This window comes from Arthrobacter sp. TMP15 (assembly GCF_039529835.1).
Taxonomy (GTDB): Bacteria; Actinomycetota; Actinomycetes; order Actinomycetales; family Micrococcaceae; genus Specibacter.
In genome coordinates this window covers 2,818,605-2,932,723 of the sequence record NZ_CP154262.1, presented here as the reverse complement: position 1 = coordinate 2,932,723, position 114,119 = coordinate 2,818,605, and the positions used below count along the sequence as shown (strand labels likewise).

The following is a 114,119-nucleotide window of genomic DNA, read 5'->3' as shown; positions in this document are numbered from 1 at the left end:
GAGTTGGAGGCCGGAGGATAGAAGGTTGCTGAGAGTGAACCGGCGGCCCAAAGATTATTCGATTACGGAACGTGGTGGAGTTCCGCTTCAACGTCTGAGCCGCTGGACTGCCTGAAACTTGTACCGCTGACCGGTAGAGAGGGTGACTCAACGGGGCGCAGTCTGGGAAGCCAGGACCGTCATTCCCTTAGAAAAGCGGCCAAGGAACCGCTGACATCTCACCGCTTGGAGCCGGAAACTGCCCTGCCAAGCGCAACCCGGCGCAGCGCGTGGCGAGCGATGCGATTTCTTCGGCGCTGAGCAAGTCCGTCAAATTTCGCCCCAGCTCACCGTGAAGTCCTTCGCTGACACGATCTATGCCGTCGAGTTCCTTAGCGCTTAGGTCCTCTCCCACCCATCCCCACAGAACCGTTCGCAGCTTGTGGTCACGGTGAAAGGTGAGGCCGTGGTCCACACCGTGCCGGAGTCCGTCAGCCATCGAAAGTATGTGATCGCCTTTGCGGTCGGCGTTGTTGATGATGATGTCCAACACCGCCATACGTCGCAGCGCTGGCGAGTCTTCGTGCACGAGCGCAACCATCTGCCCGTTCTCACCGCGTCCTTCGAGAACGTATTTCCAGCCTGTCGCCGGCACAAGGTCAGTTGCGATAAGGTCGACGGCGTTTTGGGCGGGGTCTTGCTCCTGCCAGAGTTGCACCATGCCTTCGCCCAGTGGACCATCGCGCAACCAAGTATGCGGCACCACGTCGCCGCCGAAGACCTGCGAGACTAGATACGCGGCCACCTCTCGATGAGCCAGACTTCCGTGCGGAAAATCCCATAGCGGGCTTTCGCCTGCTATCGGCTTGTAGACCACCACCACATCGCCGATGCTGCCCAGGAATGTAGCGTTTGAAGCCGTCGTGATCCGACCGGTGAGAGTCAGCTCAGAGGTCGCTAGGTTTGGCGCTGCCATCAGGCCTCGGGAGGGAGGCAGAGGTGCCCGTCGGCGTCCATTGGGTACCCGCAGAGTGGGCACGTGGGACGCCCTGCGCCCACGATCTCATGGGTGCGCATGGCGAAGGCGCGGGCGGTACCGACTGGCATGCGCACCAGCAGCATTTCTGGCTCGTTGGCGGCGTCTTCTTCAAGCCATTCGTCGTTGTCATCAGCCTCGACAGTGGTGATGGGGTGGGCTTCAATGACAACCTGGGCTGTGGTGGGGTCCCACCCTAAGCTCATGGCCCCGGTGCGAAACTGCTCATCGACGGCTTCGAGTTGGTCATTGTCAACAAGTTCAATGGGAGTGCTCGTGGGAACACTGAAGGGGTTACCCTCCAAAGTGATGAGCTGATCAAGAATTTCCTCGATCTTCTCTGCGAGCAGAGCGGCCTGCTGCTTCTCAAGGGCAATACTGAGAATCTGCTTCCCTGCGCGCACCTGCAGATAAAAGGTACGTGTTCCCGGAACGCCAATGGTGCCAACGACGACCCGATCCGGCCAGTCAAACTCGTGGATATGTGTAGACATATGTGTAGTCTAGGCACATTTGCTTCACGGCGCCTTTTGACCTGCACCGCCACCCACCGGCGCATCACCACCCAGAATTTTGTTTGAAAGCCACGATAGATCGCCTGCTGTGGTGTTCGTCGCGTAGACGCTCGGCCGATCAACGCCGTAATGCACGATCGATACAGAGGCAGGGCCAACGTTAATCCGCTGGAACAGGTCAAGGTGCATGCCGAACGCATCGGCGAGGATTGACTTGATGATGTCACCATGACTGACAACAACCCATACGGCCTCCGGCCCGAACTCGGCTTCGAAGGCTGCGTCATGGCGTCGAATTGCTGCCACAGACCGAGCCTGCATCCCGGCCATCGATTCACCCCCGGGAAAGACGACGGCGGACGGTTGCGACTGCACCACTGGCCACAGATCCTCGGTCGCGAGATCACACAATGTGCGGCCCTGCCATTGGCCGTAGTCGCACTCGATGAGAGCCGGATCGATCAGCGTATTCGGCTTGCCAGCTTGGCGATCGAGGATGAGCTGAGTTGTCTGCTGGCAACGCTCAAGAGGGCTTGAAACCACCCCGACTAGGGGCACGGCCGCGAGCCGTTCTCCTGTCAAAGCCGCTTGGTCGCGCCCGACCTGGTCCAGATCGACGCCCGCCGTCCGGCCAGCCAGCAGTCCAGTGGCATTGGCTGTGGTGCGGCCGTGCCGCACGAGAATTACTGTTGTCATCTAACCAGCCTAGCCACAAGGGCGTCGCGCGGTTCGTGCTGGCACAATTCGCGCTGGCGTAATATGAGCAGTTGATCCCATTCATTAGCTGTTAACGCGTATATCTCAACTTTAAACAACATTTGGGTGGGTTTGTTTTAGGTAAAAAGGTAGGTTCTAGATTATGCAAATGAAGCGTAATTCTATTCATGCTCCCGGAGCGCCAGCCGCTGTGGGACCGTACTCCCATGCAGTTCGCCACGGAGGCCTGCTGTTCCTCTCCGGCCAAACTCCGATTGACCCGCAAACGAGAGAGATTGTGGCTGGTGGGATCGAAGTGCAGACTCGGCAGGTGTTTGCGAATCTGGGGACAGTGTTAGCAGCTGCGGACTCGAACTTCGACGCAGTGCTGAAGGTCAACGTGTACCTGACCACCCTCGATGACTTCAGCGCTATGAACGCGATCTACGGTGAAGTTTTCTCCGAACCGTATCCGGCAAGAACAACGATCGCGGCGGCAGGTCTGCCGCTGGGGGCGGCTGTGGAGATCGAACTTGTGGCCAGGGATTCCCGGCCGTGACATCCGAGTAAAACTACCCTAGTTGGGAGCACTCAGGAGCAGGTGCGTGCCACACGCACTGGTTCACATTGATCGTCTCACTGCTTCCACTCAGGGCTGTACTTGGAGTTCTCGCTTGAACTTTTCGTAACTTCCATGTGGGGGCTTACCGAGAATATTCCGGAGATGTCGGAGCGGGAGTTCGTCAGGGCCCATTCGATCAGCCGGCTCCAATCCACGGATCCCGCAGGCATATCCAGTTTTTTGCCCTGAATGTCACGCAATGTGATGGTAGTTACTTGAGTCAGTTTGCTAGTCACAACCGATTCAATATCTCCATAGTTCATTGTCCCCTTGACGACAAGGTACTTGCAGTAGCTCAGTCCTTCAGAGCCCAGGGTCAGGCGGGTGGAATTTTTAAGCCACAAGAAGAGTCCCACAAGCAGAAACACAACACCGATGACAGCCTGGGCCACGAAGTCATCCGTAATCGGGGAACCGGCTGATAACGCAACCATGATCTGTGTAATACCGATTGGGAGGAAAATTGCGCCAACAAAGACAGTGAAGACACCAGTGATTCTAAGTAGCAACGGCGGACGGTAGGTTCCCTGCTCACGTTCACGCTGGTGCCGGCGTCTAACAAACAGCCATGTCACGGTCGTGATACCCCCAATGAGGAGGAAAGGCAGGGAGATGGCAAAAATCGCGTCTAATGTCACCCTGCTCAAGCTAGCCGGGAGCCTCCACACAGCGCAAATCTAGCAACTAAGCCGATGGGACGGTTTTAGTGCGCGCTATTTTGAGAGTTGCGTGAGAGTGATTCCCATAAGAGCGAGCACCACGGCGAGTGTCATCCAGATCCATGTGCTGATACGCGAAGGCGAAGGTCGGTGCAACTTTTCGAACCCGCGGTATAGGTACCCAACGTAGAACATCACGATTGCCGAAAGCAACAATGGAATCGCGGCAATGTAAAACAACAGAGGCATACGCTAAAGATACTTCTAGCGACTCGTGATTCGAGAATGCCAGCACCATTCGCGTGCAGATGGAACGAGTATTTCGGGGAACTACCTACCGAAAGCCCGGCCAACGCTAGACTGAAGCGAAACTGGACGGAGCCCCATGGAAGCCGATGTCATCGTCATTGGAGCAGGACTAGCTGGTCTGCAATGCGCACGTAGGGCACAACGCAACGGTCACAAGGTCATTGTTCTTGAGGCTGGAAGTGCCGTTGGTGGCCGGGTTCAGACTGATCAGATCGATGGATTTCTGTGTGATAGGGGGTTTCAGCTGCTAAATCCGGCATACCCTGCGGTGCGCCAATGGATCAATGTGCCAGCACTGAAACTCCAGAAATTTGGTGTTGGCGTTGTGGTTCGAGTCGGTGAAAAGACCACCACCCTTGCTCATCCGATCTACCATCCCACACACGCTCTTGCCACACTGCGCAGCGAGCTCACCTCAATATCTGAACTAGTTAACCTCACTCGATGGTTTGTGCCGACCCTGTTGCGTCCCTCAATTGCCTACCGCTCCTGGCGCGATCAAACACTTAGTGAGTCACTAGACGGCGCGGGCGTTGCCGGACCACTAAGGCGTGATGTACTTGATACTTTTCTCGCTGGAGTGCTTGCTGATAGCTCAGGAGAGACCTCCGCGAACTACTCACGAGTGCTGATGCGCTTCTTTGCCCTTGGTACTCCCGGTCTTCCGCGTCAAGGGATGAGGGCCCTACCAGAACAGATGGCGTCTTCGCTCCAGAATTCCGTTCTATTGAACTGCGCAGCCAGGGAACTGCAGGAGATACCAGACGGCATTCAAGTCAGGACAGACAACGGGATAATCCGTGCACGAGTTGCCGTTCTGGCAGTTGGCCCTCAGGATGTCCCTAAGTTTACAAATTTGTCTGCGACTCTCACCCGTGGGCTAACCACTTGGTGGTTCCGAGCGCCGGATCGACCGCGAAAAAGCCCGTTCTTGATGTTGGATGCGAGCCGCCCAGGTGGCGGTCCTGCTGGACCGATCTGGCACACCGCCGTGGTCTCCGATGCTGCACCCTCTTACGCGCCCGCCGGTGAGCATCTCATCGAGGCAACAACTTTGCTGGATCGTCCTGACGGCCTCGCCTCCGAAGCCGACGTCCGTCGTGACCTTGAACGCCTTTACCAGACCTCCACCAAGGATTGGGAGATCCTGCGCCACGATGTGGTGCCACACGCACTCCCACTGCATCCGCCACCATTTCAAAACAACAGTCCAATCTGGGCGGGGGAGAGGACTCTTGTGACAGGGGACCACCGCAGCGCAGGATCCATTCAAGGTGCACTGACTTCCGGAGACTGTGCGGGACAAACCGTAACGGACTACTTGCGCCGTTGATCGCCAGGACTAACGGACTAACGGACTCTATTGCGTTGCTGCGGAGAAGCGAACACAGTTGTCACTTCCGTGGCATAAAGCACGGAATCGGGGGCCCGATCAGCTAGCCCTTTGAAACCTGCTGCGGCCAGGAGTCCATCGTCAAGGTGCACAAGCTTGGCGTGCTGGAGTGGCCAGGACTGGTGATGGTTCCGGCAGTAGATGGTATGGCCCAAGTGCCTCTCATGGAACCCCCACCGCGACGTCAAAAAGGTTGATACCGGGTCAAGGGCGATTGCAGCATTTGCTGCTACATCGTGACTTGGCTGCACGATCATGTGTGATGAGGCGTCGGGTTGGCCATGGCGTCTTGTCAAGTAGGCAACCATGCCATCGCGTTGTTCCAATTTCATTGCCGCCCACTGATACTTCAGACCGAACGCCATTCGAGCTATGAGCACTGGGATCACGTGTGATGCTTCAAGGCTGAGAAAAACAACCCCTCGATGGCCGAGCTCGTCGATCGAGTACAAACGAACGTTCACTTCAGGAAAGTTCCCAAGCCACGGGATACTCGGACTGCCAAAGAATGAACTCTTTGACATTTGGAACCCGATAAGCCCCACCCACGTACTTCCATTTATCACATCAGGAGTGCATCCTGCGGGCATATAATCTTCGACCAGTTTTGGATCAACTTTCCAATGCAAAAAGCTGACATCACTCCACCGCTGTCGCAAAATGGCGGCGCTACCTAGAGGAGGGGGACGCCGGTCAATTGCATATGGATAGGACTCCAATTTAGGCCTCCAGTTGCCAAGTAGTTGTACTAACTCCGTTTTGGAGCTTAGTGCTAAGGGCGATGCACTGCTGTATCGCTGTCAGTACTAGGATAACGGTGGCCTGCCCTTATTCCAGCTCAGTTTCAACACAGAAAGCTTGCCATTCCTCCCGATTTGTTGGTGAGCCATCTATTGATGAGCCGCAGTTAGCTGTCCCATACCGTGGGCGAGCAGCTAATCTAGGATGAGCAGAGCGCCGGACAGGAGCCAACATGCATACTGAGAATCAAAGCATGCCCCCAAGTCCGCAGCGAGCCGTGGTTTCAGTGGTCATCCCTGTTAAGAATGACAGCGCTGTCCTAGGCAGATGCTTGCGAGCCCTAGGGGCGCAAACCAGACCTGCTGATGAGATAATCGTGGTGGACAATGGCTCATCAGATGACTCGGTCCGTACGGCTGAGGTTGCCGGGGCGACCGTGATTTACTGTCCTGAGCCCGGCATACCTGCGGCAAGTTCACGGGGCTACGACTTTGCAACCGGTGACCTGATCTTCCGGCTGGACGCAGATTGTGTGCCACCAGAATCATGGATCGCCAGCAGTGTGAATTACTTCGCACATCACACTGATGTCTCAGTCCTCACCGGTCCCGCCAGATTCATCGACGGTCCGGCCGCTATAAGAGTGCCGCTGTCTGCGATTTATCTTTCTATTTACACCCTAATGACGGCTCCAGCGTTAGGACATAGGCCCTTGTTTGGATCCAATTTCGCAATGCGTCGTGAGGTTTGGCAGTCGGTTCGAACGTCCGTGCATCGTGACGACCCCGAATTACACGACGACCTTGATCTTTCGTTCCACATCGGTGAGCGTCACCACGTTCAGTACCTTAAGTCTGAGGCGATGGGTATGTCCATGCGTCCGTTCAGGAGTATGAGCTCGTTCCGCCGACGTACCTACCGTGGCTTTCGCACCGTAACGGTCCATTGGCCCAGGGACTTTCCGCCCCATCGTTGGTTCAGGATGGTTACGCTTCAGTGCCGGAGCCGGCTGGCCTCACTGGGACTAACCCATGAACACTGAGAATTCCCAGGTCGGTCCCCCGGAGCCGCCACCCGCACGCAGGAGTAACCTCGTTGGATACGTGGAGGCGCCGTCGCTGCACGTTATGAGTTGGAATGTTCGACGACGGATCCCTCACCTGATTCCTCGGCCCGCGGATCGATGGGACCGCCGAGCGCCTGCACTCAAAGCATTGCTGAGTGCTGAACGCCCTACGCTCTTGGGTGTACAGGAGGCGCTTGCGGATCAAGCGCAGTTCATTGGCGATTCTTTGGGGGCCAACTATGCATGGGTTGGTCGGGGGAGAAATGCTGACGGTAGGGGTGAGGGATGTCCAATATATTTTGACACGCAAAGACTCGATCTAATCGACTGGATACAGACCGCGCTTTCTGATCGGCCAACACGACCCGGTTCAGTATCGTGGGGTAACGTCATCCCACGAATTCTGGTGTCAGCTGCGTTCGTGGATCGTGCGAGCGCTCGACGCTTCATGGTCCTTAATACTCATCTTGATCACCTGTCCGGTCATTCACGTTTGCGGTCCGTTCAAGCCATTCGTCGGATCATTGCCGACAGCGAGTTGCCCGCGGTATTGACTGGGGACATGAATGCACCAGCTGGTAGCAGCGTGTTGTGTGACCTGTTTCAAGATGATCTGGTGGTGGAAACATGGGTGAACGCGCATAGTCGTGAAACTGAGGAATGGGGCACTTTTGCCAACTACAAAGCTCCCCGCAGCGGCGGCAAACGCATCGACTGGATTTTTGCCTCACCAGTTTTCCGTGTAGAGCGTGTGGCAATCAACACACAGCAATATAGAGGAGCATGGGCATCAGATCACCTACCTGTTCAAACGGTGCTTGCGCTCCCCGAGCACAATAACAGCCCGTGATAGAGAACTTTCTCCGCGCGGCATGTGGCCCAGTGGAGCTCGGTGCAGATGTTCTGCGGGCAGTGGGAACAGTGAGCGTAGTCTTAGCCGCAATATTCTTTGACCTCACCGATGCAGCCATAGTTGCGTTTGCGTTGCCGGGACTTTATTTTCCACGATTTGTCGGGATGCGGGCGTGGGCGGACCTGCTATTTGCGGGCACGGTACTTATTGCTGCGTGGAGCAACGTTTTTGATCTCTACACAAGAATTAGCTGGTGGGACCTGGCAGTGCATTTCGTGTGCACCGGCGTTGTTGCAGCGGGGGCTTATCTTGTGCTGGCAAACCTGCAGATCGTTCCTCTACTGCGGGGAGGAAGAAACTCGAGAACGTCGGGGGTCATCCTCACATTAACCATAGGACTCGCTTTGAGTGCCGTCTGGGAGATGGTGGAATGGCTGGGCCGTGCCTACATCAGCGATGAAATCTACACCGCTTACGGGGACACAATCGCCGATATGGCACTGGGTGGGTTGGGTTCTCTCACCGCCGGATTTGCCATCGCTTTTTTGCCATTATTGCGCACAGATCAGCCAGGAAACGACAAGGTAGCTAAGGCGCCCTAGGTGTTGCTGGGGGTGTGAGCAGAAGAAGCGTGAGTGCTGAGCACGCAAAATTCGTTGCCTTCCGGATCTGCCAACACTACCCACGACACCTCACTTCCCTGACCCACCTCAACCCTGGTGGCACCCAGCGCTTCCAGGCGCGCTACTTCGGCAGGCTGATCATCCGAGCGTAGATCAAGATGGAAGCGATTCTTTATAGACTTTCGCTCTGGTACCCGGAGGAATAAGAGGTCTGGAATGACTCCAGCCTCGGGACTGTCGGCAGGGGGCTGCAAGGCGACTTCATCGCCGTCGTCCTCGGTAATCCGCCAACCCAACGCTTCAGCCCAGAACCGTGCGATCTCAGACGGTGAGATGGAGTCAATGGAGTAGGTCTCGATTCGAATTGCCATGGCGCCATTGTGCCACCTCTATGGCTGTCCTGAACAGAGTCCTCACGGGCACGGTTGATGAACATGAATCGCGGATAGTGCAATCGGAGAAGAAACATTACCAGGAGCCGAACGGGTGGCTGCGGTACTGTATCTTGCAGGACTATTCCCGGGTGGGCATGGCGTGAAAGTTATCGCCGAATGAATCTCGGATGAACATTGAAGCGAAGAATTTGGAGGTGGAATGCGGCCCGGACGCATTTCCAAAGTACTGGCCATGGCCGCGGCGCTGGCTCTCACCCTGGCGGCATGCACAAGCACGCCGCCACCACCCAACGAATCCACAACATCGCCAACCCCTACCCCCGGCGGAAACGTCACTGTTCTCGAGAGTGCGCCATTCACCTCATTTAACGCCAGCAGCGTCACAGGCAGCACTTCAACCAACACTCGGATCGAAGCAGCCACTCACTCAGGATTCAATCATGTGGGCACTGACCTGAAAATTGTGAAGAATGAAAAGTTTGGTAAATACGAGAAGATCAAGGACCAGCCACTGACGATTAAATACACCATTAATAGTGGCGTTCAGTGGTCTGATGGGGCGCCCGTCACCGCAGATGACTTGTTGTTGGAGTGGGCTGCGGAATCAGGCTATTTCAATGATGCAACCTTGGATGAGAATTTTGCCGTCACAACAGGCACAGCATATTTCCACACAGCCGGAGATAACACAGGCCTTGCTCAGACCGAAGTCCCCGTTATCGGTGACGATGGGATGTCCTTGACACTGACATACACCACTCCTTTTTCCGATTGGGAAACCGCACTGGGGACAACTGTGAGTGTTCCGGCACATGTTGTGGCCATCCGTTCGGGGCTTGCGGATGCTCCGGCACTGAGCGCCCTGATGCAACTTTTATCTAAAGGCGATGCAGCCAACCCCGGGCCTGCCAACCCAACTCTGCGCAAGGTTGCCGATTTTTGGAACACAGGCTTCGACACCAAGAGTATGCCCGACCCTTCGTTGGCTCTCTCCAATGGCCCCTACCTGGTGAAGGCAATCACCGCGCAGAAGGAATTAGTTCTTACTCCCAACGCAGACTACATGTGGGGAGAAGAGCCCAAACTTGATACCTTGACTGTGCACTATGAAAGTGATCCGGCGAATCAACTGGGGGCACTCGAGGCACAGACAGCCGACATTATTTCACCAGCGGTGACGAGCGAACGGCTGGACACTTTGGCCGGATTAAAATCTGCCGGCGTCCAGATCCAACAGGGCCAGGGACTGGGTTTTGACCAAGTGGTGCTTAACTTCCAAGGAGTCCTCTCTCCTCCAGATTTTAGGACGGCCTTCCTGCGTACCGTTCCCCGACAAGAGATCCTGGAACTGGTGGCTAAGCCGCTGAATGCAGATGCACAACTATTGAACTCATTTTTGTTCCATCCGGGGCATGTTCCGTACAAGGAATCTGTGGCTAGTAGTGGCATCAATGCCTTTGCGCAGGCCACGCCGGAGACTCCCGGAGCCGTCAATCCTGGGATGGAAAAGGCTAAGGAACTGCTCGACGGCGCCCGGCCCACGGTGCGGATACTGTACAACAAGGATGACCCCACCCGGCTCCAGGAATATTCACTCATTGCGGCCGCAGCCACAGAGGCAGGCTTTACAGTTACGGACGCCGGCAGGAACGCCGGGGAGTGGCTGGCGGCGCTGAAGGACGGTGCCTTTGATGTGGCGCTCTACGGCTGGATCAGGAATTCCACGGGCTCAGTTCAAGTGCCTCAAATTTTCCGGACGGGAGCAGCCTCCAACCTCAATCACTTCTCAGATACTGTGGTTGACCAGCTCACCGCGCAACTAGCAGCGGAGCCGGATGAAGCCAAACAAAACGCGTTGAAAATGCAGATTGACAAGCTTGTCATTGAAGCGGGCTATGGGTTGCCGCTGTTCCAGCGCACAACTCTGAGCGCCAGCGGTAAGCATGTTGCAGGGGTGGAATACTCGCCCTTGGAGATTGGTCCATGGGCCAGTGTTTCCAAGTGGTCATATGTCAAGTAGGCACCTGCCGGCGCGGGGACATGTACCCATCGCGGTGGCGTTGTATCGAAGCTAGTCTCTATCAAAGATGATGCACCGCAATGGGCCTTCCCGCCTTTGTCAGCTGTGCGCCGCATTGAAGGGAACTTGCTGTGGCTGAAGGAATGATCGGTGCAAATCCAGCCCAGATGAGAGAGCTGGCAAAATCCATGAGTCTCTCGGGGCAGGCGTTGGAGAAGGTGGCAGTCTCTTTGCAATCCGCTGTTACTCAATCACGCTGGCACGGTCCGGATAGTGAACGCTTTCGCCAACAATGGATCTCGCGTCTGAGGCCTACCCTTCGCACCGCCTGTGCGGGACTTGAGGATGCTTCCAAACTCTTGTTGGCTCAGGCAACGGAGCAAGAAAAAGCCAGTGCGGACACTGGGAACGGTGGCAGCCTTTACCCCATAGCCATCAGTGGTATGCCCAGGGAGGCTGGGATGCCACCTGATGTTTTCACGGATCCGGAATACCGGCCCGCACCTAGCGGTATCGACTACTTGCTAGAAGAGTTCTTAGGTGACAAAGAGGCTCAGTCTTCCGCGCTTGTCAATGTACTGAAATGGGTTGCGGACACGTTCGGCTGGACTGTGAGTCTTGGAGAACTTGAAGAACATGCCCCCAAAATTTTCACGGCCATGAAATATGGCGGCTGGTTACTTGGGGGTGCCGGCATCCTTGTCGGTGCGCTGGACATCTGGTCCGGAATTATGAATGATGACCCTTTCCGTGTCGCAGACGGGGTTGTAGGGGCCGTCTTAGCACTGGCAACAGCAGTTTTGGGGCCGAGCAGACGCGCCGGAATCACCGTGGGCATTGTCTCGTTCGTATGGGGAGTCGCCTCCATGATCTCAGGCGACGTGCCCCTTACAAAGCGCATTTGGGATTTGTATGCAGGCCCGTGGGAATGGGCTTTGGATCTAGCAGAAACTTCGGGCCGCGAGACGGGCGAAGCGATTAGAGAAGCAGCAGGGAGGTAGGCTCATTTTCGATTAGTTCCTGCCAATCGCATCGTCTCCCGGCAATCCCTTAAACAGCACACAGCAAGGAACCCATGAACATCTTAGATCTTCCCGAGAGCGCCTACCGCATCACCAGCCACGAAATTCTTGCTTTGATGTCTTTCAACGCGGGAGCAGAAATCGATCAGAGTCGCAAGGTTCTGAACTTGGCTGAAATTCCCGAGGACAGTGACCTGATCCGCGCAGGAATGGGAACTCTGAACATCAGGGATTCCCTCCAGCGAGATGGCGAAGAGATCATTTTGCAAGGTGATGCCGAAGTCATCGCCAGAATCCTCGCCAGTGCACACACCTGGTACCAGGTGATTCGGGTCGGTCCCCAGTCGGCACTTCCCACGTACGTCGTGGAGGCGGTAGGGGCGCGGGCGGCAATTTTTCTGCAGCCCATGAGTGAATACGTCTGCCTACCCTTGCTTGAAGACGCTGACCTTCTGGAGTTTGTTGAACAAGTTGTTGATGGTGCCGTTGCGGATGCAGCCACGGCCGGTGAAGGGGTAATTGTTGCCCAGTGCTGGAAGCTTGGGGCCGAGCCTGTTGTTGCCAATATTAAAGTGAATACTGACGGCACTCATCAACTCGCCGCGTTGCCGCTCACCGATGACGGCCAGCTCACCGTCTCGGAGATACCCGCAGATCAGCGCCCCGGCGAAGTGGTGCGCGGAAAGTTTGCCCGGCTTCCATAACGGTTGAACTTCAGAGCCCTTGGTCTCTCACCGAAGTCCATGAAGTACGACGGCGGTGGGTGAGTTTCATCACGAAACTTACCCACCGCCGTCGTTCTATAAGTGCTAAAAACCGGGGCCAGGCGGGCATTGGAGGAAGGAAGAAGTGCCCAGATGGCAAAAATTAGGCCAATTATGGGATAAAGTGGGGAGGCCGTATTTGTCAGTACGACTAGAATGGTGTTATCTGCCGATTCTCCACGGCCAATTATCAATGTGACTTTCTGCTTTAGCCCTTCCGGGCCTGCAGCCGGGCCCAACTGAAACGAGTCTTCATCCATGAGCGATCTTTCTCTCAACACAGCCTCGCGCAATGACCTGCGCAACGTCGCCATTGTGGCGCACGTTGACCATGGCAAGACCACACTGGTCGACGCCATGCTCAAGCAAACGCACTCATTCGCCGAACACGGCAATGTTGCTGAGCGCGTCATGGACTCCGGCGACTTGGAGCGCGAAAAGGGCATCACCATCTTGGCCAAGAACACCACGGTTGCCTACAACGGCCCGTCAGCCAACGGTGAAATCATGACCATCAACGTCATTGACACGCCCGGCCACGCCGACTTCGGTGGCGAAGTTGAGCGTGGACTGTCCATGGTTGACGGCGTTGTTCTGCTCGTGGATGCCTCTGAGGGACCGCTGCCACAGACCCGCTTTGTGCTGCGTAAGGCACTGGCCGCGAAGCTTCCCGTAATTTTGTTGGTCAACAAGACAGACCGCCCCGATGCTCGCATCGATGAAGTTGTTGCGGAGTCCATGGACCTGCTGCTGGGCCTCGCCTCTGACATGGTTGATGAAGTTCCAGACCTTGACCTCGACGCCGTTCTGAACGTTCCGGTTGTTTACGCATCCGGCAAACTGGGCCGCGCCTCCTTGAACCAGCCCGAAAACGGTGCCGCCCCTGACTGTGACAATCTTGAGCCGCTGTTCAAGACCATCATCGAGCACATCCCCGCACCCACCTACAACCCGGAAGGTGTCCTGCAGGCGCACGTCACCAACCTTGACGCTTCCCCCTTCCTGGGCCGCTTGGCTCTTCTGCGTATCTTCAACGGCACCCTGCGCAAGGGCCAGACCGTTGCCTGGGCGCGTGCCGATGGCACCATCAAGCCCGTCAAGATCACCGAACTACTGGCAACCCAGGCGCTGACCCGTGTGCCTGCAGAGTCTGCTGGCCCCGGCGAGATCGTGGCCGTTGCCGGTATTGAAGACATCACCATTGGTGAGACCCTGACCGATCTGGAAAACCCGCAGCCGCTGCCGCTAATCACGGTTGACCCGCCGGCTATCTCCATGACCATCGGTATCAACACTTCACCGCTGGCCGGACGGGTAAAGGGCGCCAAAGTCACTGCCCGCCAGGTCAAGGATCGCCTTGACAAGGAACTGATCGGCAACGTTTCCTTGAAAGTTTTCCCGACCGCGCGTCCAGATGCTTGGGAAGTTCAGGGCCGTGGCGAATTGGCTCTGTCCATCCTCGTTGAGCAGATGCGTCGCGAAGGCTTCGAGTTGACCGTGGGCAAGCCGCAGGTTGTGACCATTCAGGTTGACGGCAAGACCCACGAGCCGATGGACCACATGACCATCGACGTACCCGAAGAGTACTTGGGCGGCGTCACTCAGCTCATGGCAGCTCGCAAGGGCCGCATGGTTAACATGGCCAACCACGGCACCGGCTGGTGCCGCATGGAATTCATCGTTCCGGCCCGTGGCCTGATCGGGTTCCGCACCCGCTTCATGACAGATACCCGCGGTGCCGGTATCGCTTCCTCGCTGGCCGAGGGCTACGAGCAGTGGCACGGCTCCATCGAATACCGCAACAACGGTTCCATCGTGGCTGACCGCTCAGGGGTTGTCACCCCGTTCGCGATGATCAAACTCCAGGAACGCATGAACTTCTTCGTGCAGCCCACGTCGGAGGTTTACGAAGGCATGATCGTTGGCGAGAACTCCCGTTCCGATGACATGGACGTGAACATCACCAAGGAGAAGCAGCTCACCAACATGCGTGCAGCCTCCTCGGACACCTTCGAGAACATGACCCCGCCGCGCAACCTGACCCTTGAAGAATCCCTCGAATTCGCTCGCGAAGACGAGTGCGTTGAGGTTACCCCGGAAGCAATCCGCATCCGGAAACTCATCTTGGACGCCGGTGACCGCGCCAAGGCGTTCCGCGCCCGCGCCAAGTCATAGCCTCACCCGTGTAAACGGTTTTATTGCTCCCTATAAGAGTCCGTCCCGGTAGAAACCGGGGCGGACTCTTGTGTCTAAAGTCTCATCTCGGTAAAGATCTTCCCAAAATGTGCCCTGGCTTACTTGCAAGTAATATTTCATGACTAAGATTGTGGGGTATGAGTTGGAACACTGCGGGGTTCGATGGCGAACCTGAAATATATGCGGTTTTCATGATTCCACTCGAAACCATTAGAAAATCAAGGAGGCGGAATGCGTTTCACACGCACTTCCAAGGCACTGGGAATCGTAGCCGTTTTGGCTATGTCCCTCACGGCATGTGGCGGCGGCGCAGGTGACGGTGGCAGCAATGCCGGCGGCGATACCAGCAAGGTTATTACAGCTAACAGCACCGAGCCTGGCAACGGGCTGCTCCCCGCCAACACCAACGAAGTTGGTGGCGGACGAGTTATGGACCTGCTTTTCTCTGGCTTGGTCAGCTATGACGTTAAGGGTCAGATCGTTAATGAGATCGCAGACTCCATCGAGACTAAAGATTCTCAGAACTACACCATCAAAATCAAGACTGATAAGAAGTTCAGCGACGGTACCCCGGTAACGGCCAAGAACTTTGTTGACGCTTGGAACTTCGGTGCGGCTGCTAAGAACGCTCAGTTGAACAGCTACTTCTTCGAGTCCATCAAGGGCTACGACAAGGTCAGCGCAGAAGGCGCCACCGAAGAAACCATGGAAGGCTTGAAGGTTGTTGATGACAGCACCTTCACAGTCGAGCTGAACCAGCCCGAATCTGACTTCCCCTTGCGTCTTGGCTACACGGCGTTCTACCCGCTGCCCGAGTCTGCTTATGCAGATACCGCGGCCTTCGGCGAGAACCCTGTTGGAACCGGCCCCTACAAGTTGGCTGAAGGCGGCTGGAAGCATGACGTCAGCATCGCATTGGTGCCTAACGAGAACTATGACGGACCGCGCAAGGCTAAAAATGGTGGCGTGACGTTCTCAATCTTCACTAACTTTGATGCTGCGTACACCAGCGTTCAGTCTGACACGTTGGATGTCCTGGACCAGGTTCCGCCGAGCAGCCTGCCGAACTTCAAGCAGGACTTTGAAGGCCGCTTCGTTAACCAGCCTTACGCTGGTAACGCAACAATGGTCATCCCGAGCTACCTTCCTGAATTTGAAGGTGAAGCCGGCATTCTGCGCCGTCAGGCAATCTCCATGGCCATTGATCGCCAGCAGATCATCGACAAGATCTTCTACGGCAACAAGAAGGTTGCCACGGAGTTCACCTCACCCGTTTTGGATGGTTATGAAGCCGCTCTGAAGGGCAGCGATGTCCTGAAGTTTGATGCTGCCAAGGCCAAGGAACTGTGGCAGAAGGCTGACGCCATTACTCCCTGGCCCGCAGATAAGGTCTTCACCGTTACCTCCAACGTGGACGGTGCCGGTAACAAGGAATACATCACGGCTATGGCCAACCAGATTGCCACGAACTTGGGCATCAAGGCTGAGCTCAACCCCGTCACCTCCTTCAAGGAGATGCGTGCCCTGGTGAACTCCAAGAAGCTGACCGGTGCATCACGTGCCGGCTGGCAGGCAGATTACCCGTCACTGTTCAACTTCCTTGGCCCGCTGTACGCCACCGGAGCTGGTTCAAACGATGGTAACTACTCCAACAAGGCATTTGATGACAAGTTGGCTGAAGGCCTGGCCGCAACAAGCGTTGAAGACGGTAACAAGATCTTCAACGAAGCCCAGGAGATCCTGCTCAAGGACCTGCCGGTTGTACCCCTGTGGTACCAGGCTGTTCAGGGCGTATGGAGCAACAACGTCAACAATGTAGAGTTCGGCTGGAACGGCGTTCCCCTGTACTACAATGTGACCGCCAAGTAATTTAGTAATTACTGCCGCGGCGTAACAATGGGGACCCGGCCTTTGGGCCGGGGCCCCATTGTGTTTGCGCGAGAAAGAAGGAAGTATGTTCCATCCGTGCAGATCATTGCGGTGGATCCCGCTCGGTACGCTGTACCGACCACTATCCGAACAGGTAATATAATGAACGTTTTGCTAACTGAATGCTGGCGAGAGGTGACACTTCAATGCTGATGTTCACTTTCCGCCGCTTCCTGCAGCTGATTCCAGTCTTTTTTGGCGCCACTTTGTTGGTGTATTTTCTTGTTTTCGCAACACCTGGGGACCCTATTGCGGCGCTCTCAGGTGGCAAGCCCATGGCCCCGGCCGTGGAAGCTGCCTTGCGTGCCCAGTACAACCTTGACCAACCATTTTGGGTGCAATATGGCCTTTATTTGAAAAATCTTGTAACACTTAACCTTGGTCAAACTTTCTCCGGTCAGGAGGTTGCGGCAGTTATTGGCCGTGCCTATCCCGTCACGGCACGTCTGGCCATCATGGCTCTGGCATTCGAAGCAATCTTTGGCGTATTTTTTGGCGTCATTGCCGGTCTTCGCAAGGGCAAGCTGTTCGACAGCACCGTCCTTGTAGCTTCCTTGGTTGTTATTGCGGTGCCCACCTTTGTTTTGGGCTTCGTCCTGCAGCTGGTAATTGGTGTCCAACTCGGTTGGGCCCGCCCCACCGTGACAGGTACCGCGCCGTGGAACGAACTGGTCTTGCCGGCCTTGGTCCTAGGCCTAGTTTCATTGGCCTACGTCATCCGCCTAACCCGGGCATCCGTCAGTGAAAACATGAATGCTGACTACGTCCGTACGGCCACTGCAAAAGGTCTTAGCCGACGTCGTGTGGTTGTGGTTCATATTTTGCGCAACTCGCTGATCCCGGTGGTCACCTTCCTAGGTGCCGACTTGGGTGGGCTCATGGGTGGCGCCATTGTCACCGAGGGAATCTTCAACGTCCCCGGTGTTGGTAACCTTCTCTATCAAGCCATCTTGAAGGGCGAAAGTGCAACGGTGGTTGCCGTCGTTGGCGTCCTAGTCATCGTGTTCGTCGTGGCCAACCTCGTTGTGGACCTTCTGTATGCGCTGCTCGACCCAAGGATTCGTTATGTCTGAGAACCTGACTCCCGATAAAGACCCCACGAAGCGGGCCGTTGACGCCCCACGCCAGGGTAAAATCTCCCACCGTGTCATTGAACATTATGTTGCCCCGTTGGAGGAAACTCCATTAGCAGCCATTGACAATGTCGATGAAACTGCTGCTCCGCTAAGCCTCTGGGCGGACGCCTGGCGGAATTTGCGTAAGCAGCCGCTATTTCTTATTTCCTCCATTTTGATCCTGTTGGTACTTGTTGTGGCGTTCTTCCCACAACTTTTTGTTCAAGTTTCACCTACCGACTGCACCTTGGCTAACTCGTCAGAGCCAGCCAGATCAGGGCATCCCCTTGGGTTTACCCTGCAGGGTTGTGATGTTTACTCACGCATGATCTACGGCACCCGAGCATCCTTGATGGTTGGTGTTTTCACCACCATTGGTGTGCTGATCATCGGTGGAATCATGGGCGCTTTGGCTGGCTTCTATGGCGGCTGGTTGGACATGATCCTGGCGCGACTTGGTGATATCTTCTTCGCACTGCCATTGATCTTGGGCGCCATTGTTATCAACCAGTTGCCATCCTTCCGTGATAACCGGAGTGTGTGGACAGTAGTTGTGGCTCTGGTGCTCTTTGGGTGGCCCCAAATTGCTCGTATTACCCGTGGGGCTGTGTTGGAGAACCGCAATGCGGACTTCGTCACGGCAGCCAGGGCATTGGGTCTGTCCCGTTTCAAGGCGTTGATGCGTCACGTACTTCCAAACTCGCTGGCACCAATTATTGTGGTTGCCAGTATTTCCTTGGGCACGTTCATCGTGGCCGAGGCAACACTGTCGTTCCTTAGTTTGGGTCTGCCGCCATCCACCATGTCGTGGGGCAATGATATTGCTTCGGCGCAGCCCCAGGTGCGCAACAACCCCGGAGTATTGCTTTGGCCAGCTGTTGCACTCTCGATCACGGTTTTGAGCTTCATCATGCTCGGCGATGCCTTGCGTGATGCACTTGATCCTAAAGCAAGGAAGCGGTGAGCATATGTCAGCCAATGACGAGGGCATGAACGTGAAACGTTCCGCCAAAGAAACCGATGTCCCCTTGCTTGAAATCAAGGATCTGGCCATCACTTTTGAAACTGCCAATGGTCCCGTACATGCGGTACGCAAGGCAGATCTGACGATCATGCCCGGTGAGACTGTGGCCATTGTGGGCGAGTCAGGCTCCGGTAAATCGACTACGGCGCTGGCAGCGATTGGTTTGCTGCCCAGCAATGGCCGGGTGAGTGGCGGCCAAATCATCTTTGATGGTGAGGACATCACCAAAGCCAGCTCGAAGCGGATCGTTGAACTCCGCGGAAGCTCCATTGGTATGGTGCCTCAGGATCCCATGTCCAACCTGAACCCAGTGTGGAAAATTGGTTTTCAGGTTAAGGAAACACTGCAAGCCAATGGTTTGGCTGGGGCCGATTCCAAGGCACGGGTAGCAGAGGTGCTCACCGAGGCCGGATTGCCTGACGCCGAAGCTCGAGCAAAGCAGTACCCGCACGAGTTTTCCGGCGGTATGCGTCAGCGGGCCTTGATCGCCATTGGCCTGGCGTGCCGTCCGCGACTGCTCATTGCCGATGAGCCTACATCCGCCTTGGATGTTACGGTGCAGCGGCAGATTCTGGACCACCTGGACCGGATGACAAGTGAGTTGGGCACGGCCGTGCTACTTATTACACACGATCTCGGTCTTGCCGCGGAGCGTGCAGAAAAGCTTGTGGTCATGTACAAGGGGCAGGTGGTTGAATCGGGTCCCGCATTGGAAATCCTTCGCAACCCGCAGCACCCGTACACGCAGCGTCTGGTTAACTCCGCGCCGTCATTGGCGTCACGGCGACTGCAGTCGCAGAAGGCAAAGGACGCACTGGCAGCGGCCGCAGAGGATCTCGGCACCCCGGTTGAACCCGCCGGGCACGTGACGTCGTCCTTGAAAAAGGCGGAGCCGATCCAGGCTGACACGTCAGGAGATTCGTTCCTGGAGATTAAAAACCTCACGAAGGTCTTTAAGCTCCGTGGGGCCCTGGGCAAGTCAACCGACTTCAAGGCCGTCGACAACGTTTCATTGAGCGTTAAGCGCGGCACCACCATGGCGATCGTGGGGGAGTCGGGCTCGGGAAAGTCAACGGTGGCGCAGATGGCTTTGAGCCTGCTGGCACCCACCGAGGGCAAGATCTTGTTCGAAGGCGTAGAGGTCAATAGCCTCAAGGGCAAGGACCTGTTTAACTTCCGTCGGCGTGTGCAGCCCATCTTCCAGGACCCTTATGGCTCATTGGACCCGATGTTCAACATCTATCGGACCATTGAAGAGCCGCTAAAGATCCACAAAGTTGGTAATGCCAAGTCGCGGGAGAAGAAAGTTCGCGAGCTGTTGGAACAGGTGTCGATGCCGACCTCGGCTATGAATCGATACCCGAACGAGCTCTCTGGTGGACAGCGTCAGCGCATTGCCATTGCGCGGGCTCTGGCGCTGAATCCGGATGTGATCATCTGCGACGAGGCCGTCTCGGCGTTGGATGTTCTGGTCCAGGCTCAGGTGCTTAACCTGCTGAACGAACTGCAGGAAGAGCTGGGCCTGACCTACTTGTTCATTACCCACGACTTGGCGGTAGTGCGCCAGATCGCGGACCATGTCACAGTGATGCAGACGGGCCGTGTGGTGGAGGCTTCCTCCACTGACGAGGTCTTCAACAACCCCAAGCAGCGCTACACGCAGGACCTGCTCAACGCTATTCCGGGCGCTTCGCTCCTAGTGTAAAGCTGACAGGAAATTTGCATGGCCAAGGCCGGCACACTCATGGAATTAGTTCCGGGGGTGCCGGCCTTAGCTGTTGAATAAACTATTGCCCAGCTGCGGGGGCCAGTTCCGGTACCCAGTAACGGGAGTACCTGCGGGAGGCCAGTTGCAGCTGACCCTCGCGCGGCGGGTAGATTGGTGCCATGGAAACACCCGCATTGTTGCCCGGTATGCCCCCAAACACCACAGCACTTTTTGTCCATGCACACCCGGATGACGAGACCATTGTCACCGGTGGAACCATGGCCGCAGCGGCAGCCCAAGGTGTCAATGTTGTGTTGGTGACGTGCACGCGAGGAGAGCTGGGGGAGGTTATTCCGGCTGAGTTGGCTCATCTGGAAGTTAAGCCGGCGTTCCTCAGCGAGGATATGTACGACGCCGGACACCCCCTTAGGGATGCCCCCCTGCCAGGTGCGGGGTTGGCTAGCGTAAGAGAGCAGGAGTTGGCGGCTGCTCTGGCCGCGTTGGGTGTTAGCGAGCATATCTGGTTGGGGCAAGGACTCACGGCACCAGCCGGAGGCGAGGTGACCTTCCGCGACTCTGGCATGGCGTGGGGCCAAGATGGCCGAGCCACTGCGGCCACCACAGTCTTGCCAGGGTCCCTCTCCCGCGCACCCTTTGAGGAGACCGCGGAACTCTTGGCAGCGGCCATCCGGGCTCTGCGGCCCCAGAGCGTCATTAGTTATGCCGCTGACGGAGGTTACGGTCATCCCGACCATGTCCGGGCACACCAGCTCACCATGGCAGCACTGCGGATTGCTGCCGTTCCGGTGTCCAGCCCCGCAGTTGGTGCTGGCGCTTCTGCCGCAGCCGGGACAGCTCCTGGGACAGCTCCCGGTACTTTGGGATGGGTGGTGCCTCATGTCTATGCCATTGTTAGTGATCGGCCGGAGCGCCCGCACGAGGATGGTGTTGTGCGGTTGGCAGTTGCGGGCAATCTTTGCGCCAAAACTGCGGCCATGAAGGCCCACCGGACCCAAATCACCGTGGACCGGCAGCGCTATGCACTCTCAGATAATGTGTGGAAAGACATCGCCGCCGTGGAAGAATTTGTCGCTGTGGATCCCGCGCTGATTTATGGGCAGGAAAAAGCATGAACGTGCCGGTGAATTTTCCGGGCAAGCAGAACCCCGTGCAGGGCCTTCCGGTGGAAAACCCCCAGCAGGGCACCTCACGTTTCTCATTCCCCGCGCCGCGACGCCTGGCAGTGATTTCAGCCGCGGTTGGTGCCGGAGTGGGTGCCGGGTTACTGGGGACTTCACTGCACGGACACGCCTGGTTCCCGGATGGGCCACACAGCGCCATTCCTTACGGCGCCGTCCTTGCTTTGCTTCTGCTCGCGGCAGTGAGCCTGTTCGTGGGGCTATGGAGCAAAAGCTCGTGGATAGTCATCTGTTGCGGAGGCGCTGCCTACGCCACAGCAGGACTTCTGTCTTTGCAGTTGGGTTCGTTTGGCATGATCTTTAACAACACCCAGGGCTCGGTTTGGCTGTACGGCATAGCGGTGGTTACACCGCTGGTCGCCTGGCTCACCTGGATACTGATACGGGGCGGCACAACCAGGCGGTAAAGTGCGCGGCCGTGCAAAAAGGGTGGTGCAAAAAGGGCGTGAAGCGGGCCTGCAGCCATCGGTTCAGCAGGGTTTAGCCATGCACGCCTGTCTGGCTTACGCACGCCCGTCTGGCTTATGCACGCCTGTCTCGCCGAGGCGGTGGCGGTGGCACAGACTTGGCGAGCTGGACGTCGTCGAACATTATTCTCAGTGGCCCGGAACGAGTGGTGATGGTAACGCCGTGGTCATCGCGGTCGCTGAGATCGCCTAATGCGTCGGTGAGCGAGCCGTCAATCCGGTAGCGGACAACCATTCGGGTGCCCAGCGGAAGCTGCGCGAGTCTCTCATTTGCACTGTTCACCACTTCATCCTAAGTCTCGTGGATGTGCAGCGACGGCGGTGGTGATGGATAATGAACAGACCGGTCCGATCTGTGCCGGTTGAAAACTTGTAAGGAAGGTTGGGTACGTGACGTACGTAATTGCGCAACCGTGCGTGGATGTCAAGGACAAGGCATGTGTCGAGGAGTGCCCCGTTGACTGTATCTACGAAGGTGAACGCTCGCTCTATATCCACCCCGACGAGTGCGTTGACTGTGGTGCCTGTGAACCGGTATGTCCCGTGGAAGCGATCTACTACGAGGATGACACCCCTGACGAGTGGGCCGAGTACTACAAGGCAAATGTCGAGTTCTTTGACGTGCTGGGCTCCCCGGGCGGTGCTGCGAAGGTAGGAAATACGCACACCGATCACCCGCTGATTGCAGCACTTCCGCCACAGAACCAGGACTGAGCCGCACCCGATGACGAAGGTCCCGCAGAGCACCTCCAACGCACCCTCAAATGAGCCCAGCCAGCCCAATGAGCCTGTGCGGCCGTTGGGCCTGCAGCTGCCAGATTATCCCTGGGATGCGTTGGCACCCTATCTGGCTACTGCGGCGAAGCATCCTGACGGGGTGGTGAACCTGTCAATCGGCACTCCCGTGGACCCCACCCCAGATCTGATTCAGGATGCGCTGCGGGCTGCTGCGGATGCGCCGGGTTATCCAACAACGCATGGCACGCTGGCTTTGCGTCAGGCTGTTGTTGACTGGTTTGCGCGGCGCCGTAACGTCCCAGATCTTGATCCGGTGAATGTCATGCCAACTGTGGGTTCCAAGGAGCTGGTAGCGTGGCTGCCGCTGCTGCTGGGTCTGGGCGCGGATGACGTTATTATGCGGCCAACAGTTGCCTACCCCACCTATGACATGGGCGCGGTATTTGCCGGTGCCACCACTGTGGCCGCCGATTCCCTTGATGAGCTGGACGCGGAGACCCGCGCAAAGGTGCGGTTGGTGTGGGTGAATTCTCCGGGCAACCCCACAGGAATTGTCCGCGGTGTGCAAGAACTTCGCACGCTCGTTGAGCAGGCCCGGTCCATCGGAGCTGTTGTGGCTTCCGATGAATGCTATGGCGAGCTTGGCTGGGGACCGTGGGATCCTGAAAATGGTGGCGAAGCAGTGCCTTGCGTGCTGGATCCGCGGGTTAGTGGCGGCTCACATGAGGGCCTGCTTGCTATTTACTCATTGAGTAAACAATCCAATATGGCCGGTTACCGGGCAGCATTTGTTGCCGGGGATAGCGCACTGGTGGCCAATCTCGTCAACAGCCGCAAACATGCAGGAATGATAGTTCCGCGTCCGGTTCAGGACGCTATGACTGTGGCGCTGGCCAACGACAGCCACGTCAGGATCCAGAAAGCGCTTTATCGCAAGCGTCGTGAACAGCTTGTTTCGGCTTTGGAAACGTTTGGGCTCACAATCCACCACTCAGAGGCTGGCCTTTATCTATGGTGCACAGCGGGCGAGGACACCTGGAGAACCATTGGCCGGCTCGCTGAACGAGGAATTCTGGCAGGTCCGGGCACCTTCTACGGTGAAGCAGGAAACGGATTTATCCGGGTGGCACTGACAGGTACTGACGAACGCATTGCGGCGGCCGCAAGCCGTCTCAGCGCAAAATAGACCCATTTTGATGGCCCGTACGGCACAATCGGCCACAGGATTAGTGTTGAAGGGCTACTAAGCGGTAGTTTCGTAGGTAGCCGTCTACGCCACCCGACTCTTAATATACTGAGTTTCATGGTTTTCTTGGGGATTAACTCAACGTGAGCAGGTGCCTGCGGACGGACATTAGCATTGAACTAACGAAGGCCTTTCGCAGGCTACCTCATGAAGGGGACTCCATGACTGATTCCACGAGCGCATCACTGCGCTACGACGGCGGAGAACTAGAACTTCCGCGACTCGAAGCAGTAGAAGGCAACAACGGCTTTGACGTTTCCAAGCTTTTGGCAACCACCGGCTCTGTGGCCTATGACCCCGGCTTTGTTAACACGGCAGCAACCTCCTCCGCCATTACTTTCATTGACGGTGACAAGGGCATCCTGCGCTACCGCGGCTACCCCATCGAAGAACTGGCAGAGCACTCAAGCTTCCTGGAAGTCTCCTTCCTGCTGATCTACGGGAACCTGCCCACGGCAGCAGAGCTGGACGCCTTCGATCAGCGCATCCGTCGGCACACCATGCTCAATGAAGACCTCAAAGGCTTCTTCAACGGCTTCCCGCGTGACGCGCACCCCATGCCGGTTCTGTCATCTGCTGTCTCGGCGCTGTCCACGTTCTACCAGGACTCACTGGACCCCTTTGATGACGAGCAGGTTGAGATGGCAACCATCCGCCTCATGGCCAAGATGCCCGTCATTGCCGCCTACGCGCACAAGAAGTCCATCGGCCAGCCCATGCTGTACCCGGACAACTCCATGAACCTGGTGGAAAACTACCTGCGCTTGAGCTTCGGTGTTCCCACGGAGCAGTATGAGATGGACCCTGTAGTTGTCAAGGCTCTTGACCTGCTGTTGATCCTGCATGCGGATCATGAACAGAACTGTTCCACCTCCACCGTCCGCTTGGTGGGCAGCGCGAACACCAACATGTTCGCCTCCGTATCTGCAGGCATCAACGCCCTCTTCGGCCCGCTGCATGGTGGCGCCAATGAAGCCGTGCTTAACATGCTCCGTCAGATTCAGGAAAGCGGAGAACCTGTTGAGAAATTTGTTGAGCGGGTCAAGAACAAAGAAGAGGGGGTCAAGCTTATGGGCTTCGGCCACCGCGTCTACAAGAATTACGATCCCCGCGCCAAGATCGTCAAGGCAACGGCCCATGAAATTCTGGAGAAGCTCGGCGGTAACGACGAACTCCTGGACATTGCCATGCGCTTGGAAGAGGTTGCGCTGACGGATGAGTACTTCATCTCCCGCAAGCTCTACCCGAACGTGGACTTCTACACGGGACTGATCTACAAGGCCATGGGCTTCCCTGAGAAGATGTTCACTGTCTTATTCGCCATTGGCAGGCTGCCGGGCTGGATTGCCCAGTGGCGCGAAATGATGAAGGATCCCCAAACAAAAATCGGCCGCCCGCGCCAGTTGTACACGGGTGAGCCGGAGCGCATGTACCCTTCGCGCTAAAGAGTTAAGTACAGCGGCGGCGGGCGGCTTTCCCTTGGAAAGTCTCCCGCCGCTTTTCTCATGAAAAGTCCTGCCCCATATTCCTGTAAAAAGTTAGAGAAGTACAAAATGTTGAAGTTGCTGCTGCACACCTTTTCCATGGCTTTTCCCATTGTTGTTGTGGTGCTGGGAGTGTTACTGCTGGTTGGCAAGAGCGTGTTCTTGCCGTTCTTTATTGGCTCCCTTGTCATCATGTTAGTTTTGTTAGTGCTGCTGTACTTGGATAAAAAGAAGGACCGCATAGCAGGGCATTAGGAATGTTACGCTCAGATATTGAGCAATCATGAAACATCTGTGCTAAAAAAGATGTGTGCCTAAAATTGTGGATGCCGATGATCGCCGTGAGCTTGTTGCAGATGCCGTATTTGACGTTATTGCCGAGCGTGGGCTGACACAGGCCTCGTTGCGTAACGTGGCGCAGAGCGCAAAATTGGCACTGGGATCAGTGCGGCATTATTTTCAGAGCCAAGCCGAATTAATGGTGTTTGCTTTTAGCGTGAATTCGGAGCGAATCCATTTACGCGCCTTGGAAAAATTGGAAGTCCTGGAACAAGACCCGCTACCCACAAGCGCTGACGGTGTGATTGAAAAGTGTGCAGTGGTTTTGGAAGAACTTTTGCCCCTCGATGAGTCACGGCGCGCTGACGCTGTTGTGCGTATGGAGTTCATGCTCGACGCCCGTACCAATACGAACCTCGCTGATGCCGCACGGGACGACTACAGAGCAACCGGCGCTGTGGTGGGCCGCGTGCTGCTGGCGTTGTTTCAAAGCCCACTAGCCGCCCAATCCCTGGTGCCTGTCAATGAGGCGGAGCGATTGATTGGTCTCTTGGATGGTTTGAGCCTGCGCATGGTTCTGCAGCCGGCCTGGACAGCCCCGGAACAAGGCAGGGCAACTTTGCGACGCCACTTACACACTTTGCTGGCGTAACCCACCAAACCGACGCTCGCTCACTTTATGCTCACTTTTGGCCAACGCTCGCTCACCTAGGTGAGCGAGCGTTGGCCAAAAGTGAGCATAAAGTGAGCGAGCGTCTAGGTGGGCGATGCCGAGTCGACGTGTTCAGAGTAAGCTGGTGCGTAGGATCGCCGCGCCTGTTCTGCGGCTGGCTGGAGGCGGGAACTATGCACCACACCGGAGGTCCAGGCTGGCGGATTACCATGGATACATGCCCGCCAATGCTGATGGCACTTTACCTGCGCGATGCGGCCGGACTGGTAGGTGCAGGAACTCCTGCTTTGTCCCACGTGGTGCCCCCTGTGAAAGCCGCAGACCACAGCATGCTCACAGCGGATGTGGGCGGCTCAGAGGCACTACGTGACCAGTGGGAATTTTGGTGGAGAACAATCTTGCACAATTTTGCCGAGAAACAAGAGAATTTCTCCCCTCCGGATTTTCCTGAACTGGCTGGAATGCCCGCCCTCCAACGAGTGGCTCATGCACACTACGGGGCCGCATTGAACTGGTCCCGCGAGCAGTCAAAACAATATTCATTGATGGCAACTGCGCGTGAAACACACGGCGGGCACAAGATTCTTGCCGATTTGGTTCACAACCGTGAAATGGAACTGGGCCGAAGTGCCAGGGATTTCACCTTAGCTATTGTTGAAATTCCGCTTTCTGAACCGCGCGCCTGGTTCATTGAGCCCAACCGTTTGATCATGAGCTCTAATTTACTTGATGACCAAGAAGTGTTTGTCAGTTACGTTCAGCCGGTGGTGGAGATGCTTGTGTGAAGGCGCTTGGCAACAAGCTTCATCATGCGCTTGGAACAGCGGCCAAGATGATTCTCAGCTGTCCTTGAACAGTTGACTTTCCGGCTTGCCAGCCCATGTTGCGGCCCTCGGCGTTGGCATCACGATTCCATGTGTGATCTGCATAACTGACTTCGATAATACCCAGCTGGTTGGCGTTGGCCAGTGCCCAATGAGCCATCATCCAGCCATAGGCATCGGGGACACTAAACTCCAGCTGTGAACCTTGTGCCGTTGTTCCCGGCTTCGCGGGCACTGTCTCTGAGGTTCCTGTGGTGTAAGTAATAGCGGCCAACGGGCCCAACGCCGCTTGCGCAGCCGCACCCACGGTTTCCGGCGCACTGCCGGAGGTGGCCGGCGGCAACGTGCAGTTAAGCCCCTGCGGCATTTGCCCTGTCAATGCGGAGGCGAAAGCGCGTGAAAGGGATTCATGCTGGGCGTATGCGTGAGGGAAACCAGAGCGCTGCACAATTTGAGCTGCATCGTTGATAGGCAGATCCACGTAGTTGGGTACTTGTGCCAGAACATCGTAAAAAGCATTGGCGGAATAAACAGGATCCATGATTTGCTCCACGCTGCCCCAATCCTGAGATGGACGTTGTTGGAACAATCCCACTGAGTCCAGATCACCGTAGGGAATATTGCGCAGTTTTGACTCCTGCATGGTGGTGGCCAAAGCAATGGATGCTGCCCGCGCAGGCATGCCCCTTTGCACCGCCAGGTTGGAGATCAAGGCCGCATTTTCGGTTTGGTCCAGCGCCAGGCTGTAGCTGTTTTCACCGACTGTGGCCTGGCATCCCAGCGACAGGCCGGGGGCTAAGGCACCGCTGAACGTGTTGGCTAGCCAAATTCCACTGCCAATGAGCAGACCGGAAGTGAGGACCAAAACGGTGAGCCAACCAAAAGCGGCCCGACTCCTCATTCTTTACCGCCAAAAATTCTGCCGCCACAGAGTGGAGCCAGGGGCATGTGAGGGGTGTTTAGTGGATTAGTTGGCATGCAGACTGTCGTTGAGTTCAATAGCGGAACCGTTGCGTGGTAGCACCTCGACACCACCCGAGGTGGAGTTGCGCCGGAAGAGCAGGTTGGGCACACCTGAAAGCTCACTGGCTTTAACAATCACAGTTGTGTCTTCGCCATCTGCGTTCTTGGCTCCGGCGAGACGAACCCGGGTGCCGGCTGTGACGTAGAGGCCAGCCTCCACCACGCAATCATCGCCAATGCTGATGCCTACACCGGAGTTGGCGCCAAGCAGGACCCGCTCACCAAGGACAATTCGCTGCCTGCCGCCGCCGGACAGGGTGCCCATGATTGAGGCGCCGCCGCCAACATCGGTACCGTTGCCAACAACCACCCCGGCAGAAATGCGGCCTTCAACCATAGAGATACCTAGTGTGCCGGCATTGAAGTTTACAAAACCTTCATGCATAACTGTTGTGCCCTCCGCCAGATGAGCTCCAAGGCGGACCCTATCTGCATCGCCAACCCGGACACCCGTGGGGATCACGTAATCAAGCATTCGAGGGAACTTGTCCACGGAATAAACCGTCACCGCTCCCCGCAGGCGAAGCTTGGCGCGGGTGAGCTCAAAGTTGGGCACCGGGGCTGGACCAAAATTGGTCCAGACAACATTGCTGAGTTTGCCGAAGATTCCTTCAAGGTTAATGCTGTTCGGCGCCACCAGTCTGTGGGAGAGCAGATGCAGTCGAAGATAGGCGTCAACTGCATTTGCCGGTTCGGCGTCGAGATTAATTTGGGCAAAGAGAACATTTTGGTGCACGTCGCGGTCGGTGTCCGTCCCTGACGCAGCCAATGCAGTCAGCTCCGGGCTAGCTTCGGGGACGTTGCCCAAGGAGTCTGCGCCGACACCTAGTTTGGGCGCGGGAAACCAAACATCCAAAACATCGCCTGAGTTGGCAATGGTGGCGATCCCAAAGCCATTAGCGGTGCGGTTATTCGCAGTTGTGTCAGTCATGGTTGTAGTTTACAGCCAGTAGACCCAGGGCTAGATAACCGTGAAAGTCATTGAATGCCAGCCACTGGAACCGTTCGGTGCAGGCGGAGCCTTGTCTTCAATTTGGAGGACATTGTCGGTGTCGTAGGCGCGCACGGTGACCTTGTGGGTACCTGATTGTGCCCCATCCCAAATAAATGACCATTGGCGCCAGGTATCTACAGATGCTTCGCTAGCCAATTCCGCTAGCTGCCAATCTCCACCGTCGAGTTGGACCTCAACTTTGGAGATGCCCTTGGTTTGGGCCCAAGCGCTACCACCAATGACAACCTTGCCAGCCTCGACCCTGCTTAGTGCGCGTGGCACTTCTACACGCGATGAAGTTTTGATGGGTCCGTGCGAGGTCCAGCCGCGTGAGGTCCAGTAACCTTCCTTTTCCGCGAACGTTGTCACTTCAAGGTCAACCACCCATTTCGTGGCTGAAACATAGCCGTAAAGGCCAGGGACAACCATACGAACGGGGAAACCATGCTCCAAGGGAAGCGGTTCATCATTCATGCCCACAGCAAGTATGGCGTTACGGTCGTCCTGCAGCACTGGCAGGGGAGTAGAGGCGCTGAAGCCGTCACTGCTGGTAGAGAGCACCATGTCAGCACCAGCCTTTGGCTTGGCCCGTGCCAGAACTTCACGCAACGGGTAGCCCAGCCATTTAGCATTTCCGACAAGATTGCCACCCACCACATTGGAAACGCACGTCAACGTGGTCCAGCTTTCAACAAGCTCAGAGGCCAACAGTTCATCAAACCCAATGGTAAATTCCTCCTCGACCATCCCATGGACTCGAAGTGCCCACGTTGAGGGGTCAAGTTCTGGCACCACCAAGGCTGTATCGATCCGGTAGAAATCAGCGTTTGGCGTCACAAACGAGCTGATACCCTCCACGGGGGCCTGAACACCGTCAGGCAATGCTGCCGCTTTGGTCTTGGGAGCCGGGAGTTTAAGCGCTTCCCGGATCGTTCTGGCCTTATTACGGGCATTACCAAGAACTGTGCCGCCAAAGCCCGCCACGAGGGCTACTGCCGCAAGCGCACCAGACTTTAGAAAAAATGATCGGCGACTTGGGGTGTGGACCGTCGGTTTATCCACTTCGACCTGGGCTGTGGTGGTAGCTGTGGGTGTTAGAAAACGGAGCGAAAGTATACCGGCCGTGGTTCCGACCAAGAGGGGGAAGAGGTCAAGGACGCCGGCGCCGGAACGCGTGATGACGCTCAGGCCCAAAACAACGGCGAACACCAGAACCATGATGTAGCCAACCCGCAGGTTCTTCCGGGCCACCACACCGGCAGCGGCAGCTAGCAGCGCTGCAACAATGCCCATTGAGATTAGCAACACCAATTTATCATTAGTGCCAAAAGTGGCAATAGCAAAATCTTTCAGCCAACCTGGGGTGAAATCAATAAAGGTGGAACCCAAAGATGTCAGGGGTGCCGAGACTGGCGAGAAAAACGCCGCCAACAGCTGAGCCACACCGAACAAAATACCTGCGGAAATAACACCCGCAAGTCCTCCGTGGAGAAGTGACTGTGCGGAAGATTGATTCAACGACATGCTTCTTTTGCCCATGTCGGGCTCCTTAGAACGCTTGATTGTCTACCGCCGGTTTAGCCGGTAGAAGTACTTATGGGTACTTCGGAACGAAAAGCCCATTGGATTGCTCCAATGGGCTTTTCTTTTCCTAAAACAGTGGTGAACGCAGCTACCCGGCCTAGATGGCTTGGACCAAAATTGGGGTGGTAGTGGGAGCCGGAGATCCACCAGCAGGTTCTACAGTGATGCCCACGTGGGTGGCTCCGGCCAGAGATCCGTTCAAGACCTGCATGCCAGGCACCGCCGGATCATCGCTAGTCATCAGTCCTGCAGGTACTGCACCAGCAGCTGAAATGAACCATAGTTCATAGGTTTTATCTGCTGGCAATGCAGGTACCCCCTGAACCATCACGGCTGCTTTGTCAGCTTTACTGGACGAGGCCACTGTCACGGACCCGCTATCTCCGAGGGCAGTCCTGGCGATTTTCGCATCCGGGGAGCTAACAATACTCAGCATGGCTTCTTGTTGAGCAGCGGAAGCCGCTTGCTGTTGCTGGAGAGTAAGGAGTTCCTGGGCTAATTCTTGTTGGTTGGAATTTTGGCCTACAGCCCATCCGCCAACACCAACACCGGCAAATACGGCAAGCGCTGCTGCCGCGCTGAGTGCTGGAACCCACCGCTTGTTTTGTGCCCTGTTTTGCTCGCCAGTAGGGCGATGGCCCGCGGCTCTGTTACGTGAGCCAACGCCAGTGGCCGAGGAAATATCACGAACAACGGATGTGGCGGGTACTTGAGGGGTGTTTCGAATAGCGGCCATCAGGTTTATCTTCAAAGCAGCAGGCGGTGCTTCTTCGGCTGTGTTGAAAGCAAGCAAAGCCGCAGTCTCGCTCAGACTCCTAACCTCTGCAGATGTTTCTGGGTTGCTGAGGGCGTAGCGTTCAAACTCTTTGCGCTCTTCCGGTTCCAAGGCATTAAGGGCGTAGGAGCTGGTGAGCAAATGTAATTGATTTTCCATCACGGCACTCCTAACGTGTCCCTGAGTTTTATCATTCCGTCACGAATTCTGGTTTTAACTGTGCCAACTGGCACATCCAGCAGCTTAGCCACTTCTTGGTGGGTATACCCACCGTAGTACGCCAAGCTGATAGATTCCTGCTGCGCTTTCGTCAGGGTTGCTAGTGCTTTTTGCACACGGGCGGCTTCCATTTTCGTTTCGACTGTGTCAGCGACATCGTCGTAACTTTCCTGGTATTCCTTGATGCCTTCGCGAAGGTCCCTATCGCTACTGGCTTGACTAGCCCTGACTTTGTCAACGGCCTTTCGGTGAGCGATGACGAGAATCCATGACATTGCTTTGCCTTTGTCGGCATCAAACCTTGCTGCCTGAGTCCAAATATCCAAAAAAACTTCTTGGGTAACTTCCTGACTCTGTGCCTGGTCTCGTAGGACTTTACGAACAAGACCAAAAACACGGGGTGAAACAGCATCGTAGAGTGTTTCGAAAGCCGCCTCGTCGCCAAGGGCGACGAGGCGGATCAGGTCTTCGTGGCTTGGCGGTGCCAAGGTATCCACAGACCGTAACCAAGGTAAACGCATGGTGTCTACTTTGTCACGGTCTGTGTCCACGAACCCGGTTCCTTCAAAGCGTGTTGCGATTTGTTCCGATACTGCTACTTCTTGGCCGGCGGCATCAGGACGGTGTCGATCAGGTAAACTGTGGCGTTGGCTGTCTTTACGCCACCGCAGATGACCTTGGAGTCGTTGACCATGATGTTGTCGCCACTGCCGGTGACCTTCAGAGTGCTGCCCTCAGCTGTTTCGTGCTCTCCGTCAATATCACTCGGGGCGATCTGGCCGGGGACTACGTGGTAAGTAAGGATGGAGGTCAGCGCGGCTGAATCTGTCTTCAAGCCGTCGATGGTCTCTGCCGGGATCTTTGCGAAGGCGTCATCAACGGGGGCGAAGACTGTGAATTCGCCGGAGTTCAGGGTGTCAACCAAGTTGACGTCCTTATTGAGTTCTCCTGAAACAGCTGCTGTCAGCGTCTTCAGCAAGGGGTTGTTGGAAGCTGCTGTTGTTACAGGATCGGCGGCCATGCCGGCAACTGAACCTGCACCCTCGGGAACTGCCGCAGCGTATGCTGCGCAACCTGCGCCAACCAGTTCGGTGTCCATTGCATCCATGGTTGACATGGGTGCTTCGCTGGTTGCTGCCGGAGCATCCATTGATTCGCTGGGGCTGGCAGTTGTTGTTCCGCCGCTGCAAGAGGTGATGCCCAGTGCGGTGATGGCCAGGAGGCCAAGGCCAAGGCTCATGCTCTTACGATTTCCAAGCTTAAAGGTGGTGTTCATGATGATTCTCCGTAGTGTGAAGCGGAAGGATTCCGGTTTGTTTCCCAATTCCGTTGCCGCGATGCTCTGCTTCGGTGGGCTTACAAAAGGTACTTCGGAGCAAAGGTTGGAACGGATTGGAATGAAAGTAAAAAACTTTTTTGGCCGGGTCCACCCCGCTAAACTCAACCCATGAGCAACTCTGGAAACCGAGCAGGAAATAGTAATGCTGTGGCTGATGAACACGGCGCTGTGGAGCGCGACGCCGGACTGGATTTAGGCGGGGACGTCGCCGCCCTGGCAGCCGCTTTGATGGATATCCAGAGTGTGTCCGGCAATGAGCGCACGCTCGCGGACGCAGTCGAGGCGGCATTGGTGCCATTGGGGCATCTGTCAGTAACTCGCAATGGAGATGCGGTGGTGGCTAGGACCTCACTGGGCCGTAGTGAGAGAGTCATTCTGGCCGGCCACCTAGATACTGTGCCGTTGCCGAGCGTAGCCGGAGCGCGTGGCACAGTTCCCAGTTCCTGGGAAGGTGAGGTGCTGTACGGCCGGGGAGCAACCGATATGAAAGGTGGTGTGGCGGTGCAGCTGGCTCTGGCAGCAGCACTGCTTGAGCCGAGCAAGGACCTGACGTTTATCTTTTACGATCACGAAGAAGTTGCTGCCAGCAAAAGTGGCTTGGGCCGCTTGGTACGTGAAAACCGTGAGCTGCTCGATGCCGATTTTGGCATCCTACTTGAACCGACAAACGGCACCGTTGAAGGTGGCTGTAACGGCACTATCCGGTTCGAGGCCGTTACCCGGGGGCTGGCGGCACACTCGGCCCGGGCTTGGATGGGGGAGAACGCCATTCATGGTGCAGCACCCATTCTGGAACGGCTGGCGAGCTACAGTCCTGCCACGGTGACGGTGGATTCTCTTGATTACCGGGAGTCCCTCAACGCCGTGAAGATCCGCGGAGGAACGGCCGGCAATGTGATCCCGGATGAATGCGTTGTGGAAATAAACTACCGTTTTGCCCCTGATAAGACCCCGGCGCAAGCCGAGGCGCACATTCGCCAGCTGATGGAGGGCTTCGACCTGCTCTGCACAGACTCTTCAGCAGGGGCCAGACCAGGGCTGAATGCCCCAGCTGCGGCCACCTTTGTGTCGGCCGTGGGTAAAACTCCCAAGCCTAAATATGGTTGGACAGACGTTGCCCGGCTCAGTGAGATGGGGATTCCAGCCGTGAACTTTGGCCCGGGGGATCCCTTGCTGGCCCACAGCGATGATGAGCACGTGCACGCCGCGGACATCCGGGAGTGCCTTGCCGCGCTGATGCGCTGGCTGGCTTAGCCCCAGCGAAGGGTGAGGTAAGAGCAGAAAGTAAAGTGCCGGCGTCGTTCTTTGAAGAACGGCGCCGGCACTTTAGTTGGGCAGCTTTAGCCTGCTACGCCAACCTTGGCCTTGATAACCTTCACGCGTGAAGACATCTTGGATTCCACCAGCTTGGCCACACCTGAGAGGATCAGACAGATACCCACGTACGTGACAGCGGCGACCATGAGACCTGGAACCACGGGGGATCCATACTGAATCTGGGATCCTAGGGAATTCGCGTAGAACAAGATCTCCTCGTACAGGATGAGGAATCCCAAGGCGGTGTCCTTCATGATGACCACCAGCTGGGAAATGATCACAGGCAGCATGGCCCGGACGGCCTGCGGCAGCAAGATAGTGCGCATCACCTGGCCCTTGGACAAACCAATGGCATAACCGGCCTCTTGCTGGCCCTTGGGCAGCGATTCAATGCCTGCACGGAACACTTCGGCCAAGACAGAACCGTTGTACAGGATCAAACCGACTACAACACCCATGAACGGTGTAATGCCCTTGATTCCGGCAGAGGACAGGCCGTAGTACATGATCATCATGAGAATCAGTAGCGGAACAGCACGGAAAAGCTCCGTGAACCAGTAGCAGGGCCGACTGACCCATTTAGAGTCAGCCAGTCGGCCAAAGGCGAGCACGATTCCCAAGATGAGGCTGCCGACGGCGGCAACACCGAAAGCACTCAGCGTTGCGCCGATGGCCTTAAGGAAATTCTCCTGAACGAGCGGGAACGTAAAGATTTCCCACTTCTTGGCCGTGAACTGCCCGCTTTCATAAAAGCGGAAGAGTATGAACGCGACAATGCCCACCACCACGATTAATGTGAAGACGTTCATGAAGGCGTAACGTGTGCGGGCTTTGGGGCCGGGAACGTCAAAAAGAACTGAACTCATCGCGCAACCCTCCACTTCTTTTCGAGGTAGCTTTGCAGCGGAGTCAAGACGCCAAGGACCATCACCACAAAGATCAAAGCAACCCATAGCAGACCAGGCAGCAGGGGCTCTCCACGTTCACTAAGGTACGCGCGAATAGCGCCGGACTCGAAGACGGAGAAACCGGCCGCAACCGTTGTGTTTTTCAACAGGGCGATAAAAACACTAAAGAGCGGCGGAACCACTGAGCGGAAAGCCTGCGGGAGCACTATCAACGTCAACGTTTGCATGAACGGTAGGCCAATGGCGCGAGCGGCCTCGGACTGACCTACGGATACGGTGTTGATGCCGGACCGGATCGCTTCGCAAACATAGGTTGCGGTGTAGAGCGAGAGCCCAACGATGGCGGCCGTCATGAAATCGATGGAGGGCAGTCCTAATTTAGGGTAGCCGAGGGCGAAGAACGCCAGGATCAGTGTCAGTGGCGTGTTGCGGACAGCGTTGACGTAAAGCGTCCCGGCGGCACGCATGGCCGGTGCCGGGGAGACTCGCATACCGGCCACAATGGTGCCCAAAATCAAGGCAAAGAACGCAGAGATGACAAACAGAATCCCCGTGTTCTTGAAACCAGTGAGAAACAAGTCACTGTTATCAATGAGTACATTCACAGTGCAGCGTCGCTTTCAGTGAATTGGCTAGCGGAAAATCGGTGGTGCCGTGGCCATGGTCACAGCACCACCGATTAGGGGACTATTTAGTACTGGTCAACCTTGGGCTGCTCAACCTTGGTGCCGGACTTGCCAAGCGTGGAATCAAAGATCTTTGTCCACGTCGCGTTGCCGTCAGTGAGGGTGGTGTTTAAGTGTGTGCGCAAAGCTGTGTCACCCAAAGGCAAACCAACGCCGTAGTTCTCCGTGGTGAACGGTTCGCCAACAACCTTCAGGAGTTCAGGCTCCTGCGATGCAAAGCCGAGCAAGATGGCCTGGTCGGTGGTGACTGCGTCCACGTCGCCGTTCTTCAGCGCCTCAACACACTTGGAGTACAAATCAAATTCCACCGGGGTGGCCTCCGGGAAGTTCTCCCGAATGTTCTGAATGGGGGTTGAACCGGTAGCGGAGCAAACCTTCTTCCCGGCCAAGTCCTTCTCACTCTTGATGTCTTCGTTCTTCTTGGCGACCAGCAGGCCCTGACCCGTGATGAAATACGGTCCCGCAAAGTCAACGAGCTTCTTGCGCTTGTCAGTGATGGAGTAGGTGCCAACATAAAGGTCTACGTCACCTTTGGCCAACGCTGTTTCACGGGTTGCGGAAGGGATTGACTTAAACTCAATTTTATCCGCCGCGACACCTAGCGAGGCAGCCATCCATGTGGCGATTTCGATGTCAAAGCCGCTGTACTTGCCCGTGGCTGCGTCGAGGAAGCCCAATCCTGGCTGATCGGGCTTAACGCCGATACGAATGGTTCCATCTGCCTTGATTTTGTCGAAAGTGGGGCTGCCAGTCAGCGCCACATCTTTGGCTACTTCGAAGGCGGGCGCGTCGCCGGCGCCTCCTCCAGCAGAGTCTCCGCCGCCTGCGGTGTCCGCGCCGCCACAGCCAGTCATGGCCAGAGCTGCGGCTGTCAGCACAGCCGCGAAACCGAGGCTTTTGCTACTAAAAAAGTTCTTCAAGGGGGTTCCTTTCATAATCGGCCACCATTGGCCGGTGTAGTGAACGGCTGAAACAGCCGGAAAATTTCAAAAAAGCTGCGAGTTATCCGTTGGTGAGGATTTTGGACAGGAAGTCCTTGGCCCTTGCCGTTTGCGGGTTGGTGAAGAATTCATTCGGTGTGGCTTCTTCAACGATCTGTCCATCAGCCATGAAGATGACACGGTCAGCGGCTTTGCGTGCAAAACCCATCTCGTGGGTGACAACCACCATTGTCATCCCTTCCTTGGCCAACTCGACCATGACATCCAGGACCTCATTGATCATTTCGGGGTCGAGGGCGCTGGTGGGCTCATCAAAAAGCATGACCTTTGGCTTCATCGCCAACGCACGGGCAATTGCCACGCGCTGTTGCTGCCCACCTGAAAGTTGAGCGGGCAACTTCGCGGCCTGGTGACCCACGCCTACCCGCTCCAACAGTGACAAGGCGAGCTTTTCGGCGTCGGCCTTGGACATGCCCTTGACCTTGATCGGACCAAGGGTGACGTTTTCCAAAATTGTTTTGTGCGCAAATAAATTAAAGGACTGGAACACCATGCCAACGTCGGCACGCAGGTTGGCAAGCTGCTTGCCTTCCTTGGGGAGTTCCTTGCCTTCAATGGTGATGGAACCGGAGTCAATGGTTTCCAGCCGATTGATGGCACGGCACAATGTTGATTTGCCGGATCCGGATGGACCAATGACAACCAGGACTTCACCCTTGGCAACGTGCAAATTAATATCTTTGAGCACATGGAGGGCGCTGTAATGCTTATTGACAGCTTTAAGCTCCACGAGCGCAGGAGCATGTGCGGAATTTGTCATGCACTGAATCTACCGAGTTTCTTGAGCTCCGGTAAACGATTTGCCCATGTTGTTACGGATCGTAACGGTAACGAGACAATGTGAGTCAGGACACCGCAGCTTTTCACGTACCCTTGGTGGCATGAGCGCAGCTACAGGACCCAACAGGCCCATCCGTCCCGAACTTCGGCGGTTCGGTTTCTGGCGCAAAAACGGCGCCAGCCATGAAACCGCTGACGCCCGACTCCTGGAAACCCCTCCCAGCAGCGATTTCACCCACACGGACCCGTGGCGGGTAATGCGCATTCAAAGCGAATTTGTGCAGGGTTTTGACGCGCTGGCTGACATAGGTCCCGCGATCAGTGTGTTTGGTTCAGCGCGGACCAAGCGCGATTCCCCCTATTACGCGGCGGGGGTTGAGGTTGGCCGGCTGTTGGTGGAAGCCGGCGTAGCCGTCATTACAGGTGGCGGACCCGGCTCCATGGAAGCTGCCAACCGTGGTGCCTGCGAAGCTGGTGGACTCTCGATCGGGTTAGGTATTGAACTCCCCTTTGAAGAAGGCATGAACGAATGGGTGGGCCTGGGAGTGGATTTCCGCTACTTCTTTGCCCGTAAAACCATGTTTGTGAAATACGCCCAGGGCTTTGTGGTTCTCCCTGGCGGTCTTGGCACACTGGATGAGCTGTTTGAAGCCATGGTTCTTGTGCAGACAAGTAAAGTCAGCCAGTTCCCCATTATTTTAGTTGATAGCGTCTTCTGGGGGCCGCTGCTGGATTGGATCAAGAACGTCATGGTGGAGCAGGGTCTTGTCTCGGCCAAAGATCTGGACATCATCTCTCTTGTGGATACCGCCGAGGAAGCCGTGGAACTGGTGATGGCAGGAAAAGCCGGGGCAAGAGTTGCCGCCCGTGAAGGCTAATACACCTGTGGCTGGATGCAATACGGTTTTTTTCTTCTACCAATCTGGCACGATGGTCTCGTGAGCTATTTCCTGATCTTTCTTGCTGTAGTAGTGATAGCTGCAGCCGCCTTTTATGTGGTGGGGCTAAACAAACCTGGCGCCATGGCGGACATCTATCAGGACGCCATGGCACAACCTGTAGCGAATCTGCCACCCGTGCTGCTGCCCAAAGCCCCTGTGCCGGCTGATGTAGACAGACTGCGACTCTCCTTGGGGTTGCGCGGGTACCGTATGGACCAAGTAGACGAGGTCTTGGATCACCTGCGCGACGAGCTGGCGGCCAAGGACCTGCGCATTGCCGAACTTGAAGCGGGCGCTCCTTATACGGAGGCTCCTGAAGCGGAGGCTCCTGATACGGAGGCTCCTGATACGGGCGCGGCCAGCCGTGAGCGGTGACGGGACAAGGCGCTGCGCCTGGACAGGGATCGAAAATGATGAGCAATATCAGCGATATCATGATACCGAGTGGGGCAGAGCCGTTGAAGGAGAAAACGAGCTGTACGAGCGGCTGAGTCTCGAGGCTTTCCAGTCCGGGCTGAGTTGGATCACTATTCTGCGGAAACGTGAGGCTTTCAGACGAGCGTTCTGCAACTTTGACCCGATTATTGTGGCGCAGTTTGGTCATGAGGACGTTGAACGGCTGATGCTAGATGCTGCCATTGTGCGTAACCGCCTGAAGATCAACGCCACCATAGGCAATGCAAGGGCGCTGCTTAGAATGCCTGCCGGAATCACGTTGGCAACAATTATTGCCGAGCATGCACCGGTGGTGGCCCGTGGGCCCGAGGAAGCTGTTCCTGGGCAAACGGCTGAGTCCAAACAGCTGGCGAAGGCATTGAAAGGATACGGTTTTTCCTTTGTGGGTCCCACCACCGCATACGCCACCATGCAGGCGATTGGTGTGGTCAACGACCACGAGGCCGGTTGCTGGCTGGCTGGAAAAACTCAGACGTTGGGGCTTGGATAAGCCAGCTATGACTGCAGCACCTAGCGAGAACGAGAAGGCCGCGGCAACGCAGCACCAGCCAGCGTTGCCTTCTGTCAATGATGCTATCTACGGCTGGTTGTACATAATATTTTCACCGTTACGGAGCGCTCCGTGGTGGGTGAAAGTCTCGCTGATCTATATTGCTGCCCGGATTGTGAGCTACGCGATCCTTGTTGGCGCGGCATGGCATGCAGAGCAGTCGCCGTGGGGTGGGCGGCAGCCGGATTACTTGACGTTTATCAACAGGTGGGATGCGGGTTGGTACGAGAGGATTTTCAACGGCGGTTACCCAACCAGTATTCCGCGCAGTGCCGATGGCACAGCAAGCCCCAACCAATGGGCCTTTTATCCGCTGTTTCCTCTGCTGGCTCGTGGTCTCAATGCCGTTTCAGGACTTGGCTGGCCGCTAGCAGGTGCCATTGTGGCCACCGTCGCCGGTCTCGGAGCAGCCTTGATGATCTACAAACTTTTCCGGAACTTCGCGGCTCCCGGGACGGCGCTGTGGGGTGTGGCCTTTGTTGCCTCTTTTCCCGTCTCGCCCATCCTTCAAGTCCCGTATGCGGAATCGTTGGGGCTCTTCTTCCTGGCTTTAGCGCTGCACTTGCTCATCAAGAACAACTATTGGGCGGCCGCGCCCACGGTGCTGCTGCTGTGCCTTTCACGACCGGCAGGGGCGCCATTTGCCGCCGTCGTTCTTTTTCACCTTCTATGGCGCTGGTGGCACAGAAAAAGGGAACCCTTTCCTGCGCGTGAGATGGCCGCGGGTGCTGTCCTGTTGGTTGTCAGCTTGGTGTCGGCGTTCGCTTGGATGCTGATTGCGTGGTGGGTGACGGGGGAACGCAGTGCCTATACCGATACCGAAACTGCGTGGCGCGGCACAAAACTTGTTTTGTTCAAGCCATGGTTCAACACGGGTGTGGAGCTGGTTGGCGGATTTTGGGGACCTATTTTGCCGATCCTTTTTGTGGCTCTGGCTGCCCTCTACCTCAACTCCAAGGCTGTGCGGAGGATCGGCTTTGAACTGCGGACCTGGTCCGTGATGTACCTGCTGTACTTGCTAGCAGTGCTGCATCCGCAGTCAAGCACCTTCAGGTTGCTGCTCCCATTGTTCCCGTTGGCTCTGGCTGCCGGATTCATTTCAACTTCTAGGGCATACCGCTGGAGCGTCTTAGTGATGTTCACAGTGTTGCAGATCGTGTGGGTCATTTGGTTGTGGCAGTTCTCCGCTATCAGCACCGGAGTAGGATGGCCGCCCTGACACATCACCACCAAGTTTTGCCTTGCGAAGGCCACGATTAGCACCCGGGAGCGGAAGTACGGAATAATAGCTTGTGAGCAATACAACAGAAACGCCTTACTGGGTAAAACCCGGGTGGGGCGGGTATGCACTACGAAAAGGGGAACTCCTGATGGCGGCCATGAAACCTAGAACCGGTGACGGTCCAATGGAAGTGACTAAAGAAGGTCGAAGCTTGATTCTGCGGTTACCCTTGGAAGGCGGCGGACGGCTTGTAGTTGAGATGAACGCCGATGAAGCGCTCAGCCTCAAGGAGTGCCTGGTAGGGGCCACCGAATAACTCTAAGCTTCAGGCTCGTGCGTCATCGAAGCCTCAAAGCAGAGGCTTCATATCAAAAAAATTTAATAAAAGAATCGGCGGTGCAGCTTAAGCTGCCCGCCGATTCTTTTATCAATACCGAGTCTTTTTTAGTATCTACTAGTTAGCGCTTGACAGCCAGTAACAGCCCGTCACCGGTAGGTAGCATGGCGCTGATGAGGGACTCGTGTTCGCGGATGAGCTTGCCAACTCTGCGCAACACCACGGTGCTGCTCTCGCGGATGGCAGGATCTGAGACCCGGTCCTTATCCAGTGCATCGTTGATGATCAGGAGCCCACCAGTTTTCAACAGCCTGATGGCCTGGTCAACGTAATCCGGAAAACTTGGTTTATCGGCGTCAATGAACACCAGATCGTAAGCTGCATCAGTCAGGCGCGGCAGAACGTCCTGACCGCGACCGGAAATGGTGCGTGTTCGGTTTGCCGCGGAGCCGGACTCGGTGAAGGCTTCGCGCGCTGCCTTCAAATGGTCCACGTCCGGGTCAATGGTTGTCAGGACCGCACGTGGGCCCAAGCCTCGCAGCAATGCCACACCAGAGACACCCGCACCGGTGCCGACTTCTACTGCGGTTTGCGCCTTCGAGGTCGCAGCTAATACGGTCAATGCCGCTGCTACGCCGGGGCTCACGGCGAACAAACCCAGCTCGTGTGAGCGCTCGCGGGCCCGTCGCAGGACAACGTCTTCCACGGGGAGGCCCTCTGTGTAGGACCAGCTGGTGGATTTATCGGCGCTCATGGATCGTTTTTCCTAAACTGTTGCGGTGACTAGCTCTAGCCTACTGCCTGCACACCCGACGCATTGGCCGCTGCCGTTCAGCAAAATGTCAGCTTCGTTTGACACACTAAGTTCACTAAAGGGAAACGTCCCGTTCCGGAAATTCCATGTTCGGATCAGAAGTAGAAGTCACTGAAGCGAGGTGCAGCGATGAGCTCAGCCGGTACCCCCGTGATTCGTCGTGGCGAAGCAGTCCAAGAACCAGCCACAGTTTCTCCTGAGTGGGTGAGGCCATCGTGGGAAGAAGTGGTCACAAACCATTCAGCGAAAGTCTTTCGGCTGGCGTACCGCCTGACCGGGAACAAGTTCGACGCCGAGGACCTCACTCAGGAGGTCTTTGTACGCGTATTCAAATCCTTGGAAAATTTCAAGCCCGGCACGCTTGACGGCTGGCTGCACCGCATCACCACCAACTTGTTTCTGGATCAGGCACGGCGCAAGCAACGGATTAGATTTGATGTGCTTTCCGAAGACGCAGCAGCACGCTTGCCCGGAAATGACCCGGGCCCGGAGCGCACCTTTGAATTCAACAACCTGGACACTGACGTGGCTGCCGCGTTGGCGGCGCTACCGCCTGACTTTCGTGCCGCCGTCGTACTTTGCGACATGGAAGGCCTCTCCTATGACGAGGTGGCTCATGCCTTGAACGTCAAACTGGGCACTGTTCGCTCACGCATTCACAGGGGCCGGGCCATGCTGCGGGAATCGTTGGTGGACAGGGCACCGGACCGTCGCCGGGATGCGCGCCCTTCGCGCAAATCCCTGCTGTCGCTGCCGCGTATTGCCGGGGTGCGCTAGACTCTGTGCCTGACATGGTGGGCGGGGTGTATCTGACACACTGAATATATTCGCCGCATTACCGCCCGGAATCGTTGCTTTGAGTATTGAGAGGGTAATCTTCCTAACGTGTTTGGTATCAATACTCCTGAGCTGATCCTGATTGTCATAGTGGCAGTCCTGGTGATTGGCCCTTCGCGGCTTCCCGGATATGTGGAAAAGCTGAAGAACCTCATTCGCGAGGTGCGCAAGATGGCCTCCGGCGCGCGTGAAACCATCAAGGAAGAAGCCGGGGTTGATATCGATGATATTGACTGGAAGAAACTTGATCCTCGCCAGTACGATCCTCGTCGCATCATTCGTGAGGCTTTGCTCGATGACGAGGACATGGACAAAATTAACTCCCTGAAGCTGGCGCCCGGCGCGGCCATCGCCTCCATGATGGGTCAGGATAGTAAAAATGCGCAGGATAAGCCGGTCTCCGGCGGGGGCCCCGCTGACACCCAGATTGAGCGCCTGTCCGAAGGTCAACTGGCTCCGTACGACGTCGAAGCCACCTAAGTTTTCCAGCTGCCCACTCCCAGCGTTGCTTAGCGGGGTGTGACGCCGAGTTTTAGCCCGGCCAGCCCGCGTGGGCGAACAGCAAGTTTTTCTGCAATGGCCAAGAGGCCCGCCGCAGCTGGGGAGTCAGGGTGTGAAAGAACAATAGGCAGCCCGATGTCGCCGCCTTCACGCAACGCAACGTCGATCGGTATCTGGCCCAACAGCTCCACAGGAGCGTTAACAGTTTGGCTCAGTCGCTTGGAGAGAATCTCCCCGCCGCCTGATCCAAACAACTCCATGGTGCTACCATCCGGCAGGGTCAGAAACGACATGTTTTCAATGACCCCTGCCACCTTCTGCCCTGTCTGCACGGCAATGGCACCTGCCCGCTCTGCTACGTCCGCAGCGGCTGCCTGAGGGGTTGTGATGACAATAATTTCTGCCTTGGGCAGCAATTGCGCAACCGAAATTGCCACGTCTCCTGTCCCCGGGGGCAAGTCCAGAAGCAAAATATCCAAGTCGCCAAAATACACATCGCTAAGAAACTGCTCCAACGCCCTATGCAGCATGGGGCCGCGCCAGGCAACAGGCTGATTCCCGGCCACAAACATGCCAATGGAAATGACCTTAACGTCATGGGCAACGGGCGGCAGGATCATCTCATCAACTTTGGTTGGGGCCTGCGTAATCCCCATTAGTCCCGGAATTGAAAAACCGTAAATATCAGCGTCCACAATCCCAACACGCAACCCTTTCGCAGCCAGGGCGCAGGCAAGGTTGACCGTGACGCTTGATTTGCCCACCCCGCCCTTGCCGCTGGCTACGGCATAAACACGGGTGAGTGAATCCTCGTCGTTGAACACAATTCCGCGCTCAACGGAGTCGCCCCTGAGCTGACTTTTGAGCTCTGCGCGCTGTTCAGGGGTCATCACTGTCAGCTCCACGTTCACCTCTGTGACGCCGTCAACCCTCATCAAGGCGTTGGTGACGTCCCGTGTGATGGTCTCGCGTAGAGGGCAACCGGAGATTGTCAGCCTGATGACTGCATGAACTCTCCCGTCGTCGAAAGCCTCAACCGATTCAACCATTCCCATTTCCGTGATGGGGCGGCGCAGCTCAGGATCTATAACAGTGGCTAGCGCGGCAAGCAGGGCAGGTTCAGACGGGGCGTTCATGGGGTGCAGGCCTTAAGTTTTGGGTGAGCGGTTGGGGTTGGCCGACTTGGACGAGCTTGTTTTTGGGGCAGTGACCTTGATGCTGTTGGTGGCTGGGTTGCGGGTGCGGCGTTCCTTCAGCGTATCTCCCGCGTCTGGGAGCTCGCCATCGGAGGATTCAGCACCGGGGTGCCCCATTCTTGCGGCGGCGTCTTGGAGTGCTGTGAGCTCCTCCAGAAGGTTACGCAGCTCAGAGCGTACGAAGTCGCGCGTTGCCACCTCACGGATGGAAATCCGCAGTGCCGCCACCTCCCGGGTGAGGTATTCGGTGTCGGCCAAGTTCCGTTCATTGCGGGAACGGTCCTGCTCAATTTGTACCCTGTCCCGGTCATCCTGGCGGTTCTGAGCTAAGAGGATCAGGGGTGCCGCGTAGGAAGCCTGAGTGGAAAAGAAGAGGTTCAGCAAGATGAACGGATAAGGATCCCAGCGCAGACTGAACAAACCAATGACGTTGATAGCGATCCAGACGATGACAAAAACGGTCATGTAGAGCAGGAAGTTAGCCGTACCCATGTACCGGGCGAACCGTTCGGCAAAGCGACCAAAAAAGTCAGGATCGCTTGTCAGGCTAGGCAACAGCCGGGACTTAAGCTCCATGGGCGTATCAAGACCGCCGCCCTTTGTGTGGTGCCGCTCAGCCAATGCGTCCTCCTAGTTTTCTAAACGGTGCGCCGTCTTCGTGATTGCGCCAGTCCTCAGGCAACAGATGATCCAACAAGTCATCCACCGTGACAGCACCCACCAAGCGGCCTTCTTTACTGACCACCGGGAGGGAATTGAGGTTGTACGAGGCCATGATGTGGCTGACAGTGCTGATGTCATCTTGGTCTGAAACGGGCTCCAGGTTTTTATCCACTAGCGTGCCCAGCTGTTCCGGGGGCGCGCTGCGCAGCAACTGCTGGATGTGGACCAGGCCAAGGAATCGACCTGTGGGCGTTTCCAGCGGGGGGCGGCAAATAAATATTGCTGAGGCCAGGGCGGGGGAGATGTCTTCACTGCGGACGTGGGCCAGCGCCTCAGCCACCGTGGCTTCAGGGGGCAAAATCACTGGCACGGGTGTCATCAGGGCACCTGCTGTGCCTTCTTCGTACTGGAGAAGACGCCGCACATCCTTGGCTTCATCGGGTTCCATGAGCAACAGCAGCTCTTCTGCCTTGGCCTTGGGAAGATCCGCCAGAAGGTCAGCGGCGTCGTCGGGGTCCATCTCCTCAAGAACATCGGCGGCGCGTTCATTGTCCAAGGCCGAGAGTAGCGTGACCTGGTCATCTTCTGGCAGCTCGGACATGATGTCTGCCAGCCGTTCATCCTGCAACTCGCCGGCAACTTCAACGCGGCGTTTGTCACTCATCTCTTGAAGGGCGTCAGCAAAGTCAGCGGGCTTGAGATCCTCATGGGTGGCCACAAAATAGGTGGCACTTTGAGGTGCCGCAGCGTCATCGGGGCGGGCTTCTGCCCAATCGATGAGCATTGTGTGCCCACGGCGTAGGCCCCGCAGGCGCGATGTTGAAGAGCCCCTGCGTACAAAGAACTTAGTCACAAGCCAGTCACCGTTGCGTTGCTGATCCATAGCTATGTCTTCAATAACTGCGAATCCGCTGCCATCAACGAGCGTCACTTTGCGGTCAAAAATGCCGCCGACCACCAGCTGCTCCGCGCCACGCTGTTCAAAACGTCGCAAATTCACTAGGCCTGTGCAGATGATCTGTGACTGGTCCATGGAGGTCAGCCGGGTCATGGGAACAAAGACGCGCTTCTTGCCCGGCACCTCCACGACGATGCCAACGGCGTGTGGTGCGCTACCCTGGCCGCGTCCCAGAACCACTACATCCCGCAATTTTCCGAGTCTGTCCCCGATGGGATCAAAAACGTCAAGACCCAGGAGTCGGGCGACAAAAATACGGGTTGGTTGTGTACTCACAGATATAGGTTACTTCCCTGCCCGGACAATGAACGGAACATTCTGGTACTTGGTGGCAGGACTTTCATGAACTTTTCGTTTCACCACCAGCGATACTCCAGCAAACGTGCAGGAACATGGTGAACAATAGAGCTATGGCAAACCTCTTTGGACGCACTAGACCCGTGGACGAGGCTCGTATTGTCCCTACGGGGGAAACAATCGGTTCATACACTTCCTATTTGGATGCGCAGAAGGCGGTAGATTATCTGGCGGATGAAAAATTTCCCGTCAGGCACGTTTCTATTGTGGGCAACGATCTAAAGATCGTGGAACGTGTGACAGGTAAACTCAGTTACCCGCGCGTAGCCCTAACGGGTGCCATGACGGGCGCCTGGTTCGGCTTGTTCATTGGCGTGATGCTCTCCTTCTTTGACTCCGCCAGCAACGCCGGTGCGCCATATCTAAATGTTTTCACGGCAGTGCTTCTGGGCGCTGCGTTGTGGATGCTGTTTGCGATTATTGGCTACGCAGCGCAGCGTGGTAAGCGCGACTTCACCTCAACCAACCAGGTGCTGGCCACCAGTTACGACGTTATTGTTACAGCAGATGTGGCCGGAGAGGCGCGGCGCCTGCTGGCACAGCTGCCAATGAACGCGAACGCGCCTCGGCCGCTCCAGCAGCACGCTCAGGGCTCCGGATACCAGGGGCAGGGTCAGGGATATCATCCGCCGGCCCAGCCGCCAAGTGGTGCAGCTCCGACGCCTTCGCGCCCCGAAGGTTGGCACGATCCCTATGCTCCGGCTGAGCCTGTTAACGATGCACAGACATCCGGTGAACGTGGAGAAAACCATGACCGTCCAGGCCAAGCACCGCTGAACGGACCTCGTCGTGGCGAGTTCCCCGACTTGCCGGACGGCCGTCCACAGTACGGCATCCGAGTCCAAGCCCCGGAGCATTCCGTCCCAGATACACCTCCCGTGACTTCTGGGCCCTCTGATTCAGAGACGTCTACGCAACACCATACTGACCAGGACAAATCAGACTAAGAGGTTCACTCACTGGCTGTCATGGAAGCACTTGGTCAGATACTGCGGCGAGGCTTAGAAGCCTCACCCGACGTCTCCAGAGCGCAGAATGGCCCTCGTGCGTTTGCTTTTGCCTTAGTCCGGGCCCTACTAGTCAGTGACGTGCGCCCGCTCTGTCGGTAAGGGCGGTCAAAGGTCACCGTATGCCTATTGGGTGTGCACCGAGCCGTCGATTCCTAGGAAGAAAAGCGCATCAGCATGTCGATCAAGGAAACAATTCTCGGTGGCCTATTTGGCTTGGCGGTGGTCATTGAGGTAGTCCGCTATGGCTTGGGGACCGTCGTTCACTTAGGGAAACGACCGGTGTTGGCGATGTCGCATTGACAACAGGTGCCGTGCTTGTCGCCGGGATGGCTCCGGCAAGTGCGGTAACTCCTTCTGGAGAGGCAGCAAGTATCCCGGTCATCCAGTAAAACCCCACTACCTACGCGGTTAAGACAGGGAAGAAGGGTGGGCGTGCTGTTGTCCAGCTCATTTTATCCAGCGATGCAGCCTGACGGCACAGCGAGTGGCGCAAAGATGAATGCTGATCTTTGCCAGCAGGATAAATCAACAGTGTGCTTTGAATAACCGTCTCTGGGGAATGGCAGGAGGCCCCGCATCGGTCTTGCGGGTGGTCCTGGAGGTGTCGCAGCGGGAATCTCCTGAGGGGTGCCTGGAATCGTGGAGCCGTTCATTCTTAAGGTGCGGTTCCGCTGCCAGCCTTATCGGACAAACCGTACTTCGACGACCTCAGGCGAGTCTGGGTCAGTCTTCGTGGAGCCGTCCGGGCGGAAGTTATTGCGTCTATAGAAGGCATGAGCCCGCGGGTTCTTTTCGGCGACCCATAGAATGGCCTTGGAATCGCCGAGGACTTCATCAATGAGCATTTGTCCCGCGCCAGTTCCTTGAGCGTGGATCCGTAAGTAGATCATGTAAAGCTCCAACTCGCGTGGAGCGTCAGAGCCTTTAGCTGGTCCCGCGAACGCGAAACCAACAATGTCACCCTCTGTCTCGGCCACTCGAATAACGCGGTTCGGGCGGTTGCTAGAGAGAATCTGAGACCACATACGTTCTCGCTGCGCCAGTGCAACACTTCCGAACCTGCCTTCGGGAAACAGGCTTGCGTATGTTTCGCGCCATGCCTCATTGTGGACGAAGGCCAAAGCGTTGGCCTCCTGCACCTGCGGTGCCCTTACACGCGTTGATGTCATCATCCTCAAACAATAGCTTTACGTCATTCTGGCTATTGATCAGGACCGGCGGGTCAGCAGCACCCGCCCCGCGCGGATAAGCATTCCGCGCGATACGTGATGCACCAAAGAATCATCCATGGGCTGATCTTACGGGCGGGTTCACCGCTGGGCGAGCGATAGGTACAGCATCTGGAACGCGTAGGCCTTCGATCTATCGAATGGGAAGCTCCTGAGCGGTGTCCAAAAGCGCAAGGCAGCAGGCTAGGATCTTTTGATGGCTACCCTCATGACCCCCAATGTAATTTTCCAATCCTCTTGGCTAGAATCTGCTGTTGAATTTGGTGGAGCCCACCGGGATGGTGGCGGAGGTGAGGATTGGTCCTTGGCAGACCTCCGGGATCCGCTGGAATTTGGCCAATTTGTAGAAGAACTTGTTGCTGCCGCCCTACCGGAAAGCCCACGGAAGCCCGGTTATGTGACGTGCACCTATCTGTGGATCGTTGAAGGGGATGTGGTCCTTGGTTCCTTGGCCATCAGACACGAACTCAATGATTTTGGGCTGAATGTTGGCGGGCACATTGGATACAGTGTGCGGCCATCCGCGCGCCAACGCGGTCACGCCTCCAAGGCGTTGAATGACGCCTTGCCGATCGCCCGCGAGCTGGGTATTTCCCGGGTTCTACTCACCTGCGATGAGGACAATACCGGTTCCCGGGCCACTATTGAAAAGAATGGCGGCATCTACGAAGACAGCCGCAATGGTAAACGCCGCTACTGGATCAACACGCACTAGATTCATGCGGTCTTGGCCCGTCGAAACTTTCAGAAGGTGGCCGCACGAAGGCACTGCACTGCCGACGTTTGAGAATCTGCTGCACCTATGCCCGCTTCGTGGAGGACATTCCTTGCCCACGCACGTGCAGCCGGTGATGGCCCGGGAAGATCAGATGCTCCGTCAAAGATGCTCTCCGACCGAAGGCGGGGATCTTCTGTATCTCCGAGAATTTTGCCGCTAGTTCACTCTGCACTAGTTCATCCTCTCGAAGCCGCGTTTAGTACCGCCTAGATAACCTTCCAGGGCATCCTCCACTGCGAGCATTCCCGGAAGTCAGAGTAGATCACTGGCCGTAGCCGAAGGGCTATCGAGTTGATAAGTTATCTATGATTCCCAGCGAACTTCTCCATCTTCCTCTACAGCTGTGGGATGCAGACCCTGTTTGAGGGCAACACCCATAGAGGCGAGATGCTCCGGATGGATATACGCCACGAAGTTGTCCACTCCACGTGATCGCAACCAATCGCACATCGCGTTCGTGGCTTCAGACGCCATTCCTTGGCCTTGGAAGTTTGGGGAAATCACCCAGGCGATGCAGGCCACGAGTTCAGAGCCGCTTGACTCTACCGTTGCCTGAACAAAGCCAATGGGCGCATCGCTATCCTGCAACTTCACGATCCAGTTGAACCACTCCTGCAAACTGTCGCCAGAGTGGCCAACGGCTTGAATCTCATATCGACGCTGAAGCTGCTCAAGAGAGGGAGCCTCGCCTCCGGTGTATACATAGAGTGAAGCGTCCGCCAAGACCTCAACCATTGCGGATGCATGCTCCACCGAGAGCGGCTCCAAGCGCAAAAGCTCCGATGTAATGGTTTCATCTTGATATCGAACAATCATGTAGCAAGTATCGCAACAGCGCGGGGCAGAGTAATCGCAAGACACCCAATGAAATTCGTTTCTTGCCGGGGGGAGTTCCGACAGGACGCTACCTCTAGTCGGCATCTAAGGGCCCGTAAACCGAACGTCTTCTAGGACTAAATATTGCTGAGCTGTACCGGAGGCTACGATTGCTAACGCTCTCCGGTACAAAAATATTGTGAAGCCGGTGGGAACCCGTTCATCAATCTTCCGTTGGCTGTTTCGCTTGCAACAGCAACCCAACGCCACCGGTGAAGCTGGTCGTGTGAAATTTCTCAGCCCTGGCAACTTCGGCGAAGCCCCACTGACAATGAAGTTCGATCGATGCTCGGTTGGATAGGTCGACGATGTACCAGGCAGAATCTGCACGTTCCCAGCTCCAGTCCAGTCGCGCTTGAGTCAACGCCCGAGCTATCCCGTGGCGCCTCAACTCCGGGATTACGCTAACACCGCCCAAGTAGTGCCCGTCGGGTGCCTGTCCATCGGCGTACGACCAGCTTTGATATCAATACCACGTATCGCATCGATGTCACCAAACATGCATATTCTGAGGTCTACGGGACCAGCCACCACTGTGCTCTTTGGGCGTTGGGGTTTGTATGCGGCAAATCCGCTGCCTGTCATCTGTCACCTCTCCCTGCTGTTCAGCTTGACTCCCAGTATTGCCGAATGCTCAGTGCGGTCAACCAAAAGGGCACTGGGCACGTCGTCACCTTCTCTTTTCAAGGGGCGTAGACCCATCCACGGATTCATACGTGCCGGCGCGCGTTTTCAGTTGGTCAGATACCAGCCTCGAGAATGCCCTTTTATAAGTTTCTTTCAGCCGTGCGGAACCACAGACAACGCCGGATGCAACAACGGCCCATTTCCATGCACCAGTGCCCCTGTTGACCCCATCCCCGTTGGAGCAGCGGTAACCGCGGAGCCATTCCATGCTCTCCCTAGTCCATCCTGGCCAGGTGCAAGTGTTGGCATAACGTAGCTCTCGGATCGTTTATGGGGCAGGCTGATACGCGAGGTGCTGGCGGGTGACGCGTTGGGCGAAGTGCCCGGCGCAGGGAACACGATGATGGACGTCATGCCTGATTTTCAAGGGAGAATAAGGCTGGAAAGGGTGCGGTTTTCCACATCGATCAGCGGTCACACGGCGAGATTAGGGTCCCACGTGTTAATTACTTCCCTGCCTCCTAGGCAGGAATCAGGCAGGGGCTGAGGACACTAGTCACCGCTTGTGGGGCCAAGGACCTATCCGGCACTGAACGCACTGGTGCGCAGCAACGAACACGGCGCCCCATCGACTGAACAGGTGCGGCGGCAAAGCCCCGAACAGCGCCTTCCGCATAATGGCGATCCCCACGAAGATCCACCGCTGCCTCAATCGATATTTGGCCCGCCGGATGTTCCGGGCTATGCCTGGTTCAGATTCAAGCACAAACTACTGGGAACGCGGCTTGACGGGCATAGAAGAGTCACTTTTAGGAGCCCATTCTGCTTGGACACATAGTAGGCATCAAGGATCGAGTGGAGGTGTCATTATCTCCAACTTCAACGATGGGGGTGTGGAGGTGGAGGTGTCATTATCTCCAACTTCAACGAGGGAGGGCGGACGACGGCGGGTGCCCACCTTTCGCTCAAAGGTGGGCACCCGCCGTCGTCCGGGAGGGCGAAGTTAGCTGCTCAGCTTAGCCATCCACTTTTCTACCTCGTCAGCTTCGCGAGGCAATGCCGCGCTAAGGTTCACGGGACCGTTAGCCGTGATGAGGATGTCATCTTCAATGCGGACGCCATTGCCTCGGTATTCGGCCGGGATGGCCAGGTCCTCGTCCTTGAAGTACAGGCCGGGCTCAATGGTGAAAACCATGCCTTCGGTGATGATCCCGTCCAAGTACAGCTCGGCGCGAGCCTGCGCACAATCATGGACGTCCAAGCCCAAATGGTGGCTTGTGCCGTGTGGCATCCACCGGCGGTGCTGCTGACCCTCGGGGGAGAGGGCAACCTCAGCTGTTACCGGCAGCAGACCCCAGCTATTCAGGCGATCTACCAGCACTTCCATGGCTGCCGTGTGTACGTCGCGGAATTTGCGTCCAGGTACGGACACGGCGAAGGCGGCATCAGCTGCATCCAGAACGGCCTGGTAGATCTTGCGCTGAACATCGGAGTACTTACCGCTGATGGGCAAGGTCCGGGTGATGTCCGCCGTGTAAAGGGTATCTGCTTCAACGCCGGCATCCACCAACAGCAGTTCTCCTTCATTGACGGTTCCGCTATTGCGGTTCCAGTGCAGCACTGTGGCGTTGTTACCACAGGCGGCAATGGTGTCATAGCCAAGCTCATTGCCTTCTTCACGGGCGCGAGCAAAGAACGCACCCTCAACCACGCGTTCTCCGCGTTTGTGAGTCACGGCCCGTGGCAGTGCCCGCACAATGTCTTCAAAACCGTTGATGGTTGCAGCAACGGAAATCTTCATCTGCTCGATTTCCCAGCTGTCCTTGATCAGGCGCAGCTCAGAAAGCGCTTCAGCCAATTTGCCATCAAGTTCATCCAGGACGGCAAAATCCATGGTGTCGGGATTCTTGGAGGTGTTATAACGGGCAGTGTCTACAAGGGCGTCGATGTTCTCGTCAACCTTGCGTACCAGGCGGATGGAAACCCCGCCCACGCTTGTCTCACCAGCGTTCTTGGTGATGGCGACTTCCAACTCTGTGACATCTGCTGTGGGCAAGCCAAGCTGGGCTTGGAACTCCGGCAGTGTGGGGCGTCGGCCAATCCAGAATTCGCCGCTGCGGGAATCGGCGTAGAAAGCTTTGGTGTCCCGGCCAGCCATGGGGCGGAAGTACAAAGTGGCGTTGTGGTGACCGCCATCGTCGCCCTCACCTTCGGCAACCGGATCGAGCACTAGAACCGCGTCGGGCTCATGGTCAACGCCCAGGCCGGTTAGGTGCGCGAAAGCGGAATGCGGGCGGAAGCGGTAGTCGCAGTCGTTGGAGCGGACCTTCAACGGTCCTGCCGGGATGACAAGGCGTTCAGTCTTGAACTGTTCGGAAACTGCGCGACGGCGGCGGGCGGCATGGTATGCCACCTCGGCCCGGGCCGGAAGTTCGGCGGATGACGGCGCCCAACTGGCGGCCATGAATGTCCGGAAAGCAGAAGAATCAGGGCGTTGAGAACGGTTGTTCACGCGCTCCTCGAGGGGCTGCTCGCTTGATGGGTCGGTGTGCACGGTGTTTTGCTCAGTCTGGTTCACCCCTCAAGTCTCCCACCGCTTGCGCAAAGGGACAAAGGGAAAGAATCTTTGTGGGTTATTGAGCAGTGTGATCGAGCAGTGCCGTTGAGCTGTGTGCGGCGCAGCGTCTGTTGGCCGGGAACCGACGTAGGCTTGGTATGTGAGGATCGATATGCACGCGCATTCCAATGTTTCCGACGGCACACAGAGCCCTGCGGTGCTTGTTGCCGCCGCGGCGCAGGCACAACTGGATGTGATGGCGCTAACTGATCACGATTCCACGGACGGTTGGGCGCAGGCGTTGACTGCCGCCAGCGACTATGGGATCGGTTTGGTTCCCGGCATGGAAGTTTCCTGCAAAACTTCCCAAGGCATCAGTGTCCACCTTCTTTGCTACCTCCACGATCGGAACCATGAAGGCCTGTTGACGGAGATCACCAAAGCCAAAGACTCCCGGCTGACCCGTGCAGAACGCATGGTTGAACGCCTATCCCAGGACTATCCAGTGAACTGGGAAGACGTCAGTGCTCATGTTGCCCCAGGGGCCACTGTTGGCCGCCCACACATAGCCGATGCTTTGGTTGCGGCCGGTATTGTCAGAGACCGCAATGAGGCGTTCGCTAAAATTCTTACCTCCCAGTCTCCTTATTTTTTATCCCACTACGCGCCGGATCCTGTGCGTGCGGTGGAATTGGTGCGCGCAGCCGGTGGCGTCCCGGTTTTTGCACATCCGTTAGCTTCCGCGCGAGGGCGGGTAGTTGCTCCCGAAATTTTCCATGACATGATCGACGCCGGGCTGCTGGGTCTGGAGGTGGAGCACCGCGATAATCCTCCTGAAGGACGCCGCTGGTTGCGGAAGCTGGCGCAGGAACAAGGACTGTTCGTCACAGGGTCCTCCGACTACCACGGCACAGGAAAACCCAACCTCCTGGGTGAAAATCTCACGGAACCCTCAGCGCTGGAGATGATTTTAGAACGGGCCACCGGGGCGCTCGCATACCTTCCTTAGCCTCTGGGCTGGGAGTCTCTGGGTAGGGAGTCTCTGGGTAGGAACCCTCTAGGTCAGGAGCCTCTAGGGCAGGCTCCTCCGCGCAGGGTTTCCAGGCCGGTTGGGGAGTGGCACAGTGGTGCTTCACTGATGGCACAGTGGTGCTTCACTGGTAGTCCAGTGGTGACGAGGGCACGGCTTTAGCGCGGTGAGGCGTGCCCCTAAGAACGTCAGTGATGCGTCATCGTTACCCTTACTGGCCCGTAACATCCACTAAAGCGCACGTGACGGCTGTTACTGTGGGGTAGATGATTGGTTCGAGACGGCAACTAAAAGTGCCCCCGAACCGCAGTATTCCCGTTGCCGGCTGAACGTCAGCCGTTGAATTTCCGGCAGTGACTGATCGCCTTGTTTGCGATCCACTTTGGCCCCCTGCGCAGAAAGTTCTGCTTGATATGGGTGCGGCCCCGGGCGGGAAAGTGCGCCTGCAACGTCCCTCACCGGATTGTTCCAAGCACCTCTTCGCTGAGGCAGCTTCGTAGAAGGCGCACGCCTAATGTGGCGGAATGTAGGTGAATTCCGTCCAAGTGAGAGGACACGCATGGTGCCAGATGGCGCAGGACTTCACCAACTGGGAGGTTGGACAGTAATTGGCCTCCTAGTGCTGTTTTATGGCAGCACACTGCTCATGACGTTCTTTATTGGCCGTAAGAAGGAAAATGCCGACGGCTACATGACCGCAGGCAACAAAGTGGGATTTGGCATTTCCGCGGGAAGCATGACCGCCACATGGATTTGGGCATCGTCAATGTACGCTTCAGCGACGTCTGGCTATACCTACGGCATTTCCGGACCCATCCACTATGGACTGTGGGGTGCTTTGATGATTTTGTTCATCTACCCCTTCGGCAAGAGGATCCGCGCTGTTGCGCCTAAAGCGCATACCTTGGCAGAAGTCATGTATGCCCGGCATGGAAAGTCCAGTCAGCTGATGCTGGCGGGCTCCAACATTGTTGGCTCCATGGTTAGTATTACCTCCAACTTTATTGCTGGTGGTGCATTGATATCCCTCCTTTCCCCCTTCAGCTTCACGCAGGGGATCTTGTTCATTGGCGGCGGAATCCTGCTGTACTCACTGTGGTCCGGGTTCCGGGCATCAGTTCTCACTGATGCTGTCCAGGTGTTCGCCATGCTGGGAGCTGTGGTGATCATCATTCCCGTCGTATTCTTTGCCGCCGGTGGTTCGGATATGTTCGTCTCGGGCGCTGCGAACCTGACCCCGCAGCAGTCCAATTTCTTCTCTTCTGAGGCGTTCCTGAATCAGGGAGCACCCTACATTGCAGCCGTGCTCGCCTACGCCATCGGTAACCAGACCATTGCACAGCGCCTGTTTGCTGTGCGTGAAGATCTGATCAAGAAAACCTTTATTACAGCAACGGTGGGTTATGGCGCCACCATCATTGGTATTGGCATGTTGGGCGTCATTGCCCTGTACGCCGGGGTTGTTCCACTGGATATGGACACTAATAACCTGATTCCCCAGATGGCGGCAAGCTACTTGAGCCCCGTGCTTCTGGGAATTTTCTTAATCATGATTGTTGGGGCTTTGTCCTCAACCGCAGATTCTGATCTGTCAGCCATGTCCTCGATCATGATGGCGGATATCTACGGCCAGAACATTGCCAAGAAGGGTGAAGCGAACCCCAAAACCATGCTCTTCGTTGGCCGCATCACCATGATCGTGGCTACCGGCGCGGGCTTGTACTTTGCCAGTGGGCAGCTGAACATCCTTGACCTGCTGGTCTTTGTTGGCGCGTTGTGGGGTGCCTTGGTCTTCCCGGTGATCGCCAGCTTCTATTGGCAAAAAGTCACCAACAAGGCGTTCACCGTTTCTGTTCTCGCAGCGTTGGCCGTCTTCATCCCTGTACGGTTTGGTTGGCTACCGATGGATGGATTCACCGGGATCGTTGTAGATGTGATCTCCGTGGTGGGCATAGGCGTGGTCCTTGGCCTCATGGCTTTTGGTTTCTTTGGTTTGAAGACAGCAAAGATCGTTGCGGGCGTTGCCATGGTGGCGGCTGCCCCGTTCTGTATCGGTTTCCTGCACAACTATGACGTGCTCTCCGGCTCGCTGGTTGCCTACGCAGTCAGCACGCTTGTGTGCTACTTCATGTGCTTCCGCAACAACGCAACCTTTGACTTCAACACCATCAAGGAACGTATTGGTGACTTTGACAACCGCGAGGAAGCGCACCACAGTACCTATGAACCAGTCCTAGATAAGAAAGCGTAGGGAAATCCCATGACTGTAGTGATGTTGACTATTTATGTGTTGGCTTGGCCTGTGGTTGTAGCCGGAGTGCTGTATGTGCTTGGCAAGGCTTTCATCCAAGAACTTCTGGCAGCCAGGCGTGAAGGCAGACCGCTGGTCTAGCCGGTTACAACCAGAATGACCCGTAGTTGACGAGGAAGTACACGGAAATTCCGTGTACTTCCTCGTCAACTACGGGTCATTCTTAATTGCAGTTCGCCCCGGGAGGCGGGAGCATAGCCGCCCTGCGGGGAGGCGGGCGACTATGCGGGAGGACCAGTTGGCTACTCGCCGTTTGCGGCCTTGGCTATGACTTCACCGTTGCGCCGACGTGTGCGGCTGCGCCGTGGAGCCTTTGTCTCAGCCGCCCCGCCATCAACCTGTGTTGTGCTTGCTGTGCTGTCGCCAGATGGCCGACGACGGCTCCGTCCACCCTGGGCTGGCTTACCTTGGGCCTGCTCACCTTGGGCCTGCTCACCTGTGGTGTTCTCACCGGTCTGGTTCTCAGTGCGGCTTGCACTCTGGGTATCATCACGGCGTTTTTCGCCGTGATGGGCACCTGAGCGGTTGCCGCCGCGGTTGCCACCCCTGCTGGCACCTGAGCGGTTGCCGCCCTGGTTTCCGCTACGCTCTCCCTCGCGGGAAGAGTCGCGCCCACCGGTCTTTGGGGAGTTGCGCTTACCGGTCTCGCCCAGGTCTTCCAGCGTCTCGGCATTAATACCCTCGTGAGTGCGCTTGTTGCGCGGCAGGCGGCCCTTGGTACCTGCAGGAATGTCCAGATCTGTGTACAGGTGCGGGGAGGAAGAGTACGTCTCAACCGGCTCGGGAACGCTGAGCCCCAGTGCCTTGTTGATCAAGCCCCAGCGTGGCATATCGTCCCAATCAACGAACGTGACTGCCGTGCCCTTGTTACCTGCGCGACCGGTGCGGCCAACACGGTGAAGATAGATTTTTTCATCTTCCACACACTGGTAGTTCACAACGTGTGTGACGTCATCAACGTCAATGCCTCGAGCGGCAACATCGGTGGCAACAAGAACATCAACTTTATTGTTGCGGAAGGCACGCAAGGCTTGTTCGCGTGCACCCTGGCCCAGATCCCCGTGGATTGCGGCGGCGGCGAAACCACGGTCCACCAGCTCCTCAGCAACCTTGGCTGCCGTGCGCTTGGTCTTGGTGAAAATGATGGAGCGGCCACGACCGTTGGCTTGGAGAATCCTTGCCACAACTTCAATCTTGTCCAAGTTGTGGGCACGGTAGATGAGCTGGCGGATATCACGCTTGGTCAAACCCTCGTCATCGGGGTCAGCGGCGCGGATATGCGTAGGCTGAGTCATGTAGCGCCGAGCCATTGCAACAACAGGGCCGGGCATGGTGGCTGAGAACAACATGGTCTGACGTACTGCCGGAGTGCCGGAAATAAGCGTCTCAACGTCGGGCAGGAAGCCCAGATCCAGCATCTCATCAGCCTCGTCCAAGATCACGATGCGCACGTGCTTGACGTTCAGGTGACGTTGCTTAAGCAGATCGATCAGACGCCCTGGGGTACCGACAATGAGTTCAACGCCCTTCTGCAGGGCTTCAATCTGAGGCTCGTAAGCACGGCCGCCGTAAATAGTGGCGATGCGGATGCCGCGGTGTTTGGAGGCCGTGACAAGGTCACCGGCCACCTGCACGGCAAGTTCGCGTGTAGGGACAATGATCATGGCTTGTGGTGCACCCGGGGCGGCAAGCTTGTCAAAGCCCTCATCCTTGGGGGCCACAATGCGGTTCAGTGCCGGAATGCCGAAGCCGAGGGTCTTACCCGTTCCCGTCTTAGCCTGGCCAATGATGTCGTGACCTGTCAACGCGATGGGCAGGGTCATGGCTTGGATGGGGAAAGGATGCAAAATGCCGGCTTCTGACAGGGAGGAAACAATCTCGTGGTGCACGCCAAAGCTGGCGAACGTTTCCTTCTCTTCTTGACGGGGCGGCTCAACGCTGCTCAATGACCCGTCAATTTCAACTTTTTCGTTGCTGTCTTCTGCCTGCAGCAGGTTCTCTGTTTCAATGCTCAAATGCGTACCGTTCAATTCGTCTATACAAGGTGCCGTCTGCCGGGCTCAACGTGGGCACTGTTAAGAAGGCTCACGGAACCGCAGGACGGCGGCACAATTTTAGGGAAGCCGATCGCGGGCTAACAAAAACGTGCCCTTCCGCCGTTGCAATGACGTGTGCGGAAGGAACTGATAAGACGCGCGCAGGGGCGGTTTGTTGAATTCAAAACTATCAATCAACGACCGGGCATCCATGTCTACCCTATTAGTCTAGCCGTACACCCTAACTTTTCGCTGACGGCACGAAAGTCACCTTACGCTTGAGGATGTCTGCAGCCGTCAGCGTCACCCGCACCACAGTGCCAACTTCAAGGTCACCTTCACAATAAGCGGTGATTGCCGGGACGCTTATTTGAATCGAGCTGCGGGCTGCGGAGGGTTTGGAGGTGTGCCCGTTTCCTTTAGGCCCAGCAATCACAATGGCGTCAAATTCCTCGCCCACCCGGTGGCTGAGGAGGGCTGCCTCAACTGTGTCAGTGGCTGCCCTGTCCACCCTATTAGCCAGCTGATTGGAGGCGGACATAATCTCAGGGAGCTGATCCAGCGCCTCAATAACCCAGTCCGGTACTTCCGTCTTGGCACACAGAGCCGCACAAATCGCCAGTACAAACCTGTCAACTAGTCTGCGCAAGGGGGCCGTGGTGTGTGCATAGGGTGCGGCCACTGCGGCCTGAATCACTTGCTCGGGCACAGTGCCATAGAAGGGGGTGTAACCGGCGCCCCTGAACAATGTGGCGGCCGCATGCATCAACGCCAATTGTTTGGGGTCAGTTGTGTCAAGGGTGCGAAGATACTCCCCATAAGACAGGGCCGTGCTCCATGGCTTGCCTAGGGCAATGGTTTGCATCCTGTACGCAGTCACAGCATCCTCTTCAGGGGCAGGCATGGTGCGCAGAATACCCACTTTTCCTTCGATCATGATCCCGGCGGCGGCCATCCCCGTCAGCAACGAAATTTGGGCATTCCAGTCCTCAATGGGCAGCCCTGGCCGGAACTCCAGAACATAACGGCCGTCCACGAAGTCCACTTCCTGGGCCGGCACATTCAAACTCGCGCCTCCCCGAGCACGCTCCAGCTCAATACGTTTTGTCCCAATCTCGGCAAGCAACGCCAAAGTGCCGGCATAAGCGTCCGGGGCGCTCCCGTCGTCGTACATCTGCTGAGCTTGCTCATAACCGAGCTTGGCAATACTTTGCACCGTGGCGCGGCGCACCTGGCAGGCGGTCTGAGAACCATCGGCGGCTAAACTGATTTCCCAAACGTATGCCGAGCGCGGATCGTTGGCAAGGAGACTGGCGGCACCCTCACTGAGTCGCGCAGGATGCAAAGGAATGCGCTGACCCGGGGTGTAAATCGTTTGGCCCCGGAGGCGTGTTTCGGCATCGAGGGGGCCACCAACTGGCACAAAGGATGGCACATCAGCTATGGCGTAATGGACCGTGTAACCCTCCCCGCTGCGCTGAAGATACATGGCCTGATCCAAATCCTGGGAGTCGAAAGGATCAATGGTGATCAAGGGAAGCGCGGTGAGGTCCGTGCTGGGCAACTGATGGGCGGCGATGACAGCCTCAACCTCCGCCAGCACCTCCGGATCAAAATTCTCCGGCAGTTTAAACTCAACGTTTAAGGCAGCCAAGGCTTGGGTAAGGGACGCTTGCGCGGCGCTACTTTTGACGCCAATGTGAGAGTACGGCACTGTTTCAGCGTAAACGATTCCAGCCGAGGAGCAATAGCGGCGCGGCACACACTACGCTGTTAGGTATGAGTATTTCAGCTTCCGACGCCGATGATTCCGTTTCCGCAGGAGAACTCAGCGCCCGCTATGACACCTTTATTGTGGATCTACTGGGCAGTATCGCGTACGGGGAGCTCTCCGCTTTTGAACGTCTGGCCACCGATGCGCGGCACTCGCCATCGCTTAGTGACAGGGCCGTGCTGGGTAAGATGGCTGTGAGCGAGTTTGGCCATTATGAGATGATGTGTGCCCGGCTCAATGCCATGGGCATGGACCCGGAGTTGGCCATGGCGCCCTACCAGCGCATGGTTGACGCCTTCCACGAACGCACCCGCCCGGCTGACTGGCATGAGTCATTGATGAAGGCTTATGTGGTTGAGACCATTACTGAAGAATTTTATGCGGCCATTGCCGAACGTTTGGACGCGCCCACTCGCGAGGCAATAGCGCAAGTACGCACCAGCGAGGAACAGATTTCCGTCCTAACATCTCTACTAAAGAAGATGCTCTCCGAGGATCCCAGGCTTTCGTCCAGGCTCGCGTTGTGGGGCCGGCGGATGGTCGGGGAGGCGCTGACCCAGGTGCAACGGATCGGGGCCAGGCACAGCTTCTTGGTTGGGCTTCGCCCGGACGCCACGCAGGAACAGGCCGCCGCCGAGGTCTCAGCTATTCTGAGCATGCTCACCCGCAACCATTCAAAACGCATGAGCCAGCTGGGGCTGACCGCCTAACCTGTGCTTGATTTTGGCTGTGCTTGGGTGGTGGGATTGAAAAGTGCGACGACGGCCAGCAGCAGTTCCTTGAGCCGTCCTCTGGCGCTTTTGGTTGCCGGCACCTACCTCATCACCTTGGCCGTGGGGATCCCCATCAGCGGCTGGCTGGCAGAACGGTTTGGCGCCCGACGCGTATTTGCGTAAGCCATTGCCATTTTTACCATCGCTTCACTGCTGTGTGCGCTCAGCCCATATCTCATTTTTCTTCGCGGAGCCAAGATGCTCCAAGGCCTGGGTGGGGCCATGATGGTCCCTGTGGGCCTGTGGGCCTGTGGGCCTGTGGGTCGGTTGGTTGTGCTGCGGGATGCAGACGAAAAAGAGTTCCTGGAAGCAATCGCCTACCTGACCTGGCCGGCGCTAATTGCCCCCGTGCTGGCCCCGGTATTGGGTGGACTGCTTGTCACCTACGCCAGCTGGCACTGGATCTTCATACTGAACGTCCCGCAGGGCATTGTCGCGATCATCACAACCGCCAGAGTGGTTCCGGATATTCGCGCCAGAAGGGTGCCCCGCCTGACTGGGTAGGGTTCATCCTCTGCGGGGGTGCCTTGGCGGTTTTAGTCATTGGCATGGAACTGGTGGGGACGGCACCCACACCGTGGTTCGGCGTGGCACCCCTGCTTGGGTTGGCAATTCTCGCAATAACAGCGGCATTGTGGTGGTTCAAACGCACCCGGCATCCACTGCTGGACCTGCGAGCGCTTCGAATCCACACGTTCCAGGTGGCCAATAGTGGCGGGGCGCTATACCGGTTGGTGATCAGTGCTGTGCCGTTTTTGCTGCCACTGATGTTCATTCTTGGATTTGGTTGGAGTGCCTTTGAAGCCGGAATGATGACAATGGTTGTGTTTGCCGGCAATTTGTTGACGTTCCCAAGGCCGGCATGGCAGGTGCCAACACTCTTTCTTCCACAATCGCCCAGATTGCTACCGGGCTGGGTGTGGCCGTTTGTGCGTTGGTGCTGCATGCCGCGCAAACCCTTGTGGCGTGAACACCCGCCGCGTCGCCCGAGGCGGGCTACCAGTGGACGTTTGCCGTACTGGGCGTGATCATGCTGTTTCCGGTAGTTGAAGCGCTGCGCATGCACCATACGGCCGGGGACTGCCTGCGCACCCGCTAGGAGTGCGCAACGGTAGGTGCTCTTTAAGGGCCTTGCTACTGATTTGTTACTGAGAAAGGTTCAGGTTTGGGCAGGTCACAGTTCAAAGGGTGGCCTTCTTGCCTTATTGATGCCGTGGGAGCAGAAGCACTGCGAGGATGGCGGCCAACGCGGCCAGAAGTGCCAGTGCCCCCGCCATGGTTGTCCAGCCAAAATGTTGAAAAATTAGGCCCGAACTCCACCCAACCACGCTGGAACCGGCGTAATAGCTGAGGTTGTAAAGCGAAGAAGCTTGGGCCCGGCCGGTGCTGGCTAGGGCGCCTGTCCAGCCCGAAGCAATGCTGTGAGCACCAAAGAAGCCGGCAGTGAACAGCACCAGCCCTATGAGAATGATGGGAACTTCACTGGCCACAGTGATGCCCAACCCAATAGCCATTACGGTGGTGGAGCCCAGCAGTACCGAGCGTCTGCCCCAACGGTTCGCCAAAATGGCCACGACTCGCGAGGATACCGTGCCGGCCAGGTACGCCAGAAAAAGCAGAGCCACCGCTGAAGCCGGAAACAGATAGGGCGGAGCTTCTAATCGAAAGCCCAAGTAGTTGTAAACGCTGACAAAAGCACCCATCAGCAAAAAAGCTTGTGCGTATAGGGCCACCAGTGAGGAATGCTGCAGCTGGGGCAGTAGCTTGGCCAGCACTGCCCCAAAACCTCCCGTACGCGCCGGTAAGAAACCTTGTGGTCGCGGCGCCAGCAGCAGGAACGCAACGGCGGCCACAGCCGCGCACAGTGACACAGCCAAGGTGCCGATGCGCCATCCCGCCACGTCGGCCACCGGGCCTGCTAGTAACCTGCCAAACAATCCACCCAGGGTGGTACCAGCTACATAAGCACCTGCTGCCGCACCGGCACTGCGTGCGCTGACTTCTTCGGTGAGGTAGGCGATGGCCAATGCTGGAATACCGCCCAGAGCGGCACCTTCCAAAACGCGAAGAACTACTAAGAAACCAAAGTTTGGGGACAAGGGGACCAGCAAACCAAAGATGGTTGCCAGAATTACAGCCAGACCCATGGTGGGGACCCGTCCCCACCGGTCAGCAACAAATGACCACGGTAAAACAGCAACAGCCAGCCCTACCGTGGCGGCTGAAACAGTTAAGGATGCCTGCGCCGCAGTGACATTGAGTTCCCGAGACACCAACGGAAGCAAGCCCTGCAAGGAATATAACTGGGCGAAGGTTGCCACGCCGGCACACGCCAGGGCCGCTAGAACTCGCCGATACCCGCAGCTGCCCTGTCGATGTCCATCCCAGGACCCTCCAGCTGGCAGGTTTGCTGGCAGGTGAGAGTTACCTGGCCGGTTCTCCGCCTTCACTTCGTGCCCCGATCGCTGTTCAACCCCCGGATCGCTGTTCAACTCAGTCACATGAACTAGCTTATGACTCCTTTTTACGAATTTCTCAATGTGTTGTATCAAGGATTGGTTTTGTTCATTCAGATCTCTGGTGTAGCCTGTGTTGTGAATCACCTATACTTTAATATGCCTTTTGAACCGTAGCGGGAGAGTCCTCCCAGCAATGTGGCGGCGCCGTAGGAGCAAATCCTCCCCAGGAATCTCTCAGGCCCACGTACCGCTTCGGCGAGGCAACTCTGGAAAGCAGTCCGGGTAACCGGACTCACCGACGGTGCAAAGCGAATCTCCTTCGCGGAATCTCTCAGGTCCAAGACAGAGCGGGGAGGAACCCCACCCATGCCGTACCTTCGGGACGGCCGTACTTTGGAGTTCCTCTTGACGATTGAATCAAGCCCGAGCGTGTTCGCAGACCGCCACATTGGCGCCCGCCAGCTCTCCCATGTTGAGAGCATGCTGAAGGCCATTGGCTATGACAGCGTGGATTCGTTGGTAGACACGGCAGTGCCGGATTCCATTCGCCAAGAAAAGCCCCTGGCGCTCCAGGCTGCACTCAGCGAAGTTGAAGTTCTCAGTGAACTGCGCGCACTCGCAGCCAAAAACACCATGGCCGTGCAAATGATCGGTCAGGGTTATTACGGCACAGTGACACCGCCGGTGATTCAGCGCAACATTCTTGAAGCTCCCGCTTGGTACACCGCTTACACCCCTTACCAGCCGGAGATTTCCCAGGGCCGCTTGGAAGCCCTGCTGAACTTTCAAACCATGGTTAGCGACCTCACCGCACTTCCTGTGGCCAACGCATCGCTGCTGGATGAAGCAACCGCGGTGGCGGAAGCCGTGTTGCTCATGCGCCGGGCGAATAAGGCAAAAGCGGCCGCAGACGCCAAAACTGTTCTTGACGCGGATCTGCTGCCACAAACCATCGCCATCGTCAGAGGCCGGGCCGAAGCTTTGGGCTTTGATGTTCAAGTGGCGGATCTTTCGCTGGGCCTGCCAGAAGGTGAGATCAACGGCGTCGTACTCCAACAGCCAGGGGTTTCGGGGCGTGTCTTTAACCACGCACCCATCATCACCGCGGCCAAGGAGCGAGGCGCGCTCGTCACAGTCGCAGCGGACCTACTGGCTCTGACGCTGATTACCCCTCCCGGAGAACAGGGTGCGGATATTGCCGTGGGAACGGCCCAACGTTTTGGTGTGCCCCTGTTCTTCGGTGGACCGCACGCTGCCTACATGGCCGTTCGCGAAGGCATGGAACGCTCGCTGCCGGGGCGCATTGTGGGTGTCTCCAAGGACAACACCGGGCTGCCAGCTTACCGGCTGGCCCTGCAAACCCGTGAGCAGCACATTCGCCGCGAGAAGGCCACCTCCAACATCTGTACCGCCCAGGCCCTATTGGCCATTGTTGCCTCGATGTACGCCGTTTATCACGGACCCACCGGACTGAAAGCGATTGCTGAAACAGTCCACGGCCACGCCCGCACATTGGCTGCGGCGTTACAGGGCTCCGGGGTTGAGCTGGTGCACAACGCTTTCTTTGACACCCTCACCGTTCACGTACCAGGACGCGCTGGGGTGCTTGTTCAAGCGGCGGAGCGTGCCGGGATCAACCTACGCCCCGTTGATGCCGATCACGTAGGTATCTCCGTTGATGAAACAACGACGCCGGACATAGTAGCTCGTGTTGCCGCCGTGTTTGGGGCCGCACCAGCAGGAGACGGCACCGATCAGGCTCGCAGTTCAGACTTTACGCTGCCCGCTGAAACCCTGCGTAGCTCAGACTTCCTCACGCACCCGGTCTTTAACACCCACCGTTCCGAAACACAGATGCTGCGTTACATCCGCCGCCTGAGCGACCGTGACCTGGCCCTAGACCGCACCATGATCCCGCTGGGCTCCTGCACCATGAAGCTCAACGCCACAGCCGAGATGGAAGCCATGTCATGGCCCGGTTTCGCCTCGATCCACCCGTTTGCCCCGGATTCGCAGACGCAGGGTTGGCGTGAGTTGATCGAGTCTCTGGAAGCTGACCTGTGCGAGATCACCGGCTACGACCAGGTTTCAATTCAGCCCAATGCCGGCTCTCAGGGTGAGCTTGCGGGGCTCTTGGCTATCCGCGGCTACCACCTCTCCCGTGGCGATGACCAACGCACCATCTGCATCATTCCGCAGTCCGCCCATGGCACCAATGCTGCCTCAGCAGTGCTGGCCGGGATGAAAGTTGTGGTTGTTGCCACCGCAGCAGATGGCACAATCGATCACGCTGACCTCAACGCCAAGATCGAAACTCACAAGAACCAGCTCTCAGCCATCATGATCACCTACCCCTCCACCCATGGAGTTTTCGACGCCGATGTTCGCGAGGTGTGCGACGCCGTCCATGCAGCCGGCGGTCAGGTTTACGTTGACGGGGCAAACCTGAATGCACTTGTAGGATTGGCAAAACCGGGGCAGTTTGGTGGAGACGTCAGCCACCTGAACCTGCATAAAACATTCTGCATCCCCCACGGCGGCGGTGGCCCCGGGGTTGGCCCTGTCGCAGCGAAAGCCCACCTGGCTCCCTTCATGCCCGGGGATGCCAACACAGATTCCACCGGATCAACCGGTGTCCCGATCTCCGCATCACGCTTTGGTTCCGCCGGAGTCCTGCCTATTTCCTGGGCCTATGTAAAGCTCATGGGCGGCAAGGGTCTCACGCAGGCAACCAAATCAGCTCTGCTGGCGGCAAACTACATTGCCGCCCAACTCAACGAGCACTACCCTGTTCTCTACACAGGGGCAGGAGACCTGGTAGCCCATGAGTGCATCCTTGACCTACGGGCACTGACAGCAGAAACTGGTGTCACTGCTGAAGATGTAGCCAAGCGCCTAATTGACTACGGCTTCCATGCACCAACATTGTCCTTCCCCGTGGCCGGCACCCTCATGGTGGAACCCACAGAATCAGAGGACCTGGGCGAGATCAACCGCTTCATCTCCGCCATGGTCAGCATCCGTGCTGAAATCGACCAGGTAGCCCAAGGAGCGTTCACTTTGCTTGATAGCCCGCTGCGCAACGCACCCCACACGGCTGCCGCCGTAGTGGACTCCGGATGGAACCGCGGCTACCCGCGCGAACAAGCCGTGTTCCCCGTGGAGAGCCTTCGCCAAGACAAGTACTTCCCGCCTGTGGGCCGCATTGACGGTGCGGCAGGAGATCGCAACCTGGTTTGCTCCTGTCCTCCCATCGAAGACTTCGAAGATAACTAAGTTCACTTACCCGGACTGTTGTTTTAGCAAACCACCACGGCAAAGGAATTATCATGACACAGAACCACACATCTCTTTATGAAGAGCACGTGAAAGCCGGCGCATCCTTTACCGACTTTGGCGGCTGGCAGATGCCCCTGAAATACTCCTCGGAACTGGCCGAACACCACGCTGTCCGTAAAGCAGCGGGCTTGTTTGATCTCTCCCACATGGGTGAGATTTGGGTGAGCGGCCCCGAGGCTGCCGCATTCTTGGACTACGCCCTGGCTGGCAAACTCTCCAGCGTGGTTGTGGGCAAGGCCAAGTACTCGCTGATCTGCAACGCAGACGGCGGAATCATCGATGATTTGATTTCCTACCGCTTGGGGGATGAGAAATACTTGGTGGTCCCCAACGCAGGCAATGCGGCCACCGTGGCAGCGCTGCTGGCTGAACGTGCAGCAGGTTTTGAGGTCACAGTTGAGGATGTGACCCATGAAATCTCCCTGATTGCCGTGCAGGGTCCGCATGCTGAAACTATTTTGCTCACACTAGTGCCGCCAGAACAGCATGCCCTTGTGACAGGCATGAAGTACTACGCTGCGGCGGAGGTGGCCATCAACGGCCAGGAACTGCTGCTTGCACGTACCGGCTATACGGGTGAAGACGGGTTTGAGATCTACGTGCCCAACGCCGAAGCCGCTGGCCTGTGGGAAGCGCTGCTGGAAAACGGTAAGGATCAGGGACTCATCCCGGCCGGGTTGGCCTCTCGCGACTCACTGCGCTTGGAAGCTGGGATGCCGCTGTACGGCAATGAACTCTCCACCGACGGCCACGCCTACTCCGCTGGTCTTGGACCTGTGGTTTCACTGGCCAAAGAGAGTGACTTCATCGGCAAACAAGCTTTGGCGGCCATCAAGGAAGCCGGCGACGGCGTCACAAGCGGACGCAAATTAGTGGGCCTGAAGGGTTTGGGACGCCGTGCGGCTCGCGGACACTACCCGGTTCTAAGCGACGGTGCAGTCATTGGTGAGGTGACTTCCGGTCAGCCCAGCCCCACGTTGGGGTATCCCGTGGCGTTGGCCTATGTTGATGTTGCCCACGCCGAAGCGGGAACCCAGTTGGAGGTTGACCTGCGCGGGAAGTCCGAGCCGTTCGAAGTTGTGGCATTGCCGTTTTATAAGCGTCAAAAATAATCTCCCCCTTTAGATAATCTCCCAAGGAGAAGGATCACCGTGAGCAAGATAAAAGTTGAACTAATGTATTCCGCTGAGCATGAGTGGATTGCCCGCGACGCTGCGGGTACGGCCACCATAGGTGTCTCGGCTGTGGCCACCGACTCGCTCGGTGACATTGTGTATGTAGACCTTCCCGAAGTAGGGGAGCAGGTTACAGCAGGTAAAGAATGCGGAGAGATTGAGTCGACCAAGTCCGTCTCTGACCTGTTCTCCCCGGTGAGCGGTGTGGTCAGCGAAGTGAACACAGCCGCCGTTGACGATCCGGCCGTGATCAACACGGATCCCTACGGAGAGGGCTGGCTGTTTAAGGTAAATGTTGAGTCAGAAGGACCGCTGCTGACAGCAGCCGAGTACGCAGCTGCCAATGGTGGCGAGCTGTGAGCCGCGCCGAGACCACTGCGGACTACGTCCAGGTCACCTCACCAAGCCTGGATGCCAGCCTGGCCTCACTTGATCCGGAAATTGCCGCTCAGATTGATGCCGAGCTGGCTCGCCAACGTGATGGTCTGGAAATGATCGCCTCCGAAAACCACACAGCTGCTGCCGTTATGGCAGCACAGGGCTCAGTACTGACAAACAAGTACGCCGAAGGTTACCCGGGACGGCGCTACTACGGTGGTTGCGAGCATGTGGATGTTATTGAGCAATTGGCAATCGATCGGGTCAAGGATCTTTTTGGCGCAGGCTTTGCCAACGTTCAGCCGCACTCCGGGGCACAGGCCAACGCTTCAGTGATGCATGCGTTGATCAAGCCCGGAGACACCATTATGGGGCTGAACTTAGCTCACGGCGGGCACCTGACACATGGGATGAAGATTAACTTTTCCGGGCGCCTGTACAACGTGGTCCCGTACCAAGTTCGCGAAGATACACACCAAGTGGACATGGCAGAGGTGGAACGTTTGGCGCTTGAGCACAAGCCTGCGCTCATAGTTGCCGGCTGGTCCGCCTACGCCCGCCAACTGGACTTCGCCGAATTCCGGCGAATCGCAGACCTGGTAGGGGCATTCCTGATGGTGGATATGGCCCACTTCGCCGGTCTTGTCGCCGCCGGATTGCACCCTTCGCCAGTACCTCACGCCCATGTCACCACATCCACCACGCACAAAACCCTGGCCGGTCCACGCGGGGGCATCATCTTGAGCAACGAACCTCAGATTGCCAAGAAGATCAACTCGGCTGTCTTCCCCGGTCAACAGGGTGGTCCGCTGGAGCACGTCATTGCCGGCAAAGCCGTGGCTTTCAAAATCGCAGCAACACCGGAGTTCAGGGAGCGGCAAGAGCGGGTGCTCACCGGTGCGCGCATCTTGGCCGAGCGCCTCATGGAAGCCGATGTTAGCGCCAAGGGGATCTCAGTAATTTCCGGCGGCACGGATGTGCACCTGGTACTGGTGGATTTGCGTAGCTGTGAGCTCAACGGTCAGGAAGCGGAAGATCGTCTGGCAAGTATTGACATCACTGTCAACCGCAACGCAGTTCCGTTTGACCCGCGTCCGCCAATGGTGACCTCGGGCCTTCGGATTGGTACACCGGCCTTGGCAACCCGTGGGTTCGGTGAGAAAGCGTTTGCCGAGGTGGCGGACATCATCGCCGAGGCTCTCATCGCCGACGCCGGGGCTGACCTTACTGGGCTGCGCACGCGCGTGAGTGAGCTAGCAGTGGCACACCCCCTCTACCCATCAGTGGCCAATTTGTCCTAAAGGTAGCGTTAGATCCTGTGGGAGAAGCCTTGGACGGTGGCGCCCGCAGGATGTCCGGCCGGGCATGCACCGTCACGGTGCGCCCGGCCCTTCGGTGAAATTCGCACCGGAGTAGTATTTGCTCTTGAGTGAGGTACTCACATGTCTGTTGGCGTCTTTGACTTGTTTTCAGTGGGAATTGGCCCATCCAGTTCCCACACGGTAGGTCCCATGCGGGCCGCCGCGGCCTTTGCCAAGGAACTGGCCCAGCAGCATGCCTTGGAACAGGTTGCTTCGGTCCGGGTAGATCTCTACGGTTCACTGGCCGCCACTGGCCGTGGCCACGGAACCATGACAGCGGTTCTCCTTGGATTAGAAGGCCGGGAACCGGATTTGATCCTCCCCGCCGAAGTGGAATCCAGGCTGGCCGCTTTTGCTGCTGGTGAGCCGCTCCTTGTGGGCGGGAGTGTTCCGTTGGTCTACGGAGCCGAGGACATCATCTTGCATCCGCTGACCATCCTGCCCAGGCACACCAACGGGATGAAATTCTGTGTTAAAGACGCCGCAGGCAATGTGTTGCTTGAGGCCACCTACTTTTCTGTGGGTGGCGGATTCATCATCCGGGAGGGCGCTGTTGATGAAGCCGAAGCAGAATTGGAATCTTCTAAGGCCCTGCTGCCGTATCCTTTCCGCACGGCAGTGGAACTGCTGGCACACTGTGCCACGGAGGGTGGAAACTTTAGCGACGTCATGCTCGCCAATGAGTTGGTGGAGCGCAGTGAAGATCAAGTCCGCAGTGGATTACTGCACATCCGGGACGTCATGGAGGAATGCAAGAACGCTTCCCTCAACCGCGAGGGATTGCTTCCTGGTGGATTGAAAGTTCGGCGCAGAGCTCCTGCCTGGCACCAGCGACTTCGTGCCGAAGACCCGGACAGAGACCCAAAATTCTGGCAGGAATGGGTTAACCTGGTAGCGCTGGCCGTCAACGAGGAAAACGCTTCTGGTGGGCGCGTGGTCACTGCACCTACCAACGGAGCCGCAGGTATTATTCCCGCCGTCATGTTTTACGCAACCCATTATATTGACGGGATGCACAACGCTCCGCAGGAAAAGATCGATGACGTTGTTCTCAAATTCCTGCTGGCTGCCGGCGCGGTGGGGGTCCTCTACAAGGAACAAGCCTCGATCTCCGGTGCTGAGGTGGGCTGCCAGGGAGAGGTGGGCTCGGCGTCGTCCATGGCAGCGGCCGGGTTGGCTGAAGTCATGGGAGGAACACCTGAACAGGTGGAAAATGCTGCCGAGATCGCCATGGAACACAACCTTGGATTGACCTGCGATCCCATAGGAGGGCTGGTCCAGATTCCTTGTATTGAACGCAACGCGATCGCCGCAGCCAAAGCCATCAACGCGGCTAAAATGGCGTTGTGGGGTGATGGACAGCACCGGGTTTCTCTTGACGAAGTCATCGTCACTATGCGTGAAACCGGACGCGACATGTCCTCCAAATACAAGGAAACAGCCATGGGCGGCCTGGCCGTCAACGTGGTGGAATGCTAGATCAAATATCATCCGCCGGTTCCGTGGAAGCGGGCCGGTCAGAAGGAGCATTTTCGTGACGTTGGCACCTGAAGGACGCAAGTTATTGCGTATTGAGCAGCGCAACGCTGCTGTTCCGGTTGAGCGTAAGCCTGAGTGGATGAAGGCCAAGGTTGAGATGGGCCCGGAGTTCATCGCGATGAAGAACCTTGTCAAGAGCGAGGGTCTGCACACGGTGTGTGAAGAGGCTGGCTGCCCAAATATTTTTGAGTGCTGGGAAGACCGTGAGGCCACGTTCTTGATTGGTGGCTCCGAGTGCACAAGGCGGTGTGATTTCTGCCAGATTGATACGGGTAAGCCTTCCCCGATTGATATGTTTGAACCCACGAAGGTGGCTCGTTCAGTGGTGAAAATGAACCTGCGCTACGCCACTGTTACAGGGGTGGCTCGTGATGACCTGGCCGATGAGGGTGTGTGGCTTTATGCCGAAACGGTTCGTAAGATCCATGAAATGAACCCGAACACCGGGGTTGAATTATTGATTCCTGATTTCTCCGGTAAGCCTGAGCACATTAGCGCGATCTGTGACTCTGCCCCTGAGGTGTTTGCTCACAATGTGGAAACGGTGCCACGGATATTCAAGCGTATCCGTCCGGCGTTCCGGTATGAGCGTTCCTTGGATGTTATTACTCAGGGCCGGGATCAGGGCATGGTCACTAAATCCAACCTGATTCTGGGCATGGGTGAAACACGGGCGGAGATTAGCCAGGCGCTTCAGGATCTGCACGATGCCGGCACTGACTTGATCACTATCACCCAGTATCTACGCCCCTCCGAGCGGCATTTGCCGGTGGATCGTTGGGTCAAGCCACAGGAGTTCATGGATCTAAATCAGGAAGCAGAAGAAATCGGTTTCCTTGGTGTGATGAGTGGGCCATTGGTGCGTTCTTCCTACCGTGCCGGACGGCTCTGGGCCACTGCGATGCGTAAAAAGGGCCGTGATATCCCCGAACATCTAGCCCACATCGCTGATGGCATCGAAGACTCCGGACACACCCGCCAAGAAGCCGCCTCCCTGATCGCCGCCCACTAGCCATGACGGGGAAGTCACCACCGGCACTACGCGTGGAAATCATCCCCACGCACGGAATTGTAGAGGCAGTGGCGAGTCAGCTTCGGTCCGGGACAACGCTCACCGTGACGTGCCTTCCCCACCACGGGGTTGAGCGCACCATGGAAACAGCGTCAGCACTGGCGGATCGCGGCTACAACGCGGTCCCGCATCTTGCAGCCCGCTCCATTTCTACCCGCCAGCAACTCGTTGGAATTCTTAAGCAGTGCAGCGCAGCCGGAATCACCGAGGTTTTCACCATTGGCGGGGATAAAGGCCGCCCCGACGGTCCCTACGCCTCAAGTGGTGCTCTGATGCAGGAGATAGAAGATATCAGTGGACACAGCCTGCGGATGGGTGTGGGCGGATATCCGGAAGGCCATCCCGCCATGAGCACCCAACAGTTGGCGGACTCGCTGATGGCCAAGCATCAGCTGGCTGATTACCTTGTCACTCAAATGTGTTTCTCGGCTGGAACCATAGAAAGCTACATCGCAGGACTTCGGCAAGTGGGAATTGAGCTTCCTGTCTGGGCTGGCGTTGCCGGCGCGATTCCACGAACCAAGCTGGTAGGGCTCGCGACGAAGATCGGTGTGGGCAGTTCGCTGCGCTTTCTTAGCGGCCAAGGATCGCTTGGGCGCAGGCTGCTGGGGGGCAGCAAGTACAGCCCCGAGCCACTCATGGAGCAGTTGGCGGCAGTGGAAACGCCGCTGGCAGGCATCCACCTGTACAGCTTCAATAACTTCGCCGGCATCGCTGAGGGTCCACTCTGAACCGGTGAACTGGCGGCAGACGCCACTGGAGTACGGTGATAAGATAGAATTCTTTCGAATCTTTGTTCTAGGCGGTGGTGATGTGTTTGGTGTGGATCCTGCCGCACGGAAGCCCCGCAGCCATGAACCGACCGGTTTTCCTTCCCCTGCACAAGATTATTTTGAGGGCGGGATCGATCTCAACCGTCACCTGATCAGAGACCGCACCAGCACCTTCATTATGCGCGTGGCTGGAGACTCCATGGCAGGAGCAGGGATCGCAGATGGCGATGAAATTATTGTGGACAGGGCCCTGACTCCGCGTGATGCGTCTGTGGTGGTTGCGATCGTTGCTGGTGAGCTCCTGATCCGTCGTCTTCTCATGCACGACGGCGCCACCTCCTTGGCCACTGAACCTGCCCCTCCTCTGCCCCCGATCGCTGCCGACTCCACTGACGAGATAAATATTTGGGGTGTTGTCACCCGGTGTCTACATCACGTGTAGGTGGTACCGGGGGGATAGGGGCGACCGTCTTTATGCCGTTGTGGAAGAACTGAGAGCGGTTGCTCCACGTCAGTGAAGACTGGGAACTTGTCCAAGGCTGGGTGAGTTCCTCAGTAAAATGTTGTCCGCGCGCCTAGTCTGTGAAGGAGTAGCCACATGGCTGAACCATTGGCCCTGATTCCGGTCAGTTATGTGATTTTTCGCCGTGCTGCTTCGGTGCTGCTGCAGCTACGCCAAGGAACCGGCTACCAGGACGGGCGTTGGGCTACGGCTGCGGCCGGGCATGTTGAGGCCGGCGAATCCGCTGAGGCTGCCGTAGTGCGCGAAGCGCATGAAGAACTCGGCGTGAGCGTGAGTGCCGAACACTTGCTGCCATTGACAACCATGCACCGCTCCCATCCCCATGGTCCTACCCTTGCCCAACGAGTAGATTTCTTCTTCAGCTGTGAGGCGTGGAGTGGCGAGCCTCGCATCATGGAACCCGCCAAAGCAGCGGATCTACAATGGTTCCATCTCTCCGATCTGCCAGCAGAGATGATCCCGCACGAACGCTACGTGCTTGAACATCTGACCGCCGGAGTTCCGCCGATTATCAGCTTTGGCTTTGGAACGAACGGAAACCCGTGAGTAACGCACGGATTGCGCTGGTAGATGTCAACAACTTCTATGTCTCTTGCGAGCGGGTCTTTGACCCAAAGCTGGAAGACCGCCCCGTCGTCGTGCTTTCCAATAATGATGGCTGTGTGGTGGCGCGGTCTGGCGAAGCCAAGGCCCTTGGGATCGCAACGGGAACGCCATGGTTTCAGATCCAATCTCAAGCCAGAGCATGGGGGCTGGTGGCGCGTTCGAGCAACTACGAGTTGTACGGGGATTTGAGTGCGCGGGTGATGGAGGTGGTGGGCCGTTACGGAACCTGGCAGGAGGTGTACTCGATTGATGAATCGTTCGTTGGGTTAGTTGGGGATGGCGCGCAGCTGCAATCTGCCGGGGATGACATCCGCGCTGCCGTCATGCGCAATGTGGGAGTGCCCGTTTGTGTCGGCGTGGCCACCACGAAGACACTTGCTAAATTTGCCAATCGGATTGCCAAGCAAAATCCTGGGTTCGGAGGTGTCTGTGCTCTTGACACAATGCCGCAGGCGCAGGTGGCCGCCATCCAGGCACGTGTGCCCGCGTCCGGGCTGTGGGGTGTTGGCGGGAAAATCTCGGCGCGGTTGAAGCTGATGGGCATCGAGAGCATCGCAGATCTCAAGGCCGCGGACCCGTCACTCATCCGCAAGAAATTCTCTGTGGTGCTCCAGCGTACCGTCATGGAGCTCAATGGCACCGAGTGCATTGCCCATACGCAGGAACGGGCAGACAAACAGCAGATCATGTTTTCTCGCAGTTTTTCCACTCCCGTGACCACCATTCAGGAGATGGAAGAGGTCATGGCTGTTTACGCACAACGAGGAGCGGTGAAGCTGAACGAGGAGGGTATGCGGGCTGCAAGCATGACAGTTACGGCCGGAACCAGTCGCTTCGCCGGTGGCGAGGGAAGCTTTCCGGCCGTAACAATTCGCTTTGCCACACCCACCCAAGACCCCATTGTGCTGATCCGCGCCGCCGTAGCTGCCATGCGAGAAAGTGCCATTCCGGGAGCGTCCTACCTGCGTGCCGGGGTCATGTTCCACGGCCTTGAGCCGGTGATGGGCCCCGAAGTCCTTGACGTATTTGGGGTGGGGCCGGAACAACCCAACGTGGGGGACTTATTGGGTGAGGTGCGGAATAAATTTGGCAGCACCGCCATCGGCATCGGCGTGGGGGGTCTTTCAGATGCACCGAGTTGGTCCATGAAGCGCGAACTCTCGTCTCCTCGGTACACCACGGAATGGAAAGAGCTGCCCGTGGTCCGGGCGTAAGAATACCCCGGTATCCTATTAGACTCAGCCCCATGGCTTTTTCCAAAACCCTAAAGACCCGGCGCATTGCACTGTTCATCGCGGCGACGGATATTGCCGTTCTGGGATTGGCGATCCACTTCTTTGTCCCAGGCGAGATGGCAAGCCTGATCACCGACGGTCTTTACACGGTGCTTCTGTACTTGGTGCTGGCGCTAATCTTGCCCAAGGTGGCCCGGCATTGGCTGGCACTGGCGGCTTTTGCCATCAGCACCCTCATCGAGTGTGCCCAGCTAAGCGGTGTGCCCGAACAACTTGCGGTGAGCTTCCCGCCGTCGCGCTTAATCCTTGGTACCACGTTCTCCGCACTGGACCTCATCGCGTACGCCGTGGGAGCCGTGGCTGTCTACTACGCGGATAAACTACTCTCACAGCGCGCAGTCCAGTGGCGCGCAGCACAGCCGGAATAGCGCACGGTCGCGGCAGGTTCCCTCACGGTAGGAGGAAAACATGTTGGACGTGGTGATTATTGGGGCCGGTCAAGCCGGACTGTCGGCGGCATATTATCTGGCCCGACACGGGCTTCGGCCCGAGACCGACTTCGTTGTGCTCGATGCAAACCCCGCGCCAGGTGGGGCATGGCTGCACCGCTGGGATTCCCTCACGTTAGGGGCAGCGCACGCCGTTCACGACCTGCCCGGCATGAGACTTCCGCCAGCCAAGGCCACCGAGCCTGCCTCAGAGGTGGTGGCACGCTACTACGCCAACTATGAACGAACCTTTGGCCTGCCCGTGCACAGGCCCATTAAGGTAACGTCCGTGCGCTCGCTTGCTCCTGGACTTGGCACCGGCCTTTCCGAGAACGACGGCGACTTACCTGCCCACACTGTCAGCGAGCCGTTGGTGGTGGAAACTGACTCCGGAGACTTTATTACGTCCTTGGTGGTCAATGCCACCGGCACCTGGGACAAGCCGCATTGGCCTTATTATCCGGGCGTGGATGAATTTACTGGGCCGCAGCGCCATACCCATGACTTTAGATCCGTTGAAGATTTTGCCGGGCAGCGGGTGTTGGTGGTTGGCGGCGGAACCTCTGCAGTGCAGTTTTTGTTGCAATTAGCCCAGGCAGGAGTTCAAACGGCGTGGTCAACGCGGCGCACGCCTGAATTCACGGCACGCCCGTTCGATCCTGCGTGGGGCCGTGATGTTGAAGCCCGCGTTAACGCACGTACCTCTGCTGGGCTGCCGCCATCGAGTGTTGTGAGCGTCACCGGCCTGCCTTTAACACAGCAGTACCATAACGGAATTGTTGCCGGAATTCTGGTGTCACGGGGTCCCTTGCAGCGGGTCTCCGATGAGGGTGCAATATTTTCTGACGGGAGCACGTTTGCCCCTGATGCCATTTTGTGGGCCACCGGATTCCGTGCCGCTATGGACCATTTGGCGCCCCTGAAACTGCGTGAACCAGGCGGAGGCATAGTGATGGACGGGGTAAAAGTGAGCAGAGAACCGCGGCTATTGCTGGTGGGCTATGGGGCATCGGCCTCCACGCTGGGCGCTAACCGGGCAGGGAGGGCCGCAGCGCTGGCAGCACTTGAGTGGCTCAGTCTCGATGCGGCCGCCCCAGAGAGGAGCGATCATTCCAGCTGATACAACTAAAGGATTCTGATGTGAGCGAGGGTCGGCCAAAAATGAACGTGGAGTGAGCGAGGGTGGGCAATAACACGACGCGGAGTGAGCGAGCGTCGGGGTGGGGGAGTGAGGGGCGCCACGAATGGAAATATCCTGACGTGGCCGGAGGTTGGCGCTAAGGAAACCCCATTCGAAAGGTAGCAACCATGTCACTTCCTGTTTCCATCCTTGACCTCGCCCACGTGGGCGAGGGCGGCATTGCTGAGAGTTTCACCTCATCCGTGGAACTGGCGCAAAAGGCGGAAGGGTGGGGTTACACACGGATTTGGTTTGCTGAACACCACAATATGCCCTCTATCGCCTCTTCAGCGACGAGTGTTTTGATTGCCCACGTGGCCGCCCAAACGAAGTCGATCCGCCTTGGTGCTGGCGGCATCATGCTGCCCAACCATTCACCCCTGCAGATCGCCGAACAGTTCGGAACCTTGGAGACACTGCACCCGGGCCGGATCGACCTTGGACTGGGCCGTGCCCCGGGTAGCGATCAAAACACCATGCGTGCGCTGCGCCGGGATCCTTCCGCTGCCGATGCTTTTCCCTCCGATGTGCAGGAACTGCAGGCATACTTTGAGGGCCAGACGCGCATTTCAGGGGTTAATGCCTACCCGGGGAAGAACACGAACGTACCGCTGTACATTCTGGGATCCTCGCTGTTTGGTGCACGGTTGGCCGCAGCGCTGGGCCTGCCTTATTCCTTCGCCTCTCACTTTGCGCCACAGGCACTTGAAGACGCTGTGCGCATCTACCGCCGTGAGTTCAAACCGTCTGCCGCACTGGCTAAGCCGTATGTGATTGCTGGCGTCAACGCCATTGTGGCCGACACCCAGGAAGAGGCGGACCGCCTGGCACTGGAGGCTAGGCGGCGTCGGGTGGTTTCCCTAGTGGGCCGTGGACAAGAATTTACCGCAGCCGAAATGGACTTGCTACTCGATTCCCCAGCAGGCCAGCAGGTAGCCAACATGTTCCGCTACGCCGCTGTGGGAACACCATCGGTGGCTCGCGCGTACTTGGATGAATTTGCGCTCAAGGCCGACGCCGATGAGCTCATTGTGGCCACACAGGTCACTGAGCGTGAAGCATGGATCCGGAGCTATGAACTACTGGCGGGTGCGATGGGCCTGGCGCCGCTGGCCTAGTGTGTAGGCTGCCGAGTCAGTGTGTAGGCTGCCGAGTCGCTATGTGGTGTTGATCGGCCAGTGAAATACTGATCGCCGCCACGAGGACGCCAATGATTACACCCACCAGGGTGTCTGCCACCCGGCTTAAAGCGGCTTCGGGCCCTAGCTGAGATCCCATACTCGTCATGATCAGCGCCATGGGTGTCACGGCAATGGTGGTCAGTGTGTAATTTTTCATGACCAGTAGTTCGGCGAGGACCTGAAAAAGTACCACCATGGCAACCGAGGGCCAAAAGCCCAAGGAAAGTCCAAGGAGGGCAACGGCTAAAGCAGCTCCAACCACATTGCCTACCATGCGCTGGATGCCTCGCTGGAGTGTGAAGCTGTAGTTCAGTCCCTGCAAAGCTGCCACAGCTCCCATGGAGGCCCACAACGGATGTTCAAGACCCAGTCCGGCCGCGGCCCATCCCGAGAGAGCCGAGGCGGCAGCGATGCGTAATGCTTGGTGGACGCTTGCCCGGGAACCGAGCCCTGCCCGGGCAACCACCAGCAGACTTGGTGCTGTTGTTCTGCCATCGGCTGGTGGGCTCAGAGAAGGCAATAAGCTCAGGGAAGGCAATGAGCTGTGGAGGGCAGTAGTGCCGAATGTGCCACGTATCTTTCGCAGTTCAGCTTCATGATGGGATAAAAGGGTAAGAGCGGCGGTAGTGGCAGGTGCTTCCACCAGGTCCAGTGCGGCGTAGGCCTCATCCAGCAAGAGATTCAGCTGCTCCCCGTGGTGGGAAAAACTCATCGAACGGACCGTGCGGCTGTGCAGATGTTCGGAGCTGACCGCTACTGACTCCCGGGCAGTGTGTAAGGCTGCGAGGGCAGCGGTGCGGGCCACGGCTCGGGAGGTACCGCCGCTGTTCATCCCAGAATGACTTGCATTACCCAGGCTCACCACGGCGGCAATAGCGCGGGCCACGGCCAGCCGGGCAGGACCCATGGGAAAGGCCAAAACCGGGGCCATGGCAACAAGCCAACCAACCGCAGCGCCAATTCCCAAAGCCGCAACTGCGCGCGGAACCGCAGAAAAACTATCCGCATAACCCGAACCTGCGGCAGCCGCGAAGACCATAATGACAGCCCCCGGACCCGTGATGTGAAAAGCCGAGAAGGTGTGGGAAGCCAGCGCCGCGATAGCTGAAAGTACCAGGATCTGCACACTAAAAGGCGCGCCCAAAGCGCCTAGTAGTGCACCGATCCCTGTCGAGATCAGCAGTGCTGACGCCACAATGATAAGCATCAGCGAAAGTCGCCGATAAGGCTGATAGCGGCCAAAAGCGCTTGTCAGTGCGCCCAGGGCGGCGATCCCTGCCAGCTGTTCGTGGCCTAGCAGTCCACCAGCTACTAAAACAAGACTTCCCGCAATGCCAACCTTGATGGCCGGAACAAAAACGGCATCGGTGGGCCGCAACACGAAGGATTTGCGCCAGGTTGTGGGCGCCACTGAATGAGCCAAGGCGTTGCCAATGTGGTGAAAGCGGGAGGAAAGGGGCATCTTTTTATTCTACAAGTAATTTACTAGTAAATTAAAAAGTATGAGCTGTGAGAGTTGTCTCTAGACTGGAATCATGAACGAGCAGGCAGCGCCCAAGGACTTTGTAGACCGTGCCAGGGAAGGTTGGGAGCGGTCCCGGCCGGATCTGGATGTTGGCAGCATTGAAATTATGGGGCGCATCGGCAGAATTGGCGCACTGTCCTCCCAAAGGGCGGGTCATGGATTGTTGCCAGCGGAAGTGACGCGGGCCGAATTTGACGTTCTCTGTACCTTAGCCCGCGCCGAATCACCCCTGCGGGCAAGTGAAATTACTGCTTCGACCATGCTTAGTGGTGCCTCAACATCCAAAAATACCGACCGTTTGGTTAAGCGGGGACTCATTGAGCGGCTCCCTTGGGAACGCGACGGCCGTGTTGTACTCATGCGCTTAACTCCACAAGGACGGGAACTGGTGGATAGCGAGCTGCCACGCCTGCTGCGCAGTGATCAAGAAATGCTCGCAGGGCTCACCGGCAAGGAGCGCGAACTCCTGGCCGTCCTGCTTCGCAAGGTTGCCCTGAGCGTTGAGGCGATAACCTAGCGGCGTCTTTGCCACCACTGCACAGTCTGCGCGGCAGCCGCATGGAGAGGCGTGGGGGAGAGGTTCAAGAGCTTTTCAGTGGCCAGGGAGTCCATTATAAACGGGGCCTGAAACTGATACATCATCTCAGTGAGCTCCCTTGTGTCCAAGGAGAAAATGCCTGCCATGGAAACCGCCCACCCCGGGAGGGATCTCACTTTAGGGAGCTCGACTCCGGCGGCAGCGGCAAAAGCCGAGGCAAGCTCACGCTGAGAGATGGCCTTGTTGCTGGGTGCATGCAGCACTGTGTTCCACGTTGCCGGCAGTGATGCCGCGCGAACCATTGCTGCGGCCAGATCCGGGACATACGTGAATGAGTGCGGGATGGTGCTGCTGCCTAGGAGCTGTAGGGGCTTGCCTGTCAGGATGCGATGAACCATACGCTCGCCAGCATGGGCCCCGCGTACCAGCGGACCAAAAAAATCGGAGGCCACCACGCTCACTGTGGGAGTTTTCGAGGCGGCTCGAGCGGCCAGCAGCTCTGTGCGGACCCCGCGCTTGCCTCCGCTTGCCGTGCGCGAGCTGGTCTCGGTCATAACTTTTTCCGGGGTGTCATAGGCGTAGAGGCTTTCCGGGAAAACCACGAGCGCACCCGACTCTCCCGCCACGGCAAGGACCGTGCGTTCCGCGCCCGGCAACTCCTTGCGCCAGGTATCTGCCCTGTACTTTGAGCCATGAATGCAATGGAAGACGGTGTCAGCATCCACCATCGCGGTGTGCAATTGTGCGGGTTCGCTAACGTCAACCCGGCGACGCTCTATCAAGGGGTGTTCCGGGCCCGAGCCTGAACGGGTCAGTAACCGCACGCTATGGCCGGCACTGGCAAGTTGCAGGGCCACGGTGGCGCCAACGGGTCCTGCCCCAGTGACAATTTTAACGTTTTCCATGAGGTCTCAATTCAGGTAATCTTTCATCTTTTCAGTAAAGAGCGGTGCTCTCGCTTTAACTATCAAGCCTACGGGTTGAAATTGTCAAGAGCAGTGCTCACTTAAGTTGACGGTGGTCTCGAATAGTCTGAGAATAGAGCTATGAGCCAAACACCGCGGGAACGGGCGCGAACGCAAACCATGTCGGAAATCCTCACCATTGGGCGCCATCATCTTGAATTGCACGGCGCCGCTGGGCTCTCACTCCGGGCCGTGGCGCGTGACCTAGGTGTAGTTTCTTCTGCTGTTTACCGGTATGTAAAGAGCCGGGATGAGCTGCTGACTCTCTTGGTGGTGGATGGCTACAACGCACTGGGTGACGCTGTGGATGCAGCAGTTGGCGCGGTACCCCAAAATGATTTCTCAGAGCAATTCCGAGCGTGGGGTGGAGCTATTCGGCAATGGGCTTTGGCTGAGCCGGCGCGCTATGGACTACTTTTTGGTTCACCTGTGCCAGGTTACGACGCCCCGGCGGAACAAACGACCCAACCAGGCACGCGGGTTGTGGTTTTGCTCATACAGATTCTGCAACGTGCCTACGAATCCAAGGCTCTGACGGCTCCTGTCAAGGAAGGAAGTCCACCGCTGGCTGCTGATTTCGAGCTAATCAGGGCGGACATGGAAATGAGCGTCCCAGACCATGTTTTTGCTTCGGGTGCATTGGTGTGGGTATCCGTTTTTGGAGCTGTGAACTTTGAAGTGTTTGGCCAGTATGGAACATCGACGTTTAGCGATCCAATAGCTCTTTTCGAGTCGCATATGAAGTTGCTGGAAGAATTGGTTGGCTTGCGGTAGCGTCCTAGCCACCGACAGTGCCACCTGGCTGGCCAGCGCTGCGGTCATGCCACCATGCAGCGATACTCCGGCGCGATGATGAGCAAAAAGTGGGCACCATGAATGAAAAAGATGATCTCCTGAAGTACCTGCGAAGTCAGCGGGCAAACCTGCTGGCAAAGCTTGAGGGACTCAGCGACTATGACGTCCGCCGGCCGATGACGCCCACAGGAACAAATCTCTTAGGCCTTCTCAAACACGTGGCCAGTGTCCAGTTGGGATATTTAGGCGTGGTTTTTGACCGTCCCAGCAATAGAGAAATGCCATGGCTAGCAGCCGGTGCACCCCAGGACAGCGATCTGTGGGCCGGACCCGACGAGAGCCGCGCGGACATTCTTGAACTGCATGAATTCTCCGCGTTGCACAGCGACAGGACCATCGAATTGCTGACGCTGGACACCGTGGGTGAGGTGCCCTGGTGGGATCCTGCGAGTCGGCAGGTGATACTGAGCCGGATCATGGTCCATGTGTGCGTTGAAACCGCCCGGCACGCCGGCCACGCGGATATCCTGCGCGAGCTCATTGACGGGGCAACGGGTAATGGGCCGCTGGATCGAAACACCTCAACTCGTACGGCGGAAGAATGGTCTGCTTATCGAGCGGAATTGGAGGCTGTTGCCAGCCGCCACCGGCTCAACTAGACCGGGCCCCTTGGCAGGATCACTCTTGGCATGAGGTCTCTTCGCAGGAGGTCCATCAGCAACGAGCGTGGCTGCGCGGCGTTGTGAAAGTTACCCCAGTGCGGGTAGCCGGGAGAGCAGTTCTGCGGCAGCCGCCGTCGGATCTTGGGCGTCAGTAATGGCCCGGACCACAACAATGCGAGACGCGCCAGCGTCCACCACCTGATCAACGTTGCTTAGATCCACCCCGCCTATGGCAAACCAAGGCTTGGTGGTGTGCAGGGATGCGGCGTGCTCAAGCAAGGAAAGTCCCACGGCGGCACGGCCCGGTTTGGTGGGGGTGGCCCATAGCGGTCCCACGCAAAAGTAATCGGCGTTCGGGTCGGCAGCAGCTGCGGACACTTGCTTGGTGTCATGGCTGGAAAGCCCCAGGGAAACACCTGATCCCACGAGTGAACGCGCGGCTGGCAACGGCAGATCCTGCTGGCCCACATGGAAAACGGGGGCACCGCTGAGCATGGCAATATCGGCACGATCGTTCACGGCCCACAGTTTGCCGCACTCCTGCGCCACAGAACGCAAAACTGTTAGCAACTCCAGTTCCTGAGCGGCCTCGATGGACTTGTCGCGCAACTGAATGATGTCCACTCCGCCGGCGAAGGCAGCCTTCAGGAAATCGGCAAAGTCGCCCTGTTTTTCCCGCGCATCGGTGCACAAATAGAGTCTGGCGTCCTTGAAGGAAGTGGCGGGGGTTTTCGCTGTGCTGTCATGGATGACCGATAATCTGCTCATGTCTCATAGACTAGTGCAGTACCGCGGGAGCCAGTGAAGCTGGTTGAGAGGGCGCCGAAATGTGCCGACCGAAATACGTCCCGTGCGGGCGTGGAACCTGATCCGGATCATGCCGGCGTAGGGAAGGAGAGCGTAGTGGCAACTTTTGAAGCCCAGATTCTGAGCACCGACGTGGCTGTCATTGGTGGCGGCATTATTGGACTGGGCATTGCGTGGGAAGCCCAGAAAGCCGGGCATTCTGTGAGCATTATTGACCCGGCACCCGCCACCGGAGCCACTTTTGCGGCCGCCGGAATGTTGGCTCCCGTGAGCGAACTGCACTATCAAGAAGATGACCTGCTGGAACTCACACTAGCCTCGGCTGCACGCTGGCCAGCATTTATGGCCGCCATTCCCGAATCTGGCCATACAGGCTTCAACACGTCTCCAACACTGGTACTGGGCGCAGACCCAGCTGACCGCAAGGCGCTGGCCGACCTCCGCGAGGTCCAAACCCGTCATGGTTTGGAGGTATCTCAGCTGAGCATCCGTGAAGCTCGCGTTCTTGAACCAATGGTGGGGCCACATATTTCTTGCGCCTACAAAGTAGAAGCCGATCATCAGGTGGATCCGCGAGCCTTGGCTGCAACACTACGAGTGCAACTGGTGAAAGCCGCCGTGGCGGCCGGCCGAAACAGTGCAGAGCAGACATTCATTGACCAGTCCGCTACGGCTTTGCTACACAAAGATCCCAGTAACTCGCACTCGCCCGTGACAGGGGTAAAACTGGCGGACGGCCGTGTTGTTCATGCCAACGAGGTCATTGTGGCCAATGGGTTGGGCGCTCCGGAACTTCACGAGCTGCCGGAGGGCCTCAAGCTGCCTGTCCGTCCCGTATACGGAGACATCCTGCGCCTTCGGGTTCCCAAACATCTTCATCCGCTGACCACCGCAACTATCCGCGGACTGGTTCGTGGGCTGCCCGTCTATATAGTGCCGCGGGCCGATGGGAGCGTTGTCATTGGCGCCAGTAGCCGTGAAGACGGATCCGCCGGTGTCAGTGCGGGCGGAGTTCACCAGCTCCTCCGTGACGCCCAAGTGCTCTTACCTGCCGTGGCCGAACTGGAATTACTTGAAATGAGTGCCCGCGCCCGCCCCGGCACCCCGGACAATGCGCCGCTGTTGGGACGAGTTGGTGACGGCAATGGCAGGGACATTCCCGGGCTCATCATCGCCACAGGCTTCTTCCGGCACGGAGTCCTGCTGACGCCCATAGCGGCCCACATCACCCGACAATTGCTGGGCAACATCACAGATCTGGCGTGGGAACAGTTCCGCCCAGACCGTTATTCACCTGCACTGCAGCACTCCCGTCCTGCGGGCACACCTTCTAAGGAGTCACCATGACCACCATTAATATCAACGGCACTGCGCAGCCTTACACGGTTGGAACCACTGTGGCGGATCTTGTGTCAGTTATAACAGGGAAAGTATTGCTGCCCTCTGGGCAAGCGGCCGACGGCGGACGGCTGGGTGTTGCTGTAGCCCGGAACGCCGGAATTGTGCCACGCAGTCAGTGGGCTGCCACAGCAGTTGAAGTCAACGACGAGTTTGAAATTGTTGCAGCTGTGCAGGGCGGCTAACCACAGGTTGGAATAAATATCATGTCAATCAACCCCATTTTTGAAAGTGAAAGCTCATGACTGAACCCCTTACCCACCAAGACGCTCTGATAATTGATGGTGTGGCACTTGGCTCCCGGCTCATTATGGGCACTGGCGGGGCGCCAAGTCTGGCAGGACTTGGCGCTGCACTGATTGCTTCCGGCACGCAGCTGACAACTGTGGCCATGCGCAGGTATTCGGTGGATCCCCATGGCGAATCAGGGACAAACCTGTTCCAGCTACTGGTGGAGAACAGTATCCGTGTGTTGCCCAACACCGCCGGTTGCTTCACCGCGCGGGAGGCTGTTATGACGGCAGAACTGGCGCGGGAGGCCTTGGAAACGGACTGGGTGAAGCTGGAGGTCATTGCTGATGAACACACGCTTCTGCCCGATGCCCTGGAATTGGTGGAGGCTACTGAGCAGCTGGTCAACCGCGGGTTTAAAGTCTTTGCTTATACCAATGACGATCCTGTCCTAGCGCTCCGGCTGGAGCAGCTTGGCGCCGCCGCTGTCATGCCCCTGGGTGCACCGATAGGCACGGGACTTGGCATCTTGAACCCGCACAATATTGAATTGATAGTCTCCCGCGCTAACGTGCCAGTGGTGCTCGACGCCGGAATTGGCACAGCTTCGGACGCCGCGTTGGCTATGGAGTTGGGTTGCGATGCCGTCTTGTTGGCCACCGCGGTCACCCGGGCACAAAATCCTGTCATTATGGCCCAGGCCTTTAAACACGCCGTGATCGGTGGCAGACTGGCAGCACAGGGCGGCCGCATTCCCAAGCGTGCCCACGCCTTGGCGTCGTCAGCGATGGATGGCCGCCCCGACCTGTAACCACCTCTGCAAGGGAGGCCCCCATGGCCGCGAACGATTCACTGACCCGTGCTCAAATCGATGCTGAACTGAGGGAGCTTCCGCAGTGGCGGTATCGCCTAGGTGGGCTGGCAACGGTACTGAAGTCTCCGACGTCGGCCATTGCTTTGGAACTTTTTGCGATCATTGGCCAGGAGGCCCAAGCCGCGAGTCACCACCCGGACGTGGACTGGCGCTATGACACATTGTTTGTGGTTCTCACCTCGCACGACGCCGGCTCCAAGGTCACCGCGCGCGATGTGGCCCTAGCTGCCAGGATTTCCGCAGCCGCACAAACTTGCGGAGCCGTAGCGCAGCCCGAACGTCTGCGCAGTGTTGAAATTGCCATGGACACAGAGGATCCATCGGCAGTTGCTGCACTGTGGTCTGCCGCCCTTGGTTTTGATGCCGGCGGGAACGATGATTTGAGGGATCCTTCGGGGCGGCTGCCCACGCTGTGGTTTCAGCAAACTCAGAGCCCCAACGCGAACCGTTTTCACTTTGATATCCAAGTCCCAGCCAGTGAGGCGGCGCAAGTACTGACTGCCCTGGAGAAGGTTGGTGCCACCTTGGACCGCTCAAACGCTCCGGCGTTTGTGATCGCCACCGATGTCCAAGGGAACCGGCTGTGCATTTGTACCGAGGAAGGCCGTGATTTGTAGCCACCGTTGGCGCAAAAAATATGCGCAAGACTCAAAGTGAGTCCTGCGCATATTTGTCCTAAACACTAGAGTCAGTGCATCGATAAAATTGTGTTGGTCTTTTCCACCTGGCGATTATGCCGGGTACGGCCCACAAAGCCCGCTACAGCCCAAGCAACGCCGCCGCCAACCACCATCGAAAGGATCCAGGGGATCCATGCCGTGGCCGTGTCGTTGCCAAGACCAGCAGCCATGGTGATAACCCACATCAGCAGTGAAGCGGACACGGCTGCCCCTGCAGGCAAAACGGCACCGAAGGTGTGCCGGTACTTGTCAACCGCCCAAGCAATAGCACCGAGTGCGCCGGAAGTCAGGGCAATAATGACCAATGCAACCATGGAATCTGATCCGTATCTTTTTACTAAAGCAGTAACTTTGGGGTGTTAGAGAGCGCCAAAGCCAACACCGCGGGCTTTTTCGCCACCGAGTTCAACGTATCCCAATGCACTCCCCGGAACAATGACGATCCGTCCCTTTTCATCCTTGAGACGCAGCTCAGAACCTTCGGCCAGCGCCGCAGAAACCAAGGCGGCGACGTCGTCGGCGGTTTGCTCGGATTCAAGGACGATTTCTCGGCCAATGTTTTGGATGCCGATCTTGATTTCCACAGATGTCTCCTCGGTGCAGACTGCCAATAAATGTATGTACAAACCACTCTAGGGCTAGGTGGTCAGGATTCCTTGGGGAAGCGGCTAATTCCGCGCCAAGCTAAACGATAGACAAGATCGCTGGCGACCTCGATGTCAAGATCGCCTTTTTCTTCAAGCCAGTAGCGGGCGCTGACCTGTGCCATCCCGGCTAACGCCCTGCCTAGAAGAGTTGCCTCTACGGGAGGAAGCTTGGTGTCCTCCGCAATGACTTTGCCGATGGCGTCTGCGTAGTTCGCATTGAACGTTTCCAAGCGTGCCGCAACTTCGGCGTCGTTTACCAAATCTGATTCAAACACGAGTCTGTGGGCCTGGTCATCATTGGCCATGAAATGAAAGTAAGCCTTCATGGTGGCTTGAACACGCAAATTGTTGTCGCTAGTGGAATTAAGAGCCGCCACAAGCATTGTGGTTAACGCTTCCAAATGACTGTCCAAAAGCGCCAAGTACAGTTCACGCTTGCTGGGGAAGTGCTGGTAAAGCACAGGTTTGCTAACCTTCGCGGTTTCTGCGATCTCATCCATCGCGGCACCGTGATATCCGTGGTTTACAAAAACTTCCAGTGCGGAGGCGAGCAGTTGCGCCCGGCGTTCATCGCGTGGGAGGCGGGTCGGTTGTGTGCGTGCGGCGGGGCGTCCCTTGGCTGAGGAATCTAAACTCATTGCGACAGCCTTTCTCTCCGTTGACCCAATAGAAGGCACATGGTTGGTTTATGTCATTCTACCCATCGGTAATGCTCCAAGCCGTGCAGGTGGGACTAGATTATTGAGTATGGTTTCCTTGATTCAGCCTTTGACCGCCACCAAGCCGCACTCTGAGGTGGCACTTCCGCCGTTGGTTGAACCGGGGCCGCCCTTGGGGCCGGAGGAGTTGGAACGGTATTCACGTCACGCTTTAATTCCGGAGATTGGTTTGGAAGGTCAGCAGCGCTTGCGCAATGCGCGCGTCTTGGTCATTGGGGCGGGTGGCTTGGGATCACCGGCACTGCTTTACTTGGCGGCCGCCGGTGTAGGCACTTTAGGCATCATTGACGATGACAGCGTTGAACTGAGCAACCTGCAACGCCAAGTGATCCATGGTGTCAGCGACATTGGCCGCACCAAAATAGATTCCGCCAGAGAATCTATTCTGAACCTGAACCCTGGCGTCAACGTGATTCTGCATCCCGTGCGGCTCGATTCCACTAACGCGCTGGAGATTTTTGCTGATTACGATCTGATCCTTGACGGTGCAGATAACTTCGCCACCCGATACCTTGTCAACGACGCCGCCGCACTGTTGGGCAAACCCTATGTGTGGGGATCGATTCTGCGCTTCGACGGTCAAGTTAGTGTTTTTTGGGACAAATTCGGACCCAACTACCGGGATCTGTACCCCGAGCCGCCAGCTCCAGGTACTGTGCCATCCTGTGCCGAGGGTGGTGTTTTTGGCATGTTGTGCGCCTCGATCGGCGCCATGATGGTCACCGAGGCGGTGAAACTCATCACAGGGATAGGCCAGACTTTGCTTGGCCGCCTGCTCATTTTTGATGCATTGACATCACGGTGGCGGGAAATCCGGATCGCCAAGGATCCGGCAGCTGAGCCCATCACGGAACTTGTTGACTATGAGATTTTCTGCGGGCTGGTTCCTGCCATGAAGAACGGCAACGAACTGATCTCCGCCGATGATCTTACCGAGCGGTTATCTCGCCGGGACCAAGGTGAGGATGACTTTGTGCTCATTGACGTTCGCGAACCGGTGGAATTTCAGATAGCTCGCATCCCGGGATCGGTGCTGATTCCACTGGCGGGTATTAGGGATGGCTCTGCGCTGGATCAGGTTCCGCACGGGGTACCGCTCATTCTGCATTGCAAGGCCGGCACTCGCTCAGCCCAAGCGTTAGCGAGCCTACAAGCGGCAGGTTATGCCGACGTCGTCCATGTGGACGGTGGGATTGACGCCTGGGCAAAGTAGCCGACGTTGACATTGGAGATAATGACACCTCGGCGCGGCTTCAATGTTGGTGTTCGCCTCGTTGGCATTGGAGATAATGACACCTTGGCGCGAACTGCTGGTCAGCAGTGGGAGGGTGTATGAAAATCAGACGTCGTGATCTCCAACCTCGGCGGGGTGGGGGTGTGGTTATCTCCAACCTCAACGGGTGGGAGAGGTTAGCCTGCGGCTTCGTCGCCGATTCGATCGGTCACGGCTAGGCCAATGACCTCAGGAGAGATCTTCAATCCATACAGGGCATCCAGAGCCGCTAGGTAGCTCTCGGAGTCTCCGGTGGCTGCCAGTTCCTTGGCGCGAACAGTTGGCACATGCAGGAGCTGCTTGACCATCCGGCGCATAGCAAATTCAACCTCTTGGGTTGCGGCCGAACAACCGTGCTGTTTGCGAACTTTGGCAAGTTCATCGTCAAGAACTGACATGGTGTGACGGCGCAGTGCCACGATGGCGTGGTCCAGTGAACGGGCGTTTTGAGACTGCTCAAAGTTCAAGGTGGCATCGGCAACCATGGCGGAGGCGTCCGCCAATGTTGCCGCTTGTTCGGCGGGAGCTGCTTGGCGCACAGTTTCAAGTGTCAGCAAGTCAACGCCGGAAAGGTCTGCAATGTCAGGGGCAAAGTCGTGTGTCAGCGCAAGATCGATGGCTGTGAGTTGGTGGGAGCTGTCACGGCGCATGGCCGCCAGATCAGCTCGCGAGAGCTGGTGATCTGATCCGCTGCAGCCAACCAGGAGCGAAGCCTGTGCAACGGCCTCGCCTAAGGAGTCATTATCCAGAGCAGTGCCGCCGCGTGAAGCCACGAACGTCTCAGCGCGGCCAGAAGCTGAGTAAACGGAAATATCTGAACATCCGCGCTGCCTCAGCTGCGCCATCGCGGCACCCGCATAGGCGCCGGTGCCGAACAGCACGGCTGATTTCCCTGTCAGGGAACCGGCCTCAGAAAGCACGTCGGCCACAATGATGCTAGCCGCAGGAAGTTTCGGAGTTAAGTCTTGGAGTTCAGCGGCAAGATCCAAGGCAACGGAGACAATCGACATGCCCCTGCGCCCGAGTGCCGTTTGGGCACCTACATCCTTGGCGGTCTTGGCTGCGGCTTGAAAAAGTCTGACCAGCGGGGCCGTGGTGACGCCCAGATCCTGCGCCATGCTCAGGGCCCGCCTAACCTGGCCGGCAATCTCGCGTTCTCCTACAACCGCTGACTCCAGCCCAGTGCTCACGGCAAAAAGATGCCGGGGGACTGCGTCGGAGTGCAGTGTGGAAAGGGCCAGGGATACTTGGGCCTCCGCCAAACCCGAGTGCCGGCTAACGGATTCAATGAGTGAACTGCGAGCAGACTCGACTTCCTCAGCGCTGCGGGCGTGGACATAGAGCTCGTAGCGGTTGCACGTGGCTAATGTCACCATGCCGGCGACTGGGTTGTTTTTTTCCACAATTTCAGCACTGACTGCCGCGGCGCCGACGCTTAGACGGGCAACGGTTTCCAAGTCAATGGCGGTGTGCGAGGCAACAAGAGAAAAGAGAACCACAATTTCAATATGGTAGACCCTTAACCTGATGGTTTATGGACAGGCAACCCTAATATGTCACTAAGAAACTGTGATTCCGCTGACATGGTGAACTTTCGAATGAGTGCCACGGTGACAGTTTGTGCACAAGATAGCCCCAGATTCGCTCTGTATGGTGGTGCCATGACACTGAGCCCAAGCCACCCCATGATGGATGGCCGCACCGCCAATTCCCCCCTGATCACGGCCTACCGGGGTGGCATACCTAGCCGCCGCCCTATCTGGTTCATGCGCCAAGCCGGACGATCGCTGCCTGAATACCGTGAACTGCGCGTAGGCACCACCATGCTGGAATCCTGCCTGAAGCCGGCCATGGCAGCCGAAATTACGCTCCAGCCCGTACGCCGCCACGATGTTGACGCCGCCATTTTCTTTTCCGACATTGTCATTCCGCTTAAGCTTGCTGGCGTCGGCGTGGACATTGTTCCCGGCGTGGGCCCGGTTTTGGACAAACCCATCCGCACCGCAGAAGACATTGCGAACCTGCCTGAGATGAGCGATTCCTCGTTGGATCCCATCCGCGAGGCAGTGGCCCTAACAGTGGCGGAGCTGGGTAGTACCCCACTGATTGGCTTTGCCGGAGCCCCGTTCACGGTGGCCGCCTACATGGTTGAAGGCCGCCCCTCCCGCGACCACCTTGGGCCGCGGACCATGATGCATGCCCGCCCCGAACTATGGGCTGAACTGATGAACTGGGCAGCTGACGCGTCCGGGAAGTTCTTGCGCGCGCAGATCGAAGCCGGTGCTAGCGCTGGCCAGCTTTTCGATTCCTGGGCCGGGTCGCTGGGGCTTGCCGACTACACCGAACATGTTGCCCCGGCGTCGGCTAGGGCCTTGGATCATGTCCGTGACCTGGGTGTTCCCCTGATCCACTTCGGTACAGGGACCGGCGAACTCTTGGGCGCTATGCACAATGTTGGTGTGGACGTTATGGGCGTGGACTACCGCCTGCCCCTTGATGAGGCCAACCGTCGTCTGGGTGGCAACGTTCCCCTACAGGGCAATATCGATCCGGCGCTGCTCAGCGCGCCGTGGGAGGTGCTTGAGGCGCACGTTCGTGAAGTTATTGCTGCGGGCTCCACAGCGCCCTCACATGTGCTGAACTTAGGTCATGGAGTGCCGCCGGACACAGACCCGACGGTGCTGACCCGCCTGGTGGAGCTTGTTCACTCCATCTAGCACCAACCTGTACCCGCCATACCCGAACCAGCTGTAAGGGACACCATGGAAAACCGCAAAATTGCTGCCAAAGCCCATAAGCCGCAGAGCCACCCGGCGCCGAATCAAGCAGTAGTTGTGGGCGGCGGCATCTCAGGTTTGCTTGCCGCGAAGGATCTGCAGGGTGCCGGTTTTCAAGTGAGTATTTACGACGCCGCTGCCACCTGGGGTGGGTGCGTGGCCCAACATGAGGTGGCCGGGGTGGTGTTGGATGCGGGTGCGGACTCATTCGCGACCCGGAACACGGCAGTGGCTGAGCTGGCTGCAGAGCTTGGGTTGGCCGATAAAATAGTCACGCCGAACCCGGCTGGGGCGTGGGTGTGGCTCCCGGATGGTCCCGTGCCGCTTCCGCGAACCGGAGTGCTGGGCATCCCTTCTGACCTCAGCGCGCCCGAAGTCCGCACGGCGCTGGGTGCCTCTGGGGTACTTCGGGCGGCGTTGGACGCCAAAATGCCTGTGAACATTGGCACCACCGAGGCCGTGTCAAGCATTGCCGAGCTTGTCCGGGCGCGCATGGGCAAGCGGGTGCTTGAGCGGTTGGTGGCCCCCGTGGTGGCAGGGGTGCACTCGGCCGATCCTGAACTGTTGGATGTGGACATGGTGGCGCCGGGCCTGCGGGCCGGCATCCGGGAACACGGTTCTTTGGCCGCAGCCGTGGCTGCGCAGCGGGCAGGTGGCAGCAAGCCCGGTTCCGCTGTTGGCGGGCTCGACGGCGGCATGCACACTCTGGTTACCGCGCTGGTGGCGCAGCTGCGTGAGGCGGGCGTAGCCATGCATGCAGGTCACCGGATCAGGGCCATATACCGTGGTGACACAGGCCCCTCCGAAGCCACGGGCGGGGAAACTTCTGCGCTCGCTACGGCTGCCGCGAAAGCCTCGGACTCAACGTACGACGGCGGTGGAGACTCCCGCTGGATCGTGGAGTGGGAGCATGGCACCGAGCAAGGTTTTGAGGCGGCGGAGCTGCTGGTGGTCTCTACGGATGGGCCCACGGCTGTGCAGCTTTTGAGTGCGGAGTTACCGCACCTGCTGCCCCTGGCGCCAGCCCCTGGGCCCGATATTCGCCTTGTCACGCTGGTAGTTGATGTGCCAGAACTTGATTCTGCTCCCCGAGGCACGGGCGTGCTTGTAGCCCCCGGTGTTGCAGGGATCAAAGCCAAGGCGTTGACTCATGCAACAGCGAAATGGGAGTGGCTGGGCAATTCCACCGGCCCGGGAACCCACGTCATTCGGCTTTCTTACGGCCGGGCCGGAGTCAAGGCCTCGGATGCCGTGCGTCTGACACCCAAGACTCTCAGGGAGGAAGACTTGATCCCCACAGCGTTGGCGGACGCCTCCGCCCTTCTGGGTGTGCCGGTGACCGAGTCGGATGTTCTGGGTGCGGATATTATCCGGTGGCAGGGCGCCTTGCCGTTTGCCGCCGTCGGGCATCAGGCAAAGATGGCCCAGATCCATATGCTGGCCAATGAGGTCCCCGGCCTGGCACTGACCGGCGGATGGTTGAGTGGCAACGGGCTGGCGGCCGTGGTCAGCGGCACGCGGCGGCAAATTCGGGCTGTCATTGACAGCTCAAGCAGAATGTAACGTTCCTCACTTTCTACGCAATGTAGAGAAGGTAATTTTAACTTTGAGACCGAATAGGGGCATGCTAGAAACCATGAGCCACACAAACGTAGAATCTGTCACCAAAACTCCCGCCGAGACTCCGTTCACCCTCTGGACCGTTTTCAAGCGCACGGGATCCTTCGCTGGAGGGGCCGCTGAGGTTGCCGAATTTGAGGCACTTGAAGCATCCCTGGCCGCCGAGAGCATCACCTTGCGCGGCAGCTACGATGTATCCGCTATGCGCAACGACGCGGACGTGATGGTTTGGCTTGTCGGTGCTGATGCGCAGGGCTTGCAGCGAGCTGTGCGCAGCATCCGGCGGTTGGGTTTGTTCGCCAGCACGGAAATTGCCTGGTCAGCCATGGGCGTTCACCGCGAGGCCGAGTTCGCCAAGAGCCACGCCCCGTCCTACATGAGCGCCAAAGAACCAAAGAACTGGGTCTGCGTTTACCCGTTTGTGCGCTCTTACGACTGGTACATCTTGCCCTCCGAGGACCGCAGCCGCATGTTGCGAGACCACGGCATGCTGGGGCGCGATTACCCGCAGGTTTTGGCAAACACGGTGTCGGCCTTCGCCTTGGGTGACTGGGAATGGCTGCTCGGCCTGGAAGCCGATGAGCTAACCGATCTTGTTGACATGATGCGCACCCTGCGTGGCACCGATGCCCGCCTGCATGTGCGTGATGAAATTCCCTTCTATACGGGCCGTCGCATTGACGCTTCCGAGATTGCCGAGGTCCTGAAGTGAATAATCGAGTAGTAGCCCCCAAACAATACGACGCGATCCTCCTGGCCTCCTTTGGCGGTCCCGAGGGCCAGGATGACGTCCTGCCTTTCCTTCGCAATGTCACCCGCGGCCGAGGCATCCCGGATGAGCGCCTTGAAGCGGTGAGCCATCACTATCGCGCCAATGGTGGGATCAGCCCCATCAATGCGCAGAACCGCGCGCTCAAGGGTGCCCTCGAAGCTGAACTGGCTGCCCGCAATATTGACTTGCCGGTTCTGTGGGGCAACCGTAACTGGGATCCCTACATTCCCGCTGTGCTGCAGGATGCGTACGACGCCGGTCACCGCCGCCTTCTGATGCTCACCACTAGTGTTTACTCCTGTTACTCCAGCTGCCGCCAATACCGCGAAGATATTGGCATTGCGCTGACCGAAACAGGTCTGGATGGCAAACTGGCAGTGGATAAAATTCGGCAGTATTTTGACCATCCCGGATTTGTGGAGCCCTTCATTGAGGGAACGGCTGCATCCCTGGCGAAGGTTCGCCAGGAACTGGTTGACGCCGGCAAATCTGAGGCACCCGTGCACGTCATGTTTGCCACGCACTCCATTCCCACCCGGGATGCTGAAGCGGCTGGCCGCTCGGAACTTCAGCCACGCAGCTTTGAGCAGGACTCCGCCTATGTGGCGCAGCACCTCGCCAACGCTGAGGCCATCATGGCAAGAGTTGACCCTGAACAGGAGTGGTCGCTGGTATACCAGTCCCGCTCCGGTGCACCGCATGTGCCGTGGTTGGAACCAGATATCAATGACGCCCTGGCTGAAAAAGCGGCTGCCGGGATTGCCGGTGTAGTGGTGGTTCCGCTGGGCTTTATTAGCGACCATATGGAAGTCCTCTGGGATCTAGATACAGAAGCCAAGGAAACGTGTGCCGAACTGGGCCTGGCCTTTGACCGGGCGCCCACTCCAAGCACGCACCAAAAGTTCGTTGAGGGTCTGGTAGACCTGATCTGCGAAAGAACCATTGAAAATCACATCACCGACCGTCCCGCCATGACCGATCTTGGGCCCTGGTATGACATCTGCAACCCGGGCTGCTGTGCCAACTTCCGTGGTGAAAAACCCGCTATTTCCGAAGTGGGCAGCTCTGTTGGTGTAGGCCTTGTTGGTGCCGGCGCTCAGGGAGATTCTTAACTTCCATGGCTGAAGTAATGACGCATGTAAAAATTGGGACCCGCGGTAGCCGTCTGGCCCTGAGCCAAAGCGGGCAAATCACCGATCAGCTCAGCGCGGTTGGTGGTTTTGCTGCCGAACTGGTGCCTATCAAAACCGACGGTGACATCCTGACCGGGCCGTTGTCCCAAATGGGTGGCACCGGCGTGTTCGCGGCCGAACTGCGTTCCGCCGTTTTGGACGGTCGTGTTGACGTTGCGGTGCACTCCTTGAAGGACCTGCCAACAGCGGCTGTGCCTGGTTTAACTCTGGCCGCGGTGCCCCTCCGTGCCGACTTCCGCGATGCCCTGTGTTCCCGCGACGGCTTGAGTCTGGCACAACTGCCGCAGGGTGCAACTGTAGGTACGGGTTCCCCGCGCCGTGCAGCGCAATTGTTGGCGTACCGGAAAGACTTAAAGATCGTGGATATCCGCGGCAATGTTGACACTCGACTGGCACGAGTACCTGGCCTGCCCGGGAACCCCGCAGTAGCAGCCGTCCCCGGCAAAATTGGCGACCTAGACGCGGTGGTACTAGCGGCGGCAGGGTTGAGCCGGATTGACCGTCTGGATACCGTCACTGAATTCCTGGACACGGAGGTGATGCTTCCGGCGCCCGGTCAAGGGGCACTGGCCCTTGAATGTCGTTCTGCCGATACCGACCTTTCTGAGGTTTTGGGACAGTCGCTGGCAGCTGTGGATGATAACGACTCCCGCCTAGCTGTGACGGCCGAGCGTGCGCTTCTGGCGCGTCTGGAAGCTGGTTGCAGCGCACCTGTTGGTGCGTTGGCACACCGTAAAGGTTCTATGCTCTATCTCGAAACTGTGGTTGTCTCCCTTGACGGTGTGCGTTCGTTGCGCTTGAAAAAGGCCACCGATGGTCTCACCACCGTTGGGGCCACGCTTTTGGGGATCGAACTTGCTGAGGAGCTTCTCGCTGGTGGCGCTGGCGACTTTGCAGACCTGGCAGGCCCTACCAAGTGACGATCCTCCGCGGGCCACTGGACGGATTGCGCGTGGCCATCACTCGCAGCCCGGACCGGGCCGGCGCCTTGGCTGATGCCCTGGCCGCGGCCGGTGCCGAGCCAGTTTTGGTTCCCGTGATTGACTTTGAGGTTGCAGATAATGACGCCTTGGGGGTGGCTCTGAGGCGCCTCTCCGCGGGGGATTACAGGTGGTTGGTGATCAGCTCCATCACCACCGTGCGGGCATTGAAGCAATGGTGTGAAGGGGCCGGGACTTCCTTGAGTGAGCTGATTCCGGCCGGGACATCCGTGGCCACGATTGGGCCAACGTCAGCTGCGGTTTTGGCGGCCGAAGGAATCCATGCGGAACTAGCCCCTGTGGATATCCAGTCGGCCGCCGGACTGGTAGAGCTGTGGCCCGAATTTGAGCCAAACACACTCTCACTAAGCAGCAACAACAAGATATTATTGCCGCAATCGAATCTCGCTGAAGCCACGCTTGTGACGGGCATGAACGCGAAGGGCTGGGACAGCGAAATCGTCACGGCCTACCAAACGGTGCACTACCCGGCCAAGGCGGAACTGCGCCTGCAGGCAACACTAAATAACTCACAGGGGCACACCAATGCGGGCTACCCGGTGCTCACCCCAGCTCAAGCGGCAGGTGAGATTGCGGCGGGAGCCATTGGCGCCGTCGTACTTGCCTCCGGAAGTGCCGCCCGCAGGGTAGCCGAAACCATGGCACCCCTGACAGACAACTGCCTGGTTATTGCCATTGGGCAGCCAACGCAGCTCGAAGCCCATCGGTTAGGGCTGCGCGTGGCCGCCACCGCCAAACACCCCACCCCCGAAGGCATCGTGGCCGCACTGGCCCAAGCCCACACTAATTTTCACACCCAGTAATTTACGGAGTCACCATGAGCTTTCCCCAGCACCGTCCGCGCCGCCTGCGCACAACCCCAGCCATGCGTCGTCTTGTCAGCGAATACTCGCTCACGCCGTCGGACCTGATTCTGCCGGTGTTCATCCGCGAAGACCTGATCGAGCCTAAAGCGATCACGTCCATGCCAGGAGTTTTCCAGCACACGACGGCGTCGCTGGTGGCGGCCGCGCACCAGGCAGTCGCGCTGGGGCTTGGCGGCATCATGATTTTTGGCATCCCTGCCGTTCGCGACGCGAATGGCTCAGCCGGGGTGGACCCCTTAGGTGTGCTGAACAAGGCCATTGCGGATGTACGGGCGGCCGTGGGAGATGACCTTGTCATTATGAGTGATCTTTGCCTGGATGAGTTCACAGACCATGGGCACTGCGGGGTTTTGGATGAGGACGGCGACGTTGCCAATGACGCCACCTTGAAGATTTACGCTCAGATGGCTGTGGCCCAGGCAGCTGCCGGAGCCCATATTGTGGCACCTTCGGGCATGATGGACGGGCAGGTAGCGGTGATTCGCGAGGCGCTGGACGCCTCAGGGTATGAAGACGTTTCCGTTTTGGCCTACGCCGCCAAATACGCTTCGGCCTTTTACGGACCGTTCCGCGAAGCTGTTGACTCGCAGTTGCAGGGGGATCGACGCACCTACCAAATGGATTCAGGTAACCGCCGGGAGGCCCTTCACGAGGTGGAGCTTGACCTGGCCGAAGGCGCGGACATCATCATGGTCAAGCCGGCCATGAGCTATTTGGACATCCTGGCCGATGTGGCGGCCATATCCCCGGTGCCCGTTGCTGCCTACCAAATCTCGGGGGAATACGCCATGATTGAGGCCGCCGCAGCCAATGGCTGGATCAACCGTCGCGGAGCCATAGAGGAATCCGTGCTGAGTATCAAACGTGCCGGGGCAAACATGATTCTCACTTACTGGGCTGCCGAACTGGCCGGCTGGCTGCGCGAGAACTAACACTTCTTTTTCTGTTGTTCACCTACTGAGGCAAGGATTTTACATGACAAGCTCGCAGGAACTTTTTGACCGCGCCAAGACCCTCATGCCTGGCGGGGTGAACTCGCCTGTACGCGCCTTTGGCTCCGTGGGAGGGACGCCACGCTTCATGGTCAACGCCAAGGGCGCCTACCTCACTGACGCAGATGGGCGCGATTACGTTGACCTTGTTTGCTCTTGGGGGCCGGCGCTATTGGGTCACGCCCACCCAGAGGTTCTCGCTGCCGTGCACACGGCAGTTGATCACGGTTTGAGCTTTGGCGCCTCCACCCCTGCCGAAAGCGAACTCGCCGCTCTGGTCACGGGCAGGGTTTCCGGGGTTGAACGGATGCGGATGGTCTCCACAGGTACCGAAGCAACCATGACAGCCGTGCGTCTAGCCCGAGGATTTACCGGACGTGAGTTGATCATCAAGTTCGCCGGCTGTTACCACGGGCACCTCGATTCTTTGCTGGCCGAGGCTGGCTCCGGTCTGGCGACCCTGGCCATGCCGGGATCTGCCGGGGTCACGGCAGCAACCGCCGCGGAAACGCTCGTGTTGCCATATAACGACCTTGCCGCCGTAGAAGCCGCCTTTGCTACCCACGGGGACAGGATCGCTGCAGTGATCACAGAAGCGGCGCCCGCCAACATGGGTGTTGTTACCCCAGGTGCTGGTTTCAACGCAGGCCTTTCCCGGATCACCTCAGCCCACGGAGCCCTACTAATCCTGGATGAAGTCCTGACAGGATTCCGCACGGGCCCGGCCGGATACTGGGGGCTCACTGGTGCGCTGGAGGGCTGGACACCGGATTTATTCACCTTTGGCAAGGTCATTGGTGGGGGACTTCCAACAGCAGCCCTGGGCGGCCGCGGCGAGGTCATGGACTACCTGGCACCGCTGGGCCCGGTATATCAGGCAGGAACATTATCCGGAAACCCAGTGGCAATGGCCGCCGGTGTGGCGACACTGACCGCAGCCACGGCTTCGGTGTACAAGAGTGTTGATGCCCGCTCTCTTGAACTGCAGGCGGCCTTGACCGGGGAGTTAGCTGCCCAAGGCGTAGACCACTCGATTCAGCGCGCAGGTAACTTGTTCTCTGTAGCCTTTGGCACCTCCGCTTCGGGGGTGCGCAACTACGCCGACGCACAGGCTCAGGAAGTGTTCCGCTACGCACCGTTCTTCCACTCCATGCTGGATTCCGGAGTGTACCTGCCGCCGAGCGTGTTTGAAGCGTGGTTCCTTTCAGCTGCACACGACGACTCAGCCATGAACCGTATCTTTGCGGCACTGCCGGCAGCTGCCAAAGCGGCGGCAGCTGCGACGGCGTAAGGTCCTCACCTCGGGATAAAAAGCTGCCCCTTTCCCGCCGCCTTCGTGGCTGCACGGTTACAGCACGTCGGAGAGGAAACCTCTCAAACGGTCTGTCCTTGGTGCTGTGAAGAGTTCTTCAGGAGAACCTGTCTCCACCACCACGCCGGCGTCCATGAATGTCACAGTGTCTGAAACATTGCGCGAGAAACCCATCTCGTGGGTGACCACCACCATGGTCATTCCGCCCTTGGACAGGTCGGTCATCAAGGCCAGAACACCCTTGACAAGCTCCGGGTCCAGGGCGGAGGTTGCCTCGTCAAAGAACATCACTTCCGGTTCCATGGCCAATGCGCGGGCAATAGCGACGCGCTGCTGCTGACCACCGGAGAGGTTTCCTGGCCGAGCGTCAGCTTTATGTTTCAATCCCACAAGTTCGAGCTGCTCAAGGGCTTTGGCGCGTGCCTGATCCTTGGGCATTTTGCGAATCTTAATCAAGGCCAGCGACACATTTTCCAGCACCGTTTTGTGCGGGAATAAATTAAATTGTTGGAAGACCATCCCAATGCGGCGGCGGAGCTCATCCGGGTTGTCCTTGAGGACCGATTTTCCGTCGAGAAGAATGTCGCCTTGATCCGGTTCAATCAACCGGTTCATAGCCCGCAACAACGTTGACTTGCCTGAACCAGAGGGACCAATCACCGAGGCCGTGGTGCCTTTGGGAACATGCAGGTCAATGCCCCGCAATACATGATTGCTGCCGAAGGAGAGATGAATATTTTTGGCGGTAAATGATCCTGAACTAAAATCACTCATGCTTTACGCTCCCTTTCCAACATGTGCCGCGGCTTCATCGGGTTCAATCTTTTGGGCTTTTCCCTCACGCATGCGCTTATCCATGAAGTTCACCAAGTGGGTGAGCGGGATGGTTAGGCAAAGGTACAGCAGACCTGCCGCAACGAGTGGAGAGAGGTTTCCCGTGGTTGCGGCTTGGTCGTTTCCAACACGAAAGATCTCCCGTTGGCTGGCAAGTAAACCAAGCATATAGATCAAGGAGGAGTCCTTAATCAAGGAGATCAGCTGGTTAACCAGTGCTGGCAGGACCCTGCGGATACCCTGGGGAATAACCACAAGAACCATGGCCGAGCCGTAGCTGAACCCCAGGGCGCGTGATGCCTCGAGCTGGCCGCTTTCAACACTTTGGATACCTGAGCGGAAGATTTCACCGATGTACGCCGCAGCCATCAGAGAAAGCGCCAAAATTCCCAACGGATAAGGATTGGTGCTGCCAGTAAGGATGCGGATTACAGGACCGAGCCCCAGACCAATCAACAAAATGGTCAAAATTGCTGGAAGACCACGGAAAATGTCTGTATAAATTCTGGCAATCCAGCGGGGGATGGGATTTCTTGAAATACCCATCACAGCCAGGATCATACCCAGGACGCACCCGATGATGGCCGAGGAAACGGACAAAATCAAAGTATTAGGCAAACCAACGCTCAGCATGTTCGGAATGACTTCCGCCATAGCATCCCAGTCGAGGAAAGTTTTTGCCAGCTGCTCGAGAACATCCATAAATTAGGCCTTCGGAACCGTTACTGCCTTGGAGCCCGGTGTCCAGTCTTCGGGCATGGGGCGGGTTGGGTACCATTCCTTGGTCAGCTTGGACCAGGTCCCGTCAGCGATGACTGCATCCAACGCGGAGTTCAAAGCGTCAGTGAGGGCCTTATTTGATGAGTTCACGGCGTATGCGGTGAAGTTCTGCGTATTGACTACTTCTTCGGCGATCACTGTTCCGTCGCCGTCCTTGACCTGGCCACTGGCCTGCTGAGAGGGGGCAACCCAAGCATCAACCTGACCGTTTTTCAAGTTCGCGTAGGCCGTGTTGTAATCGGCGAAGCGCACTGGCTCAACCTTCAACGTGTTGGAGACATAGTCATCCTGAACCGTGCCGGTGACAACAGCAATGCGAGTGTCTGCCTTGAGATCAGCGAAACCCTTGATGGGTGAATCTGTTTTTGCCACTACTGCCATGTAGCCGAAGTCGTAGCCGTTGGTGAATCCAACGTTTTTGCGGCGGGCATCCGTGGTGGAGATTGAGGAGGAACCGACGTCGAACTGTTTGTTCTCAACCTGAGCCAAGAGGGCAGAGAAATCGGTTGACTTGAACTCGACCTTTAGGCCCAGCTTTTCGCCCATGGCGCGGAGCAGCTCGTTGTCGTAACCGGTGAACACTCCATCTTTCAAGAAAATGTTCGGCGGGGCATCCGAGAGCGTACCCACACTGATGAGACCCGGGGTAGCGAGGCCAAGAGCAGCCTTATCAATGGAATCCAGGGCAGTGACGTCCTCTGTGGTGTATTTATCCAGCGAGGCCTGGTCGCTGCCGGCAAGGGCATCTGTGGGTTTATCGGAGCTTGTGGCCCCGGTACTGCCGCCACAAGCTGCGAGGGAGAAGGCCAGGGCCACAGCGACTGGAACAGTCGTGAGCCACTTCAGGGCAGATTTCTTCATCAGACATTCACTTTCATTGCAGGGACCCAGACCGGAATGCTGCTCGGGAAGGGGCGTAAGTGTGACGTGGGGAGTAGGCAGAAAATGACAGGATTTTCCTAGCTGAACTCAACCAACGAAACTAAATTATGTCACCCGGAGCAAAAATGTGGCTGATATGAACTTCTACGAATATTAAGCACAAGAAATGAAATAATATTCGAACATTCTTTAAGTCGGACATGGTTCAGCGGACACGCAGCGTAAAGTCCCGCACGACTGACGGGGCCCTGCACCCTTCTTCGTGAACGCCCCGGCTGTGAGTTGTGTCACTGATGACTGTTCTGTAGCAGGGACTTCCTGCCCTGACGGGGTTTATGGCAGGGCGGGCCAGTCACCCTCAACGACTGCGGCGGGATCCTTGACGCGGCGCAAATAGCCCTGAAAGTCAGCAGCCTGCTCACGGGCCCACCCGATTTGTGCGTGATGTAATTCCATGACATCGACTCGCAGGGCGCTGTACTTGGCAGCCAACGCATCAGCCAACCGCAGCGTGGCCTCAGCGTCGGCGGCCGAGGTGTGTGCGTCGTCGAGCTTAATGCCGTATTCCTCGCACAGGGCCACAAGCGTGCGGCTGCCTTTGCGGAACTTGTCCACATTCTTATTGCAAATAAAGGGATCAATCACCGGCGCGGCAGTAATCTGCCCTAGACTGTGCCGGCGGGCCTCGCTAGCCAGGACAGTGAAATCGTAGCTGGCGTTGAAGGCGATAACAGGAATGTTGTTGGCAAAAAGTGTGGCAAGTACCGCTCCCACCTCAGCTGTGACAACGTCCGAGGGGCGCCCGTGCGCTTGCGCGTGGGCTGTACTGATGCCATGGATGGCGGCCGCCTCTTCGGGAATTTCCACGCCGGGATTGCACAGCCACTCATGGGTTTCCGCCACAGCGCCGGATTCATCGACTATCACAATGGATGCCGTCACGATCCGGGCAGTACGGGGATCCTTGCCCGTGGTTTCCAGGTCAAATGCGGCACGGGGGTGCATGCTCCAGCTAGTCATGGCACAACGCTACCTGTTGGCATGGACATTGAAGCATTGGGGAGCACGGGAGGAACTAGTCTTGAGTCATGCGTGGCGAGTATGTTGAAGCGGTCTTAGCCGTGGCGGAGCTGATTCCACCTGCCCAAGTCCTCTCCTATGGGGATATTGCGGCACTTTTGGAGAGCGGTGGGCCGCGCCAGGTGGGGGCTGTTATGTCCGCTCACGGCAGCGCGGTGTCCTGGTGGCGGGTGATCCGGGCCAGCGGTTGTGCCCCGGTGTGTCACGGTGGCCGGGCGTTAGTGCACTACCGTGCCGAAGACACTGCTCTTCGCGGGGATACTTCCGATGAAGCGCTGGCGGCTGCAAGCCGAACCCCGTCGTGGCGGGTTGATATGGCGGCTGCCAGATGGAACCCGTCCGCGTCCGAAATGGACTTCGTCGACGTCATTGCGGAGCGCTTGCGCGAGGCGGATTCGGAGCGCTTGCGCGAGGCGGATTCAGAGCGCTTGCGCGAGGCGGATTCAGTGCGCTTGCGCGAGGCGGATTCAGCCGGGGACAAAATGTCAGTGCCCCGTGATGGACTAGAAGTATGAGCACAGAGGCACAGCATTCGCAGGAGAGGCACACGGCGTCCAACGCGCCCAAAGAGGGTAGGTCTACAAAGGCACAGCCGGAGCGCCCTGGCCGGTTTGAACTGCCCGAGTTGACCCTTGTTGCTCCTGTCAACAGTGCCAAGAGTGTTCCACAGTTCAGTTTGGATCAGCAGGCTGTTATTGATCTGGGTCCTGGGTCGGGTCCTGTTTTGTTGTGGGGTGCTCCCGGAACTGGTAAATCCACTGTGCTTATTGAAGCTGCTCTCAAGCGGATGGAGCACGACGGCGTTGATCCTGCAGGTGCTCTTCTGCTGGCACCGTCTCGGCTGGCTGCAGCGAGGCTTCGTGATGGTTTTAGTGCCCGGCTCACCAAGAGTTTAAGTACTTCTCCGGCCAGGACCTGGTCATCTTATGCCTTTGATCTGTTGCGCAGGGCTAAAGTTGAAGGGCGTATGCCACACCTTGAGAGTGCGCCACGGCTCATGAGCGGACCCGAGCAGGATCTGATCATTCGGGACCTATTGGCGGGGCACGCCATGGGTCTGGGTACGGTGCCGGCGTGGCCAAAGGAACTCACTCAGGCTCTTGAAACCCGCGGATTCCGGCAAGAGATCCGCCAGCTTTTTGACAGGGTTATTGAATACGGGTTGGTCCCTGAGGAGCTTGCCGAATTGGGTGCAGCCAATCGGCGCCCTGACTGGGTTGCGGCGGCGTCGTTGTATAAGGAATACCGTGACGTTGTGGATTGGGGCAAGTCAGGTTCCTTTGACCCTGCGGGGATCATCACTGCCGCGACAACTCTTCTGCGCCTTGACTCAGATTTCCTGGACCAGGAGCGCAAGCGGTTGGCGTTGATTGTTGTTGATGACATTCAGGAAGCCAACAAAGCCGTGCACGAACTTCTGCACTTGGTTGGCCAGGGAAAAGACGTGCTTGTGGCAGCCTCGCCAGACACTGTTGTTCAGGGGTTCCGCGGCGCCCGGCCGGATCTTGTTGCATCGCTGACCCATTCCCTGTCAACACCAGAGCATCCTTTGCAGCAGTTTGCGTTGTCCACATCGCATCGCATGAGCAAACCCCTGGCAGCTGCCTGGTCCGGGGTCGCTGACCGTATTTTTCAGATCCGTGGCGGCCACAAGGCACGCGAACTGGCTTGGCCAGAGGCGTTGGCTGGCCGGCATGGTGGCCACGCAGCGGCACCCCATGCTGAGGCGATCAACGCGACTGAACCGGCCGGCGGGGAACCTGGACCGGTGCCGCGCCAAGAGCTGCGTAAAGACCCGGACAAAGTCTCGTATGTCAGTGCGCATTTTGTTGCTTCGGAAGTTCACGAACTCCGCCTGGTTGCCGAACGGATTCTGCACTTACAGCACTTAGGTGGTCACAGCCTGAGCGAGATCGCGGTTATTGTCCGTACCGGGTCGGCACTGGCTGCCTTACAGCGTTATCTAAGTGCCCAAGGTATCGCCGTCAAGGTGCCTGTGGCGGAAAATCCTGTGCGTGACGAGCCTGCAGTTCGTCCTTTGCTTGAGGCGTTTGGCATTGCCTTGGCGCCGGAAACCCTAGACGCCGAGGCTTGCGTTGCGCTGCTCACCTCGCGGATAGGGCGTTCAACGGCATTGCATTTGAGGAGACTTCGGCAGGCGCTGCGGCAGCAAGAGCGCCATGTCGGAGGTGGCCGAGCTAGCGATGAGCTGTTGGTTGAAGCGCTGCTGAACTCGCAAAAGCTGGCTCCGCTTGGTTGGGAGGCTGCCAATGCTGCCAGAATCGCCGCCATGATCGCGGCTGGGCGCGAAGCAGTGGCTCAGCCGGGAGCCAACGCTGAAACAGTCCTATGGGCGCTGTGGGAGGCCTGTGACAGCTCCGGAACATGGGAAGCGCAGGCTCTACGCGGCGGTCCCACAGGCATCCGGGCCGACAGGGACTTGGATGCGGTGATGGCATTATTCCAAACGGCTGAACGTTACGTTGACCAGCTGCCAGGATCCAGTCCGCAACAGTTCCTGGATTACCTGATGAGTCAAGAACTGCCGATGGACACGTTGGCAGCGCGGGCCCAACGTACCGATGCCGTTGAGATTGTGACCCCGGCAAGTGCTGCTGGGCGGGAATGGCCCATCGTCATTGTCGCCGGGCTGCAGGAGGGAGTTTGGCCCAATACCCGCTTGCGCGGGGAACTGCTCGGCAGTCAATTACTTGTGGACGTGCTTGAAAAAGGGGCGCAGGCAGCCCACCAAATTGAACCTGCCGCCAGACTCAGGGATATCCGTTACGACGAGTTGCGCAGCTTTGCGGCGGCCATTTCACGAGCCAGCCATATCCTTATCCTCACAGCCGCGGCAGGTCATGATCTTCAGCCTTCCCAGTTCATCGACCTTGCAGCGCCCTACGTTCCTGTCACTGATTCTGGTGGTGAGTCCCAATACCCCGTGCGTCCAGTAGAACAAGTGCCGCGTCCCATGACCTTGCGCTCGCTGGTGGCGGAGCTGCGGCAAGAATCGGAAATGCGCACCAACCCTGAGGCTGCCAGGATGCTGGCGGTGTTGGTAGGCGAAGACGTGCCCGGGGCGGATCCTCATCAGTGGTGGGGTTTGTTGCCCTTGAGCTCCGATGGGCCCATTGTGGCACCCGGAGAACCGGTGAACGTCTCGCCATCAAAAGTCGAGGAGGTGCTTAAATCCCCGCTAAATTGGTTCATCCGCGCCGCCGGCGGAGACGCCACAACAGACTTCGCTCGCAGCCTTGGGACGCTCATCCACAGCATTGCGCAGGACATCCCCAATGGTGCCGGCCACGAATATCTGGCGGAGTTGGATAAACGTTGGCCGTCTCTGGGGCTTCCCGAGTCGTGGGAAAGCGATCTTGATTACAAACGCGCCCAAGAAATGCTGGGCAAACTGGCCCAATATGTCATTGAGGCCAGGCAACAGGGGCGAACGCTCTTGGGTGTTGAAGAAAATTTCAGCGTTGACGTAGGCGAACTACCTGACGGCATCTTGCCCAGCACTTTCTTGCCCGGCACTTTCTCGTCCAGCACCGGGATTCCAAGCAGCGCAGTGCCTGATACAGCAGTGCCTGATACAGCAGTGCCTGATACAGCAGTGCCTGATACAAAGGACGCCTCACTGAGTTCCGCTGATGGTGGCGCACCTGAAGCAGAAGACACTGACACAAGTGGTCTTGCGCAGCCGCCACCCGCCCGCGTGGTGCGCTTGCGTGGGCAGGTAGACAGGCTTGAAGCGGACGCAAACGGGAACTTGATAATTGTTGATATCAAGACCGGCCGCACTAAACCCACCAAGGACCAGGTTCTTGAACATCCTCAACTCGGCGCCTATCAAGTGGCTCTCTCGGCTGGTGCGTTCTCCGCACAAGCCGAGGCTGCCGGGCTCTTTGGCGCCAGCTCGGGCGGGGCAGCGTTGCTACCACTAGGTGATGGCACAAAGAACGTGAAAACGCAGGATCAGCCCGCCATGGTGGCAGGCAGTGAAAACGATCCAACCCGGAAGGTTATGGAGGCGGCCCTGCTCATGGCACAGGCTGTCTTCCCCGCCCGCCATGGCGCAGACTGGTCCGAACGCAACGGCTGCCCCCTGCCCACCATTTGTCCGCTGTGTCCTGAAGGGAAACAGATCACCGAATGAGCCACGGAACGAATAATTTGGTAGCCCGGACGCTGGCGGGCCCGGCGTCCCAACCTGCGCGTCCCCTGTTGAGTCCCTATGAATTGGCGGAGTTGTTGGAGCAGCGTCCTCCTACGGCGGAGCAGGCCGCCATTATCTCATCACCTCTTGAACCGCTGCTTGTGATTGCCGGGGCAGGCTCCGGGAAGACAACAACAATGGCGGACAGGGTGGTGTGGTTGGTTGCCAACGGGTTGGTCCTGCCAGAGGAAATCCTCGGAGTCACTTTTACCCGCAAGGCTGCCGGGGAACTGGCATCGCGGATTCGCGGGCAGCTGGATAGATTGGGCACGCTGGCTCGCTCGGGTGAGATTGAACTCGCTCCTGCCGCTTCTGCCAGAGATGCACTGGAGCCTAACGTCTCCACCTACCACTCTTATGCCAGCGGTATTGTCACCGACTATGGTCTGCGATTAGGCATTGAGCGCGATGCCGTGGTGCTGGGCGCGGCTGAAGCGTGGCAGCTGGCCAGTGAAGTAGTTGAAGCGCACGACGGAGCCCACGAACACTTCACAGCGGCAAAATCCACATTGATCCAATCAGTGATGGACCTTGCCGGTGAATGCGCCGAGCATCTCCAGGATCCCGAGCAAGTTCTGGCAACTATCAACGACTACCTGGTAGCCTTCGATTCTTTGCCCTATATTGCCGAAACCAACAAACCCCGTACTGCCATAGTGAACAAGCAGTTGGATGTTCTGCGGACCCGGGCTTCTGTGGCCGCGCTGGTGCAAAAATATGCTCAGGCCAAGCGCCGTCGCAACGTCCTTGACTACGGTGATCTGGTAGCTCTGGCCGCCCGGATTGCCCAGGAAGTTCCGCATGCAGGAGACATGGAACGCCAACGCCACAAAGTAGTGCTGCTGGATGAATTTCAAGATACTTCCCATGCACAGCTGCAGCTCTTCGCTGAGCTGTACGGTGACGCTCACCCTGTCACGGCTGTGGGGGATCCGCATCAATCAATTTACGGGTTTCGGGGCGCCTCGGCCGGGCAGCTCTTCCGCTTCCCGGAAATATTTCTCAAAAGCGATGGCAGCTACGCTGCAACGGCTGAGCTCACCATCGCTTGGCGTAACTCAGCGCACATTTTGGCGAGCGCAAATGTGATGTCGGCTGAACTGACACTTGCACAAACCCGGAAGGCCAACACCAAACTGGCTGCCGGACTGAGCGAGGCGCAAAGGGCAGCGGCCGGGCCGCGAGTAGTAGTCTCGCCCTTACGTGAAAAACCCAATGCACCCATGGGGGAGGTGCTTCTTGCACGCTACGAAACAGAACTAGATGAGGCCCAAGCAGTTGCTGCGCAGATTTTGGAGAGCAAAGGTGATTTCACCCACCGTGGTGGCAGCCAGGGTGCCATGACAGTGGCCGTGTTATGCCGGCGTCGTGCGCAATTTTCAAAGCTCCAATCTGTGTTCGAAGCACGTGGCATCCCGTACGAAATTGTGGGGTTGAGCGGGCTGCTGGGCATGCCAGAAATAGTGGACCTTGTTGCCACCTTGAGGGTGATTGCCGATCCCGGGCGCTCGGATGCACTCATGCGATTGTTGACGGGGGCGCGGTGGCGGATTGGTCCTGCGGACCTGATGGCTTTCTCTGATTGGGCCCGGTATCTGGCACGACAACGGGAATGGGCGGCCCACAACAGGGTGGATTTTGACGCGTCAACCTTGCGGGCCGGAAGTGCACAGCCGGTAGCAGTTGAATCATCCAAACCTGCCGATGCAACAGTGGTTAGTGCTGATTTGGTGGATGCTTCCTCGCTGGTGGAAGCGCTGGATTATTTGAGCCAGGATTACTGGCCCAAGGGGGCACGGCCGCTGAGCGAAGCAGCAAGAGCCCGACTTTTAGTGCTGCGGGATGAGCTGCGGATGCTGCGCACTTTTGTGGGTGAGGACCTGGGCGATCTGCTCGGTGTCGTGGAGAAAACCATGCTGCTGGACATAGAACTGGCTGCTAAACCCGGCTCCAGCATCCACCACGCACGGCGCCACCTGGACGCTTTTGCTGAGGCGGCGGCACAGTTCATGCAGGCCGCACAACGTGTTGACTTGGATGCCTTCCTCGCTTGGCTTGAAACGGCAGAATCGGAAGAGGGCGGGCTGGAAATGACGCCGGTTGAAAGCAACCCTGACGCCGTGGCGCTACTGACTGTCCACGCCTCCAAAGGACTGGAATGGGACGTGGTGTTTGTGCCGGGCATGAATGCAGGCGCCTTCCCCAGCGCACGCGCTGATCGCTGGAGCACCGGAGCTAAATCGTTGCCGTGGCCTTTGCGTGGGGACGTTGGTGATCTGCCCGAATGGGACACCAATGTGCCGGACCTGAAGACCTTGATGGAGAATGAGAAACTTTTTGCCGACGATGTTCTCCTCCACGCCAAGGAAGAGGAACGTCGTTTAGCGTACGTGGCCTTTACCCGCGCCCGGGATTTTTTGATGTGTTCCGCCACGGTGTGGGGCAGTGGAAAGAAGCCGCTGGCACCCTCACCCTTTCTGATGGAGTTGTTGCCACTGACTGAAGGGGCAACACAGAGTGCTGGTCTCGGAGCGTGGGCGCCAGACCCTGAAGAAGGTGCGCTCAACCCTGTCAGTGCGGGCGCGGAAAGCGCCCAATGGCCCTATGATCCGCTCAACGGGCCCGAGATCGTCGGCAGGGCAGGGGTGGCTGTGCGGGTAGGCCGCCGAACTGGTGTGGAACGATCCGCCGCCGCAGTCTCCGCCGCCCTCGCCGCCGCCGCCTTCGCCGAGGTTGGAGATAATGACGCCTCTGTTAAGTACGGAAGTGAAGAATTCTTAGCCGCCAATCCTCGCTGGGGCAAAGAAATGAGTGTTTTGCTGGCCCAAGAACAAGTGGAAACAGACCAGCTGAGAGTGGAACTACCCCCACATATTTCTGCTTCCCGCCTGGTGGCGCTGGGGGAGGACCCCGAAAAAGTTACCCGTGCCATGCGCCGCCCAGTGCCCACCAAGCCCGGCATGGCCGCCCGCAAAGGAACGGCGTTCCACACCTGGATTGAAGAATTTTTTGCAACGACCGGCCAACTCGACTTGGGTGAAGAGATCGGGGCGGACGCCTATGTGGATGAAGCCTACGGCCTGGCTGACATGCAGGAAACGTTCAAGAGTTCCCAATGGGCTGCCAGAACCCCCGCGGAGCTTGAGGTACCCATCGAAACCCGGGTGGCAGACGTGGTTGTCCGTGGCCGCATCGACGCTGTCTTCCGCGATGCAGATGGAGGATGGGACCTGATCGACTGGAAAACAGGGAAAGTACCTTCGGCTCCGCAGCTGGCGGTGCGTGGTGTACAGCTGGCTGTGTACAGGCTGGCATGGTCGCGACTGCAGGACGTTCCGCTTGAACAGGTCAGAGCAGCCTTTTATTACGTGGGTCAGGACAAGCTCATTCGTCCCGTGGATCTCGCCGGGCAGGAAGAACTGGAAGCGATCGTTCGCAACGCCTACTCAGCCTGAGACGGAGGAAGGGCGCTACTTTTTTAGTGGGATAACTTTCATGGCTGTGGTGTCCACGTCTTCCGCTAGTGGCTGCACGGAATCCGCGGCAGAACTAGCCTCTGGCTTCTGTGCGGGTTGGGTAACAGAATCAACAGCATCAGCAGAATCAGCAGCATCAGCAGAAAGGTCGGATTCGGAGGGTTCGCTCGCCTTTGTGGAGTCCGATCCCAGCTTTGGGAGTTCATCCGGATGGGTAATTGGGGTGACCCCTACTCGGGCAATAGCGGCGTCGGAATCGTCGTCGTTCTTTTCTGAAGCAGTGCTTGTTGCCGGCAGTTTCTGCGGCAGCGGTGTATCTACAACAGTTTTTGACGCAGGCTCCGGAGTGGAAACGTGTTCCGGGCTAACAGGGACAGCTGGGGCCTTGACCGGCGCCGCAGCGATGATGGCAGGCGGCTCCACACTGATGGGCTGTCCACCGTGTGTGGCAATGTCAGTTTCCAGGGTCTTGAGCATCTGCTCGGCGTCCTCAACCATGCGCGCACTGTCAGCGGCATAGCCCTTGACAAGCCATTGGGCCAGCGCAAATTCAGCGCTCAGGGCTGCACGGCGCAGCAGGTGCGGGTCCGGTGTTTCGTTCCGGGCAGCCGAGTACGCCTGCATGACAGTGTCAACGAATTCGGGGTCATTCACGGCCACCAGCCACGCGAAATCATCAGCAGGGTCACCGATCCTCAAATCGGTCCAGCCGATCACTGCCGTGACTTGGTTGCCGGCAAGAAGAATATTGTCCTCGTGCAGGTCGCCGTGGACAACACACGCATTGAAACGCCACAACGCCACGTCTTCCATGGCGTGCTCCCAGCGACGCAGGAGCGAGGGAGGAATTTTTCCTGTGGTGGCTGATTGATCAAGTTCGTTTAATTTGCGCTGACGAAACTCGTTCGCTGTGTAGCTGGGCAAGTCATAGGTGGTGACAAGTTCTTGGGGCAGATCGTGGATAGCGGCCATTGCGGTACCGATTTCCAGTGCCAGTGCGGCGCTCGCGGAAGCAAGATGCTCAACAGATTCGGCCTTGCCAGGGATGTGCGAGTACACGAAGGTGATGAGCTCACCTTGGCGTACGGTACCGGCTACGGTGGGAAGCAGGAAGGGCAATTCCGCGCGGATGCCTGGGGAGAAGGCGCGCAAAACCTGGCGCTCGGTCTCCAGCCGCGTGCTGGCTTCGGCATGGCGGGGGGAGCGAACTCGCCAGCGTCTTTCTTCCGAATCAACCAGTAGTGCCGAACAAAAATCGGCGGTATCGTCAGGCTCCGGGCCGAAGGCAGTGACGTTGAGTCCGGGCACGGCGGCGCTGGCTATGGCGGCCAATTCGATTGCAGTCATTCTTCTCACCTCTCTACCGTAGAACGCGAAGGCACTATAGCAGCGCCGTTGCGGCGGCGAGTCGCGAGAACTCCTTGCTGTAGCCATGTTCTTGCTTGTTTTTATGCGTTGGATCGCGGTCCCAGGTTATCCACATTCAGGAGGGGCTAAATACAAATTTGGGCACCGGATGCGTACGGTAGAAACATGATGACATCCAATTCGTTTCCTGAAACTGGCCTTGATCGGCAATGCGAGCAGCGCAGCGAACCAGGCTACCTAGCGGCGGTGCTTGGTGAGGGCACCTATCGGGTGGTATTTTTCCACCAAGGTAAGGCTCTGATGGATGGGTCCGGACTAGGATATTTTGATCCTGCCAAACTTCCCGCAACGCCGCCAGCAGGAACCAACACCGTTTACTTGGGCAAAATGCTGGCTGGCCAAAGTCACCAGCTGCCGGTTGGCACTGACATTGTCCTCCATGCTCTTGCGAACGACGCCGGAGACTTCAGTTGGGTGCCGCAGGGAACCA

111 protein-coding genes and 2 riboswitches (1 of these 113 only partly in view) are annotated in these 114,119 nt (G+C 57.6%); of the genes, 70 read left to right on the top strand and 41 right to left on the bottom strand.

All coding sequences use genetic code 11. The features are described 5' to 3' along the window. Nucleotides 1-187 precede the first annotated feature (187 nt). From AAFM46_RS13135 to AAFM46_RS13125, 3 genes are read right to left on the bottom strand one after another with little or no spacing between them, the layout of a single operon-like run. Nucleotides 188-955 (bottom strand): SCO1664 family protein, encoded by a 768-nt coding sequence (locus AAFM46_RS13135; protein ID WP_343318244.1) that lies wholly within the window; start codon nt 953-955, stop codon nt 188-190. Continuing rightward, on the bottom strand, nt 955-1,509 hold the full coding sequence (locus AAFM46_RS13130) for a DUF3090 domain-containing protein (RefSeq protein WP_343318242.1): 555 nt from the start codon (nt 1,507-1,509) through the stop codon (nt 955-957). Before AAFM46_RS13130 ends, AAFM46_RS13135 begins: the two co-directional genes overlap by 1 nt. Before the next feature lie 24 nt (nt 1,510-1,533). After that, nucleotides 1,534-2,226, bottom strand: a complete 693-nt coding sequence (locus AAFM46_RS13125) for a histidine phosphatase family protein (protein WP_343318240.1) — start codon at nt 2,224-2,226, stop codon at nt 1,534-1,536. A gap of 169 nt (nt 2,227-2,395) precedes the next feature. Here AAFM46_RS13125 and AAFM46_RS13120 point away from each other — a divergent pair, with 169 nt between their 5' ends. Further along, a complete protein-coding gene (locus tag AAFM46_RS13120) occupies nt 2,396-2,785 on the top strand; it encodes a Rid family detoxifying hydrolase (RefSeq protein WP_343318238.1) in 390 nt (129 codons plus the stop codon). 77 nt (nt 2,786-2,862) lie between these two features. Here the strand turns inward: AAFM46_RS13120 and AAFM46_RS13115 are convergent, their stop codons facing one another. After that, nucleotides 2,863-3,486: a hypothetical protein gene (locus AAFM46_RS13115; RefSeq protein WP_343318236.1), complete on the bottom strand. Its 624-nt coding sequence runs from the start codon at nt 3,484-3,486 to the stop codon at nt 2,863-2,865. 406 nt (nt 3,487-3,892) lie between these two features. On the opposite strand from AAFM46_RS13115, the gene AAFM46_RS13110 reads away from it, so the two are divergent. Continuing rightward, entirely contained in the window at nt 3,893-5,149 is a 1,257-nt protein-coding gene (locus AAFM46_RS13110; protein ID WP_343318234.1) for an FAD-dependent oxidoreductase, read from the top strand. Between the two features lie 17 nt (nt 5,150-5,166). Here AAFM46_RS13110 and AAFM46_RS13105 read toward each other — a convergent pair whose 3' ends face one another. Continuing rightward, nucleotides 5,167-5,868, bottom strand: a complete 702-nt coding sequence (locus AAFM46_RS13105) for a DUF2071 domain-containing protein (RefSeq protein ID WP_343320450.1) — start codon at nt 5,866-5,868, stop codon at nt 5,167-5,169. A gap of 314 nt (nt 5,869-6,182) precedes the next feature. Here AAFM46_RS13105 and AAFM46_RS13100 point away from each other — a divergent pair, with 314 nt between their 5' ends. The 3 genes from AAFM46_RS13100 to AAFM46_RS13090 are packed head-to-tail and all read left to right on the top strand — an operon-like array spanning nt 6,183 to nt 8,471. Then, complete coding sequence (locus tag AAFM46_RS13100; RefSeq protein ID WP_343318232.1) at nt 6,183-6,992, top strand: glycosyltransferase family 2 protein; 810 nt, start codon at nt 6,183-6,185, stop codon at nt 6,990-6,992. After that, a complete protein-coding gene (locus AAFM46_RS13095) occupies nt 6,982-7,866 on the top strand; it encodes an endonuclease/exonuclease/phosphatase family protein (RefSeq protein ID WP_343318230.1) in 885 nt (294 codons plus the stop codon). Before AAFM46_RS13100 ends, AAFM46_RS13095 begins: the two co-directional genes overlap by 11 nt. Further along, on the top strand, nt 7,863-8,471 hold the full coding sequence (locus AAFM46_RS13090; protein WP_343318228.1) for a hypothetical protein: 609 nt from the start codon (nt 7,863-7,865) through the stop codon (nt 8,469-8,471). The genes AAFM46_RS13095 and AAFM46_RS13090 overlap by 4 nt, the downstream gene beginning before the upstream one ends. Here the strand turns inward: AAFM46_RS13090 and AAFM46_RS13085 are convergent. Next, nucleotides 8,468-8,863 (bottom strand): VOC family protein, encoded by a 396-nt coding sequence (locus tag AAFM46_RS13085; RefSeq protein ID WP_283531003.1) that lies wholly within the window; start codon nt 8,861-8,863, stop codon nt 8,468-8,470. The two genes, AAFM46_RS13090 and AAFM46_RS13085, sit on opposite strands and share 4 nt — an antisense overlap. A 223-nt stretch (nt 8,864-9,086) precedes the next feature. Here AAFM46_RS13085 and AAFM46_RS13080 point away from each other — a divergent pair, with 223 nt between their 5' ends. The 10 genes from AAFM46_RS13080 (at nt 9,087) to AAFM46_RS13035 (ending at nt 22,271) form a co-directional block, all read left to right on the top strand. Next, nucleotides 9,087-10,907, top strand: a complete 1,821-nt coding sequence (locus tag AAFM46_RS13080) for an ABC transporter substrate-binding protein (RefSeq protein ID WP_343318226.1) — start codon at nt 9,087-9,089, stop codon at nt 10,905-10,907. Between the two features lie 131 nt (nt 10,908-11,038). Continuing rightward, on the top strand, nt 11,039-11,908 hold the full coding sequence (locus AAFM46_RS13075) for a hypothetical protein (RefSeq protein WP_343318224.1): 870 nt from the start codon (nt 11,039-11,041) through the stop codon (nt 11,906-11,908). Between the two features lie 74 nt (nt 11,909-11,982). Continuing rightward, entirely contained in the window at nt 11,983-12,633 is a 651-nt protein-coding gene (locus AAFM46_RS13070; RefSeq protein ID WP_343318222.1) for a hypothetical protein, read from the top strand. Nucleotides 12,634-12,951: 318 nt separating this feature from the next. After that, complete coding sequence (gene typA, locus AAFM46_RS13065; protein WP_283530999.1) at nt 12,952-14,868, top strand: translational GTPase TypA; 1,917 nt, start codon at nt 12,952-12,954, stop codon at nt 14,866-14,868. A gap of 252 nt (nt 14,869-15,120) precedes the next feature. Further along, nucleotides 15,121-16,758, top strand: coding sequence for an ABC transporter substrate-binding protein (locus AAFM46_RS13060; protein WP_283530998.1), 1,638 nt, complete (start codon nt 15,121-15,123; stop codon nt 16,756-16,758). Nucleotides 16,759-16,964: 206 nt separating this feature from the next. Next, nucleotides 16,965-17,891 (top strand): ABC transporter permease, encoded by a 927-nt coding sequence (locus tag AAFM46_RS13055; protein ID WP_283530997.1) that lies wholly within the window; start codon nt 16,965-16,967, stop codon nt 17,889-17,891. After that, entirely contained in the window at nt 17,884-18,897 is a 1,014-nt protein-coding gene (locus AAFM46_RS13050; RefSeq protein WP_283530996.1) for an ABC transporter permease, read from the top strand. Before AAFM46_RS13055 ends, AAFM46_RS13050 begins: the two co-directional genes overlap by 8 nt. Nucleotides 18,898-18,901: 4 nt before the next feature. Further along, nucleotides 18,902-20,662, top strand: coding sequence for an ABC transporter ATP-binding protein (locus tag AAFM46_RS13045; protein ID WP_283530995.1), 1,761 nt, complete (start codon nt 18,902-18,904; stop codon nt 20,660-20,662). Between the two features lie 182 nt (nt 20,663-20,844). After that, on the top strand, nt 20,845-21,798 hold the full coding sequence (locus AAFM46_RS13040) for a PIG-L family deacetylase (protein ID WP_343318219.1): 954 nt from the start codon (nt 20,845-20,847) through the stop codon (nt 21,796-21,798). Next, nucleotides 21,795-22,271 carry a hypothetical protein gene (locus AAFM46_RS13035; RefSeq protein WP_343318217.1) on the top strand — a complete coding sequence of 159 codons (477 nt, stop codon included), beginning with the start codon at nt 21,795-21,797 and terminating at the stop codon, nt 22,269-22,271. Before AAFM46_RS13040 ends, AAFM46_RS13035 begins: the two co-directional genes overlap by 4 nt. Before the next feature lie 115 nt (nt 22,272-22,386). Here AAFM46_RS13035 and AAFM46_RS13030 read toward each other — a convergent pair whose 3' ends face one another. Beyond that, on the bottom strand, nt 22,387-22,614 hold the full coding sequence (locus AAFM46_RS13030) for a hypothetical protein (RefSeq protein WP_283530992.1): 228 nt from the start codon (nt 22,612-22,614) through the stop codon (nt 22,387-22,389). Nucleotides 22,615-22,721: 107 nt separating this feature from the next. On the opposite strand from AAFM46_RS13030, the gene fdxA reads away from it, so the two are divergent. From fdxA to AAFM46_RS13000, 6 genes are all read left to right on the top strand, one after another. Continuing rightward, on the top strand, nt 22,722-23,045 hold the full coding sequence (fdxA, locus tag AAFM46_RS13025) for a ferredoxin (protein WP_283530991.1): 324 nt from the start codon (nt 22,722-22,724) through the stop codon (nt 23,043-23,045). A 10-nt stretch (nt 23,046-23,055) separates the two neighbouring features. Continuing rightward, nucleotides 23,056-24,255, top strand: a complete 1,200-nt coding sequence (gene dapC, locus AAFM46_RS13020; protein ID WP_343318213.1) for a succinyldiaminopimelate transaminase — start codon at nt 23,056-23,058, stop codon at nt 24,253-24,255. A gap of 221 nt (nt 24,256-24,476) precedes the next feature. After that, a complete protein-coding gene (locus tag AAFM46_RS13015; RefSeq protein WP_283530989.1) occupies nt 24,477-25,760 on the top strand; it encodes a citrate synthase in 1,284 nt (427 codons plus the stop codon). Nucleotides 25,761-25,898: 138 nt separating this feature from the next. Continuing rightward, entirely contained in the window at nt 25,899-26,054 is a 156-nt protein-coding gene (locus AAFM46_RS13010; protein ID WP_343318210.1) for a hypothetical protein, read from the top strand. A 55-nt stretch (nt 26,055-26,109) separates the two neighbouring features. After that, the gene (locus AAFM46_RS13005) at nt 26,110-26,730 is read left to right on the top strand and encodes a TetR family transcriptional regulator C-terminal domain-containing protein (RefSeq protein WP_343318208.1); all 621 of its coding nucleotides are present in this window, start codon (nt 26,110-26,112) and stop codon (nt 26,728-26,730) included. Nucleotides 26,731-26,978: 248 nt separating this feature from the next. Then, the gene (locus tag AAFM46_RS13000; RefSeq protein ID WP_343318206.1) at nt 26,979-27,536 is read left to right on the top strand and encodes a hypothetical protein; all 558 of its coding nucleotides are present in this window, start codon (nt 26,979-26,981) and stop codon (nt 27,534-27,536) included. A gap of 22 nt (nt 27,537-27,558) precedes the next feature. Here the strand turns inward: AAFM46_RS13000 and AAFM46_RS12995 are convergent, their stop codons facing one another. From AAFM46_RS12995 to AAFM46_RS12970, 6 genes are all read right to left on the bottom strand, one after another. Further along, nucleotides 27,559-28,476: a hypothetical protein gene (locus AAFM46_RS12995; RefSeq protein WP_343318204.1), complete on the bottom strand. Its 918-nt coding sequence runs from the start codon at nt 28,474-28,476 to the stop codon at nt 27,559-27,561. Nucleotides 28,477-28,542: 66 nt separating this feature from the next. Then, nucleotides 28,543-29,529 carry a 2,3,4,5-tetrahydropyridine-2,6-dicarboxylate N-succinyltransferase gene (gene dapD, locus AAFM46_RS12990; protein ID WP_343318202.1) on the bottom strand — a complete coding sequence of 329 codons (987 nt, stop codon included), beginning with the start codon at nt 29,527-29,529 and terminating at the stop codon, nt 28,543-28,545. A 30-nt stretch (nt 29,530-29,559) separates the two neighbouring features. Continuing rightward, on the bottom strand, nt 29,560-31,131 hold the full coding sequence (locus AAFM46_RS12985; protein ID WP_283530983.1) for a molybdopterin-dependent oxidoreductase: 1,572 nt from the start codon (nt 31,129-31,131) through the stop codon (nt 29,560-29,562). Nucleotides 31,132-31,273: 142 nt separating this feature from the next. Next, nucleotides 31,274-32,110, bottom strand: coding sequence for an anti-sigma factor (locus AAFM46_RS12980; protein WP_283530982.1), 837 nt, complete (start codon nt 32,108-32,110; stop codon nt 31,274-31,276). Next, nucleotides 32,110-32,721, bottom strand: coding sequence for an ECF RNA polymerase sigma factor SigK (sigK, locus tag AAFM46_RS12975; RefSeq protein WP_343318198.1), 612 nt, complete (start codon nt 32,719-32,721; stop codon nt 32,110-32,112). The genes AAFM46_RS12980 and sigK overlap by 1 nt, the downstream gene beginning before the upstream one ends. Nucleotides 32,722-32,765: 44 nt before the next feature. Then, nucleotides 32,766-33,446 (bottom strand): fasciclin domain-containing protein, encoded by a 681-nt coding sequence (locus AAFM46_RS12970; protein WP_283530981.1) that lies wholly within the window; start codon nt 33,444-33,446, stop codon nt 32,766-32,768. A 171-nt stretch (nt 33,447-33,617) separates the two neighbouring features. Here AAFM46_RS12970 and dapE point away from each other — a divergent pair, with 171 nt between their 5' ends. Next, complete coding sequence (dapE, locus tag AAFM46_RS12965; protein WP_283530980.1) at nt 33,618-34,763, top strand: succinyl-diaminopimelate desuccinylase; 1,146 nt, start codon at nt 33,618-33,620, stop codon at nt 34,761-34,763. Between the two features lie 86 nt (nt 34,764-34,849). Here dapE and AAFM46_RS12960 read toward each other — a convergent pair whose 3' ends face one another. From AAFM46_RS12960 to AAFM46_RS12945, 4 genes are all read right to left on the bottom strand, one after another. After that, entirely contained in the window at nt 34,850-35,692 is an 843-nt protein-coding gene (locus AAFM46_RS12960) for an amino acid ABC transporter permease (RefSeq protein ID WP_283530979.1), read from the bottom strand. Then, nucleotides 35,689-36,339: an amino acid ABC transporter permease gene (locus AAFM46_RS12955; protein WP_283530978.1), complete on the bottom strand. Its 651-nt coding sequence runs from the start codon at nt 36,337-36,339 to the stop codon at nt 35,689-35,691. The genes AAFM46_RS12960 and AAFM46_RS12955 overlap by 4 nt, the downstream gene beginning before the upstream one ends. A gap of 86 nt (nt 36,340-36,425) precedes the next feature. Next, nucleotides 36,426-37,355 carry a glutamate ABC transporter substrate-binding protein gene (locus AAFM46_RS12950; RefSeq protein ID WP_343318195.1) on the bottom strand — a complete coding sequence of 310 codons (930 nt, stop codon included), beginning with the start codon at nt 37,353-37,355 and terminating at the stop codon, nt 36,426-36,428. A 67-nt stretch (nt 37,356-37,422) separates the two neighbouring features. Next, nucleotides 37,423-38,181, bottom strand: coding sequence for an amino acid ABC transporter ATP-binding protein (locus AAFM46_RS12945; protein WP_283530977.1), 759 nt, complete (start codon nt 38,179-38,181; stop codon nt 37,423-37,425). 121 nt (nt 38,182-38,302) lie between these two features. Here AAFM46_RS12945 and AAFM46_RS12940 point away from each other — a divergent pair, with 121 nt between their 5' ends. The 5 genes from AAFM46_RS12940 (at nt 38,303) to AAFM46_RS12920 (ending at nt 41,686) form a co-directional block, all read left to right on the top strand. Further along, nucleotides 38,303-39,079, top strand: coding sequence for a TIGR00730 family Rossman fold protein (locus AAFM46_RS12940; RefSeq protein WP_283530976.1), 777 nt, complete (start codon nt 38,303-38,305; stop codon nt 39,077-39,079). Between the two features lie 60 nt (nt 39,080-39,139). Next, nucleotides 39,140-39,517, top strand: coding sequence for a DivIVA domain-containing protein (locus AAFM46_RS12935; protein ID WP_343318193.1), 378 nt, complete (start codon nt 39,140-39,142; stop codon nt 39,515-39,517). Beyond that, entirely contained in the window at nt 39,507-40,088 is a 582-nt protein-coding gene (locus AAFM46_RS12930; protein WP_343318191.1) for a DNA-3-methyladenine glycosylase I, read from the top strand. The genes AAFM46_RS12935 and AAFM46_RS12930 overlap by 11 nt, the downstream gene beginning before the upstream one ends. Nucleotides 40,089-40,095: 7 nt before the next feature. Next, entirely contained in the window at nt 40,096-41,367 is a 1,272-nt protein-coding gene (locus AAFM46_RS12925) for a hypothetical protein (protein WP_343318189.1), read from the top strand. A gap of 151 nt (nt 41,368-41,518) precedes the next feature. Next, the gene (locus AAFM46_RS12920) at nt 41,519-41,686 is read left to right on the top strand and encodes a DUF3117 domain-containing protein (RefSeq protein ID WP_283531195.1); all 168 of its coding nucleotides are present in this window, start codon (nt 41,519-41,521) and stop codon (nt 41,684-41,686) included. Nucleotides 41,687-41,828: 142 nt separating this feature from the next. On the opposite strand, the gene AAFM46_RS12915 is transcribed toward AAFM46_RS12920, so the two are convergent. Further along, the gene (locus AAFM46_RS12915) at nt 41,829-42,461 is read right to left on the bottom strand and encodes an O-methyltransferase (protein ID WP_343318187.1); all 633 of its coding nucleotides are present in this window, start codon (nt 42,459-42,461) and stop codon (nt 41,829-41,831) included. 189 nt (nt 42,462-42,650) lie between these two features. Between AAFM46_RS12915 and sigE the strand changes: the two genes are divergently transcribed. Beyond that, nucleotides 42,651-43,298 carry an RNA polymerase sigma factor SigE gene (gene sigE, locus AAFM46_RS12910; protein WP_343318185.1) on the top strand — a complete coding sequence of 216 codons (648 nt, stop codon included), beginning with the start codon at nt 42,651-42,653 and terminating at the stop codon, nt 43,296-43,298. Nucleotides 43,299-43,406: 108 nt separating this feature from the next. Beyond that, nucleotides 43,407-43,838 carry a twin-arginine translocase TatA/TatE family subunit gene (locus AAFM46_RS12905; RefSeq protein ID WP_283530970.1) on the top strand — a complete coding sequence of 144 codons (432 nt, stop codon included), beginning with the start codon at nt 43,407-43,409 and terminating at the stop codon, nt 43,836-43,838. Nucleotides 43,839-43,867: 29 nt separating this feature from the next. On the opposite strand, the gene AAFM46_RS12900 is transcribed toward AAFM46_RS12905, so the two are convergent. Genes AAFM46_RS12900 through AAFM46_RS12890 form a run of 3 tightly spaced genes read right to left on the bottom strand, consistent with a single transcriptional unit; the run spans nt 43,868 to nt 46,952 of the window. Beyond that, entirely contained in the window at nt 43,868-44,995 is a 1,128-nt protein-coding gene (locus AAFM46_RS12900) for an Mrp/NBP35 family ATP-binding protein (RefSeq protein ID WP_343318183.1), read from the bottom strand. A 12-nt stretch (nt 44,996-45,007) separates the two neighbouring features. Next, nucleotides 45,008-45,676 (bottom strand): DUF1003 domain-containing protein, encoded by a 669-nt coding sequence (locus AAFM46_RS12895; RefSeq protein WP_283530968.1) that lies wholly within the window; start codon nt 45,674-45,676, stop codon nt 45,008-45,010. Continuing rightward, nucleotides 45,669-46,952 carry a CBS domain-containing protein gene (locus tag AAFM46_RS12890; protein ID WP_283530967.1) on the bottom strand — a complete coding sequence of 428 codons (1,284 nt, stop codon included), beginning with the start codon at nt 46,950-46,952 and terminating at the stop codon, nt 45,669-45,671. Before AAFM46_RS12890 ends, AAFM46_RS12895 begins: the two co-directional genes overlap by 8 nt. A 134-nt stretch (nt 46,953-47,086) precedes the next feature. Here AAFM46_RS12890 and AAFM46_RS12885 point away from each other — a divergent pair, with 134 nt between their 5' ends. Continuing rightward, entirely contained in the window at nt 47,087-47,980 is an 894-nt protein-coding gene (locus tag AAFM46_RS12885) for a general stress protein (RefSeq protein WP_343318179.1), read from the top strand. A gap of 743 nt (nt 47,981-48,723) precedes the next feature. On the opposite strand, the gene AAFM46_RS12880 is transcribed toward AAFM46_RS12885, so the two are convergent. Continuing rightward, nucleotides 48,724-49,215, bottom strand: a complete 492-nt coding sequence (locus AAFM46_RS12880; protein ID WP_343318177.1) for a GNAT family N-acetyltransferase — start codon at nt 49,213-49,215, stop codon at nt 48,724-48,726. A gap of 253 nt (nt 49,216-49,468) precedes the next feature. Here AAFM46_RS12880 and AAFM46_RS12875 point away from each other — a divergent pair, with 253 nt between their 5' ends. Continuing rightward, nucleotides 49,469-49,987, top strand: coding sequence for a GNAT family N-acetyltransferase (locus AAFM46_RS12875; protein WP_343318175.1), 519 nt, complete (start codon nt 49,469-49,471; stop codon nt 49,985-49,987). A 366-nt stretch (nt 49,988-50,353) separates the two neighbouring features. Here the strand turns inward: AAFM46_RS12875 and AAFM46_RS12870 are convergent, their stop codons facing one another. From AAFM46_RS12870 to AAFM46_RS12855, 4 genes are all read right to left on the bottom strand, one after another. Beyond that, nucleotides 50,354-50,866, bottom strand: a complete 513-nt coding sequence (locus AAFM46_RS12870) for a GNAT family N-acetyltransferase (RefSeq protein ID WP_283530963.1) — start codon at nt 50,864-50,866, stop codon at nt 50,354-50,356. 223 nt (nt 50,867-51,089) lie between these two features. After that, nucleotides 51,090-51,317, bottom strand: coding sequence for a hypothetical protein (locus tag AAFM46_RS12865; protein ID WP_343320448.1), 228 nt, complete (start codon nt 51,315-51,317; stop codon nt 51,090-51,092). Between the two features lie 8 nt (nt 51,318-51,325). Next, nucleotides 51,326-51,511, bottom strand: a complete 186-nt coding sequence (locus AAFM46_RS12860; RefSeq protein ID WP_343318173.1) for a hypothetical protein — start codon at nt 51,509-51,511, stop codon at nt 51,326-51,328. A 1,045-nt stretch (nt 51,512-52,556) separates the two neighbouring features. Further along, nucleotides 52,557-54,131, bottom strand: a complete 1,575-nt coding sequence (locus tag AAFM46_RS12855) for an aminopeptidase P family protein (protein WP_343318171.1) — start codon at nt 54,129-54,131, stop codon at nt 52,557-52,559. 139 nt (nt 54,132-54,270) lie between these two features. Here AAFM46_RS12855 and AAFM46_RS12850 point away from each other — a divergent pair, with 139 nt between their 5' ends. From AAFM46_RS12850 to AAFM46_RS12840, 3 genes are all read left to right on the top strand, one after another. Then, complete coding sequence (locus tag AAFM46_RS12850; protein ID WP_283530960.1) at nt 54,271-55,119, top strand: PHP domain-containing protein; 849 nt, start codon at nt 54,271-54,273, stop codon at nt 55,117-55,119. 580 nt (nt 55,120-55,699) lie between these two features. Beyond that, entirely contained in the window at nt 55,700-57,391 is a 1,692-nt protein-coding gene (locus tag AAFM46_RS12845; protein ID WP_343318170.1) for a sodium:solute symporter family protein, read from the top strand. Nucleotides 57,392-57,400: 9 nt separating this feature from the next. Further along, nucleotides 57,401-57,532: a putative transporter small subunit gene (locus tag AAFM46_RS12840; protein ID WP_283530959.1), complete on the top strand. Its 132-nt coding sequence runs from the start codon at nt 57,401-57,403 to the stop codon at nt 57,530-57,532. A gap of 161 nt (nt 57,533-57,693) precedes the next feature. Here the strand turns inward: AAFM46_RS12840 and AAFM46_RS12835 are convergent, their stop codons facing one another. Both AAFM46_RS12835 and AAFM46_RS12830 read right to left on the bottom strand, forming a co-directional pair. Beyond that, nucleotides 57,694-59,466: a DEAD/DEAH box helicase gene (locus AAFM46_RS12835; RefSeq protein WP_343318169.1), complete on the bottom strand. Its 1,773-nt coding sequence runs from the start codon at nt 59,464-59,466 to the stop codon at nt 57,694-57,696. A gap of 262 nt (nt 59,467-59,728) precedes the next feature. Then, nucleotides 59,729-61,201: an RNB domain-containing ribonuclease gene (locus AAFM46_RS12830; protein WP_343318167.1), complete on the bottom strand. Its 1,473-nt coding sequence runs from the start codon at nt 61,199-61,201 to the stop codon at nt 59,729-59,731. Nucleotides 61,202-61,266: 65 nt separating this feature from the next. Here AAFM46_RS12830 and AAFM46_RS12825 point away from each other — a divergent pair, with 65 nt between their 5' ends. The 3 genes from AAFM46_RS12825 to AAFM46_RS12815 all read left to right on the top strand — a co-directional run bounded on the left by AAFM46_RS12825 (nt 61,267) and on the right by AAFM46_RS12815 (nt 63,062). After that, on the top strand, nt 61,267-61,971 hold the full coding sequence (locus AAFM46_RS12825) for a ferritin-like fold-containing protein (protein WP_343318165.1): 705 nt from the start codon (nt 61,267-61,269) through the stop codon (nt 61,969-61,971). A 261-nt stretch (nt 61,972-62,232) separates the two neighbouring features. Further along, on the top strand, nt 62,233-62,538 hold the full coding sequence (locus AAFM46_RS12820; RefSeq protein WP_343318163.1) for a hypothetical protein: 306 nt from the start codon (nt 62,233-62,235) through the stop codon (nt 62,536-62,538). Between the two features lie 23 nt (nt 62,539-62,561). Then, entirely contained in the window at nt 62,562-63,062 is a 501-nt protein-coding gene (locus AAFM46_RS12815; protein ID WP_343318161.1) for a hypothetical protein, read from the top strand. A gap of 174 nt (nt 63,063-63,236) precedes the next feature. Here AAFM46_RS12815 and AAFM46_RS12810 read toward each other — a convergent pair whose 3' ends face one another. Further along, complete coding sequence (locus AAFM46_RS12810; protein ID WP_283531192.1) at nt 63,237-64,451, bottom strand: MFS transporter; 1,215 nt, start codon at nt 64,449-64,451, stop codon at nt 63,237-63,239. Between the two features lie 206 nt (nt 64,452-64,657). Further along, nucleotides 64,658-64,753, top strand: a riboswitch (glycine riboswitch). Nucleotides 64,754-64,898: 145 nt separating this feature from the next. Here AAFM46_RS12810 and gcvP point away from each other — a divergent pair. The 13 genes from gcvP to AAFM46_RS12745 all read left to right on the top strand — a co-directional run bounded on the left by gcvP (nt 64,899) and on the right by AAFM46_RS12745 (nt 79,280). After that, nucleotides 64,899-67,769, top strand: a complete 2,871-nt coding sequence (gene gcvP / locus AAFM46_RS12805) for an aminomethyl-transferring glycine dehydrogenase (RefSeq protein WP_343320447.1) — start codon at nt 64,899-64,901, stop codon at nt 67,767-67,769. A gap of 53 nt (nt 67,770-67,822) precedes the next feature. Continuing rightward, nucleotides 67,823-68,944 carry a glycine cleavage system aminomethyltransferase GcvT gene (gene gcvT, locus AAFM46_RS12800; RefSeq protein ID WP_283530952.1) on the top strand — a complete coding sequence of 374 codons (1,122 nt, stop codon included), beginning with the start codon at nt 67,823-67,825 and terminating at the stop codon, nt 68,942-68,944. A 39-nt stretch (nt 68,945-68,983) separates the two neighbouring features. Continuing rightward, the gene (gcvH, locus tag AAFM46_RS12795; RefSeq protein ID WP_283530951.1) at nt 68,984-69,367 is read left to right on the top strand and encodes a glycine cleavage system protein GcvH; all 384 of its coding nucleotides are present in this window, start codon (nt 68,984-68,986) and stop codon (nt 69,365-69,367) included. Then, nucleotides 69,364-70,686, top strand: a complete 1,323-nt coding sequence (gene glyA / locus AAFM46_RS12790; RefSeq protein ID WP_283530950.1) for a serine hydroxymethyltransferase — start codon at nt 69,364-69,366, stop codon at nt 70,684-70,686. Before gcvH ends, glyA begins: the two co-directional genes overlap by 4 nt. 141 nt (nt 70,687-70,827) lie before the next feature. Then, entirely contained in the window at nt 70,828-72,225 is a 1,398-nt protein-coding gene (locus AAFM46_RS12785) for an L-serine ammonia-lyase (RefSeq protein WP_283530949.1), read from the top strand. A 55-nt stretch (nt 72,226-72,280) separates the two neighbouring features. After that, nucleotides 72,281-73,297, top strand: coding sequence for a lipoyl synthase (gene lipA, locus AAFM46_RS12780; protein ID WP_283530948.1), 1,017 nt, complete (start codon nt 72,281-72,283; stop codon nt 73,295-73,297). 2 nt (nt 73,298-73,299) lie between these two features. Continuing rightward, nucleotides 73,300-74,088, top strand: coding sequence for a methylenetetrahydrofolate reductase (locus tag AAFM46_RS12775; RefSeq protein ID WP_343318156.1), 789 nt, complete (start codon nt 73,300-73,302; stop codon nt 74,086-74,088). Between the two features lie 82 nt (nt 74,089-74,170). Further along, the gene (umuD, locus tag AAFM46_RS12770) at nt 74,171-74,572 is read left to right on the top strand and encodes a translesion error-prone DNA polymerase V autoproteolytic subunit (RefSeq protein ID WP_283531190.1); all 402 of its coding nucleotides are present in this window, start codon (nt 74,171-74,173) and stop codon (nt 74,570-74,572) included. A 156-nt stretch (nt 74,573-74,728) separates the two neighbouring features. After that, the gene (locus AAFM46_RS12765; protein WP_343318154.1) at nt 74,729-75,199 is read left to right on the top strand and encodes an NUDIX domain-containing protein; all 471 of its coding nucleotides are present in this window, start codon (nt 74,729-74,731) and stop codon (nt 75,197-75,199) included. Next, a complete protein-coding gene (locus tag AAFM46_RS12760) occupies nt 75,196-76,473 on the top strand; it encodes a Y-family DNA polymerase (protein ID WP_283530945.1) in 1,278 nt (425 codons plus the stop codon). Before AAFM46_RS12765 ends, AAFM46_RS12760 begins: the two co-directional genes overlap by 4 nt. 32 nt (nt 76,474-76,505) lie before the next feature. Next, the gene (locus AAFM46_RS12755; RefSeq protein ID WP_343318152.1) at nt 76,506-76,922 is read left to right on the top strand and encodes a DUF2809 domain-containing protein; all 417 of its coding nucleotides are present in this window, start codon (nt 76,506-76,508) and stop codon (nt 76,920-76,922) included. A gap of 40 nt (nt 76,923-76,962) precedes the next feature. Further along, complete coding sequence (locus AAFM46_RS12750) at nt 76,963-78,102, top strand: FAD-dependent oxidoreductase (protein WP_343318151.1); 1,140 nt, start codon at nt 76,963-76,965, stop codon at nt 78,100-78,102. Nucleotides 78,103-78,290: 188 nt separating this feature from the next. Further along, complete coding sequence (locus AAFM46_RS12745; RefSeq protein WP_343318149.1) at nt 78,291-79,280, top strand: LLM class flavin-dependent oxidoreductase; 990 nt, start codon at nt 78,291-78,293, stop codon at nt 79,278-79,280. A 16-nt stretch (nt 79,281-79,296) separates the two neighbouring features. On the opposite strand, the gene AAFM46_RS12740 is transcribed toward AAFM46_RS12745, so the two are convergent. Next, a complete protein-coding gene (locus tag AAFM46_RS12740; protein ID WP_343318147.1) occupies nt 79,297-80,805 on the bottom strand; it encodes an FUSC family protein in 1,509 nt (502 codons plus the stop codon). Nucleotides 80,806-80,878: 73 nt separating this feature from the next. Between AAFM46_RS12740 and AAFM46_RS12735 the strand changes: the two genes are divergently transcribed. Next, nucleotides 80,879-81,385, top strand: coding sequence for a MarR family transcriptional regulator (locus tag AAFM46_RS12735; protein ID WP_283530940.1), 507 nt, complete (start codon nt 80,879-80,881; stop codon nt 81,383-81,385). Here the strand turns inward: AAFM46_RS12735 and AAFM46_RS12730 are convergent. Then, the gene (locus AAFM46_RS12730) at nt 81,382-82,311 is read right to left on the bottom strand and encodes an NAD-dependent epimerase/dehydratase family protein (protein WP_343318144.1); all 930 of its coding nucleotides are present in this window, start codon (nt 82,309-82,311) and stop codon (nt 81,382-81,384) included. The two genes, AAFM46_RS12735 and AAFM46_RS12730, sit on opposite strands and share 4 nt — an antisense overlap. A gap of 141 nt (nt 82,312-82,452) precedes the next feature. On the opposite strand from AAFM46_RS12730, the gene AAFM46_RS12725 reads away from it, so the two are divergent. Both AAFM46_RS12725 and AAFM46_RS12720 read left to right on the top strand, forming a co-directional pair. Then, entirely contained in the window at nt 82,453-83,145 is a 693-nt protein-coding gene (locus tag AAFM46_RS12725) for a WHG domain-containing protein (protein ID WP_343318142.1), read from the top strand. A 98-nt stretch (nt 83,146-83,243) separates the two neighbouring features. Next, complete coding sequence (locus AAFM46_RS12720; protein WP_343318140.1) at nt 83,244-83,825, top strand: DinB family protein; 582 nt, start codon at nt 83,244-83,246, stop codon at nt 83,823-83,825. A 90-nt stretch (nt 83,826-83,915) separates the two neighbouring features. On the opposite strand, the gene thiE is transcribed toward AAFM46_RS12720, so the two are convergent. Beyond that, nucleotides 83,916-84,596, bottom strand: a complete 681-nt coding sequence (thiE, locus tag AAFM46_RS12715; RefSeq protein WP_283530936.1) for a thiamine phosphate synthase — start codon at nt 84,594-84,596, stop codon at nt 83,916-83,918. Nucleotides 84,597-84,610: 14 nt separating this feature from the next. Beyond that, nucleotides 84,611-84,737: riboswitch (TPP riboswitch) on the top strand. On the opposite strand from thiE, the gene thiO reads away from it, so the two are divergent. From thiO to AAFM46_RS12695, 4 genes are all read left to right on the top strand, one after another. Continuing rightward, nucleotides 84,732-85,982 (top strand): glycine oxidase ThiO, encoded by a 1,251-nt coding sequence (gene thiO, locus AAFM46_RS12710; protein WP_283530935.1) that lies wholly within the window; start codon nt 84,732-84,734, stop codon nt 85,980-85,982. (Overlaps the previous riboswitch by 6 nt.) Further along, nucleotides 85,979-86,218 carry a sulfur carrier protein ThiS gene (thiS, locus tag AAFM46_RS12705; RefSeq protein ID WP_283530934.1) on the top strand — a complete coding sequence of 80 codons (240 nt, stop codon included), beginning with the start codon at nt 85,979-85,981 and terminating at the stop codon, nt 86,216-86,218. Before thiO ends, thiS begins: the two co-directional genes overlap by 4 nt. A 56-nt stretch (nt 86,219-86,274) precedes the next feature. Further along, nucleotides 86,275-87,075, top strand: coding sequence for a thiazole synthase (locus AAFM46_RS12700; RefSeq protein ID WP_283530933.1), 801 nt, complete (start codon nt 86,275-86,277; stop codon nt 87,073-87,075). A gap of 23 nt (nt 87,076-87,098) precedes the next feature. Continuing rightward, nucleotides 87,099-87,755 carry a VOC family protein gene (locus AAFM46_RS12695; RefSeq protein ID WP_283530932.1) on the top strand — a complete coding sequence of 219 codons (657 nt, stop codon included), beginning with the start codon at nt 87,099-87,101 and terminating at the stop codon, nt 87,753-87,755. A 71-nt stretch (nt 87,756-87,826) separates the two neighbouring features. Here AAFM46_RS12695 and AAFM46_RS12690 read toward each other — a convergent pair whose 3' ends face one another. From AAFM46_RS12690 to AAFM46_RS12680, 3 genes are all read right to left on the bottom strand, one after another. Further along, nucleotides 87,827-88,132, bottom strand: a complete 306-nt coding sequence (locus AAFM46_RS12690) for a hypothetical protein (protein WP_283530931.1) — start codon at nt 88,130-88,132, stop codon at nt 87,827-87,829. A gap of 45 nt (nt 88,133-88,177) precedes the next feature. Beyond that, the gene (locus AAFM46_RS12685; RefSeq protein ID WP_283530930.1) at nt 88,178-88,402 is read right to left on the bottom strand and encodes a DUF3107 domain-containing protein; all 225 of its coding nucleotides are present in this window, start codon (nt 88,400-88,402) and stop codon (nt 88,178-88,180) included. A 62-nt stretch (nt 88,403-88,464) separates the two neighbouring features. Next, on the bottom strand, nt 88,465-89,103 hold the full coding sequence (locus AAFM46_RS12680; protein WP_283530929.1) for a TetR/AcrR family transcriptional regulator: 639 nt from the start codon (nt 89,101-89,103) through the stop codon (nt 88,465-88,467). Nucleotides 89,104-89,212: 109 nt separating this feature from the next. Here AAFM46_RS12680 and moeB point away from each other — a divergent pair, with 109 nt between their 5' ends. Beyond that, nucleotides 89,213-90,397 carry a molybdopterin-synthase adenylyltransferase MoeB gene (gene moeB / locus AAFM46_RS12675; protein ID WP_343318137.1) on the top strand — a complete coding sequence of 395 codons (1,185 nt, stop codon included), beginning with the start codon at nt 89,213-89,215 and terminating at the stop codon, nt 90,395-90,397. A gap of 197 nt (nt 90,398-90,594) precedes the next feature. On the opposite strand, the gene AAFM46_RS12670 is transcribed toward moeB, so the two are convergent. After that, nucleotides 90,595-91,956: a glutamyl-tRNA reductase gene (locus tag AAFM46_RS12670; RefSeq protein ID WP_343318136.1), complete on the bottom strand. Its 1,362-nt coding sequence runs from the start codon at nt 91,954-91,956 to the stop codon at nt 90,595-90,597. Nucleotides 91,957-92,118: 162 nt separating this feature from the next. Here AAFM46_RS12670 and hemE point away from each other — a divergent pair, with 162 nt between their 5' ends. The 8 genes from hemE to hemL all read left to right on the top strand — a co-directional run bounded on the left by hemE (nt 92,119) and on the right by hemL (nt 100,969). Beyond that, nucleotides 92,119-93,174 carry a uroporphyrinogen decarboxylase gene (gene hemE / locus AAFM46_RS12665; protein ID WP_343318135.1) on the top strand — a complete coding sequence of 352 codons (1,056 nt, stop codon included), beginning with the start codon at nt 92,119-92,121 and terminating at the stop codon, nt 93,172-93,174. Between the two features lie 45 nt (nt 93,175-93,219). After that, nucleotides 93,220-94,797 (top strand): FAD-dependent oxidoreductase, encoded by a 1,578-nt coding sequence (locus tag AAFM46_RS12660; protein WP_343318134.1) that lies wholly within the window; start codon nt 93,220-93,222, stop codon nt 94,795-94,797. 73 nt (nt 94,798-94,870) lie between these two features. Then, nucleotides 94,871-95,566, top strand: a complete 696-nt coding sequence (hemQ, locus tag AAFM46_RS12655; RefSeq protein WP_283530924.1) for a hydrogen peroxide-dependent heme synthase — start codon at nt 94,871-94,873, stop codon at nt 95,564-95,566. Continuing rightward, nucleotides 95,563-96,738 carry a ferrochelatase gene (locus tag AAFM46_RS12650; RefSeq protein ID WP_343318133.1) on the top strand — a complete coding sequence of 392 codons (1,176 nt, stop codon included), beginning with the start codon at nt 95,563-95,565 and terminating at the stop codon, nt 96,736-96,738. The genes hemQ and AAFM46_RS12650 overlap by 4 nt, the downstream gene beginning before the upstream one ends. Before the next feature lie 17 nt (nt 96,739-96,755). Continuing rightward, the gene (gene hemC / locus AAFM46_RS12645; RefSeq protein WP_343320446.1) at nt 96,756-97,739 is read left to right on the top strand and encodes a hydroxymethylbilane synthase; all 984 of its coding nucleotides are present in this window, start codon (nt 96,756-96,758) and stop codon (nt 97,737-97,739) included. Then, the gene (locus AAFM46_RS12640) at nt 97,736-98,623 is read left to right on the top strand and encodes a uroporphyrinogen-III synthase (protein ID WP_343318132.1); all 888 of its coding nucleotides are present in this window, start codon (nt 97,736-97,738) and stop codon (nt 98,621-98,623) included. The genes hemC and AAFM46_RS12640 overlap by 4 nt, the downstream gene beginning before the upstream one ends. Nucleotides 98,624-98,637: 14 nt before the next feature. Then, a complete protein-coding gene (gene hemB, locus AAFM46_RS12635; RefSeq protein ID WP_283530921.1) occupies nt 98,638-99,618 on the top strand; it encodes a porphobilinogen synthase in 981 nt (326 codons plus the stop codon). A 43-nt stretch (nt 99,619-99,661) separates the two neighbouring features. Beyond that, nucleotides 99,662-100,969 carry a glutamate-1-semialdehyde 2,1-aminomutase gene (gene hemL / locus AAFM46_RS12630; protein ID WP_343318131.1) on the top strand — a complete coding sequence of 436 codons (1,308 nt, stop codon included), beginning with the start codon at nt 99,662-99,664 and terminating at the stop codon, nt 100,967-100,969. A gap of 57 nt (nt 100,970-101,026) precedes the next feature. On the opposite strand, the gene AAFM46_RS12625 is transcribed toward hemL, so the two are convergent. From AAFM46_RS12625 to AAFM46_RS12610, 4 genes are all read right to left on the bottom strand, one after another. Further along, nucleotides 101,027-101,764: an amino acid ABC transporter ATP-binding protein gene (locus tag AAFM46_RS12625; RefSeq protein WP_343318130.1), complete on the bottom strand. Its 738-nt coding sequence runs from the start codon at nt 101,762-101,764 to the stop codon at nt 101,027-101,029. 3 nt (nt 101,765-101,767) lie between these two features. After that, nucleotides 101,768-102,526: an amino acid ABC transporter permease gene (locus tag AAFM46_RS12620; protein WP_343318128.1), complete on the bottom strand. Its 759-nt coding sequence runs from the start codon at nt 102,524-102,526 to the stop codon at nt 101,768-101,770. 3 nt (nt 102,527-102,529) lie between these two features. Then, on the bottom strand, nt 102,530-103,465 hold the full coding sequence (locus AAFM46_RS12615) for an ABC transporter substrate-binding protein (protein WP_283530917.1): 936 nt from the start codon (nt 103,463-103,465) through the stop codon (nt 102,530-102,532). Between the two features lie 354 nt (nt 103,466-103,819). Further along, nucleotides 103,820-104,506, bottom strand: a complete 687-nt coding sequence (locus tag AAFM46_RS12610) for a 3'-5' exonuclease (protein WP_343318127.1) — start codon at nt 104,504-104,506, stop codon at nt 103,820-103,822. A gap of 68 nt (nt 104,507-104,574) precedes the next feature. On the opposite strand from AAFM46_RS12610, the gene AAFM46_RS12605 reads away from it, so the two are divergent. From AAFM46_RS12605 to AAFM46_RS12595, 3 genes are read left to right on the top strand one after another with little or no spacing between them, the layout of a single operon-like run. Further along, the gene (locus AAFM46_RS12605) at nt 104,575-105,081 is read left to right on the top strand and encodes an MGMT family protein (protein ID WP_343318126.1); all 507 of its coding nucleotides are present in this window, start codon (nt 104,575-104,577) and stop codon (nt 105,079-105,081) included. After that, nucleotides 105,078-108,725 (top strand): ATP-dependent DNA helicase, encoded by a 3,648-nt coding sequence (locus AAFM46_RS12600; protein WP_343318124.1) that lies wholly within the window; start codon nt 105,078-105,080, stop codon nt 108,723-108,725. The genes AAFM46_RS12605 and AAFM46_RS12600 overlap by 4 nt, the downstream gene beginning before the upstream one ends. Then, nucleotides 108,722-112,240 carry an ATP-dependent DNA helicase gene (locus AAFM46_RS12595; protein WP_343318123.1) on the top strand — a complete coding sequence of 1,173 codons (3,519 nt, stop codon included), beginning with the start codon at nt 108,722-108,724 and terminating at the stop codon, nt 112,238-112,240. Before AAFM46_RS12600 ends, AAFM46_RS12595 begins: the two co-directional genes overlap by 4 nt. Nucleotides 112,241-112,255: 15 nt before the next feature. Here AAFM46_RS12595 and AAFM46_RS12590 read toward each other — a convergent pair whose 3' ends face one another. After that, nucleotides 112,256-113,608, bottom strand: a complete 1,353-nt coding sequence (locus AAFM46_RS12590; RefSeq protein ID WP_343318122.1) for a macrolide 2'-phosphotransferase — start codon at nt 113,606-113,608, stop codon at nt 112,256-112,258. Between the two features lie 186 nt (nt 113,609-113,794). Here AAFM46_RS12590 and nudC point away from each other — a divergent pair, with 186 nt between their 5' ends. Further along, a protein-coding gene (gene nudC / locus AAFM46_RS12585) for an NAD(+) diphosphatase (RefSeq protein WP_343318121.1) crosses the window boundary here: on the top strand, nt 113,795-114,119 show its 5' portion. 623 nt of this gene lie beyond the right edge of the window; only the first 325 of its 948 coding nucleotides appear in the window; the start codon lies at nt 113,795-113,797; its stop codon lies beyond the right edge, outside the window.

What these genes read in the sequence shown, in the direction of transcription:
- AAFM46_RS13130 (WP_343318242.1), bottom strand. Translation starts at nt 1,509, where the DNA reads ATGTCTACACATATCCACGAGTTTGACTGGCCGGATCGGGTCGTCGTT.
- AAFM46_RS12950 (WP_343318195.1), bottom strand. Translation starts at nt 37,355, where the DNA reads ATGAAAGGAACCCCCTTGAAGAACTTTTTTAGTAGCAAAAGCCTCGGT.
- AAFM46_RS13060 (WP_283530998.1), top strand. Translation starts at nt 15,121, where the DNA reads ATGCGTTTCACACGCACTTCCAAGGCACTGGGAATCGTAGCCGTTTTG.
- AAFM46_RS12915 (WP_343318187.1), bottom strand. Translation starts at nt 42,461, where the DNA reads ATGAGCGCCGATAAATCCACCAGCTGGTCCTACACAGAGGGCCTCCCC.
- AAFM46_RS12740 (WP_343318147.1), bottom strand. Translation starts at nt 80,805, where the DNA reads ATGCCCCTTTCCTCCCGCTTTCACCACATTGGCAACGCCTTGGCTCAT.
- AAFM46_RS12925 (WP_343318189.1), top strand. Translation starts at nt 40,096, where the DNA reads ATGACTGCAGCACCTAGCGAGAACGAGAAGGCCGCGGCAACGCAGCAC.
- hemE (WP_343318135.1), top strand. Translation starts at nt 92,119, where the DNA reads ATGACACTGAGCCCAAGCCACCCCATGATGGATGGCCGCACCGCCAAT.
- AAFM46_RS12840 (WP_283530959.1), top strand. Translation starts at nt 57,401, where the DNA reads ATGACTGTAGTGATGTTGACTATTTATGTGTTGGCTTGGCCTGTGGTT.
- AAFM46_RS13110 (WP_343318234.1), top strand. Translation starts at nt 3,893, where the DNA reads ATGGAAGCCGATGTCATCGTCATTGGAGCAGGACTAGCTGGTCTGCAA.
- AAFM46_RS12720 (WP_343318140.1), top strand. Translation starts at nt 83,244, where the DNA reads ATGAATGAAAAAGATGATCTCCTGAAGTACCTGCGAAGTCAGCGGGCA.
- AAFM46_RS12600 (WP_343318124.1), top strand. Translation starts at nt 105,078, where the DNA reads ATGAGCACAGAGGCACAGCATTCGCAGGAGAGGCACACGGCGTCCAAC.
- AAFM46_RS13040 (WP_343318219.1), top strand. Translation starts at nt 20,845, where the DNA reads ATGGAAACACCCGCATTGTTGCCCGGTATGCCCCCAAACACCACAGCA.
- AAFM46_RS12940 (WP_283530976.1), top strand. Translation starts at nt 38,303, where the DNA reads ATGAGCGCAGCTACAGGACCCAACAGGCCCATCCGTCCCGAACTTCGG.
- AAFM46_RS13080 (WP_343318226.1), top strand. Translation starts at nt 9,087, where the DNA reads ATGCGGCCCGGACGCATTTCCAAAGTACTGGCCATGGCCGCGGCGCTG.
- AAFM46_RS12860 (WP_343318173.1), bottom strand. Translation starts at nt 51,511, where the DNA reads ATGACAGGCAGCGGATTTGCCGCATACAAACCCCAACGCCCAAAGAGC.
- AAFM46_RS13000 (WP_343318206.1), top strand. Translation starts at nt 26,979, where the DNA reads ATGCTGATGGCACTTTACCTGCGCGATGCGGCCGGACTGGTAGGTGCA.
- AAFM46_RS12765 (WP_343318154.1), top strand. Translation starts at nt 74,729, where the DNA reads ATGGCTGAACCATTGGCCCTGATTCCGGTCAGTTATGTGATTTTTCGC.
- AAFM46_RS12695 (WP_283530932.1), top strand. Translation starts at nt 87,099, where the DNA reads ATGGCCGCGAACGATTCACTGACCCGTGCTCAAATCGATGCTGAACTG.
- AAFM46_RS12960 (WP_283530979.1), bottom strand. Translation starts at nt 35,692, where the DNA reads ATGAGTTCAGTTCTTTTTGACGTTCCCGGCCCCAAAGCCCGCACACGT.
- dapD (WP_343318202.1), bottom strand. Translation starts at nt 29,529, where the DNA reads ATGACTGACACAACTGCGAATAACCGCACCGCTAATGGCTTTGGGATC.
- AAFM46_RS12845 (WP_343318170.1), top strand. Translation starts at nt 55,700, where the DNA reads ATGGTGCCAGATGGCGCAGGACTTCACCAACTGGGAGGTTGGACAGTA.
- AAFM46_RS13045 (WP_283530995.1), top strand. Translation starts at nt 18,902, where the DNA reads ATGTCAGCCAATGACGAGGGCATGAACGTGAAACGTTCCGCCAAAGAA.
- gcvT (WP_283530952.1), top strand. Translation starts at nt 67,823, where the DNA reads ATGACACAGAACCACACATCTCTTTATGAAGAGCACGTGAAAGCCGGC.
- AAFM46_RS12595 (WP_343318123.1), top strand. Translation starts at nt 108,722, where the DNA reads ATGAGCCACGGAACGAATAATTTGGTAGCCCGGACGCTGGCGGGCCCG.
- AAFM46_RS12610 (WP_343318127.1), bottom strand. Translation starts at nt 104,506, where the DNA reads ATGACTAGCTGGAGCATGCACCCCCGTGCCGCATTTGACCTGGAAACC.
- AAFM46_RS13135 (WP_343318244.1), bottom strand. Translation starts at nt 955, where the DNA reads ATGGCAGCGCCAAACCTAGCGACCTCTGAGCTGACTCTCACCGGTCGG.
- hemL (WP_343318131.1), top strand. Translation starts at nt 99,662, where the DNA reads ATGACAAGCTCGCAGGAACTTTTTGACCGCGCCAAGACCCTCATGCCT.
- AAFM46_RS12875 (WP_343318175.1), top strand. Translation starts at nt 49,469, where the DNA reads ATGGCTACCCTCATGACCCCCAATGTAATTTTCCAATCCTCTTGGCTA.
- AAFM46_RS12880 (WP_343318177.1), bottom strand. Translation starts at nt 49,215, where the DNA reads ATGATGACATCAACGCGTGTAAGGGCACCGCAGGTGCAGGAGGCCAAC.
- thiS (WP_283530934.1), top strand. Translation starts at nt 85,979, where the DNA reads ATGACCACCATTAATATCAACGGCACTGCGCAGCCTTACACGGTTGGA.
- AAFM46_RS13010 (WP_343318210.1), top strand. Translation starts at nt 25,899, where the DNA reads ATGGCTTTTCCCATTGTTGTTGTGGTGCTGGGAGTGTTACTGCTGGTT.
- AAFM46_RS13085 (WP_283531003.1), bottom strand. Translation starts at nt 8,863, where the DNA reads ATGGCAATTCGAATCGAGACCTACTCCATTGACTCCATCTCACCGTCT.
- AAFM46_RS12885 (WP_343318179.1), top strand. Translation starts at nt 47,087, where the DNA reads ATGGCAAACCTCTTTGGACGCACTAGACCCGTGGACGAGGCTCGTATT.
- hemB (WP_283530921.1), top strand. Translation starts at nt 98,638, where the DNA reads ATGAGCTTTCCCCAGCACCGTCCGCGCCGCCTGCGCACAACCCCAGCC.
- AAFM46_RS12785 (WP_283530949.1), top strand. Translation starts at nt 70,828, where the DNA reads ATGTCTGTTGGCGTCTTTGACTTGTTTTCAGTGGGAATTGGCCCATCC.
- AAFM46_RS12625 (WP_343318130.1), bottom strand. Translation starts at nt 101,764, where the DNA reads ATGAGTGATTTTAGTTCAGGATCATTTACCGCCAAAAATATTCATCTC.
- hemC (WP_343320446.1), top strand. Translation starts at nt 96,756, where the DNA reads ATGACGCATGTAAAAATTGGGACCCGCGGTAGCCGTCTGGCCCTGAGC.
- AAFM46_RS12820 (WP_343318163.1), top strand. Translation starts at nt 62,233, where the DNA reads ATGCTCCAAGGCCTGGGTGGGGCCATGATGGTCCCTGTGGGCCTGTGG.
- AAFM46_RS12980 (WP_283530982.1), bottom strand. Translation starts at nt 32,110, where the DNA reads ATGGAAAATCAATTACATTTGCTCACCAGCTCCTACGCCCTTAATGCC.
- AAFM46_RS13120 (WP_343318238.1), top strand. Translation starts at nt 2,396, where the DNA reads ATGAAGCGTAATTCTATTCATGCTCCCGGAGCGCCAGCCGCTGTGGGA.
- AAFM46_RS12590 (WP_343318122.1), bottom strand. Translation starts at nt 113,608, where the DNA reads ATGACTGCAATCGAATTGGCCGCCATAGCCAGCGCCGCCGTGCCCGGA.
- AAFM46_RS13100 (WP_343318232.1), top strand. Translation starts at nt 6,183, where the DNA reads ATGCATACTGAGAATCAAAGCATGCCCCCAAGTCCGCAGCGAGCCGTG.
- dapE (WP_283530980.1), top strand. Translation starts at nt 33,618, where the DNA reads ATGAGCAACTCTGGAAACCGAGCAGGAAATAGTAATGCTGTGGCTGAT.
- AAFM46_RS13015 (WP_283530989.1), top strand. Translation starts at nt 24,477, where the DNA reads ATGACTGATTCCACGAGCGCATCACTGCGCTACGACGGCGGAGAACTA.
- AAFM46_RS12775 (WP_343318156.1), top strand. Translation starts at nt 73,300, where the DNA reads ATGACGGGGAAGTCACCACCGGCACTACGCGTGGAAATCATCCCCACG.
- AAFM46_RS12680 (WP_283530929.1), bottom strand. Translation starts at nt 89,103, where the DNA reads ATGAGTTTAGATTCCTCAGCCAAGGGACGCCCCGCCGCACGCACACAA.
- AAFM46_RS12735 (WP_283530940.1), top strand. Translation starts at nt 80,879, where the DNA reads ATGAACGAGCAGGCAGCGCCCAAGGACTTTGTAGACCGTGCCAGGGAA.
- AAFM46_RS12750 (WP_343318151.1), top strand. Translation starts at nt 76,963, where the DNA reads ATGTTGGACGTGGTGATTATTGGGGCCGGTCAAGCCGGACTGTCGGCG.
- AAFM46_RS12690 (WP_283530931.1), bottom strand. Translation starts at nt 88,132, where the DNA reads ATGGTTGCATTGGTCATTATTGCCCTGACTTCCGGCGCACTCGGTGCT.
- AAFM46_RS12920 (WP_283531195.1), top strand. Translation starts at nt 41,519, where the DNA reads ATGGCGGCCATGAAACCTAGAACCGGTGACGGTCCAATGGAAGTGACT.
- AAFM46_RS13050 (WP_283530996.1), top strand. Translation starts at nt 17,884, where the DNA reads ATGTCTGAGAACCTGACTCCCGATAAAGACCCCACGAAGCGGGCCGTT.
- AAFM46_RS12985 (WP_283530983.1), bottom strand. Translation starts at nt 31,131, where the DNA reads ATGGGCAAAAGAAGCATGTCGTTGAATCAATCTTCCGCACAGTCACTT.
- AAFM46_RS12620 (WP_343318128.1), bottom strand. Translation starts at nt 102,526, where the DNA reads ATGGATGTTCTCGAGCAGCTGGCAAAAACTTTCCTCGACTGGGATGCT.
- AAFM46_RS13125 (WP_343318240.1), bottom strand. Translation starts at nt 2,226, where the DNA reads ATGACAACAGTAATTCTCGTGCGGCACGGCCGCACCACAGCCAATGCC.
- typA (WP_283530999.1), top strand. Translation starts at nt 12,952, where the DNA reads ATGAGCGATCTTTCTCTCAACACAGCCTCGCGCAATGACCTGCGCAAC.
- AAFM46_RS12725 (WP_343318142.1), top strand. Translation starts at nt 82,453, where the DNA reads ATGAGCCAAACACCGCGGGAACGGGCGCGAACGCAAACCATGTCGGAA.
- AAFM46_RS13035 (WP_343318217.1), top strand. Translation starts at nt 21,795, where the DNA reads ATGAACGTGCCGGTGAATTTTCCGGGCAAGCAGAACCCCGTGCAGGGC.
- moeB (WP_343318137.1), top strand. Translation starts at nt 89,213, where the DNA reads ATGGTTTCCTTGATTCAGCCTTTGACCGCCACCAAGCCGCACTCTGAG.
- AAFM46_RS12730 (WP_343318144.1), bottom strand. Translation starts at nt 82,311, where the DNA reads ATGGAAAACGTTAAAATTGTCACTGGGGCAGGACCCGTTGGCGCCACC.
- AAFM46_RS12970 (WP_283530981.1), bottom strand. Translation starts at nt 33,446, where the DNA reads ATGAACACCACCTTTAAGCTTGGAAATCGTAAGAGCATGAGCCTTGGC.
- AAFM46_RS12605 (WP_343318126.1), top strand. Translation starts at nt 104,575, where the DNA reads ATGCGTGGCGAGTATGTTGAAGCGGTCTTAGCCGTGGCGGAGCTGATT.
- AAFM46_RS12995 (WP_343318204.1), bottom strand. Translation starts at nt 28,476, where the DNA reads ATGAGGAGTCGGGCCGCTTTTGGTTGGCTCACCGTTTTGGTCCTCACT.
- sigE (WP_343318185.1), top strand. Translation starts at nt 42,651, where the DNA reads ATGAGCTCAGCCGGTACCCCCGTGATTCGTCGTGGCGAAGCAGTCCAA.
- AAFM46_RS12900 (WP_343318183.1), bottom strand. Translation starts at nt 44,995, where the DNA reads ATGAACGCCCCGTCTGAACCTGCCCTGCTTGCCGCGCTAGCCACTGTT.
- hemQ (WP_283530924.1), top strand. Translation starts at nt 94,871, where the DNA reads ATGAGCCACACAAACGTAGAATCTGTCACCAAAACTCCCGCCGAGACT.
- AAFM46_RS13070 (WP_343318222.1), top strand. Translation starts at nt 11,983, where the DNA reads ATGAACATCTTAGATCTTCCCGAGAGCGCCTACCGCATCACCAGCCAC.
- AAFM46_RS12700 (WP_283530933.1), top strand. Translation starts at nt 86,275, where the DNA reads ATGACTGAACCCCTTACCCACCAAGACGCTCTGATAATTGATGGTGTG.
- AAFM46_RS12755 (WP_343318152.1), top strand. Translation starts at nt 76,506, where the DNA reads ATGGCTTTTTCCAAAACCCTAAAGACCCGGCGCATTGCACTGTTCATC.
- AAFM46_RS12615 (WP_283530917.1), bottom strand. Translation starts at nt 103,465, where the DNA reads ATGAAGAAATCTGCCCTGAAGTGGCTCACGACTGTTCCAGTCGCTGTG.
- AAFM46_RS12825 (WP_343318165.1), top strand. Translation starts at nt 61,267, where the DNA reads ATGAGTATTTCAGCTTCCGACGCCGATGATTCCGTTTCCGCAGGAGAA.
- thiE (WP_283530936.1), bottom strand. Translation starts at nt 84,596, where the DNA reads ATGAGCAGATTATCGGTCATCCATGACAGCACAGCGAAAACCCCCGCC.
- dapC (WP_343318213.1), top strand. Translation starts at nt 23,056, where the DNA reads ATGACGAAGGTCCCGCAGAGCACCTCCAACGCACCCTCAAATGAGCCC.
- AAFM46_RS12660 (WP_343318134.1), top strand. Translation starts at nt 93,220, where the DNA reads ATGGAAAACCGCAAAATTGCTGCCAAAGCCCATAAGCCGCAGAGCCAC.
- AAFM46_RS13095 (WP_343318230.1), top strand. Translation starts at nt 6,982, where the DNA reads ATGAACACTGAGAATTCCCAGGTCGGTCCCCCGGAGCCGCCACCCGCA.
- AAFM46_RS12870 (WP_283530963.1), bottom strand. Translation starts at nt 50,866, where the DNA reads ATGATTGTTCGATATCAAGATGAAACCATTACATCGGAGCTTTTGCGC.
- AAFM46_RS12745 (WP_343318149.1), top strand. Translation starts at nt 78,291, where the DNA reads ATGTCACTTCCTGTTTCCATCCTTGACCTCGCCCACGTGGGCGAGGGC.
- AAFM46_RS13055 (WP_283530997.1), top strand. Translation starts at nt 16,965, where the DNA reads ATGCTGATGTTCACTTTCCGCCGCTTCCTGCAGCTGATTCCAGTCTTT.
- AAFM46_RS12945 (WP_283530977.1), bottom strand. Translation starts at nt 38,181, where the DNA reads ATGACAAATTCCGCACATGCTCCTGCGCTCGTGGAGCTTAAAGCTGTC.